We start from the raw sequence: 113,046 nt of genomic DNA on the forward strand, positions 1-113,046 counted from the left end.
ATCATGGCGGCGTCGCTTGCGTTGGTCGGTTCGAACTCGGCGATCCGCGCGCGCCTGAACGCGCTCGTCGATGCCGTGAGCGCGCGGCTCGCGCACCCCGCGACACAGCACTGAAGATCGCCGGCGCGGCAGGCGCCGGCATCCCCTCCCGGCCCGCATTCGTCGGGCCGTTCTCGTCTCGTCACCGGCACGCCGACAAAAACGTTTTCATGATTTCGTGTTTCGAAATGCGGCTGTCATGAACGTCGGCGATCCTGCGCGGCGGCGTGAATCGCGGCGTCAGCTTCGATCGCGCATTTGTAAGACGTTTCATTGCCGAAGGCGTCTGACGACATCGGACGGTCGCGTTGCACCCGTAAAAATGTAAAGCTAGGGTTTTCACCGGCAAATGCCGGAGACGCCCGCCGCACAAGTGTTTCGGGCTGTCATGTAACCGTTTGGTGAACCCGCGCGTTGCGTCGATCATACGATGACCGACTGCACATGTTGGGAAACAATTGGTAATCCGTCAGAATCGCGTCGGCATGTACTCGCACATGTGTCAGTCATAAAACCACACCAGAAAAGAAATCATTCTTTGAGGACGGAGAATCAATGAAAAAGCGCGTCGCTTTCGCCATGACGGCAGTCGGTCTCGCAGCCGCTACCGCCGCCCACGCCCAGAGCAGCGTGACCCTGTACGGTATCGTCGACAACGGTCTGGCTTGGCAGAACAACTCGTCGGCAGTCGGTGCAACCTCGGGTGGTCACTCGAAGGTGCAGATGTCCACCGGCGTGTGGGCAGGCAGCCGCTTCGGCCTGAAGGGCAGCGAAGATCTCGGCGGCGGCACGAAGGCGATTTTCCAGTTGGAAGCCGGCGTCAACACGGCTAACGGCTCGTCGCAGTGGACCAACGGCATCTTCACGCGTCAGGCATGGGTTGGTCTGACCAACACCACGTACGGTACGCTGACGGCCGGCCGCCAGTACACCGCGTACTACACGCTGCTGTCGCCGTACAGCCCGACGACCTGGCTGACCGGTTACTACGGCGCGCACCCGGGCGATATCGACTCGCTGGATACCAGCTACCGCGCGAACAACTCGCTCGTCTACATGTCGCCGAAGTTCTACGGCTTCACGGTCGGCGGTTCGTACTCGTTCGGCGGCGTTGCAGGCGCGACGAACCGCGGCTCGACGTGGAGCGCGGCGATCCAGTACCTGAACGGCCCGGCAGGCATTGCGGTCGGCTACCAGAAGGTCAACAACTCGACGCTCGGCGGCGGCGTGTGGGGCGCGAATTCGACGGTCCAGAACGGCCTGACGGCAACGGGCGACGGCAACCAGCCGGCAGTTTCGTCGATCAACAACGGCTACGCGACCGCGCAGTCGCAGCAGCGGATCGCCGTGACGGCGGGCTATCAGTTCACGCCGGCATGGGACATTTCGGCGTCGTACTCGAACGTCCAGTACACGCCGGGCACGGGTTCGTTCTTCCGGAACAAGGCCATCTTCAACACGGCTGGCGCCGTGCTGCACTGGAAGGCAGCAGCTCAGTGGGACTTCGCGGCAGGCTACTCGTACACGGCCGCCACGCAGTCGAACGGCATCACCAGCGCGGCCAAGTACCACCAGGTCACGCTGTCGCAGTACTACAGCCTGTCGAAGCGCACGGGCCTGTACGCGGTTGAGGCTTACCAGCACGCGAGCGGCAACACGCTGAACACCAAGGGCAACGCAATCATCTCGGCGACCACGTCGATCGGTGACGGCGTGGGCGCAGGTTCGAAGCAGAACCAGATCGGCGTCGGTGTCGGCCTGATCCACCGCTTCTGATGCCGCGCGGCGCGCGAGCGCCGCTCACGGCATGCGGGATGAAAAAACCGGCTTTCGAGCCGGTTTTTTCGTTTACGTCGCGAGCGTTCGGCGATCCGCAGGATCACTGATCGATCGGCGACTTCAGCGGCTGATGCTCGCCCGTCAGCCCGAACACGACGAGTTGGGCGGGCTCGGTCGCGCTCGCATTGCGCGACACCTGATGTCGCGAGCCGGGCGGCTCGTACCAGCCTTCGCCGGCGCGATAGCGTTGCAGCGGGCCGCCGTTCACCTGCGACAGCACTTCGCCCTTCGACACGACGGCGAACACCGAGCCGAGATGCCGATGCGCTTCGGAGGCCTGACCGGGCGCATAGTCGACCGTCGCGACGACGACGCGCTTGCCGGGCGCTTCGGGCACGGCCTGCTGCATGACCGCGTGCACGCCGTCGCCGGCATCGTGCGCGTGGGTGGCGGCCGGCAGCGCCGCGGCGAACACGAATCCGGTGCACAGCGCGACGCGATGGAGCGGGGACTGGATCATCGTCGCCTCCTTACTCGGGCATCTTGCGGAACGCGATCGCGAAGCGGTTCCACGAGTTGATCGTCGCGATCAGCATCGACAGGTCGAACAGCTCCTCGTCGGTGAAGTGCGGCTTCACGGCTTCCCAGACGGCGTCGGGCACATGGTTGCTGGCCACCAGCGTCAGCGCCTCGGTCCATTCCAGCGCCGCGCGTTCGCGCTCGGTGAAGAACGGCGTTTCGCGCCACGTGACGACGGTCGCGAGACGGCGATCGGTTTCGCCGCCCTTGCGCGCGTCGGTCGTATGCATGTCGACGCAGAACGCGCAGCCGTTGATCTGCGACGCGCGCAGGCGGACGAGCTCGGCGAGCGGTTTCTCGATCGAGCTTTTCGCAAGGAATTCCTCGGCGTTGCGCATCACCTTGATGGCATTCGGGCTGGCGGCATAGAAGTTCAGGCGCGGTTGCATGGCAGGTCCTTTCCGGTTGGGTAGCGCCGGGGTGGCGCGACAGGACCTACTTTAAGACGCGTACTGGCCTGTCTGAATAGCCAATTTCTTGAAAATTCAGGTAACCAGTGGCGGCCCGCCCGCGAGGCCGGCGTCCAGCAAACCGGCCAGCTTCGCGAGCGCCGTGTCGATGCGCGGCACGTCGATTCCACCGTAGCCGAACAGCAGCCCCGGGCGCACCGGCACGCCCACGTGGAACGCCGAGATCCCGTACAGTCCGAGGTCCTGCGCCCGCGCCGCGCGGACCAGCGCCGCTTCGTCGAGCCCCGGCTTCAGGTGCGCGGCGAGGTGGATGCCGGCGGTCGGCACGATCGCGTCGAACCACGGCGCGAGTCTGCCGCGCAAGTGTGCGATCAGCATCTTGCGACGCGCGTCGTAGTGCTTCTGCACGCGTTTCAGGTGCCGCGCGAAATCGCCTTCGAGCATGAAGCGCGCGAGCGCCGCCTGCGTCAGCGTGCACGTGTGCCAGTCGACGATCTGCTTGGCCTTGGCGAGCGCGCCGCGCAGCGCGCGCGGCGGAATCGCGTAGCCGATCCGCAACTCCGGAAAGATCGTCTTCGAGAACGTGCCGACGTACGCGACAAGGCCCGTGCGGTCGAGGCTCTTCAGCGATTCGACCGGCCGCCCTTCGAAGCGGAATTCGCCGTCGTAGTCGTCCTCGATGATCACCGCGCGGCGGCGCTGCGCCCATTCGAGCAGCGCGACGCGGCGATCGAGCGTCATCGGCATGCCGAGCGGGAACTGGTGCGACGGCGTCACGTAGACGAGCCGCGCGTCGTCCGGCAGCCGCTCCGTGACGAGGCCCTGCGCATCGACCGGCACGCCGATCACCGTCGCGCCGAGCGACGCGAACGCGGCGCGCGCCGGCGGATAGCCGGGATCCTCGACCGCGACGACGTCGCCCGGCCGCACGACGACGCGCGCGAGCAGGTCGAGCGCCTGTTGCGCGCCCTGCGTGACGAGCACGTCGTCCCAACTGCAGGCGACCGCGCGGCTGAATGCGACGTAGCGCGCGATCGCGCCGCGCAACTGCGGGTCGCCGGCCGGGTCGTGATACTGGCCGGGGCCGCGCGCCTGCTGGCGCAGCGCGTGATGCAGGCAGCGCCGCCATGCGTCGAACGGGAACAGCGTCTTGTCGGTCACGCCGCCGCGAAAGTCGAAGCCGGGCGAATCCTGCGGCGCGGGCATCGCGAGCGCATCGGGCAGGTCGTTCCACAGCGCACGCGCATCGACTGCGTCGATGCGCGGCGTCTCGTCGACGATCGACGGCGCCGACGTCGCCGCGGCGTGCGGCACGCGCGCCAGGCCGTCGGCGACGAACGTGCCGTCGCCGGCGCGGGTGGTCAGATAGCCCTCGGCGACGAGGCGCTCGAATGCGTCGAGCGTCGTCTTGCGCGACACGCCGAGCTGTTTCGCGAGGTCGCGCGTCGACGGCAGCCGCGCGCCGCCTTCGAGACGCCCGTCGACGATCGCGGTGCGCAGTTGCCGGAAGATTTGCCCCGTCAGGTCGTGACGGCCTTCGATGCGGATCGCGATGTCCATCGCAGTGGTTACCTCGATTCGAGTCGTTTCGCGTGAATCAGCATACCGGAAGTCGCCTGCGTCAGCGGCGGTTAAAGGGGGCGAGCGGCTTCGCGCGACGACGGCCGGGCCGCGCATTCCCGCGACGGGAAACTGCTGCCGCATGGCGTGCGCGTGAACGTGGTCAGCCCGGGGCCGGTGCAGACGCCGCTGTACGGCAAGCTCGGGCTCGATGTGGCGACGCTCGACGAGACGGCCGACAAGATCAAGGGCCTCGTGCCGATCGGCCGCTTCGGCACGCCGGACGAAATCGCGTCGACGGTGCTGCACCTGAGCGCGCCGGAATCCGCGTTCATCGTCGGCGCGGAAATCATCGCGTCGGGCGGGATGGGCTTGCTCTGAGGGGCGACGCGGGCGGGACCGCAACCGGCCGATACGGTGCCGGGCGAGCGGCCCCCGTCACATGCGCTAGCGGGATGCACACGCGCCGCGCGCGGCGTCACCGGTTTCCAGTTGCGTCACCGTCAACCCCGCGAACGTCGCGCGGCCTTGCTCGGCAAACACGGCCACGCGATCCGCATCGAGCGGCGGAAAGATCAGGTCCGTCAGCGCCACGCGGCCGCCGTTCGCGAAGACCTCGACCGACCCGCGATCGACGACGATTTCGAGCCGCAGCTGCCCGTGTTCGAGCGGCAGATCGACGATGTGCTCGCGGCTGAACGTGCCGGCGAAATTCGCTTCGCCGGATTGCGAGCGGTCGAGCGTCAGCGTACGTTTCGCGGTGTCGTACACGATCCGGGTGCCGATCGAGCCGTCGCCCGAGCGCCGGACGATCAGCCCCGCACGTGCGGCACGCTGCGGCGAGATCGTCACCGTGATGCGCTGGACGACGCCGCGCGTGGCGGCCGACAGCACCCGGGTAGCGGAGTCGACCGTGACGTCGCCTTCATGCACGGCGGGCCGGCCGTCGGCCCATGCGTCGAAGGCGGCGGCGGCCGCGACGACGAGTCTCGGCTCGCCGTCGATCGTCTTCAGCGACAGTTCGCGCGGCAGCGTGGTCGCGCCGCGCCATGGGGCGGTCGGCGCCTTTGCCGCGTAATCCCAGTTGCTCATCCATGCGATCGCGACCGGTCGGGCGCCGGGCGCGCCGGAGAACGTGCCGGCCGCATAAAAATCGGCGCCGTGATCGACCCAGCGGAATTGCGCGGGATCCGAGCCGCCCGGCGCGACGCGGTCGGGCACGAACGTGCGGCCGTCGAAGTCGCCGACGAAATACATCGCGCCGGAGCCGCCGGCGATCGACCACGGATTCACGTTGACGATCATCACCCACTTGATGCGGCGGGGATCGCCGTCGAGCGGCAGCGGGACGAGATCGGGCATTTCCCACAGCGCGCCCGCGTGCGGCACGTTGGGCAGCGTGAAATCGCTCAGGAACGACCAGTGGATCAGGTCGTCGGAACGATAGAGCTTCACGACCTGCGCATCGGCGACGACCGTCGTCATCAACCAGTAGCCGCCCGGCGCATACCACGACACTTTCGGGTCGCGAAATTGCTTCGATTCCGGGTCGAGCGTCAGCACCGGGTTGTGCGCGTACGGTTGCCAGGTCGTGCCCCGATCGAGGCTGTACGCGAGCGACTGGGCCTGTATGCCGGGTGCGTGGCCCGAGCCGGGCTTGTAGACGCTCGTATAGAGCGCGACGAGCGGCGTGTGGCCCGGTTTGCCGAGGCCGGACGTGTTCAGGGTATCGGCGACGATCGAGCCGGAGAAGATTTCCTCGGTGGCGTTCGCGCGCATCGCGACCGGCTGCTCGCGCCAGTGGACGAGATCGGTGCTGATCGCGTGGCCCCACGACATGTTGCCCCAGTCGTTGCCGAGCGGGTTGTACTGATAGAACAGGTGATAGCGGCCGTTCTCGTAGACGAGCCCGTTCGGGTCGTTCATCCAGTTGCGCTGCGGGGTGTAGTGGAGGGCAGGCCGCCATTGCGGCGTGCCGTTTTCGGCCGGCGTGCGGCATGGCGCGGCGGCGGCCTGCGTGCAGGCCATGCAGACGAGCAGCAGCCGGACGAGGCGGACGGAACAGCGGAAAGACGTCGATTTCATGCGGGGCCGGGCGCTTCGTCGGGCGAAGCGGGAAAGGAGGGCGCAGGCCGGCTGCAACGGCGGCATGCGCGATGGTCGAAAGAAAAGTCGAAATAAAAAGAGGAGGCGCACACGCGACACGCGCGATACGCGCCTCCCGAACCTCGTGCCTTCAGAGACGATCGTTATCGTTGGTTATCCTGATTGCCGCCGTTACGGGCGGGTGCCCGGGCCGTCGTCGTGGCCGCCCCCCGTCGCCGGCAGGTTCGCCGGGATGTCGCCGTAGCCGCCCAGGCCGCCGCGCCCATACGTGCGGTCGACCGCCGTCGACGTGCCGTTGATGTTGACCTTCACCGTCGGCGCGAGCGTGCCGCCGCGGCGCGGGCCGATCGCATCGATGAACGACTCGACGAGCCCGCCCGGCATCACGTAGTGCGAATACGACTGGAATTCGCGCGGGTTCTGGTTCGGGTCTTGCGAATACGGTGCGCCGGCCGGTGCGGAGAAGTCGGTCGGGTTGCCGAGCACGAGGCCGCTGCCGCCGTTCAGCGGCAGGAAGTCGCTGCGGATGCCGTTGCCGACGAAGCCGTATACGCCGTCCGGGCCGTCGACGCCGGCCGCCATCGTCGTGCGGTGGCTGATCGTGAACAGGTAGTACTTGCCGTCCTTCAGATAGATCTGCGGGCGCTCGGTCTGGTCGTCGACGCAGTTCGCCGACAGGATCGGCGGCAGGAACTTCCACTGGGTCAGCTGCGGATTCGTCGCGACCGCAAGGCCGACGTTGGCCTTTTGATACACTGCGCCCGAATTCATCACCGCGTTGAGATCTTCCCGGTTCGGATCGTTCGGCGCATAGCCGAGATCGGCCTCGGTACAGGTGCGTGCGCCGCGCGGGCCGCCGGTGTTGCCTTCGAACACCATGTAGGTCTTGCCCGGATGAGCGGGATCGGTGAACACGAACGGATCGCGGAACGAGAAGTAGGTGTTCTGCTGGCCGGTCTGGTAGTAGTTGCCGTCCGGTTCCAGCAGCGCCTTGTGATCGTCGAAGCCGGTGAACCACACGTGCTTGTCGTCGGCGTGGATGTGGCCGTCGGCGCGCGTGATGATCGCTTGCGGCGGCGTGATGTCGGCGCCGCCGGGGGCCGAGCGGTTGAACGACGTCGCGGTGTAGTAGAGGCTGACGTTGTCACCGTGCGTGAGGCGCGCGGAGCCCGACCATTCGGCGTTGTTGGTCATCGGCGCGGTGCCGAACACCTTGGCGCTCGCGCCGTCCGGGAACAGGTGGCCGCCCCAGGTCCAGCCGCCGTTCGCCGGGCGTTGCGACGCGGGGATGCCGGCGCGGCGATAGAAGAAGCCGATGCGGGCGTGGACGTGACGGTCGTCGAACGTATAGCCGGCGTGCGGATCGGCGGTGAGCGAGAAGATCACCTCCCAGCCCTTGTAGCTGAGCTGGTTCGCGCGCAGGTCGGCCAGCGGCCACGTGTCCCACACCCACACGTTCGAATTGATCAGCGGGAAATCCTGCGGGATGTCCGGCATCGTCAGTGCTTGCGGCAGCGAATTCTTGTCGGCGCCGGCGGTATGCGATTGCGCGACGATCTGGCGGATGTCCGCCCGCGTCCAGCGCATCGTGAAATTGCCTTCGGGATCGTAGGCCTGCTGCGTATGGGGCGTGGGCATCGGCGTGCCCGTGCCGCCGGACTGCGCGTGCGCGACGGACGCGAAGGCGGCGAGTGCGCCGCCAGCGAGCAGCAAACGTTTGGCCGCGGTCGGGCGGAAAAGGGGAAAGTATGTCATCTCGTCGTTGTTTCCTGGGTAGGTGAAAGTGAACGGCTGAGTGGGCATCGATGTCCAAACCGGTTTGGATGCTATTTCAAACCGGTTTGGAACGCAAAAGATATTTATTTGACGGTAATCGTTACCAAATGGAAATAATTACCCGGTCGGTGCGTCCAGGTGTTCGGGCGGCCGGGCGGATCGGCGACTGCGAGGAATGACGGTGAAGGTGAATCTGAAGGCGCTGTCGGACGCGCTCGGTCTGTCGCGGACGACGGTCAGCCGTGCGTTGAACGGCTACGACGACGTCAGCGAGGCGACGCGCGAGCGCGTGGCGAAGGCCGCGCGTGAAATGGGTTACGTGGCCGATCCGACCGCGCGCCGGCTGGCGACCGGCCGGGCGGACATGATCGGGATCGTCTATCCGTTCGGCGCCGGCGATCTCGGCGATCCGCGGTTCGGCGAAGTCGTCGCGGGCATCACCGAGCGGCTCGCCGAGCGCAATCTCGATTTCATCATCGCGTCCGCGCGACCGAACGCGGAACTGGACACCTATCGGCGCATCGTCGACGGCAAGCTCGTCGACGGGTTGATCGTCGCGCGCACGCTGGTGGACGATCCGCGTATCGCGTACCTGCGGGCGAGCGCGTTTCCGTATGTCGCGTACGGCCGCACGCAGGCCGCCGGCCCGTATGCGTGGTTCGACTTCGACAACGAGGCGGGCGCGCGCGACGCGGTGCGCCGGCTGATCGGCTTCGGGCATCGGCGCATCGCGATGATCAGCGCGCCGCTGACGCTGAATTTCGCCGCGCAGCGGCGCGCCGGTTATCTGTCGGCATTGCGCGAAGCCGGCATCGACACGCAGCCGGCGCTGCTCGTCGAGTGTCCGTTTACGCACGACGGCGGGCTGCAGGCGGCGCGGGCGTTGCTCGCGCACGCCGAGCCGCCGACCGCGCTGCTGGTCGACAACAACATCGCGGGCGGCGGCGCGTTTCGCGCGCTCGTCGACAGCGGGTTGCGTCTGGGCGCGGACATGTCGCTGATCGTCTATGACGGCGTGCCGTCGGATATCGCGCATCCGTATCGCGTCACGGCGGTCGTGCAGCCGACCGGGCATGCATCGGGGCGCACGCTGGCGGAACTGATGCTGCGGCTGCTGGACGACGGCGTGTGCGATCAGCGGCTCGAAGCGCCGGCAATCGAAGCGGGCGATACGGACGGTCCGTTGCGCGGATAGCCGGCGGTGGCCGGCGCCGCGGCAGGGCGCCGGGCAGCGATGGCGATGCCGAACGGCGCGCCCCGTTGCAAAAGCCATGACGATGGCAGGGGCGAATACGCGTTCTTCTAGACGACCGGTCTAATCCGGGGATATCATCCGTCCTCGTGAATGCGGCGACGTTCCTGGCAGGTTCATGCAGCGGGACGCCGTCGTTTTATTTCGGCCGCTTCTAGACGACTGGTCTAATAGGCGCGTATCGCATGCGGATGAATGGATCGCACGTTGCCGCTTGCTGGCTGACTAACCGACAGGCGTGCCGTGCCGACGTGCGGCCCCGTTCCCCGTTCATTTTCGAAGGAGTGTCCGATCATGAAGATTCTGGTTGTCCTGACCTCGCACGACGCGCTTGGCGACACCGGCAAGAAAACCGGCTTCTGGCTCGAGGAACTGGCCGCGCCGTACTACACGTTCAAGGATGCGGGCATCGAGCTGACGCTCGCGTCGCCGAAGGGCGGCCAGCCGCCGCTCGACCCGAAGAGCAGCGATCCGGCCGCCCAGACCGACGCGACGCGCCGCTTCGACGCCGATGCGGCGGCCAAGGCCGAACTCGCGTCGACGCGCAAGCTGGCCGAGGTGTCGGCGGACGACTACGACGCCGTGTTCTACCCGGGCGGCCACGGCCCGCTGTGGGATCTCGCCGAGGATCTGCATTCGATCGGCCTGATCGAGCGCATGCTCGCGGCCGGCAAGCCGGTCGCGGCGGTCTGCCACGCGCCGGGCGTCCTGCGCCACGTGAAGAACCCGCAGACCGGCGAGTCGGTCGTGCGCGGCAAGCGCGCGACAGGTTTCACCAACAGCGAGGAAGCGGCCGTCGAACTGACCGAAGTCGTGCCGTTCCTCGTCGAGGACATGCTGAAGACCAACGGCGCGGAATTCGAGCGCAGCGCCGACTGGGCGCCGCATGTCGTCACCGACGGGCTGCTGATCACCGGGCAGAACCCCGCGTCGTCGGCGCCCGCGGCCGAGGCGCTGCTCGCGAAGCTCGGCCACCGCTAACCGCATGGCGCCGGCCGGGCCGGCGCCGCTTCCTTGCCGTCGTCGGGCGCAGCCGGCCCGCCGACGGCCCGTATCGTCGCGCCGTGCGCCCCGCACCGCGCATTCCCAGCCGTTTTCGTAGAACCAAGCAAAGGAGTCGTGGATGTCTGCCCTGTTCGAACCGTTCAAACTCAAGGATGTCACGCTGCGCAACCGCATCGCGGTGCCGCCGATGTGCCAGTACGTCGCCGAGGACGGCGTCGTCAACGACTGGCATCACGTGCATCTGGCCGGCATCGCGCGTGGCGGCGCGGGCCTCGTGATCGCGGAGGCGACGGCCGTGTCGCCGGAAGGGCGCATCACGCCGGGCTGCGCAGGGTTGTGGAACGACGCGCAGGCCGACGCGTTCGCACCGTCGGTCGCGGCGATCAAGGCGGCCGGCGCGGTGCCCGGCATCCAGATCGCGCATGCGGGACGCAAGGCGAGCGCGAACCGCCCGTGGGAAGGCGACGACCATATCGCCGACGGCGATCCGCGCGGCTGGCAGACCATCGCGCCGTCGGCGGTGCCGTTCGGTGCGCACCTGCCGAAGGTGCCGCGTGAAATGACGCACGACGACATCGCCCGCGTGCAGGCCGACTTCGTCGCCGCGGCACAGCGTGCGCGCGACCTCGGGTTCGAATGGCTCGAGTTGCACTTCGCGCACGGCTATCTCGGCCAGAGCTTCTTCTCCGTGCATTCGAACCAGCGCACCGACGAATACGGCGGTTCGGCCGAAAACCGCGGCCGCTTTCTCGTCGACACGCTTGCGGCGGTTCGCAAGGTCTGGCCCGAGCATCTGCCGCTGACCGCACGCCTGGGCGTGATCGAATACGACGGCCGCGACGAAGAAACGCTCGCCGAGTCGATCGCGCTCACGCAGCGGATGAAGCGGGAAGGGCTCGACATGCTGAGCGTGTCGATCGGCTTCTCGACGCCTGCCGCGCAGATTCCATGGGGCCCGGCGTTTCTCGCACCGATCGCCGAGCGCGTGCGCCGCGAGGCTGGGCTGCCGGTATCGTCCGCGTGGGGAATCGACACGCCGCAACTGGCGAACCGCGTGATCGAGCAAGCGCAGCTCGATCTCGTGATGGTCGGCCGTGCGCACCTGGCCGACCCGCATTGGCCGTACTACGCGGCCAAGCAGCTCGGCGTCGAGCGTCCGTCGTGGACGCTGCCCGCGCCGTACGCGCACTGGCTCGAGCGCTACCGGATCGCCGACAAGGCAGCCTGAGCGGGGTGCGTCGACGTAGCGCCGGGTGGCCCGCGCATCGCGCGGGCCGCCGATCCGGCGCCGATGGATAGAATGGCGGTTCGTCCAGGCCGGTTGCCTGGGCGAGCCGCCATTTTTTCATTTCGACAGAGGTGCCATGGGCGCACATGTCCCGTCGTCTCACGATTCCGCCGCGCGGCCGCGCGCCCAGCAGATCGCCCGCGTCGCGCTGTATGCGGCGCTGCTGGTGCTCGCGCTGTGGGTGATCCGCGACTTCATTCCCGCCATCGCATGGGCCTGCGTGATCGCCATCGCGATGTGGCCGCTGCTGAAACGCTTCGAATCGCATCGGTTGTTCCGCGATCGGCCGACGTTGATCGCGACCGTCATCACGGCGGCGATTTCGCTGCTCGTCGTGCTGCCGGTGGCCGTCGCGACGACCCAGGCGATCGCGCAGGCGCACGACCTGCGCGAGTGGCTGCGCACGATCCAGGACAACGGCATTCCGCTGCCTGACGTGGTCGGCCGGTTGCCGTACGGCGCCGCGCAGATCACCGAATGGTGGCAGGCCAATCTCGGCCATCCGCTGCATGCGGCCACCGCGATGCACGGCGTCAACGGCGAGAAATTCATCGCGTTCGGCCGGCAATTCGGCACGAAGCTCGCGCATGTGCTGCTCGAATTCGGTTTCATGCTCGTCACGCTGTTCGTGATCCTGCGCGCCGGCCACAAGCTGTCGGGCGCGCTGCTGCAGGGCGCGCGGCGCGCGTTCGGGCGCAACGGCGCGGAACTGATCGAACGCATGGTTGCGGCCGTGTACGGCACGGTGACCGGGCTCGTCGTCGTCGGGCTCGGCGAGGGCGCGTTGCTCGGCGTCGCCTATGCGCTCGCCGGCGTGCCGCACGCGGCGCTGCTCGGGCTCGTCACGGCGGTCGCCGCGATGCTGCCGTTCTGCGCGCCGGTCGTGTTCTGCGGCGCGGCGCTCTGGCTGTTCGTGCAGGGGGCAACCATGTGGGCCGTCGTGGTGGCGGCGCTCGGGTTCGTCGTCGTGTTCGTCGCCGAGCATTTCGTGCGGCCGGTGCTGATCGGCGGGTCGACGCGGCTACCGTTCCTGCTCGTGCTGTTCGGCATCCTCGGCGGCGCCGAGACGTTCGGCCTGATCGGGCTGTTCGTCGGGCCTGCGCTGATGACGGTGCTGACGATGCTGTGGGCCGAGTGGATTGCCTGATCGCGCATGCCGTTGCACGGGGCCGGTGCAGCGGAGCGGATGCGCGCACGCGTGCATCGTCTGCGACGATCGATGACGATCCGGCCGTCACGCAGGCGCGCAAGCGCAGGGATTCGGATAAAGATCTCTACATTTCTTTTCGATCCGGACCCAAAGGTCGAGTAGCATGGGGCTTTCGATCACGCCGGTATGGCGCAGCAGATTTCCCGAGCATGCGATTGATTTCGATGTCCCGTCCCGCAGCGACGCTGTCCCTGGCCGCCAGCTGCCTGATGTTGCATGGCTGTGCGTGGTTCGACTCGTGGTTGCCGTTCTCGTATTCGCGCACGCCGCTTGCACGGGCCGCGTCGCGGCACGGCGCGACGCGCGCCGACGTCGTCCGCGCCGCCGGCAACCCGCGCAGCGTCTGGATGGTCCGTAACGGCAGCGGCGTCTGCTACAACTACTTCATCGAGCACGGCAACGATCACCGGCCGTACTTCGTCGTGTTCGACAAGGCCGGCGTCGTCACGCAGTACGGCTTCGATACCTGCATGGACGCCGATCGCAAGGGCGCGCTTCAGGCGGGCAAGAGCGCGTCGCGATAGGGCGGCGGCCGCGCGCCGCGCGAGTGCGAGCGCGTCATGCTGCCGTCACGCTATCGTGTCGACCACGCCGCCGTCGACGCGCAACGCCGCGCCGGTCGTCGCCGAGGCCTGCGGCGAGCAGACGTACACGACCAGGTTCGCGACTTCCTCCGTCGTCGCCGGCCGCTGGATGATCGAACTCGCGCGCTCGCTGCGCACGAATTCCACTGCAACGTCGTCGATGCTGCGGCCCGTTTCGTCGGCCTGCGCCTTCAGCATCGTGCGCACGCCTTCCGACATCGTTGGCCCCGGCAGCACCGAATTGACGGTCACGCGGGTTCCGGCCGCGAACTTCGCGAGGCCGCGAGCGATCGACAACTGCGCGGTTTTCGTGAACCCGTAATGAATCATGTCGACGGGGATGTTCAGGCCCGATTCCGACGAAATGAACACGATGCGCCCGGCATTGCGTTCGATCATTCCTTTCAGGTAGTGCCGCGCGAGCCGCACGCCGGACATCACGTTGATCTGGAAATAATGCTCCCATTCGGCGTCGTCGATGTCGAAGAACGCCTTCAGGCCGTAGATGCCCGCATTGTTGACGAGAATGTCGGCATCCGGCGTGTGCTGCGTGACGCGCGCGACGCCGGCCGCGTCGGACAGGTCGGCGGCGACGCCGTCGAAGCTTGCGCCGGGCACGGCGTCGCGCAGTTGCTCGAGCGCGGACTGCACCGACGCATCGCTGCGGCCGTTGACGACGACGTGCGCGCCGGCGCGCACGAGCCCTTCGGCGATCGCGAATCCGATGCCGGCGGTGGAAGCGGTGACGACCGCGGTCTTGCCTTTCAGATCGATCTGCATGAGCGTGATGGGGGAAGAGTGAACGGGAACCGCCGCGCGTGCCGCGGCGGACGGAATTCAAAGCTTAGGCAAATTCCGGTCGATCGGCCATCTCGCGAGCGTGTCCGCGGCGTCGATGCGAAGCCGATCCTCTCGGCTCGAGCGCCCGAGCAGACGGCATGCCTGCAAGCGGGAGCGTGGGCCGTTACCGCGTAAGCGCGACATGCTCCGCATCTTGTGTCGAAGCTTCGGCGGGGCAGGACGGCGCCCACGATCGTTTTCGCGCGTGCAATCGCGCCGAACGTCGAAAGCCGACGGGGCGGTTGCGCGGCGCTGCACAGTCTTGTACGGTGAGCGTTCGTCGTCCGACCCCGGGAACCCGCCGCGTGAGCCGCATTGCCAACCGATCCGCCGTACCGTCGCCGTTCTGGCGCGATACCGCGCTGCCGTTCATCGAGGCGCGCACCGTCGACGACGGGCGCGCGATCTGCTACGCGAAGCACACGCACGACACGTTTTCGGTGGGCGCGATCGTGGGCGGCACGAGCACGTACGTGAACGGCGCGACGCACGCACACGTCGGGCGCGGCGTGCTCGTGATCATCGATCCCGAGCAGGTGCACGCATGCAACCCGTACGGCCCCGACGCGTGGGCGTACCGGATGGTCTATGTCGACGTGCCGTGGCTCGCGCGGCTGCAGCACTCGCTGGGCCGCAATCCGAATCGCGATTTTCAGGGTTTTTCGCCGAAGTTGACCGAGCGCGGCGATCTGTTCGCGCAATTTGGCGGCTTCTACCGCACGCTCGTGTCGCCCGGCATCGACGCGCTCGGCAAGGAGAGTGCGGCGGTCGAATTCTTTACGGCGCTGCACGGCGCACTCGATCGCGAACCGCCCGATCCGCGGCCGGGCGACGACAACGCGAAGCTCGCGCGCGCGGCCGACTACATCGCCGGCCATTGCCGCGAGGCCGTCACGCTCGATGCGATCTGCGCGGCGGCCGACCTGTCGCCGTCGTACCTGATCCGCGCGTTCAATGCGCGCTACGGGATGACGCCGCACGCGTTCCTGATTGACCGACGCGTGCAGTACGGCCGCACCCAACTGCGCCGCGGCCGGCCGATCGCCGAAGTCGCCCTCGACGCCGGCTTTGCGGACCAGGCGCATTTCCAGCGCGCATTCCGGCGGATCGCGGCCGCGACGCCCGGGCAGTACCGCGGCGCCATGCGCTGAATGCCGCCGCGGCCAGCTACACGTCGAGCAGAAACAGCGCACTGCCCGCGAGCAGCAGCGCCATCAGCCGGTTGAACATACGCATGCGTCGCGCGTTCGCGAGCCGGTGCCGCAGCGACGCGCCCGCATAGCCCCAGCATGCGATCGATGCGAAGCAGATCACCAGATACAGCGCGGCGAATTGCCAGATCTGCGCGCGATCGCCGTCGGCCGCATACGCACCCATCGCGGCCACGCACGCGAGCCATGCCTTCGGATTGAGCCACTGCATCGCCGCGCCTGCCGCGGCCGACGGGCCGGCCACGTCCGGATCGGCCGACAGCCGGCCGTCGTCGAGCGCGAGCCGCAGCGCCATGTACAGCAGGAACGCGATCCCCGACCACTGCGTGGCCGTCGTGAGCATCGGCCAGCGCGCGAGCGCCGCGTGCAGGCCGAGGCCGATCAGCAGGAACAGCGCGACGAAGCCGAGCGTCGCGCCGGCCGCGTAGCGCAGGCTCGCGCCGAGGCCGTGGCGTGCGCCCGCGCTGAGCGCGACGATGTTGACGGGACCGGGGGTGATCGACGAGGCGAGCGCGAACGCGGCCATCGAAACCAGGATGCTCATCAGGTGTCTCCATGCGAAATGTCGAAAGTCGCATCGAGACTACGGGCGCCGCGTTCGCCCGTATTGAAGAAAACTGCCCTCGGCGGCGCGCGGCCGCCGTCAGTGCAACGCGCGCGGCGCGTGCGCCGGCCGCGGGCCGTGCGGATCGGCCGAATCGGCGGGAACGGTGGAACCGGTCGGGCCGACGGCGTCGGCCGGACGCAGCGGCCCGCCCGACCAGGGTTGCGTCGACACCGAGAAGCCGAACGTGTTGACGCCGCCCGAGCACGAGACGAACACGCTGCCGCCGTGCATTTCGGCCACGGCCTTGACGATCGACAGCCCGAGCCCGTGGTTTTCCTTGCTGTTCGCGCGCGCTTCCTCGAGCCGGTAGAAGCGCTCGAACACGTGCGAGCGCCGCACCGGGTCGATCGGCTCGCCGGGGTTCGACACGGCCATCTCGACGAGCGTGTCGCGGCGCGCGATCGTCACGTTCAGCGTCGCGCCGGGCGCCGAATGCTGGATCGCGTTGATCAGCAGGTTCGTCATCGCGCGGCGGAACAGCGACGGATCGACGGCCGCGCGCGCGTCGCCGTGCAGTTCGGCGCGCAATTGCGCCTCGTCGAGCGGGATTTCGAGGAAGTCGAGCATGCGCCGCACCTCGTCGGCGAGCGACACGTCCTTCAGGTCGGTCGCGCGTTCGCCGCGGTCGCTGCGCGACAGGAACAGCATGTCGTTGATGATCACGCGCAGCCGCTCGAATTCCTCGAGGTTCGACTGCAGCGTCTGGCGCATCCGCTCGACCGAGCGGTCGCGGCTCGTCAGCGCGACCTGGGTCTGGCCGATCAGGATGCTGATCGGCGTGCGCAGCTCGTGCGCGACGTCCGCGTTGAACGCTTCGAGCCGCGCGTAGGTTTGCTGGATGCGTTCGAGCGCGCCGTTGAACGACGTCGCGAGATCGCGCAGCTCGGTCGGCAGCGCGTCGGTGTGCAGCCGCTGGCGGCGGTTCGTCGCGCTCACGCTTGCGGCGTCCTGCGACAGCCGGTCGAGCGGCGCGAGCCCGAAGCGCGCGACCGCGCGGCTCAGCATCAGCGTGATGACGGTGGCCGTCGCGATCAGCGCGGCCAGCGTCCACACGAAACGGCGCAGCATCCGCTGGGTGCGCTCGCACGACGACGCGACGATCAGCTTCACGTCCGGACGCTCGCCGCTGCCCGCGATCGCGACGGTCTTCGTCATCACGTTGTAGCTGCTGTTGTTGAGGGCGTACTGTTGGAACGCGCCGAACGGTTTGCCGTCGGGCACGCCGTCGACCGGATGGCCGAAGCGGAAATCGGCATCGGGGCTGTCGACCTGATAGCGTGTCGATCCGTCGGGCGGTTCGAGGTCGGCGAGCTTTTCCTGCATCAGGCGGCCGCGCGCGGCCGTGGTCGCGTGCGACACGATCATCTGCGCGACCTTCGCGCGCGTGTCGATCGTCGCGCGCAGCTCGGCGAGCAGTTGGCGCTCCATCATCACGAACAGCCCGCAGCCGACCAGCGTGAACACGAGTAGCGACACGATGCCGAACATCGCCGACAGGCGCAGGGCGATCGAGCGTTTCATGCGTGCTTCTCCGTGTCGCCTTCCTCGCGCGCCTCGAGTACGTAGCCCATGCCGCGGATCGTGTGCAGCAGCTTGTCCGCGAACGGGCCGTCGAGTTTCGCGCGCAGGCGCTTGATCGCCGTCTCGACGACGTTCGCGTTGCTGTCGAAGTTCACGTCCCACACGAGTTCGGCGATGGTCGTTTTCGACAGCACCTCGCCGCTGCGCCGCGCGAGCACGCCGAGCAACTGGAATTCCTGAGCGGTCAGATCGAGCCGCGCGCCGTCGCGGGTCGCGCGGCGGCCGATCAGGTCGACGCGCAGGTCGCCGATCGAGATCAGCGTCGATTCCTGCACGCGCGCGCGGCGCGTCAGCGCACGCAGCCGTTCGATCAGTTCGAGAAACGAGAAGGGCTTGGTCAGGTAGTCGTCGGCGCCGCCGCGCAAGCCCCGCACGCGGTCGTCGACGCGATCGCGCGCGGTCAGCATGATCACGGGCGTCTGCTTCTGCGCGCGCAACGCACGCAGCACGCCGAAGCCGTCGAGCTTCGGCAGCATCACGTCGAGCACGACCACGTCGTAATCGAATTCGACGGCCTTCCACGCGCCGTCCTCGCCGTCGAGCGCGGTATCGACGACCCAGCCTTCCTCGGTCAGGCCGCTCTTCAGGTATTCGACGACTTTCGGTTCGTCTTCGACGATCAGTACTTTCATGTTCGTTGTCCGCGTAACCGGGTTAAGGGCGGGTCAAGGGCCGACGCCCGCGCTGCGCTGCGGGGCCGCCGACGCGACGTCGGACGGCGCGGGGTCGTTCGCCGCACCGCCGTCCCAGCCGCCGCCGAGCGCCTTCGCGAGAAACACGACGAGCGCCGCGCGCTGGCCCTGGATCTGCACGGCCTGGCGCTCGCTCGTCAGCAATTGCTGCTGGGCCGTCAGCACGTCGATGAACGGCGTCAGGCCGCCCGCGTAACGGTCCTGCGCGAGCGAGACGAGCTTGCGCGCGTCATCGACGGCCGCGGATGCCTGCTGCGCCGCCTGCGCCAGCACCGACAGGCCGGTCACCGCATTTTGCACCTCCTGGAACGCGGTGAGCACGGTCTGCCGGTAGCTGGCCTGCGCGGCCACGTAGCCGGCCTGCGCGAAATCGACGCCGGCCTTCAGCTTGCCGCCTTCGAACAGCGGCTGGCTGAGCGACCCGCCGACCGACCACAGCAGCGCCGGCACGGTGAACAGGCCCGCGAAGCGCGTCGCGTCCCAGCCGATGTCCGGCGACAGCGCGATGCGCGGGAAATACGCGGCGCGCGCGACGCCGATCTGCGCGTTCGCGGCGGCCATCGCGCGCTCGGCCGACGCGACGTCGGGGCGCCGTTGCAGCAGGTCGCTCGGCATGCCGGTCGGCAGCGCGGGCGCGTTGATCGGCACCACGCGCGGCGGCAGCGAGAAGGCGGGGGCCGGCGTGCCGACCAGCGTCGCGATCGCGGTTTCGACCTGCGCGCGCTGCTGGATCAGCAGCTGTGCCTGCGTGCGCGTCGCGTCGAGCTGCGCGCGCTGCTGCAACAGATCGAGGCCCGACACCGCGCCGAGGTCGTGGCGCGCGCTCACGTAGTCGAGCGCCTTCTGCTGCAACTCGATCGAGCGCTTGACGACGTCGATCTCGGTGTCGAGTTCGCGCAGCGCGAAATAGCTCGACGCGAGATCGGCACTCAGCACGAGACGCGCATTCGCGAAATCGTCGCGCGCCTGCTCGGAGCTGGCCTGCGCGGCTTCGACGCCGCGTCGCACGCGGCCGAACAGGTCGAGTTCGTAGCTGACCGCCGCGCCGACCTGGATCTCGTTCTGCACGGTCGACATGCTCTTCGTCGCGTAGTTGGTCTGCGGCCGGTCGGCGGAGATCTTGAAGCGCTGGCCGCTCGCGTTCAGGCCGACGGCCGGATATTGCGCGGACGCGACCGATGCGAGCGTCGCCTTCGCCTGGTCGTAGCGCGCGGCCATCGCCTTCAGGTTCTGGTTGTTGCGCAGCGCATCGGTTTCCAGCGCGTCGAGCTGCGCGTCGCCGAACGCGGTCCACCAGGCCGGATCGAGCGGCGCGCGGGCCGGTGCGGCCGGGTGCCAGTACGCGTCGGCCGGGTCGAGTCGCCACGCGGCCGGCGTGTCGACGGCCGGGCGCCGGTAATCCGGGCCGACCGTGCAGCCGGCGAGGGCGGCCGCCGCGATGATCGCGACGGCGCCGATCGCGGCCGGGCACAGGCGCGCGCGCATCGCGCTCACGACTTCGCTCCGCCAACCGCGGATGCCGGCTTCGCGGCCGGCGCCGCCTGCACGACGACCGTGTCGCCGTTCGCGAGCGCGTCGCTCGGGTTTTCGACGAGGCGGTCGCTCGGTGTCAGCGGGCCGTCGACTTCGAGCGTCTGCCCGATCGTGCGCGCGATGGTCACGGCTTTCAGATGCACATGGCCGTTCGCATCGACGGTCGCGACCGTCGGGCCTTCGGCGCGGAACAACAGCGTATTGGCCGGCACCTGCAGGCGGCCGACCGGCGTCATCGGCAGCGTCGCCTGCACGTACGCGCCGGGCAGCAGCCGCCCGTCCGGGTTCGGCAGCGTGATCTCGATCTGCAGCGAGCGCGTCGCGACATCGATCGCCTCGGACGTGCGCGTGATCGTGCCGTCGAACGTTCGCCCAGGCAGCTCGGCCTGCGCGACGCTCACGTGCTGGCCGACCTTCACCTGCTGCGCATACGCCTGCGGCACCTGTACGTACAGCCGCAGCCGGTCGGCCTGCACGACCGAAAACAGCGAGCGGCCCGCGTTGCCGGAATTGACGAGATCGCCGACGTCGACGTTGCGCTGCGTGACGATCCCGTCGATCGGCGCGACGATCCGCTGGAAGCCCTTCAGCTCGGTGAGGCGGCGCATGTTCGCATCGGCCGCGGCGAGGTTCGCGGCGCCCTGGTTGAACGCGCCTTGCCGGTCGTCGAGCTCCTGTTGCGACACGGCATCGCGCTGGCGCAACTGCTGCGCGCGGTCGAACGACGTCTTCGCGAGCGCGAGCGCGGCTTGCGCCTGCTGGCGTTGCGCGGTGGCCTGCGCCAGTTCCTGGTTCAGTTCCGGTGTGTCGAGTTCGGCGAGCGTTTGCCCCTGCTTCACGTGCGCGCCGATGTCGGCATGCCAGCGCAGCACGTAGCCGCTCGCGCGCGCATAGATCGGCGCCTCGACGAAGCCGCGCAGCGTGCCGGGCAGCGTCAGCTTGCCGCCGGTGGCCGCGTCGACCGGATGCGCGACGCTCACGTACTGGCGCGTGTTCTGCGCGGCGACCGCGTCGAGCCGGTTGCGGTTCAGACCGTTGACGATGAGCGTGCGCGCGGCGCCGGCGGCCAGCAGCACGCCGATCACGATCGCGACGATGCGCGCGCGTCGCGACACCGACGCGCGCGCCGGCAGGTGCATGCCGTGTTCGTCCACTTGAATGCCGACGGCGCTGTGATGTTTCTCTTCCATGAATTCAACCAATTCAACCGGGTAATGGGGCGAAAGTCAGTGTCCGGCCTGGCGCGCGCGCCGCCGGGCCAGCCGCGTATGCACGCCGCCGAACACGAGCGGCACGAACAGCAAGGTCGAAACGGTCGCGAACAGCAGCCCGCCGATCACCGCGCGGCCGAGCGGCGCGTTCTGCTCGGCGCCTTCGCCGAGGCCGAGCGCCATCGGCACCATCCCGATGATCATCGCGAGCGCCGTCATCAGCACCGGCCGGATCCGTGTCGCGCCGGCCTCCAGCGCGGCCGTGAGCGGCGGCGCGCCGTCCGCGAGGCGTTGCCGCGCGAACGACACGACGAGAATGCTGTTCGCGGTCGCGACGCCGACCGTCATGATCGCGCCCGTCAACGCGGGCACGCTCAGGTGCGTGCCCGTGACGAACAGCATCCATGCGATGCCGGCGAGCGCGGCCGGCATCGCGCTGACGATGATCAGCGGGTCGAGCCACGACTGGAAATTGACGACGATCAGCAGGTAGACGAGCACGATCGCCATCGCGACGCCCGCGCCGAGGCCGAGATACGACGTGCGCATCGTCTCGATCTGGCCGCGCATCGCGAGGCTGGTGCCGCGCGGCAACGTCGCGCGCGCGTCCGCGACGATGCGGTCGATCTCGCCCGCAACCGCGCCGAGATCGCGGCCCTCGACGCTCACGTACACGTCGATCGCCGGGCGGATGTTGAAGTGCGTGATCACGGCCGGGTTCGCGGCACTGCGCACCTGCACCAGATTGCCGAGCAGTTGCAGCGGCATGCCCGTGCGGCCGCTGGCCGAGATCGGCGTGCCGAGCAGGTCGTCGACCGACGAGAGGTTGTATTGCGGGGTCTGGATCTGCAGCGGGTACTGGACGCCGGTGCGCGGGTTGATCCAGAACGACGGCGTGGTCTGCGAACTTCCCGACAGCGAGATCAGCATGTTCTGCGCGACGTTCTGGGCGGAGAGATTGAGCTGCTGCATGCGCGTACGGTCCATGTCGGCCAGCAGGGTCGGCTCGTCATTGCGTTGCAGCACGTGCACGTCGACGGCGCCGGGGATTTGCCTGATCTTTTTCATCAGGCTGCTCGCAATGGTCATGTTACTCGCGAGATCGTTGCCGAGTACTTGCACGTCGATCGCCGCCGGCTGCCCGAAGTTGAGGATCTGCGTGATGATGTCCGACGGCTGGAAGAAGAACTCGACGCCCGGGAAGCGTTGCGGCAGCAGCGTGCGCAGCGTCTGCACGTAGTGGCCGGTCGCGCGGTGGCCGGGCTTCAGCGCGATCAGCAGTTCGCCGTCGAGCGTGCCGATCGTGCCGGCGTTGCTGTACGACAGGTTGATGCCGCTCACCGGCAGTCCGAGATTGTCGACGATCGCGCCGAGCTCGTCGGGCGGCACGGTGGCGCGGATCACGCGCTCGACCTGGTCGGCGAGGCGCGCGGTTTCCTCGATCCGGTAGCCGGTCGGCGCGCGCAGGTGCAGACGGATGTTGCCGGAATCGGCGTTCGGGAAGAAGTCGCGGCCGAGCACGAACACGAGGCCCGTCGACGCCACGCAGAAGCCGAGGAAGCACAGCGCGTAAAAGCGGCGGCGCACGAGCAGGATGCTGAGCAGCACGATGTACCACGCGCGCAGCCGTTCGAACGCTGCGTTGAACGCGTGATGAATGCGTGCGAAGCGCGACGTGGAATGGCCGGAGCCGGTGCTCGCCTGCTGCGGGCGGAACAGCAGCATCGCAAGCGTCGGCACCAGCGTGCGCGACAGCACGTAGGACGCCAGCATCGCGAACACCACGGCTTCGGCGAGCGGCACGAACAGGAAACGCGCGACGCCGGTCAGGAAGAACATCGGCACGAACACGATGCAGATGCACAGCGTCGACACGAGCGCGGGCACCGCGATCTCGCCGGCGCCCTCGAGGATCGCGTCGTGAAGGTTGGTGCCGAACGACGACCCCCACGCTCCCTCCGGTCGCTGCCCCCCGAGGGGGCTGCTCGGCACGCTAGGGGCGGCCCGGAGCGTACCGAGATGCAGATGCCGCTCGATGTTCTCGATCGTGACGGTTGCATCGTCGACGAGAATGCCGACCGCGAGCGCGAGCCCGCCGAGCGTCATGATGTTGATGGTCTCGCCGAGCGCGGACAGCGCGATCAGCGACGTGAAGATCGACAGCGGGATCGAGATCGCGATGATCAGCGTGCTGCGCCAGTTGCCGAGGAACAGCAGGATCATCATCGCGGTCAGCACGGCGGCGATCAGCGCCTCGTGGATCACGCCCTGGACGGCCGCGTCGACGAACACCGACTGGTCGAACAGCGGCGTGATCGCGAGCCCCTCGGGCAGCGTCGGGATCACCTTCGGCAGCAGCGCCTTCAGGTCCGACACGACCTTGAGCGTCGATGCGTCGCCGCTTTTCAGGATCGAGATGAGCACGCCGCGCTGGCCGTTCTGGCGCACGACGTTGGTCTGCGGCGCGAAGCCGTCGCGTACCGACGCCACCTCGCGCAGGTAGGTCGTCGCGCCGTTGACGGTCTGGACCGGCAGGTCGTTGATGTCGGCGATCGTATCGGCCGACGCGTTCGTGTCGATCCGGTACTCGGTCTGGCCCATCTTCGCGGTGCCGGTCGGCAGCACGAGATTCTGCGCGTTGACCGCGTTGACGATGTCGGCGGGCGTGAGGCCCTTCGCGAGCAGCGCCTGCGGATCGAGGTCGATCGCGACCACGCGCGTGCGCCCGCCGTACGGGAACGGGATCTGCACGCCCGGCACCGTGATCAGTTGCGGGCGCAGGAAGTTGAGCGCGATGTCGGCGAGCGACTGTTCGCTGAGCGTCTTGCTCGACAGCCCGAGCTGGATCACCGGAATGCTCGACGCGGAATAGGTGATCACGAGCGGCGGCGTCGCGCCCTGCGGCATCTGCCGCACGATCGCTTGCGCGGACGAGACCGTCTGCGCGATCGCCGTCTGCACGTTCGCACCCGGTTGCAGGAACACCTTCACGACCGCGATGCCGGGCAGCGACGTCGATTCGACGTGCTGGATGTTGTTGACGGTCGTCGTCAGGATCCGTTCATGTACGGACGTGATGCGGTTCGTCATCTCCGTCGCGGAGAAGCCGGTGTAATTCCAGATCACGCTGATCACCGGGATGTTGATCGCGGGCAGCACGTCGACCGGTGTGCGCATCAGCGCAAGCGGGGTGGCCAGCACGATCATGATGGCCATGACGATGAACGTGTAGGGGCGCCTGAGCGCGAGATTGACGATCCACATGGAGGCGGCGGAACAGGCAGTGATCGGGCGGCGGTGAAGGGAACCCGAATGATAGGCGTCGGCCCGGCACGGGTTACTGTCGCGAAACTGGCTGAATTGTCAGGTTGGGGCGCGCCGGCCGTCGGCCGATTCCGCGGACGAAATGCCGCGGCGCGATGGCGGCGGTTTCGCGCATCGGGCGGCACTCACAGCTGCTCCATGCCGAAGCGCGCCAGCGCGTCGAGATCGACGACGTCGATCTGGTTGTACGCGAGCCGCAACGCGCCGAGCTTCTCGAGTTGCTGCAGCGCCTGGTTGATCCGCTGGCGCGACACGCCGACGAGCATCCCCAGTTCCTCCTGCGAGATCGACAGCGACGGGCCGGTATCCGGGTACAGCGCGGGGTTGAAGAGCTGCGCGAGCGCCTGCGCGACCCGCGCGTCGACATCGAGCAGGCGGCTGTTCTGGATCGACGCGATGAATTCGCCGATCCGGTTGTTCAACTGATGAATCACGAACCGCGTGAACGGCAGGCTCGTGTCGAGCAGCGCATGGAACGTGTCGACCGGCACGAACAGCACGGTCGAGCGCTGGATCGCGACGACCTCGTACTTGCGCCGCTCGCGCTTGATCACGCTGCCTTCGCCGAACCAGCCGCCCGACGGCACGCCGGAAAACGTGCAGCCGCGTCCCGACGCGTTGAAGATCGCGAGCTTCAGCAGCCCCCGATGGACGCCGATCCAGTATTCGGACGGCGCGAGCCGGTGCGCGATCACGTCGCCGGCGTCGCACTGCTCGACGTGCGACTGGGCCAGCACGAGGGCCTGGTGTTCGGGCGCCAGCGTGCGGAACCATGCGCACTGGCCGAACAGCGTCGCCAGCGGCGGCAGCGGGCCCGGTTCGGGAAGCGTGTCGGCCGGGTCGGCGGCCGCGTCGGGGTGGTCGTGCATGGGTGCGGGTTTGCGAGGATAGGGATAACGCGCAGCGCTCGAGCGGCACTCTGTCGTTTCGACGACAGACGGCTCACAATAGCGCCCGTTAGGCTGTCGGCAATTGAACCACATCAAAACGCGCCGGGGTGCATGCGCCCCGGTCGACAGAACACGGGAGACAGGATCATGACGCAGATGTTCGAGGCCGGGCTCGGCCGCCGCGACGCCAACTACGTCCCGCTCACGCCGATCGATTTCCTGGTCCGCGCGGCCGAGGTCTACGGCGAGCGCACGGCGATCGTGCACGGCGACGTGCGGCGCACGTGGGGCGAAACCCATACGCGGGCCAGGCAACTGGCGAGCGCGCTCGCGCAGGCCGGCGTCGCACGCGGCGACACGGTCGCGGCGCTGCTGCCGAACATCCCGGCGATGGTCGAGGCGCACTTCGGCGTGCCGATGGCCGGCGCCGTGCTGAACACGATCAATACGCGGCTCGACGTGTCGTCGGTGCTGTTCATGCTGCGTCACGGCGAGGCGAAGGTGCTGATCGTCGACACCGAATATGCGGAGGTCGCGCATCGCGCGGCGCTCGAGGTGCCGGGCCTGAAGATCGTCAGCGTGGCCGACGCGACGCCGGCGGATCCCGACCGTTTCGCGGGTGCGACCGACTACGAGGCGTTCGTGGCCGGCGGCGACCCCGGCTACGCATGGACGCCGCCCGCCGACGAATGGGAGGCGATCGCGCTGAACTACACGTCGGGCACGACGGGCGACCCGAAGGGCGTCGTCTACCACCATCGCGGCGCGTATCTCGCGGCGATCAGCAACATCCTCGAATGGGACATGCCGAAGCACGCGGTGTATCTGTGGACGTTGCCGATGTTCCACTGCAACGGCTGGTGTTTCCCGTGGGCCGTCGCGGCGCGCGCGGGCGTGAACGTGTGCCTGCGCAAGTTCGACGCGAAGACGGTGTTCGACCTGATCCGTCGCGAGCGCATCACGCACTACTGCGGCGCGCCGATCGTGCAGAGCGCGATCGCGAACGCGCCGGCCGAGCTTCGCGACGGGATCGAGCATACGGTGCACGCGATGGTCGCGGGCGCGGCGCCCGCGCCGGCCGTGATCGCGAAGATGAAGGAGATCGGCTTCGACCTGCTGCACGTGTACGGGCTGACCGAGGTCTACGGCCCGGCGACCGTCTGCGCGAAGCAGTCGCACTGGGAAGCGGCGTCCGACGAGGAACGCGCGCGGCTCAATGCGCGCCAGGGCGTGCGCTATCACCTCGAGGCGGGCGCGACGGTGCTGGATCCCGACACGATGACGCCGGTACCGGCCGACGGCGAAACGCTCGGCGAGATCATGTTCCGCGGCAACATCTGCATGAAGGGCTATCTGAAGAACCCGAAGGCGACCGACGAGGCGTTTCACGGCGGCTGGTTCCATACCGGCGATCTCGCGGTGCTGATGCCGGATGGCTATATCCGGATCAAGGATCGCAAGAAGGACATCATCATCTCGGGCGGCGAGAACATCTCGAGCATCGAGGTCGAGGACGCGCTGTACCGCCATCCGGCCGTCGCCGTGGCGGCCGTCGTCGCAATGCCCGACCCGAAATGGGGCGAGGTGCCGTGCGCGTTCGTCGAGCTGCGCGAAGGCGCGAGCGTGACCGAGGAGGAGATCGTCGCGCACTGCCGGCAACTGCTCGCGGGCTTCAAGGTGCCGAAGGCCGTGCGCTTCGGCGAGCTGCCGAAGACGTCGACCGGCAAGATCCAGAAGTTCCAGTTGCGCCATGCGGTCGGCTCGGACAAGGCGATCGATCTGGCCGGCGACAAGAAGTAGGCGGCGGGCTTTCCGCCGCCGCGCGTCGACGATCGCGAGATTACGCGCCGCGCTCCAGCCGGAACACGCTCACCGCTTCCGACAGTTGCGCGGCCTGGTCGCGCAACGCGACGGCCGCGCGCTCGGCATCCGAGATCAGCCTTGCATTCTGCTGCGTCGCGTCGCCGATCTGGGTGACGGCCAGATTCACCTGCTCGATGCCGGTCGATTGCTCGCGCGATGCGGCGCTGATCTCGCCGATCAGCGTGCGGACCTGGTCGACCCGCGCGACGATGTCGCGCATCGTGCCGCGCGCGGCGTCCGCGATCCGGTAACCCTGTTCGACCGTCGTCGACGATTCGGTGCTCAGCGTGTCGATCTCCTTGACCGCGGCCGCGCTGCGTTGCGCGAGCGCGCGCACCTCGGCCGCGACCACCGCGAAGCCCTTGCCGTGTTCGCCCGCGCGGGCGGCCTCGACGGCCGCGTTCAGCGCGAGGATGTTGGTCTGGAACGCGATGCCTTCGATCGCGCCGGTGATCTCGGCGATCCGGCGCGTCGCGCGGCCGATGTCGTCCATCGTCGCGACCACGCGCTGCACCGCGGCGTCGCCGTTCGTCGCGGCGGCCGATGCGTCCGCGACCAGCGCGTTGGCTTGCGCCGCATGCTCGGCGCTCTGCTGCACGGCGGCGGTGATCTGCTCCATGCTCGCGGCCGTCTGTTCGACGCTGCTCGCCTGCGTCGCGATTCGCGCGGCGATGTCGCCGCTGCCGGCCGCGATGCCGACCGTGCCGTGCGCGATGTCGGCCGCGCTGTTGCGCACCTGCGCGACGATTCGCGCGAGGCCGTCGCCGATCCCGTCGACGGCCTGCACGAGCCGGCCGATCTCGTCGTTGCCCGCGCTGTCGTGTACGTTCGCGCCGTCGCGGATACGCACGCTGAGGTCCCCCGCCGCATAGCGCTCGGACGCGCGTGCGGCGGCTTCCAGCGGCCGGCTCACGACGCGTCGCACGACGATGACGAACAGCGTCGCGAACGCCGCGACGAGCACGGCGCCGATCATCAGGAAGCGGTTGCGGGTGGCGCGCATGGTGGCGAGCAGTTCGTCGTCGAGCGCGATGCCGCCGACGAGCCATTGCCACTGCGGAATCGTCGTGAAGGACACGACTTTCGCGGTCGGCCCGCGGTCGTGCGCGGCCGGGTCGGTCGACGTGTACGCGAGCCGGCCCTGGCCGGCCGCGAGCATCTGCGCGTAGGGCGCGCGCGTGCCGTCGGCCGGTTGGCCCGCCGCATCGGGATGCACGACGAACGCGCCGCGCGACGGACCCTGCGATGCATCGAGCACGAAGTAGTAGCCGTTGTCGCCGATTTTCAGCGAGCGGATGCCGTCCTCGACGAGCTTGAGCTCGGCGCCGATGTCGAGGCCGACGAACAGCGCGCCGATCACGCGGCCGGACGCGTCGGTCACCGGCCTGTACTGCGTGATGTACGGCCGGCCGAACAGCTTCGCGAGGCCGGTGTAGCTGCGCCCGGCGACGAGCGGCGCGTACGCGGGGCCGGCGCGGTCGAGCTTCGTGCCGACCGCGCGCGCGCCGTCCTGCTTCTTCAGCGACGTCGTGATGCGCACGAAGTCGTCGCCGTCGCGCGCGAAGATCGTCGCGATCGCGCCGCTTTTCTTCAGAAACTGGTCGGGAATCGAATAGTCGAGGTCGAGCGGCTGGCCGCCGGCGGACAGCGTCGGCGCGGCGACGCCGCCGATGTCGACGGTGCGTGCCGGATCGAGCGCGAAGTCGGCCGGCAGGAAGCTCGCGAACAGCGTCATCGCGCGCGTCGCTTCGGCCGACAGCGCCTTGTCGAACAGCTCGACCATCGCGCCGATCGACTGCTCCTTGTCGGCGATCCGTGCGTGCGCCTCGTCGGCGAGTTGCTGGCCGGCAAAATGGGCGAGCGCCCATGCGAAAACGGTGAACAGCAGTGCAACGAGCGCGCACGCCAGCGCGGCAAGACGCGTACCGACGCTCACCCGGCCCAATTGGGTCAATCTCATACGGGATCCTGAGTGGGGAGAGAGGGGCGGAACGCACGCGTCACCGCTTGTTGTAAGGTGATCGGCAGTTTCGGCGAATTCTTTAGCGGCGCGCGCACGGCGACGGCATGCGCCGGCTCGACCCGCGGAACCGGATGACGGACGGCTTCAGTGCGTCACGAGCCACGCGACGGCCAGATAGCGGCCGACTTTTGCGATCGTCACGATCGCGAGAAATGTGGGCAGCGGCTCGCGCAGCACGCCGGCGATCATCGTCAGCGGATCGCCGATCACCGGCGCCCAGCTGAGCAGCAGCGACCAGCGGCCGTAGCGCGCATACCAGCGCTCGGCGCGCGCGAGCGCGGACGGCTTGACCGGAAACCAGCGGCGCTCGCGAAGATGCTCGATCCCTCGGCCGAGCGCCCAGTTGATCGTCGACCCCGCGACATTGCCGACGCTCGCGACGAGCACCAGCGCCCATACAGGTTCGCGCCCGGCCAGCAGCAGGCCGGCGAGCACGGCTTCGGATTGCAGCGGGAACAGGGTCGCGGCGACCATCGACACGGCGAACAGGCCGCCGTAGGTGAGCAATTCGGACATCGCGCGATTGTACCGGCCGCGCGACGGCGAGCCCGGGCCACGCGGCCACGGGATCGCCGGCTCGCGGCGTCATCGGGCATCGGTCGTGCCGAACGGCGGTTCGGGATCGTCGACCTATCGACCGGTTCGTCGTTGGGCGTGCAGGCGAACCGTTGCGGCGGGAACGCCGTGTCGGGTTTCAACAACCACAGTGGTGCGGGGCGCGGCCACGCTCACGCGCACGACCGTACGCGTGGCCGTTCAATTCCAGCCGACCATGATCGCGCCCATCCCGACGAGCAACCCGCCCGTCACGCGGTTCATCGCACGCATGCGCGCCGGCCGCTGCAACGCGCGGCTCAGCCGGTGCGAGAACAGCGCCATCGACGCGACGCCGCCCGCGAACAGCAGCGCGAACGTCGCGGCGAGCAGCAGGTATTGAAGGTTCAGGCTCCAGTCGGCATTCGGGCTGATGAATTGAGGAAAGAACGACGGAAAGAACAGCAGCGTCTTCGGATTCAGCCCGGAAGTCGCGACGCCGCGCCAGAACAGCGCGCGCCTGGTGTCGGTATCCGGCGCGGCGCTTGCCGTTCCGGCGCCGGCGTCGGCCGGTGCCGCGGCTGCGCCGCCCGGCGCGCGGCTCAGCCATTGCTTGCCGCCGAGCCATACGAGATACGCGGCGCCGGCCCAGCGAAGCACGGTCAGCGCGTGTTCGTCGATGTGGACCAGCGAATTCAGGCACAGCGCGGTCAATGCGAGTTGCAGCAGCACGGCGAGCGTGCCGCCCCAGACGCACGGCAGCGCGCGGCGCCAGCCGGTGCGCAACGCCTGGTTCATCGTGAGCAGGTTGACGGGGCCGGGCGCATAGATGAGGACGACGGAAGCGGCGAGGAACGACAGATAAAGCTTGAACGACATGACGGACGGGCAGGAACGGGGAGGCAGGCACCGGCCCCGCACGCGGTCGGATAGGCGTGCGGGCGGCGGGGAATCGCATGCCTGCGGGCCGGCACCGCAACTCGTGATTGCGGCCGTGCGTCCCGCTGCGAGGGTGTCGCGGGGAGCGTGCCGGCCAGCAGGCATGGAGAAAATGTATCAAGCGGCCCGGTTAAAAGGCTTCCTGTTTTCTGGCAAAACGCACCTGTAACCGGAATCCTGTTCAGATAGAATGCCGATTTTCAGTAGAAGATTCTTCTCGTCATGGCTACTCGCGAACGCACGCCGAAAACGCTCGACAATCAGGACCGCAAGATCCTGAGTGCATTGCAGAAAAATGCGCGTCTGTCGAACGCCGAACTGGCCGAACAGATCGGCATGTCGACCACCGCCTGCTGGAACCGCACGCGGCAACTCGAACTCGACGGCTACATCGACGGCTATGTCGCGCTGGTCAACCAGCGCAAGCTCGGCTACGCGGACATCGTGATCCTCGAAGTCACGCTCGATCGCCACGAGGACGACGCGCTGGCGCGCTTCGGTGCCGAACTGGCGGCGCTGCCGGAGGTGCTCGAGGCGTATCTGGTGTCGGGGGAGTACGACTACTGGATCAAGGTGGCGGTGGACGGCACGGCCGGCTACGAACGCTTCCTGCGCGAAAAGCTGTACCGGATTTCGAGCATCCGGCACAGCCGTTCCATGTTCGCGCTGCGATGCATGAAGGACGTGCCTTCGATTCAAGTGTGACGGAGCGGAGACGGGCGCGCGGCCGCCGTTGCAACGAGGGGCGTAGGCGGCGAGGCGCTGGCGCGGACGAAACCGGCGAACGGCCGGGGCTCGCCGGGGGCGGCCGGCGGACACGCAAAAACGGAAGAATCTTCCGCCCGCGATGGCCGGGCACGATCGCGGGCTGGCGGGGAATGGCTTCCGGCTTGAGGCACGCGGCTGCCGGCAATCCACATCGATCCGTATCGGTCGGCGCCGATCTCGGGCTGCACACGGCCTGAAACACCGCCTCGAGACAATCTAGAAACGCTTGCCACGCGGTGGGCGTATTCGGCCGGGACGAACCCGGCCGCTTGCTAGCTGACCGGCGCGACCGTCGGTTGCCCGGTGCAACAGCCGCTGTCGGCGTGCGTTATCGCAAGCGAATCAAGCGGCCGGCAGTCTGCTCAGCGCGGCAGGCGCGCGTGTGCTTCGGCGATGACTTCGCAGTTCGCGAGATGCAGTGCCCAGGCTTCTGCCAGCAGCTCGCCCACGCGTGCGAGCCAGCCGGTGGATTGGGCGGAACGATCGGAGACATTAGACGTTTGCATGACGAAGCCCCATGTAGGTGGCGAGTTAGGGATAACCCTAATCATATCGAAGGGCTGCCGCCTTGTGAAATGCGATTTCGTTATATGAGAATTACTGACAATTCCTGTTGCTGCCACGCAACATGAACGTCGGCTGCGCCGGCGTGCCGGACAGCCGCGACGCGGCCGTGCCGGCACGGCTGCGCGTGGAGGAAAAAGGAATTCGAGCGTACGGAACGGGCGCGATTACCGGCCGATCCATCCGAAGCGCCATGACAATCGCCGCGTCGCGGCCCGCAGCGTCTGCGCCAGCTCGCTGTCCGGCCCGCGCGGAAAGCCGCGCGACGAGCCGATGATCGCGATCACGAGCCGGATGCTGCCGGTGTGATCGAACACGGGCGCGGCAATCGTCCCGATGCCCGGCACCGGCGCGTCGAACGCGAAATCGAGTTCGTCCGCGCGGATCGTCGCGAGCCGGGCGCGGAAGGTCGCGTCGTCCGGTGCGACGGGCGCGCCGGCGAGGCGCACGGGCTCGTTGACGAGCAGGTCGGCCAGCACGTCGTCGGACATGCCGGACGCGAAAACCCTGCCGATCGCCGTATTGACGAGCGACATCACGGTGCCGACCTGCAGGCTCACGTGCTGCGGCCGCGCCGATTCCTCGAGCCGGATCACGGTCGGCCCGAGCGGCCCGAGCGTCGCGGCGGCCACGCTCATGTCGGTCGCGGCGGCGAGCGCGACGATCTCGGCTTCCGCGTCGCGCGTCGGCGATACGCGCTGCATCGCGATCAGGCCGAGCGCCTGCGCGAGCGGGCCGCCATCGAAGCAGCCGGCGTCGTCGCGGCTCAGCAAACCGATCTTCTGCAGGCTGACGAGATGCGGAAACGCCTTCGCGGCCGGCATGCCGGCCGCCGTCGCGAGATCGCGCAGCGGCAGCGCGCGGCCGGCCGACACCAGCGCGAGCAGCAACTCGCCGGTGCTGTCGAGCGCATTGATTCCGCGCTGCGCTTTTGCGTCGTCGGCCAGCGCGGGCGGGACGCGCGCGGCGCCCGGCGCCGGCGCGGGCGCCGGTTCCGCACGCGCGGCGCCGAGCGACGCAGTGGCCTGCCGCGCCGCATCGCGCAAGGCCGCCGCGATCGGGCCGTCCCAGTCGACATCGATCGATCCCGTCGAACCGATTACCGTCAACGCGAGTTGCAGCCGCCCGTGCGCATCGAAGACGGGCACGCACATCCCGCTGACGCCCGGGCTCGGCCGGTCGATGCTGCGTTCGATGCCGCGCGTACGAATCGTGTCGAGTTCGACGTGTTGCGCATCGCCGTGTGGCGCGCCCGACGCGCTGTCGGCGCCGGCGAGCGTATCGCCCGCGCCGGCCTGGCTGGCCGCCATCGCGTCGAGTTGCGCGGCGTCGCCGAACGCGCGGAACACCCGGCCGGTCGCCGTCGTGTCGAGCGACATCACCGAACCGACGTGCAGGTTCATGTGCAGCGGATAGCCGCCGCGCTCGATGCGCACGATCGTCGGGCCGAGCACGCCCGGCACCGACAGCGCGACGCTCAGCCCGACCGTTTCCGCCAGCCGCGCCGCGTGCGGCAGCGTCGCGCGGTAGGCCGGCTGGCGCTCGATCGACATCAGCCCGAGCCGCAGCGACAGCGGGCCGGGCTCGTAGTTGCCGGTGATCGCATCGCGCTTGACGAGCGCGAGCCGCGTCAGGCTCACGAGATAGGTGTGCGCCTGCGCGGTGGAAAGATCGGCCGCCGCGGCCAGCTCCGACAGCCCGAGCGGCTTGCGCCGGCGCGCGAGCGCGTCGAGCAGCCTGCCGCCGACCTCGACACTCTGGATACCGCGCTGCGCCTTGGGCGGCGCATCGTCCGCGCTGACTTCGTGGTTCTGCACGCGATGATTCTTCCGTTGACGAAACCCCGCATGGTATCCGACGCCATTTCTTCCGCCAGCCCGCAGGTTTACCCGTATTAGACAATAACAAGCGTGTTTGTCATTGACAAATATTCGATGCAGGCAGATGATCCGCTCATTCCCCTCAACACATGGCTCGCAGCCACGGAACGCACAATGGCCAAAGCATTCGCCTCCCAAGCCGATCTGGAAGAGAAGAAAGTCACCTGGACGCAATTGTCCGAGAACGCGTACGCGTACACGGCCGAAGGCGACCCGAATTCGGGCGTGATCGTCGGCGACGACAGCGTGCTGATCGTCGATACGACCGCTACGCCCGCGATGGCGCAGGACCTGATCGCGAAGATTCGCAGCGTGACCGACAAGCCGATCAAGCACGTGGTGTTGTCGCACTACCACGCGGTGCGCGTGCTCGGCGCGTCCGCGTATTTCGCCGAAGGCGCGCAGCACGTGATCGCGAGCCGCGGCACGTACGAGATGATCGTCGAGCGCGGCGAGGCCGACATGAAGTCGGAGATCGAGCGCTTCCCGCGCCTGTTCGCCGGCGTCGAGACGGTGCCGGGCCTGACCTGGCCGACGCTCGTGTTCGAGCGCGAGATCACGCTGTTCCTCGGCAAGCTCGAAGTGAAGATCATGCACGTCGGCTCGGGCCACACGAAGGGCGACACGATCGTGTGGCTGCCGTCGCAGAAGGTGCTGTTCTCGGGCGACCTCGTCGAATACGACGCCGCGTGCTATTGCGGCGACGCCCAGCTCGAACAGTGGCCGGCCACGCTCGAGGCGCTGCGCGCGCTCGGCGCGGAGAAGCTCGTGCCGGGCCGCGGCCCCGCGCTGCTGAATCCGGCCGAGGTCGACAAGGGCCTCGACTACACGAAGGATTTCGTCACGACGCTGCTCGCGCAGGGCCGCAAGGCGGTCGAGCGCAATCTCGACCTGAAGGCGGCGATGGCGCTCACGCGCGAAGCGATGGATCCGAAGTTCGGCCACGTGTTCATCTACGAGCACTGTTTGCCGTTCGACGTGTCGCGCGCGTTCGACGAAGCGAGCGGCATCACGCATCCGCGCATCTGGACCGCGCAGCGCGACAAGGAAATGTGGGCCGCGCTGCAGGATTGAGCGGCGCACGGCGGCGGGGTGGCGTTCGCATGACCGCATCGCCGTTTTTCTGAAGGTGGCGGCATTCGCGGCGGCATCGCGCCGCGGTGCCGGCATCCGTTTCCGGTCTCACAAGAAAGCAGGGCGCATGCACGCCCTCGGAGACTGCTGCGCGCTCGACGGCGCGCGGCCCGTTTGGAGAGAGACATGCCTCAATCGCTTCCCGCCGAAGCGACGCTCGCGCACGCGAGCGCTTCGGCGTCGACTTCCGCATCCGCATCGAGCGATGCGCTGCTGTTCCGCAAGATCGCGTGGCGGATCGTCCCGTTCCTGTTCCTGTGCTACGTCGTGTCGTTTCTCGACCGCATCAACATCGGCTTCGCGCAGTTGCAGATGAAGCACGATCTCGGCTTCAGCGATGCGATGTACGGGCTCGGCGCCGCGGTGTTCTACGTCGGCTACGTGTTCTGCGAAGTGCCGAGCAACATGCTGCTCGCGCGGTTCGGCGCGCGCCGCACGTTCACGCGGATCATGCTGCTGTGGGGCATCGCGTCGACCGGAATGATGTTCGTGTCGCAGCCGTCGCATTTCTACGTGCTGCGCTTCCTGCTCGGCGTGTTCGAGGCCGGCTTCTTCCCCGGCATCGTGCTGTACCTGACCTACTGGTTTCCCGCGAACCGGCGTGCGGCGGCGATCTCCGTGTTCTTCGCGGGCGTCGCGGTGGCCGGCGTGCTCGGCGGGTTGCTGTCCGGCTGGATCATGCGCGACATGAGCGGCGTGCTCGGCCTGCACGGCTGGCAGTGGATGTTCGCGATCGAGGGCGCGCCGGCGATTCTGCTCGCATTCGCCGCGTTCACGTTCCTCGTCGACCGGCCTCGCGACGCCGCGTGGCTTACGTCCGACGACAAGGCGCGCGTCGCCGCGCTGTGCGCTGAAGGCCGCGCACACGGCGGCGCGCACGACGGGCGCAGCGTGATGGCCGCGCTCGCGAACCCGCGCGTGTACCTGTTCGCGTTCGTGTATTTCTCGCTGACTTGCGCGTCGCTGACGCTCAACTTCTGGATGCCGCTGATGATCCGCGACTTCGGCGTGACCGACGTCGTCGCCGTGAGCCTCTACACGGTCGTGCCGAACGCGGTGGGGGCGGTCGGGCTGATCCTGATCGCGCGCCGCTCGGATCGCACCGGCGAGCGCCGCAAGCACTTCGCGTGCTGCACGATAGGCGGCGGGCTCGCGCTCGCGGCGCTGACGCTGCACCTGCACAGCTTCGTGGCGATGCTCGCGTGCCTGTCGATCGCGGCGACGCTGATCTTCGCCGCGCTGCCGATCTTCTGGGCCGTGCCGACCCGCTACCTGTCCGGCAACGCGGCCGCGGCCGGGATCGCGCTGATCAGCAGCATCGGGATCACGAGCGGCATCGTCAGCCCGTGGGTGATCGGGATGATCCGCACGCGCACGGGCAGCATGGATCTGGCCGTGTATCTGCTCGCCGCGCTGCTGGTCGCGAGCGGCGTGGCGCTGATGGTCGGCGTGAAGGGCGAAGGCGCGCAGCGCGGTTGAACGGGCAATGGCCGGTCGTCGCCCGCGGGCGGCGTCGACCGGCGTTCATCCCCGTCCGCACCGGAATCCGTCGAGGAGACGATCGATGTCAGCCCCTCTGCAAGCACACGTCGCGCGCGACGGCGCGACCGACGACGCGTTGTACCGCCGCATCGGCGCGCGGATCGTGCCGTTCCTGTTCATCTGCTACATCGTGTCGATTCTGGATCGCAGCAACATCGGCTTCGCGCAGTTGCAGATGCGGCAGGACCTCGGCCTGACCGATGCGATGTACAGCCTCGGCGCGGTGCTGTTCTTCGTGGGCTACGTGCTGTTCGAGGTGCCGAGCAATGCCCTGCTGCGCCGCTACGGCGCGCGCCGTACGTTCGCGCGGATCATGTTCCTGTGGGGTGCGGTGTCGGTCGCGATGATCGCCGTCGACAGCGCGAAGCACTTCTACGTGCTGCGTTTCCTGCTCGGGCTGTTCGAGGCCGGGTTCTTTCCGGGCGTGGTGTTCTACCTGACGTACTGGTATCCGGCGCGGCGACGCGCGGCGGTGCTGTCGATTTTCTACGCGGGTGTCGCGGTGGCCGGGATGGTCGGCGGGCTGCTGTCGGGCTGGCTCATGCGCGGGATGTCCGGCGTGCTCGGTCTGCACGGCTGGCAATGGATGTTCGCGATCGAAGGCGCGCCCGCGATCCTGCTCGGCGTGATCGCATGGTTCTGGCTGTGCGATCGTCCGGAGCACGCACGCTGGCTGTCCGACGCCGACCGGCAGCGGCTCGCGGCCGACCTGGCCGCCGATCGCATCGGCGCCGGCACGCAGGCGCCGCATTCGCTGCGACAGGTGTTGGCCGAACCGCGTACATACCTGTTCGCGTTCATCTACTTCTCGCTGACCACCGCGCTGCTGATGCTGCTGTTCTGGATGCCGCTGATGATTCGCGAATTCGGCATCCACGACGTCGTGCAGATCAGCCTGTTGTCGGTCGTGCCGAATGCGATCGGCGCGGTTGGCCTGATCGCGATCGCGCGGCGCTCGGATCGCAAGTGCGAGCGGCGCCGGCATTTCGCCGCGTGTGCGTTCGGCGGCGCGCTGGCGCTCGCGTTGCTGACGCTGCACCTGCCGAGCATCTTCGCGATGATGGCGCTGCTGTCGGTCGCGGCCATGCTGATCTTCGCCGCGCATCCGGTGTTCTGGGCCGTCCCGTCCGCGTATTTCTCGGGCGCCGGCGCGGCGGGCGGGATCGCGCTGATCAGCAGCATCGGCGTGTCGAGCGGGATGATCACACCCTGGCTCGTCGGGTTGATCCGCACGCGAACCGGCAGCATGGACCCGGCGATGCTGATGATCGCGGCGCTGCTGGCCGCGTGCGCGGTCGCGATGCTGCTGGGCGTGCCGAAAGGCGCACGCGCCACTCGGCAGACGGTCTCCCATTCGACGAGCGGCGCAAGGGCCCGCTGACGATCGACGCGCTTGCGCGTACGATCCGCCGGCGGTCCCGGAGCGCGCCTAGCGAGCCGGCGCGTAGCGCGGCGCGGGCGTATCGGCCGACAAATGCGGCGCCATCGTGCGGCGTGCAGCCTCGTACGCCTCCCATTCGTCGCCCGCATGCAGCGACGGGATCGTCACGAGTTCGCCGCGATCGAATCCGACCAGTGCCGCATCGACCAAGTCCGACGCCCTCATCACGATCTCTTTGGGCAGGTGCTCGAGCGGCAGGCCGCCCGTCTGCCAGAAATCGGTGGCCGTCGCGCCGGGCAGCACGGCCTGTACCTGCACGCCCTGGCCGGCGAGCTCGTGATGCAGCGATTGGCTGAATGCGAGCACGAACGCCTTGCTGCCGCCGTACACGCCGTTCAGCGTTTCCGGCGAGATCGCGACGATCGACGAAATGTTGATCACCGCGCCGCGGCCGCGTGCGACGAAACCGGGCACGGCCGCATAGGTCAGGCGCGTGAGCGCGGTCACGTTCAGGTCGATCATCCGCGTCATCGCATCGACGTCGCTGTCGAGCAGCGGCGCATGCGTGCCGATGCCGGCGTTGTTCACGAGCAGCGTGATGCTCGCGTCCTGTTTCAGCTTCGCTTCGACAGCGGCGAGCGCCGTGCGGTCGTTGAGGTCCGCGTCGACGATCTCGATGCTGCGCTGCGTGTCGTTCGTGATGCGGTCGGCGAGGGCGCCGAGCCGGTCGCGGCTGCGTGCGACGAGGATCAGGTCGTAGCCGCGGCGCGCGAGGCGATCCGCGTAGACGGCGCCGATGCCCGACGATGCGCCGGTAATGAGGGCGGTACCGCGATGTGCTTGCGTCATGATGTACTCCGTTTCGCTGAGGATGGCCGGATGGCGTGAACGCATTCTGGTCTCGAAGCGTTGCGACGCAAATGACGTAGATGGGTATGATTCCGGACATCGGGCCAATCGACACGCGACCGGAGAACGCACATGCACCGAATCGGCTTCTTGATCAGCGACGGCTTTCAGATCATGGCGCTCGCCGCGCAGTCGGTGTTCGAGTACGCGAACATGGGGCTGGATACGCCGTTCTATGCGATGGGCAACTACTCGGTCGACGGCGGCGACGTCCGCTCGTCGCTCGGGCTGCCGGTCGCCACGCGCGCGTTGCGCGGCCGGCTCGGCGTCGATACGTGGATCGTCGCGGGCGTCAACGATCCGCTCGCCGCGCCGGCGCCGGCCGGCGTCGTCGCTTACCTGCGCCGCGCGAGCGCGCATGCGCGGCGGATTGCCGGCATCTGCACGGGCGCATTCGTGCTGGCGGAAGCCGGGCTGCTCGCGCAGCGTCGCGCGACCACGCACTGGGCGTTCGGTCGCGACATGCAGCGGCACTACCCGGAGATTCGCGTCGAGGACGACCGGATCTTCATCGTCGACGGCCCGATCTGGACGTCGGCCGGGATGACGGCCGGGCTCGATCTCGCGCTCGCGATGGTGGAAAAGGACCTCGGCGCCGACGCCGCGCGGTCGGTCGCGCACAAGCTGGTGATGCATCAGCGCCGGGCCGGCGGCCAGTCGCAGCATTCGGAAATGCTCGATCTCGCGCCGAAATCCGACCGGATCCAGAACGCGCTCGACTACGCGCGCCGGAATCTCGGTCGCGCGCTGACCGTCGAGGCGCTGGCCGAAGCCGTCCATCTGAGCCCGCGCCAGTTCAGCCGCGTGTTTACGCTCGAAACCGGGCAGTCGCCCGCGAAGGCGATCGAGCGGCTGCGGCTCGAATCGGCGCGGCTGATGATCGAACAGAGCCGTCATCCGCTCGACGTGATCGCGAAGGAAAACGGTTTTCGCGACCGCCGGCACATGCGCGACGCGTTCGTGCGCGGGTTCGGCGTGCCGCCGCAGGCGTTGCGGCGCGATGCGCGGGCGGACGCGCCGGCAGCGGGCTGACGATCCGGCGGGGCGGCAGGCGCCGTTCGACGCGTGCCGGAAAAATCGCGCAGAATCCTGTCGACATTCGTCGCGAGGAGACACCATGCACGCTGTACCGTTCGACATTGCGATCCCCGAGCCCGCGCTCGACGATTTGCGTCGGCGCGTGCGCGACACCCGCCCGCCGAACCTGACGCCCGCCGAGCCGTGGCAGCAGGGCATCGACGGCGCGTGGCTGCGCGAATTGGCCGCGTACTGGGCCGACGGCTTCGATTGGCGCGCGGCGGAACGCGCGCTGAACCGGCTGCCGCAGTTCGTCGCGGACATCGGCGGGCGGCGTGTGCATTTCGTGCATCGGCGCGGTACGGGGCCGAAACCCTATCCGATCGTCGTCACGCACGGCTGGCCGGGTTCCGCATTCGAATTCCACGCGCTGATCGATCGCCTGTGCGATCCGGCCGCGTTCGGCGGCGATCCGGACGACGCGTTCGACATCGTCGCGCCGTCGCTGCCCGGCTTCCTGTTCTCTCCCGCACCGGCGGCGCCCGGCACGTCCGCGCTTCAGGTCGCCGACTGCTGGGCGGAATTGATGGCCGGCCTCGGTTACCGCCGGTTCGGCGCGCAGGGCGGCGATCTGGGCGCAGGCGTGTCGATCGCGCTCGGTGCGCGGCACGAGGGCGTGGTCGACGGCATCCATCTGAACTACCTGCCGGGCAACTACGACCCGCCGATCGATGCGGCGCTGCCGCCGACCGACGACGAGCAGGCGTTCCTGAAGCAGCGCGGCGATTGGGCGGCGCTCGAAGGCGGATACGCGCACGTCCACATGACGAAGCCGCAGACGCTGGCGGTCGCGCTCAACGATTCGCCGCTCGGGCTGGCCGCGTGGATCGCCGAGAAATTCCGTGCGTGGAGCGATTGCGACGGCGACGTCGCGCGCCGTTTTTCGCACGACACGCTGCTGACCGGCATATCGCTCTACTGGTTTACCGGCTGCATCGGCTCGTCGATGCAGATGTATTGGGAGAACCGGCTGCAGCCGATGCGCTTCGCGCCCGGGCAGCGCGTGGCGGTGCCGGTCGCGTTCGCGCGCTTTCCGAAGGAGATCAGCCGGCCGCCGCGCAGTTGGCTCGAACGCGTATTCGACGTGGTGCAGTGGACCGACATGCCGAGCGGCGGCCACTTTGCCGCGATGGAGGAGCCGGACTTGCTGGCCGACGATATTCGGCGGTTTTTCAGGCGCTTCCGGTAACGGGAGGCAAGCCGGCGGGCGCAAACCTGCACCGGACCTCGCTCACGCGGGACGGGAGCGGCCGATGCGGATCGCGCCGCCTGGCTTACCGCGTAACGAACGCCGTGGCGGCATCCGGCGCCGTACGCGCATGCTTGCGCTGGCGCAGCAGCGCGACGCGGCAATTCTCGCGCGCCGTTTCGCGGCCGTCGTCGTCGAGCAGCACGAGATCGCCGCGCATCACGTTCAGCGTGATCACGTCCTCGCCCGGCGCGCCGAGCGTTTCCGGCGTGTGCACCGAGCCGGCCGGTTCGAGCACCGTCGAACCGGCGTGCGCGATCCAGTCGTATTCGCGGTAGCGCCACGCACCCTGCAACGTATGGACGAACACCTCGCCGTCGTGACGGTGGCGCGGCAGCGTGCCGCCGGCCGGCATCTTCAGCAGTGCGGTCAGCGTGTCCTCGGCCGCATTGATGTGCAGGTACTTGATCGCGAGCCCCGGCAGGTCGGCGCTCATCGGCAGCCACGGCAGCGCATCGCCGGGCAGGCACGAGATCGGCGGCAGGTCGGTGGAGAGCGGGGCGGACGGCTGCGTCATGGCGGAAGGCGGAGCGAAAACGGGAAGCCCGCATTATCGCAGAGCCGGATCGCGCGGCCGAACGGATGCGGCGCCGCGCCGAACACGTGCGCGACGGGCCGATCCTTACGCGCTGAAATATACAGTCAAACTGTACAGTTTGACTGTCGACATGCTATCTTGAATTCATGAACCCGCCATCGTCCCCTCCCGACACGCTCCCGCTGGCCGGCCTCGCCGGCGAACTCCGTATCTCGGTCGGCAAGCTGATGCGGCGGATGCGCGAGCAGACCCATCCGAACGACCTCACGTCCTCGCAGAAATCGGTGTTGCTGCGGCTCGATCGCGACGGCCCGGCGACCGTGTCGGCGCTCGCGCGTGCCGAAAGCGTGCGCCCGCAGTCGATGCGCGTGACGGTCGCGACGCTCGAGGCGCTCGGCGCGGTCGCCGGCGCGCCCGATCCCCGCGACGGCCGGCAGACGCTGATCGCGCTCACGCCCGGTTTCCGCAAGGTGCTGCAAGCGAATCGCGCGGCCAAGGACGACTGGCTGTTTCGCGCGCTGCACGCGCAACTGTCGGCGGCGGAACAGGCCGAGCTGGCGGCGGCCGTGAAGCTGTTGCAGCGGCTCGCCGAATTCCAGGACCCGGCGCGTCCATGAACCGTATCGGCCCGCTCGCCGAAAGGATGGCCTGTCCATGAACCTCCTGCATCTCGTGTCGTACTTCTTCGGCGGCGCGTTTCTCGCGAACGCCGTACCGCATCTCGTCAGCGGGCTGCGCGGCGAGCCGTTCCAGACGCCGTTCGCGCATCCGCCCGGGCGGGGGCTGTCGTCGTCCACCGTGAACGTGGTGTGGGGCGTCGTGAACCTCGTCATTGCTTATGCGCTGGTGTGTCGGGTCGGCGATTTCGACTTGAAGGTCACGGCCGACGCGGCGGCGTTCGGGCTCGGCATCCTGGTGCTGGGGCTGATTCTCGCGCGGCACTTCGGCGCATTGCACGGCGGCAACGCGCCCGACCGGGAGCGGCGATGAGCGTGCCGGCCGCGGGCGTGTTCCGCTCGCTTCGCAGCTTCAACTATCGCGTGTGGGCGATCGGCTCGCTGGTGTCGAACATCGGCACGTGGATCCAGCGTACCGCGCAGGACTGGCTCGTCCTCACGCAGCTCACGCATCACGACGCGTCGGCGGTCGGCACGGTGATGGCGCTGCAGTTCGGGCCGCAACTGCTGCTGTTGCCGTGGACCGGCTACGCGGCCGACCGCTACGACCAGCGCAAGTTGCTGATGGCGACGCAGGCGCTGATGGGCGCACTGGCGCTCTTGCTCGGCGTGCTGACGGTTACCGGCGCGGTGCGGCTCGAGCACGTGTACGTGTTCGCGTTCCTGTTCGGCTGCGCATCGGCGTTCGACGCGCCGGTGCGGCAGACCTTCGTCGCCGAACTGGTCGGCGACCGCGAACTCGCGAACGCGGTGGCGCTCAATTCGACGTCGTTCAACGCCGCGCGGATGGTCGGTCCGGCGGCGGCGGGCTTCCTGATCGCATCGGTCGGCACCGGCTGGGCGTTTCTCGCGAACGGGCTCAGTTTCTTCGCGGTACTGGCGTCGCTGTCGCGGCTTCGGGAAGACGAACTGCGTGCGAACGTGCGGGCAAACCGCTCGCGCAGCAGCCTGCTCGACGGGTTCCGTTACGTGTGGCGCCGGCCGGACCTGACGGCGATTCTCGCGATGCTGTTCCTGATCGGCACGTTCGGGCTCAATTTCCAGCTGTACATTTCGACGATGGCCGCCAGCGTGTTCCACGTCGATGCGCGCGGGTTCGGTTTCCTGTCGTCGATGATGGCGGTGGGCACGATCTCGGGCGCACTGCTCGCCGCGCGCCGCGAGCAGCCGCGGTTCCGCCATCTGTGGATCGGCGCGACGCTGTTCGGGCTCGGCTGCACGTTCGCCGCGCTGGCGCCCGGTTACTGGTCGTTCGCCGCCGCGCTGGTGCTGACCGGGATCGCCGCGATCACCTTCATGAATTCGACCAACAGCCTGATGCAATTGTCCACCGAGCCGGCGATGCGCGGCCGCGTGATGGCGCTGCGCCTCGCGGTCGCGCTCGGCGGCACGCCGATCGGCGCGCCGGTGGCCGGCTGGGTCGCGAACCATCTCGGCCCGCGCTGGGCGCTCGGGGTCGGTGCGGCGTCCGGTTTTGCGGCGGCGCTCGTCGCGACCCATTTCGTCGCACGCAAGCGGGCGCCGCCGCGCGCGGGCGACGGCGCGGCCTGATCGAACCGAACGCCGCCGCTATGCCGCCGGCCGCGTTGCCGCATGCGCGGCGTCGAGGCACGACTGGAACAGCAGCGCGGCCCGCGACGGCTGCGGCGAGCGTCGCAGCAAGCTCACGAACCGGCACCGGTAATTGAACCGGTGCGGCGCGATCGGCTGCATCAGCCCCTTGCTTTCGAAACTTTCCGCGTAGTGATCGGGCAGGAAGCCGAGATAGCGGCCGGACAGAATCAGCGTCGCGATCGACTCCTGATCCGACGCGGTCGCGCTGCGCGTGAGCTTCGCGCGATGGCTCAGCTCCATGTTCGGCGAATGGAAGCCGAGCCCCGCGAACGCATGGTTGCGGATCGTCGTCCACGTGAGCTTGCCGTGCGGCGCATCGAAGAGCGGATGCTGGCGGCCGCAGTACAGCAGCATCCGTTCGTCGAACAACGCCGAATAGACGAGGCTGCCCGAGTTGCGGTGCACGGGAATGATCCCGATCTGATAGCTGCCGTCGATCACCCCGCGCTCGACCTCGTTGATCGACGCGACGTGCAGGTTCAGCGCGACGTCGGGCGCTTCGTCGGCGAACTGGCGGATCGCGTCGCCGAGCCGGGCATTCGCGTTGGTGGCCGTCTTGTCGAACACCGCGATGTGGAGTTCTCCGCCCATCTTGTCGTGAATGCCGTCGATCCTGCTGCGAAAAGCTTCCATCGAAGCGAGCAGCCGCAGCGTCTCCTCGTACACCGTCTGGCCCTCGGGCGTCAGCGTGAAGCCCGCGCGGCCGCGCCGGCACAGCACGAGGCCAAGCCGCGTTTCCAGATCCTTCACGTGCCGGCTGATCGTCGAGATGCCGATATTCAGTTCCAGTTCGGCGGCCGCCATCCCGCCGCACTGCACGACGCCCTTGAAGACCCGCAGCAGGCGCAGATCCATGTCGCTGAGCTGCCCGAGCAGCGCGCGGCTCTTCGGTTTCTTTGCTTGCATGATCGAGCAAGTGAACATTGATATTGCGATATTCAAAAGACTAATTGTCGTCCCGACAATGTGCAACATCATCACGAGGAGGAGGGGCGCGCCGCGCCGACCGACATGACCGACATCACCACCGTCCAGCACGACGACACGAATCTCCGCACCGACGCCGCGTGGCTCGATGCGCACTGGATGCCGTTCACGGCCAACCGCCAGTTCAAGGCCGATCCGCGCATGATCGTGTCCGGCAAGGGCGCGTATTACACCGACGGCGAAGGCCGCAAGATCTTCGACGGCCTGTCGGGGCTCTGGTGCACGGGCCTCGGTCACGGCCGCACGGAAATCGTCGAAGCCGTGAGCCGCCAGGCCGCGCAGCTCGACTACGCGCCGGCGTTCCAGTTCGGCCATCCGAAATCGTTCGAGCTCGCCAACAAGATCAAGGAACTGACGCCGGCCGGCCTCGACTACGTGTTCTTCACGGGCTCGGGCTCGGAAGCGGCCGACACGTCGCTGAAGCTGGCCCGCGCGTACTGGCGCGCGAAGGGCAAGGGCACGAAAACGCGCCTGATCGGCCGCGAGAAGGGTTACCACGGCGTGAATTTCGGCGGCATCTCGGTCGGCGGGATCGGGCCGAACCGCAAGCTGTTCGGTCAGGGCATCGACGCCGATTTCCTGCCGCATACGCAACTGGCCGAGAACAAGTTTTCGCGCGGCATGCCCGAGCACGGCGCCGAGCTGGCCGACCGGCTGCTCGAGCTGATCGCGCTGCACGACGCATCGAACATCGCGGCCGTGATCGTCGAGCCGTTCTCGGGTTCGGCGGGCGTGGTCGTGCCGCCGAAGGGCTATCTGAAGCGCCTGCGCGAGATCTGTACCGCGCACGACATCCTGCTGATCTTCGACGAGGTCATCACGGGCTTCGGCCGCGCCGGCGCGATGACGGGCGCCGACGCATTCGGCGTGGTGCCGGACATCATGAACTTCGCGAAGCAGGTGACGAACGGCGCGCAGCCGCTCGGCGGCGTGATCGCGACGAAGGAGATCTACGACACGTTCATGGCCGCGGGCGGCCCCGAGTATATGCTCGAGTTCCCGCACGGCTACACGTATTCGGCGCATCCGGTCGCATGCGCGGCCGGCGTCGCGGCGCTCGACCTGCTGGTGAAGGAAGACGCGGTGGCGCGCGTGCGCGATCTCGCGCCGCATTTCGAGGCGGCCGTGCACGGGCTGAAGGGCCAGCGCCACGTCGCGGACATCCGCAACTACGGGCTGGCCGCCGGCCTGACGATCGCCGCGTTGCCGGGCGAGCCGGCACGGCGCCCGTACGAGATCGCGATGCGCTGCTGGGCGAAGGGCTTCTACGTGCGCTACGGCGGCGACACGATCCAGCTCGCGCCGCCGTTCATCGCCGAGAAGCGCGAGATCGACAACCTGGTCAACGCGCTGTCCGACGCACTGAACGAAGTGGACTGAGCCCATGCTCGTTCCAAGCGACAACCGAATTCACGAAAGAGCCTGAACGATGAAACACGACAGCAATGTGACCTCCACCGTCGGCCACCTGATCGACGGCAAGCGCGTCGACGGCGGCAGCCGCGTCCAGCCGGTGTTCGACCCGGCGACCGGCGAATCGCACAAGAGCGTCGCGCTCGCCGACAAGCTGACCGTCGAAGCCGCGATCGCGTCCGCGCAGGCCGCGTTCCCGGCGTGGCGCAACACGCCGCCGCTGAAGCGCGCCCGCGTGATGAGCCGCTTCAAGACGCTGCTCGAGGAGCACGCGGAAGAACTCTGCGCGCTGATCACGGCCGAGCACGGCAAGGTGCTCGCCGACGCGATGGGCGAGTTGCAGCGCGGGATCGAGAACGTCGAATACGCGACCTATGTGCCCGAACTGCTGAAGGGCGAGCACAGCAAGAACGTCGGCCCCGCGATCGATTCGTGGAGCGAGTTCCAGGCGCTCGGCGTCGCGGCCGGCATCACGCCGTTCAACTTCCCGGTGATGGTGCCGCTGTGGATGTGGCCGATGGCCGTCGCGTGCGGCAACACGTTCGTGCTGAAGCCGTCCGAGCGTACGCCGTCGTCGACGCTGCGCATGGCCGAGCTCGCGCTCGAAGCCGGCCTGCCGCCGGGCGTGCTGAACGTCGTGAACGGCGACAAGGAAGCGGTCGACACGATCCTGACCGATCCGCGCGTGAAGGCCGTGAGCTTCGTCGGCTCGACGCCGATCGCCGAATACATCTATTCGACCGGCTGCGCGCACGGCAAGCGCGTGCAGGCGCTCGGCGGCGCGAAGAACTTCGCGGTCGTGATGCCGGATGCCGACATCGGCAACGCGGTGAATGCGCTGATGGGCGCGGCGTACGGCTCGTGCGGCGAGCGCTGCATGGCGATTCCGCTGGTCGTCGCGATCGGCGACGAAACGGGCGACAAGGTTGTCGCGGGGCTGAAGGCCGAGATCGAGAAGATGAGGGTCGGGCCGGGCAACGGCGCGGGCGTCGACATGGGGCCGCTCGTCACGCAGCAGCATTTCGAGAAGGTGACGGGTTTCGTCGAAGCGGGCGTGGCGGCGGGCGCGACGCTCGTGGTCGACGGTCGCGGCGTGAAGGTCGACGGCCATGATGGCGGCTACTACCTCGGCCCGTGCCTGTTCGACAACGTGAAGCCCGGCATGCCGATCTACCAGCACGAGATCTTCGGGCCGGTGCTCGGCGTGATCCGGCTGAAGTCGCTCGACGAGGCCATGGCGCTGATCGACGCGCACGAATACGGCAACGGCACGTGCCTGTTCACGCGCGACGGCGAGGCCGCACGGTATTTCAGCGACAACATCCAGATCGGCATGGTCGGCATCAACGTGCCGCTGCCGGTGCCGGTCGCGTACCACTCGTTCGGCGGCTGGAAGCGTTCGCTGTTCGGCGACCTGCATGCATACGGCCCGGATGCCGTGCGGTTCTATACGAAGCGCAAGACGATCACGCAGCGCTGGCCGTCGGCCGGCGTGCGCGAAGGGACGGTGTTCAGCTTCCCGTCGAATCGCTGACGCGACGCGTGCACCGGTTGCATGCAGCCGGCGCGGCGTGCGAGGCCGCCGAGGCCCGCCTCGATCGACGATCGGGGCGGGCTTTTTTTACGTCCGGGCGATATGCGCGGAACGCGGCGAAAGAAGGCTTACGGCGCGACCACGTGCCACACGTTCTTGAAGTTGTCGCCGTTGCGCTCGCCCTGTTTCATGTCCTTCGAGAAGAAGTACAGCGGCTTGCCCTTGTACGCCCATTGCGGGCTGCCGTCGTCGCGCTTGACGATCGTGTAGGGCCCGACCGGCACGTCGGTCGCGCTGGCCTTGTACGGCGGCCAGAGGGTTTCGCATGGGCCCGTACAGGCGCTGGTGCCGGCGTTGGGCTTGTCCTTGTCGAACGTGTAGACGGTCATCCCGTTGGCGGCGACGAGCGCGCCGTTTTCTTCCTTCGTGATGGATCCCTGGGCCGTGGCCGAAGCTGACGCAATGGCGAGCAGGGCGGAGCTGACGAGCAGCGCGGCTTTCATGAGTGCCTCCTGATGGTCCGGTGGGCGGCCGCGATCGCGCACGGGCGAGCGTGCGCCGGAATCGCGATGAATGGTGCCGGAGCACGGCGCCGTCGCCGACCGCCCGCCCGCGCGAGCGATGCCGGGGCGAATGGCGACAAACGGGGCGCCTTATTCACGATAGGCGGTTTTTGGCGGCGCTGCGAGAAGATCGGGGGGCATATCGGCGGCACGCAGGCCTCGCGCGACGGCGCGACGATCGTCGAGGTGCCGGGGTATTCGGCATCCGTCCCCGAGCCAGCGCCGCGCGTGCGTTGCGGGGGCAACGACCCCGATACGGGTTTGCGTGGATGACATCGCGCGCATTCCGCCGGAATATCTTCGTCAGCGCGAGCCGGGCTCGCGCCGAGCCTTCCGGGAGGTAACGACGATGCTTCAGGAGCCAGGCAATGTTGCGCGCGCCAGCTATCGCGCGTATGTCGACAAGGACCGCGGCGCGATCGAAGCGCTGATCGCGCCGGATTTCCATTTCACGAGCCCGCTCGACAACCGGCTCGACCGCGATGCGTATCTCGCACGCTGCTGGCCGAACAGCGCGATGCTCGCCGGTTTCGAATTCGTCGACGTCGCCGTGCACGGCGAATACGTGTTCGTCGTGTACGAAGCCGTCACGACCGCCGGCAGGCGGTTCCGCAACGCCGAACGGTTGCGCATGCGCGATGGCCGGATCATCGAGGCCGAAGTGTATTTCGGCTGGTACGTGCCGCATCCGGCGCCAGATGGCGGATTCATCGAATCGGGCAGGTGAACGCAGTCGCGCGGCGCGAAGCTGACGTTTTGCCGTCGCGCGCCGCCCGCGAAGGGCCGCCCGCCGGGGTGTGTCAACCGCGGCCATCCCGTTGCCGTTGTCGTGTCATCCAACCACGCGGGAGCGATCGATGCGCAAGTTGCTGACGGCGATGTTACTGGGTTGTGCCTCCGCGATCGCCGGTGCGCAGACCGTCGTCCACTTCCCGTCGACCGACGGCCCGACGACGATGCTCGACGGCTATCTGTTTCCTGCGCCCGGCGCCGGCCGCCATCCGGCGCTCGTGTTTCTGCACGGCTGCGGGGGGATGTTCGCCAAGTCCGGCAAGATCTACGCGCGCGATCGCGACTGGGCCGAACGCTTCAACGCGGCCGGCGTCACCGTGCTCGAAGTCGACAGCTTCACGCCGCGCGGTCACGGCGAGATGTGCGCGCCCGCGCATTTCGTCGGCGACATCTATCGGGCGCGGCCGTTCGACGCGTATGGCGCGCTGCGGTATCTGCAGACGCTCGACACCGTGCAACCCGACCGGATCGGCGTACTCGGCTGGTCGCAGGGCGGCGGCACGGTGCTGAACGCGATCCGGGCGTCCAGCCCGGCCCGGCCGGCATCGCTGCCGGACGGCGACTTCCGCGCGGCCGTCGCGTTCTATCCGGCCAGTTGCAACACGACCGCGCAGGGGCCCGCCTGGCAGAGCCCCGTGCCGCTGCTCGTACTGATCGGCGAGGGCGACGTGTGGACGCCGTACGCCGCCTGCAAAACGCTGTTCGATTCGGTCGCGCCGGGCACGGACGCGACTTTCCATGCGTATCCGGGTGCGTATCACGATTTCGACTGGCCGAACATGCCGGTGCACGCGATCGCGTCGTTCACGACGCGCGCCGGCGTCGTGCCGATTACAGGCACGGAGCCGGCCGCACGCGCGGACGCACAGCAGCGTGTCGCCAATTTCATCGGCGCCAAGCTGCTCGGCCACTAGGCCGTCGGCGGCGACGTATGGCGTGTGCCGGCGTGCGTTCCGCTCAACCGGCTGCGTCGTCCTCGCCCAGCGCCTGGATGAACCGCGAAAACAGCTCCGGCTGCGACGCGATCCCGAGCTTCGCGTAAAGGTGCCGCCGATGCACCTTCACCGTTTCGGGTGAGATCGCGAGCCGCTCGGCGATCGCCTTCGACGAATTGCCGCGCAGCACCATGCGTGCGATCGCCATCTCGCGATCGGTCAGCACCCCCGCGCCGAAGCGGGCGAGCGCTTGCTCGACGCGCACGCCGAGGCCCGCGTCGGGCGTCGCGCGTGCGGCGTCGCCCACCAGTCGCCAATGCTGCCGGATCGCCGCGATCACCCACGGCATCGCGGCCGTCAGCTTGCCGAGCGGCTCGACGTCGAAGCGCGTGGATGCACCGAGCGACAGCGACAGCAGCGTGTCGGCATTCGGCCGCACGAGAATCTGAATCTCGTCGTCGCCGACCGCGTCGCGGAAATAGCTCAGGAAATACTCGCTCTGCCGGAACAGGTCGGGTGCGACTTCCTCGAGCCGGTAGCAGCCGTCGGCGAGCCCGTCGTGCGCGGCCTGCAGGAACGGATCGAGCAGATATAACCCATTCAGGTAAAGCGGCACCGGCGACGCGGCGTCGGTGCCGCCCGTGTCGTATTCGTCGAGCACGAGCGGCACGCCGTCGCGGCCGATCGCGGTCGCGAGCGCGTTGTCGAACGGCGTCATTTCGTTGAGCAGCAGCACGAGGAACCGCCAGAAGCGCGGCTGGCCGAGATGATCGATTGCGCGGCCAAGCGCCTGGTGCATCGCGATTTCGGAAAAGAGACGATCCATACCACCACCGGAAGGGCGTAACACGAAGGGGGAATAGCGGTCCTGAAATTGGCTTCCTAGACTGCCATGCAATCAATCGGGCCCGAGTATGGGTGTTCAAAAATACGCAGGATAGGAGCGACAGGAGAACGAAATGGCGATGATGTCGGAATCGACGGGCAGCCTGCAAGCGGCGCCTGCAACGGAAGACGCGCCGCGCGCGTTGTCGCAGACGCTCAGTGTGCGCGACGCGGTGATGATCACCGTGTCGGGCGTGACGCCGGCCAGCTCGATCTTCGTGATCGCGCCGTTCGCGATCCAGCAGGCCGGCAGCGGCGCGGTGCTGTCGTTCGTGCTCGGCGGCGTGCTCGCGCTCGCGTTCGCGCTCTGCTATGCGGAACTCAGCGCCGCGCACCGCAGCGCGGGCGGCGAATACGTGATGGCCAAGCGCGTGTTCGGCACGCTGCCCGGCTACCTGACCTTCATCACGGTGCTGTCCGTCAGCGTGTTCATCCCGGCCGTGCTCGCGAGCGGCGCCGCGCCGTACCTGAACAACGCGCTCGGCACGCACTTCGGCAACCAGTCGGTCGCGCTGACGATCGTGCTGCTCAGCTATCTGCTCGGCATGCTGAACATCAAGACGAACGCATGGATCACCGGTGCGTTCCTGGTCGTCGAAATCGGCGTGCTGATGCTGATCGCGGGGCTCGGTTTCGGGTCGCCGCACCGCGGCGCCGACGTGCTGATCGCACCGGTCGTCGCGAGCGGCAATACGCTCGTGCCGGCGACGCTCGCGGCCATCGTGCCCGCGATCGGCACCGCGATCTTCTGCTACAACGGCTTCGGTTCGGCAGCCTATCTCGCGGAAGACCTGCGTGGCGGGAACCGCAACGTCGCGAAAGCGGTGATCTATTCGCTGCTCGTGATCCTCGCCGTCGAACTGGTTCCGCTCACCGCGATCGTGCTGGGTGCGCCGTCGCTGACCGAACTGACGAAGAGCGCCGATCCGATCGGCTACGTCGTGCGCTCGCTGAGCAATCCGGCCGTGTCGCGCGTGGTCAGCGGCGGGATCTTCCTGTCGGTGTTCAACGCGATCATCGCGATCGTGATCACGATGGGCCGCCTGCTGTACAGCAGCGGCCGGCATGCGCTCTGGTCGCGCACCTGCAACCGCGCGTTCTCGACGATTCATCCGCGCCTCGAATCGCCGTGGCTCGCGACGATCGCGCTCGCGATACCGTCGGCCGGGCTCGTGTTCGTGTCGAGCCTCGACGAGTTGACCGCGTTCACGGTCGACTTGCTGCTGCTGATCTATCTCGTCGTCGGGCTGGCCGCGCTCGCGAGCCGGTTCGTGCGCCGCGACGTCGAGCATCACTACCGGATGCCGCTGTGGCCCGCGACGCCGCTCGTCGCGGTGGCGGGCGCCGCGTATACGCTGGTCACGACGTTGGCGACGGCGACGAAGCCGACCGACCTGATCATCATCGCGGGGCTGCTGGTCGCGGCGCTCGTGATGTACGTGGCCTGGGCGCGCCACAGCGAAGCGTTCCGCGCGCTCTGAGCACCGGATCGACACCTTGTACCATCGACACACCGAACCATTGAAAGACGGGAGGAATCGCATCATGCGCACGAGGGATCTCGGCATCCGTATCGGACTCGGCACGCCGGGCCGCTTCAACGCGATCACTGACGTGCCGGGCGTGCGGGTCGGACATTGCACGCTGAGCGTCGAGAACGGCGACGCGTCGGTCCGCACCGGCGTCACCGTCATCGAGCCGCGCGCGGGCGCCGCGCACGATTCGCCGTGCTTCGCGGGCGTGCACGTGCTGAACGGCAACGGCGACGCGACCGGGCTCGAATGGATCCGCGAAGCGGGCCTGCTGACGACGCCGATCGCCTACACGAACACGCACAGCGTCGGTACCGTGCGCGACGCGCTCGTCGCGAACGAACGCGAAGCGGCGGCCGGCCGCGTGTACTGGTGCATGCCGGTCGTGATGGAAACCTACGACGGACTGCTGAACGACATCTGGGGGCAGCACGTGAACGCCGCCCACGTCCGGCGCGCGCTGGCTGCCGCCCAGACGGGGCCGGTTGCCGAAGGCAGCGTGGGCGGCGGCACGGGCATGATCTGCCACGAGTTCAAGGGCGGCATCGGCACCGCGTCGCGCGTGCTGGCGAGCGACGCGGGCGGCTGGACCGTCGGCGCGCTCGTGCAGGCGAACTACGGCGTGCGCGAGATGCTGCGCGTGGCCGGCTACCCGGTCGGCGAAGTGCTGCGGCACGTGCATTCGCCGTTCCGCGACGCAGAGGCGAAGGGCGAAGCCGGCATGGGTTCGATCGTCGTCACGATCGCGACCGACGCACCGTTGCTGCCGCATCAATGCACGCGTCTCGCGCAGCGCGCGAGCGTCGGGCTCGCCCGCGTGGGCGGCGGCACCGAGGATTCGAGCGGCGACATCTTCGTTGCATTCGCAACCGGTAACGACGGCTTGCCGGCCGCGAACTACGGCAGCAAGGGCACGCCGACCGCCGACGTGCGGATGGTCAACAACGACCATATTTCCGCGCTGTTCGTCGCGGCCGCGGAAGCGGTGGAGGAGGCGATCGTGAATGCGCTGGTCGCGGGCGGCGACGTCGAGTCGCGCGGGGCGCGGGTCGAAGGGATCGGGCAGGCGCGCTTGCTGGATGCGTTGCGCGAAGTGGGCTGGCGGCCGGGGCGCGGCGCCTGAAACGGCAAGCGCCGCTTCAATCGAAGCGGCGGGGAGCAGGGCGGCGATGCGGCGATCGGCCCGGCCGCCGTCCGCCCGCGCACGTCATACGTGCGGTGCGGGCGATGCGGGCCTGGCCGTGACGACGCGGCGTCACGCTCAACTGCCGAAGTAGATGTTGCAGAAGCTGACGGGGCCGACGCAGGCGTTCGGGTCTTCCTGCTTCGATTGCGCACGATCGACGCGGCCGGCGGCCTTGATCGCCTCGGCGCGGTTCGCCTGTTGCGGTGCGGCGTCTGCCGGCGCCGGCTGCGCGTGGGCGATGGCAGCGGTGAGCGACAGGGCAACGAGGGCGAGGTGCAGCGGCTTCATTTTGTTTCTCCTGGGTGAGTGCCAGTCTCGCTGGCAGTGAGGAAACTATAGGCTCGCACTGCTTGAAGATTAATCGCCGTGGCTGGAGAGCTTATTTCCATCCGGAACAACGATCCCGTTGCGCGCGCATCGAACTTCAACGACGATGCCGATTGAACGGCGCGTCCTTGTCGAGCAGCGCGCTGCGCATGAAGTGCAGGCAGCCGACGATTCGCTGCATGTTGCGACGCGCGTCGGGCACTGCGTACCACGCCTGCAGCGCATGCTGCGCCGCGCGGATCGCGAGATTCACGGATTTCAGCGTGCGTGCATGGCGAGCGGGCGTCGGATCGTCGAAGAAGCGCGGCAGTTCGCGCAGCACCGTATCGATCGAACCGGTCCAGCGCAGCGTCTGCGGCGGTTTCGATGCACGGAACGCATGCAGCTCGTCGCGCAGGTCGATGACCGCGTGGCCGACTTCGAGCGTCGACAGCATCCAGCGCAGCGCATCGCGATGCTGCCGCGTGCGGCGTACCAGCAGCGTACGCAGTTGCGCCATCAGGTCGTGCGTGCTCGACTGGAAGCGTTGCGCGAGGCCGTCCGGTGCGCCTTCGCACGCCAGCGTGACCTGGCGGCGCAAGTCATGCGCGATCCGGCCGGTGAGCCACGGCATATGCGTCGGGAACACGACGGCGAACACGAGCGCGCACGCGAGCATCGCGACGACGATCGCCAGCCCGTTGTTGATCAGCACTTCAGGCGTATACGCGATCGCGTTGTCGGGGCCTGCGAGCAGGCAGAAGAACACCGCGAAGCCGATTCCATAGCCGGACAGCCCGGGCCGCATCGCGAGAAACGCGCCGAGGCCCAGCACCGGCGCAAGCGCCGCGCACAGCAGCGGAAAGCCGTCGATATTCGGATAGACGTAGCACAGGAACAGGTAACCGACCGCGGTCGCGCACGCTGCGCCGATCCCCATCTGCGCGACGAACTTCGGCGCGCGCGGCGAGGTCGAGCTAAGCGCGCATGCGATCGCGGTGGCGATCACCGCGAGCGAGCCGCTCGGCCATTCGGACGCGATCCAGAACGCGCTCATCGCACCGACGGCGACCACCGTGCGCAGGAACGCGAAACCGACGAAGAACACGTTGGTTTTCACCGCGTAATGGGTGACCGAGCGCTCGAACGCATGATCGTCCTGGTCGAGCGACGCGTACGTGTCGACGTAGCCGAGGTATTCGCCGACGAACCGGTACAGCAGCTCGATCGCGGTATCGAAGTCGAGCAGGCCGCCCGCCGCATGGTCTTCGATCACCCGCCGCGACGCACGCGCGGCCTTCGGCAACGCACCGTGAAAGCGGCGCAGTTCGAGCAATGCGCCGGTCGCCGATGCGAGGCCGCGCCGGCGTTCGTCTCGCAACGCGGCGAAGCGCGACGCGAGCGCGTCGACGTGCGGCGCCAGTGCATCGAGCACCGCGTCCGAGCGATTCGCGCGCAGCCGTTTGACGAGCTGATGCAGCGCATGCAGCCGCGTGCACGCGTTCATGAACTCGCTGTTCAGCCGCGCAAGCCGGCGGCTGCGCGCGCGAATGTGCGGATCCTCGAACGACGCGAACGCGCGGTTGGCTTCGAAGCCGACGATGTCGTCGACGAAATCGGCGAAGCGTCGCTCGAAATCGCCGCGCGCGACGTCGCCTGACAGCGCGCCGGCGGCGAACGCGGCAAATGTCGCATGGCGCGCGCTCAACGAACGCATCAGCGCCTTCGCGGAGCTCAACGGCAGGATCAGCGCGCTGACCGCGCCCGAGCATGCGATGCCGAGTGCGACTTCCGCGGCACGCGTGAGCGCGGACTGGAACAGCGTCTGCGGCGTCATCACGGCCGGCAGGCCGATCAGCGCGGCCGTGTAGCCGGCGAGCACGAAGCCGTACCAGCGGAAATGGCGGTTGCGCACCGCGAGTGCGATGCAGCCGCCGATCCACAGCGTGATGCCGGCCATGTACAGCTCGGACTGCTGCGCGAACAGCCCGCCGAGCGCGAGCGCGCCGACGAGGCCGGCCGCCGTGCCGAGCACGCGATAGAAACTCTTCGCGAACACCATGCCCGATAGCGGCTGCATCAGCACGAACACGGTGGTCATCGCGGTGCGCGGCTGCGACATCTCCAGACGCATCGCGATGCCCATCGCCAGCAGCGCCGCGAGTACGGTTTTCGCGAGGTGCAGCCAGATCAGCCCGTCGGTCGCGGCCCAGTCGCGCGCCGCATTGCCGAGCGGGTCGAGCCATGCGCTCCATCGTGCCGGTTCGATGGAAGGTCGCTCGATCGCAGGTTGTGGCTTCATGAAAAGAGGGGGCCGGCGCGGTGCCGCGGCGCGTCCGAACGGCCCGTTCGACTGGGGAGGCGCCGATTGTAGGAGGGCGGCGCGCGCGCATTAACGCCGTTGCGGGGAAACGATAGTTGCAGCCGAAGTAACAATCTGTCGCATCCCGTGGAGGAAAATGGCGGCTCCGCTACAGGTTGCTCACAGGAATGGATACCCTACAAAACATGCGGGTGTTTTCGCGCGTCGTCGAGACGGGCAGCTTCACCGCCGCCGCGCAATCGCTGAATTCGACGACGGGCGCGATGTCGCGCGCGGTGTCGGAGCTCGAGGCGCGCCTGCGCACCCGTCTGATGAATCGCTCGACGCGCCGTCTCGCGCTCACGTCGGCCGGCGAAAGCTATCTGCGGCGCTGCCGCCAGATCCTCGCCGACGTGGACCGCGCAGAAGAGGAGGCGAGCTGCGCGCACGAGCGCCCGGCCGGCGTGCTGCGCATGCACAGCTTCGCGAGCGTCGGTCACCACTACGTCTTGCCCGCGCTGACGCGCTACCACGCGCAATTCCCGGACGTATCGATCGAGCTGTCGCTGTCGCAGCGCATGCCCGACCTGTTCGACGGCACGAGCGACATGGCCGTCGTCACCGCGTCGTCGCTGCCCGATTCGGAACTCGTGTCGCACCTGCTCGGCTCGACGTTCAGCATTCTGTGTGCATCGCCCGATTACGTGAAACGGCACGGCGTGCCGGCCCGCCCGCAGGATCTCGCCGCGCACGCGTGCCTGACGCTGTGTACGCCGGCATTCCCGACGCATGAATGGGTGCTCGAAGGCCCCGAAGGCGTCGAGCATATTCACGTCGCCGGGCCGGTGCAGACCAATACCGCCGAATCGCTCGCACTCGCGATCCGCGACGGCATCGGAATCGGCATGCTGCCGCTGTATTCGGCGATCGACGCGCTGCGCGACGGCACGCTCGTCCGTGTGCTGCCCGCGCATATCCTGCAGAAGATGAACGTGCATGCGCTGTACCCGTCGCGCCGCTTCGTCGATGCGAAGGTGCGGACCTGGGTCGAGATGCTGCGCGCCCAGGTGCCGGCGATGATCGCGCGCGACGTCGAGATGCTGAACGCGATCGACCGCGAACCGCAGGCCGCCTGAACGCAGGCCGCCTGAACGCCGTGCGCGCATCGGCGCGCGGCGGGTCGTTTCACGCCAATGCCGACTACGCGTCGGTTCGCAATGCATGCGCGATGCGAGCGACGCGCGCCGTCACGGCGCGGGCCTGGCCGCCGCGCCCGATTCGGTTGCCGGCTCGCCGGCCGGGCCGTACGCGGCCTGCGTCGCTTTCCGCTCGGCGAGACGCCTCGCCTGCAGTCGCTCCTGCGCCGCGAGGATGTCGTCCGGATAGTTGCCGACTTCGCCGCGCGCCGGGTTGTAGCCGACCGATTCGAGATCGATCAGCTCCTGCAGTACCTGCGCGCGCGTGACGGGCGACTTTGCCTGCTGGGCGAACGACAGGGCCGGTGCGGCAAGCAGGACGGCAGCGGCGGCGGTAACGACGAGCGATTTCACGAGATTCTCCTGGTACGGGGTAGGCGGCCGGCGCCGCGCGCGCCGCGCGGCTTCGACCTTCGACGTCAGTCTACGCAGCGCTGCCACGCGCAAACACCCTGATTCCAGGAGGGCTGCGTTCCAGAAGGAACAACATTGACGGCGTCGCCCGCGGCGATCGAACCCGTGTGCGAACACGGGCGCCGTGCAGACGGGCGCCGTGCACACGGGCGCCGTGCAGAGGGACGACGTCGCGCGACGCCGATCAGAACCGCGTGCGCATGCCGATCGTGCCGACCACCTGGTTCGCCGTGCTCGATGCGCCACCCGACGTATTGATGAACGCCTGATAGCCGCGGCCCGACGCATGCTGGAACATCGCTTCCGCGTACAGGTCGGTGCGGCGCGACAGCTTGTACACGGCCTGCAGATCGACCTGATGCCATTTCGGGTCGGCTCCGTGCTTGCTGTCGGGATTCGACACGCTGGCGTCCGTATAGACATAGGCCGCGCCGACGCTGACGGCAGGCGTGACCGCATAGCGCACGTTCACGTCGTAGTTGTTGAACGCGATCTGGCCGCTGGAGCCGAACGAGCCCGTGTTGTCGTACTGCGAGCGCGTGTAGACGAAGCCGGCGGTCACCGGGCCGAATACATAGCTGGCACCGCCGCCGTAGGTGCGCATGCGGTCCGAGCCGATCGACCAGCCGCCTTGGTTCAAGCTCTTCGCTTCGGCCGAATCGGTCGCGCCGGGGCTCGCGCTCGTCGAGCCCTTCGTGCCGTTCATCTGCAGGTAGGCGCCGGCCAGCTTCAGCGGGCCGTTCGTGTAGCTCGCGGCCACGCTGTATGCGCGGTTCGCGCCGAAGTTCGCCGAGTTGGAGAACGCGTACAGCGCGCCGAGCTTGAAGCCCGCGATCGTGTCGCTCGTGTACTTGATTGCGTTGTTGATGCGCAGCGAATGGTTCAGGTTGTCATTGTCGAACGGATGCGCGAAGCCCGTATCGCCGAAATCGCCCGACGTCGCCGACAACGGCGCGACGAAGTCGACCATCGTGTCGTACTGGCGGCCGAGCGTCAGCGTGCCGTAGCCGGCGCGGCTCAGGCCGACGTACGCGTGGCGGCCGAACAGCTTGCCGTCCTGGCCGAGCCCGCCGTTGTTCGCGTTGAAGCCGTTTTCGAGCACGAACAACGCCTTCAGGCCGCCGCCGAGATCCTCGGCGCCGCGCAGGCCGAAGCGACTGCCGTTGATCGTGCCGGTCGTCATGCGCCATTGCGACGCGCCGTTCACGTTGTTGGTATAGGCGATGCCGGCGTCGATCAGGCCGTACAGCGTGACCGAGCTTTGCGCGTGGGCGAGCGGCGCGAACAGGGCGCCGGCGCATGCGCCGGCGATCAGGTTTTTTTTCATCGTGAAGCTCCTGCGTGTGGGACTGGAAACCAGAGTTCGGCGCAAGTATAGGAATGCGCGGCACGCGCAAGGACGCAGCGGCCGCGAGCGCACCGTTCCTGATCCGGCAAGAGTCGTTCACAAAACCGACACGACGGGGCGCATGCGCGCCGGGCCGGCGGTTCTTGCGTGACGGCCGGCACGTGGCTTCCGTGCGGCGCGGCCCGGCTGTCGTGTCGATGCAACATGCGCGGCACGTGTGCGCGTCGCCGCTTTCCTCCATACTGGTCGTTCGGACCGCACGGCCGCCGACGCAGATCGCGCGGTCGTGTTCACGCATACGACAAGAGGCCTCTCCATGAACCTGTTCAACGTACGCTTGCGCGGCCGCGACGGCCTGTTCACGATCGGCATCGATGCCGGCAGGATCGCGCGCATCGATGCGCAAACCGCGCCGATCGCGTCGACGAACCCGGACCATATCGACGGCGGCGGCCGCCTCGCGATTCCGCCGCTCGTCGAACCGCATATCCACCTCGATGCCGTGCTGACGGCCGGCGAGCCCGCGTGGAACATGAGCGGCACGCTGTTCGAGGGCATCGAGCGCTGGGCCGAGCGCAAGGCGACGATCACGCACGAGGACACGAAGGCGCGCGCGCATGCGGCGATCGGCATGCTGCGCGATCACGGGATCCAGCACGTGCGCACGCACGTCGACGTGACCGATCCGACGCTCGCCGCGCTGAAGGCGATGCTGGAGGTGAAGGACGAGGCGCGCGGGCTGATCGACCTGCAGATCGTCGCGTTCCCGCAGGAGGGCATCGAATCGTTCGACGGCGGCCGCGCGCTGATGGCGCAGGCGATCGAGCTCGGCGCGGACGTCGTCGGCGGGATTCCGCATTTCGAGAACACGCGGGAGCAGGGCGTCAGTTCGATCCGCTTCCTGATGGATCTCGCGGAACGCACGGGCTGCCTCGTCGACGTGCACTGCGACGAGACCGACGATCCGCATTCGCGCTTTCTCGAAGTGCTCGCGGAAGAGGCGCGCATGCGCGGCATGGGCGCACGCGTCACCGCGAGCCACACCACCGCGATGGGTTCGTACGACAACGCGTACTGCTCGAAGCTGTTCCGGCTGCTGAAGCGGGCGGGGCTGAATTTCATCTCGTGCCCGACCGAGAGCATCCATCTGCAGGGGCGCTTCGACACGTTTCCGAAGCGGCGCGGCGTCACGCGCGTCGCGGAGCTCGACCGAGCCGGGCTCAACGTGTGCTTCGGGCAGGATTCGATCAAGGATCCGTGGTATCCGCTCGGCAACGGCAACATCCTGCGCGTGCTCGATGCGGGCCTCCATATCTGCCACATGATGGGTTACCAGGATCTGCAGCGCTGCCTCGACTTCGTGACCGACCATAGCGCGATGGCGATGCACCTCGGCGACGGGTACGGCATCGCGGTCGGGCGTCCGGCGAATCTCGTCGTGCTCGACGCGGACAGCGACTACGAAGCCGTGCGCACGCAGGCGAAGGCCACGCTGTCGATGCGCCACGGGAAGGTCATCATGCGGCGCGAGCCGGAGCGCCTGACCTATCCGGACTGACGCGGCAGGCGGTCATCGCGGGCCGTCGGCGTGTTCATGCATTCGATGCATGAGTTGATTATAAAAATACGTTTGTCTCATGATGAGCGCGGGCCTACGATGCGGTCCTGACGACGGCGTGCACGGTGCGCGCCGTCTTTCCGATCCCGTTCGCCGACCCCATGCGCCTCGATCTTCCGTCCGCTCCTGCTGCTTCGCCGTCGCTCGCCAGCCCATTCGCGCGCATGGCCGTCGTCACGATCCTGACCGGCATCGGCGCGGGTCTCGGCGGCATGCTGCTCGCGTTGCTGCTGCATGCGATCCAGCACGTCGCGTACGGCTACGACGTCGCGCACGCGATCGGGTCCAAGAGCTTCCTCAGCGGTGTGACCGGGGCCGAGCCGCTGCGCCGGCTCGCGGTGCTGGTGGTCTGCGGGATCGTCGCGGGCGGCGGCTGGTGGGCGCTTTACCGATACGGCCGGCCACTCGTCGGCATCCGCCGCGCGGTGCGCGCGGCCGATCCGCGGATGCCGTTCGTCAGCACGACGGTCCATGCGCTGCTGCAGATCGTCACCGTCGCGCTCGGCTCGCCGCTCGGCCGCGAAGTCGCACCGCGCGAGATCGGTGCGCTGCTCGCCGGGCGGTTTGCCCATGCGGCGGGGCTCACGCCCGACGACTGCCGGCTGATGGTCGCGTGTGGCGCCGGCGCGGGGCTCGCGGCCGTCTACAACGTGCCGCTCGGCGGCGCGATCTTCGTGCTCGAGGTGCTGCTCGGCACGTTCGAGTGGCGTGCGCTGGTCGTGGCGATCGTGACGTCCGCGATCGCGGCGATCGTCGCATGGATCGGTCTCGGCAACGAACACCAGTACACGGTGCCGGCGTTCGTGATGAGCACGCCTCTCGTCGCATGGTCGATCGTCTGCGGGCCGCTGTTCGGCGTCGCCGCGTACGGTTTCGTGCGGCTCACCACCCGCGCGCGGGCGAACGCGCCGAAGGACTGGCGGCTGCCGGTGTTCGCGCTGCTCAACTTCGCGGCGGTCGGCGTGCTCGCGACGAGGTTTCCGCAACTGCTCGGCAACGGCAAGGGCCCGGCGTCGCTCAGTTTCGACGGCACGCTGACGATCGGTCTCGCGGCGGCGCTGCTCGTGCTGAAGGTGCTGATCGAGGCCGGCAGCCTGCGGGCCGGCGCGGAAGGCGGGCTGCTGACGCCGGGCCTCGCGAACGGCGCGCTGCTCGGTGTCGTGCTCGGCGGACTATGGAGCATCGTGTGGCCCGGCGCATCGCTCGGCGGATACGCGCTGATCGGTGCGACCGCGTTTCTCGCCGCGTCGATGCAGATGCCGATCACGGCCGTCGTGCTGCTGCTCGAATTCACGCGCGCGAATCACGACAGCCTCGTGCCGATGCTGCTGGCCGTGGCGGGGTCGCTCGTCGCGTACCGGTTCGCGCAGCGGCTGGCGGAGCGGCGGGGGCGCATGGTTGCGACCGCGAGTACGTCGGCGACGGTGGGGCGTTGATATGCATGAGCGGCCTGAAGGTGGACGATCCGCTGAAAATTGACACTCTGTATCCGTTCAAATGCCTGTCGCCGCCGTGGTGCATTCGTGCGCAACGACGAGGCTGCGGCAGTCGGAAGCGCAAGCCACGCGGTACTTCACAGGATCTGCACGAGATCCGCCAATCACATCCGGACAGACGCTTGTCGCGGCAATCTACCGGTGAGTCCGTTGTTTCGCCTTCGCCACTCACGCTAGCCTTTTCTGCTCGTTCAAATTCAAGCTATCAGAGAAAAAATGGCGAGCACGTACAGATACGGCATTCACGAGGGTTTGAGCCGCGAAGCATTGTTCTTCCTGATTCAAGGGCACGTCCATCGCGTCCGTCGTTTCGCGTCGGCTGCTGCCATACGAATTGAAGCACCGGATTTTGCAGACCGTTACCTCATTCAGAAGCCTGATCATGTTGCGCATCAAGTTGACGCAGAATATCGGCGCATTCGTCGGGCGGGCGGTTCCCGGAGTCGGTTGGGCGATCCTGGCGACGGACGTCGCGTTGATCACTTATCGTACGATCGGCGCGTACAACAGCATGGTGAAGCCCGAGGATCGCTTATATGGCTGACACATGGAAACGCCTCGAAGCGTTCATCGCGACTGACGTCGCAAGGCTCCGGATCGATCGCATCGAACTGTCGCGAGACACGAATCTTTATCACGATCTCGACCTCGAACCGAACGACATCGGCAGAATCATTCGGCAATGGGGTGCGACGTTCGGCGTCGATTTGCCCGCGTTCGACCTCCATTATTACTATCCGTCCGCGAAGCTCGGCCTCGGTTCGTTTCTCACGACGGTCGTCAAATCCCCGTTCAGCCCAGAGGCGAGAGAGACGCTGGGGGGGCGGTCACTGACACTCGGAATGATGGAGCAAGCGATGGAGCGCGGGCGTTGGGAGCCTTGATTCGCTGACCCGTCGAGATTCGCGAGACACACGACGAGACGAATATCGCCGCATGAAGCGCCCGCCTGATCCGCAGTCAGGCGGGCGCTTTTGCATGCGCACGTCCTTCATGAATTCCAGTCTGCAGCGATACGCACCATTGGCGTTCGTCACTCGGCTGCCCCGGCTTCGGAGCCGGTCGCGGCCATGTAACGAATTCGATAGCCTGCCGAAGTCGACCGACCCGATTCCCGACAGGGGCATCGACGTAAGCAATACGGTTCTGTGCAAGAATCCGCGCGTTTCCGCGCCTCAACCAACAACGATACGCGCGGATGTCCCTATCAGGAAACGAGGAGCTCAAGTTGATCCAGCGCATTTCCCGCTTCTTCACGCAGGTGGTTCACCGCGTGTTGCCCGACCCGTTGATTTTCGCGATCCTGTTGACGATCGTCACGTTCGCGCTCGCGTTCGGGCTCACACCGAACACGCCCGTGCAACTCACGACGATGTGGGGTTCAGGCTTCTGGAACCTGCTCGCGTTTTCGATGCAGATGGTCATGATCCTCGTGACGGGCCACGCGCTCGCGAGTTCGCCGCCCGTGCGGCGCCTGCTCGTCGCGCTCGCCAGCGCCGCGCGCACGCCGGGGCAGGGCGTGATGCTCGTCGCGTTCGTCGGCGCGCTGGCCTGCGCGATCAACTGGGGCTTCGGCCTCGTGCTCGGCGCGATGCTGGCGCGCGAAGTGGCGCGCCGCGTGGCCGGCAGCGACTACCGGCTGCTCGTCGCATCCGCCTACATGGGCTTCCTGAGCTGGCACGGCGGGCTGTCGGGTTCGGTCCCGCTCGTCGCGGCCACGAAAGGCAATCCGATGGAAAAGACCATCGGCTTGATTCCGGTGTCCGACACGATCTTCACCGGCTACAACGCGTTCATCACGATCGGGTTGATCGTGATGCTGCCGTTTCTCGCGCGGATGATGATGCCGAAGCCGGGCGAGGTCGTCAGCGTCGATCCGGCGTTGCTTGCCGAGCCGCCGAGCGTCGAGCGCAAGCTCGCGCCCGACGCGACGTTCGCGGAACGGATGGAGGAGAGCCGCGTGCTGTCGATCGTCGTCGCGGCGCTGTGCGCGGCGTTCCTCGTGCTGCGTTTCGCGCAGAAGGGCTTCGCGCTCGACATCGACACGGTGAACCTCGCGTTCCTCGCGGCCGGCATCCTGCTGCACCGGACGCCGATGGCCTATGCGCGCGCGGTGGCCGGCGCGGCGCGCGGCGCCTCCGGGATCATGATCCAGTTCCCGTTCTACGCGGGCATCCAGGCGTTGATGGATCACTCCGGGCTCGCGGGCGTGATCACGAAATGGTTCGTCGATATCGCGAACGTCCACACGTTCCCGCTGCTCGCGTTCCTGAGTTCGGCCGTGATCAATTTCGCGGTGCCGTCGGGCGGCGGCCACTGGGTCGTGCAGGGGCCGTTCGTGATGCCGGCCGCGCAGGCGCTCGGCGCCGATCTCGGCAAGGCGGCCATGGCGATCGCGTACGGCGAGGCGTGGACCAACATGGCGCAGCCGTTCTGGGCGCTGCCCGCGCTGGCGATCGCGGGGCTCGGCGTGCGCGACATCATGGGCTATTGCGTGACGACGCTGTTGTTCTCGGGTGTGGTGTTCGTCGCGGGGATGTATCTGTTCTGACGAAGCGAGGCGGGATGCCGGCGGCGACGTGCCCGCATCCCGCCGGCTCGAGTTTCGTCCGCCTTCAGTCGCGCGAGCGCACGTCGGCGCGCTCGTGCCCGTGACGCAACGCGAGGCTCGCACATGCCGCGACGACGAGTGCGGCCGCCAGCAGCGTCAGCCCGTTCTTCGCATTGCCGGTCGCCTGTTCGATCGCGCCGATGACGGTCGGCCCGACGAAGCCGCCGAGCAACCCGCACGTATTCACGAGCCCGAGCCCGCCGGCCAGCGCGCTGCCGGCGAGCCGCGAAGCCGGAAACGTGAACACGATCGACTGCACGACGAAGAACATGGACGCGGCCACGCACACGCAGAGCAGTCCCGCCAACGGCGACGCATGCGCGGCGCCGATCATCCCGGCCGCCATGACCACCAGCCCCGCACACAGCATGCGGCGCGAGTGGTGCGACTCGCGTGCGAAGCGCGGCAGCGTCCCGGCCCCGAGCGCGGCGGCGAGCCAGGGCAGCGACGTCAGCAACCCGACCGCGACCGGCGAGAGGCGCCCAGATGCGCCGATGATGCCGGGCAGGAAGAAGATCACCGTATAGATGGTCAACTGGTGGCAGAAGTACACGAAAATCGCGAGCCAGATCTGCGGATCGCGCAGTGCGGCACCGAACGCGTGGCCGCCGTGCGCGGCGATGCCCGCATCCTGTTCGGCGGCCAGCCTGCGCTCGAGCGCGCGGCCGGTTTCCGGGGCGAGCCACGGCGCGGCGCTCGGCCGATCCGGCAAGCGCGTCCAGACGACGAACGCGAGCAGGATCGCCGGAATGCCTTCGACGACGAACAGCCATTGCCAGCCGTGGAAACCGAGCGTGCCGTCGAGCTCGATCAGCGCGCCGGCCAGCGGCCCGCCGACGATGTTGGCGATGCACACGCCGAGCAGGAAATAGCCGGTGGCGCGTGCACGCTCCTCGCGGCCGAACCAGTACGTCAAATACAACATCACGCCGGGAAACAGGCCGGCTTCGGCCACGCCGAGCAGCAGGCGCATCACGTAGAACGACGTCTCGCCGCCGACGAACGCCATCGCGACCGACAGCGCGCCCCACGTGATCATGATCCGCGTGATCCAGAAGCGCGCGCCGACGCGATGCATGATCAGGTTGCTCGGGATTTCGAAGAGCGCGTAGGTGAGAAAGAACAGCCCCGCGCCGAGCCCATACGCGGCCGATGAAATGCCGAGATCGACCCCCATCGAATGTTTGGCGAACGCGATATTGGTGCGGTCGAGAAAACTGATCACATACGCGGCGATCAGCAGCGGCATGAGTTTGCGGAACAGCAGCCGGTTCAGCGACGCGTTCGCGTCGCCGGCGGCGGACGACAGGGCCTGAGCGTGATGAGTGGACATGCGGACGACTCCGGTAAGGGCGAACCGGCGCGCACGGCAAGCACGGCGCGCCGCGTTCGGCAGATGCCGCTGCGGTGCAGGCAGCGAATGGGCAGACGACGGAGCCGCGCCGGCGGCGCTCGAACGGAGCGGGGCGATGAAGGGCGTCCTGGCGCCGGCCGGCTCGGGCCGGCGCCTCGTCACTGCGCTTGCGGATACGGGTGTTGCGGGCGCGAGCCGGCGCTGAGAAATTCAGAAATTCACCGCGTCGCCGCCCTTGAGTGCGAGCATCGCGCGCGCCTCGGCCGGCGTCGCGATCTCGAGCGACAGGCCTTCGAGCACCTGACGCATTTTCAGGACTTGCGCGGCGCTCGATTCCGCGAGCTTGCCCGGCGCGATCCACAGCGAATCCTCGAGCCCGACGCGTACGTTCGCACCCTGCGCCGCGCCGATCGTCGCGAGCGGAATCTGGTTGCGCCCGGCGCCGAGGATCGACCACACGTAATCGCTGCCGAACAGACGGTCGGCCGTCCGGCGCATGTGCATCAGGTCCTCCGGATGCGCGCCGATCCCGCCGAGCAGGCCGAACACGCTTTGCACGAAGAACGGCGGCTTCGCCAGCCCGCGATCGACGAAGTGCGCGAGGTTGTACAGATGCGAGATGTCGTAGCACTCGAATTCGAAACGCGTGCCGTTCGCGCCGCAACGCGTGAGGATCGTCTCGATGTCGGCGAACGTGTTCTTGAACACGAGATCGCGGCTTTTCTCGAGATGTTCGCGCTCCCACGGATGCTTCAGCTCGCGGAAGCGCTCGAGCATCGGGTACAGCCCGAAATTCATCGAACCCATGTTCAACGACGCGACCTCGGGTTGGAAATGCAGCGCGGGCTGCAGCCGTTCGTCGACCGTCATGTGCGGGCTGCCGCCCGACGTGAGGTTGATCACCGCGTCGGTCTGCGCCTTGATGCGCGGCAGGAATTCGGCGAACACGGCCGGATCCTGCGTCGGTTTGCCGTCGGACGGGTTGCGTGCGTGCAAGTGGAGGATCGCCGCGCCGGCCTGCGCGGCCGCGACCGCGGCCGTTTCGATTTCGTGCGGCGTCACGGGCAGGTACGGCGACATCGACGGCGTGTGGATCGCGCCGGTCGGCGCACAGGTGATGATGACTTTGCGAGCGTTTGCCATGGATGGATTCCTTTCGACGAGCGATGCAGGAGGCGTCAGAGCACTTCGACGTTGCCGCAGACGGAGATCGCCTGCCCGGTGATCCCGTGTCCGCCCGGCGAGCACAGGAACAGCGCGGTCGCGGCGATCTCGGCCGGATCGGTCATGCGCCGCAGCGAGATCTTCTCGAGATAGCGCTTCTCCATCTCGTCGTAGCCGATGCCGAGCTGCTGTGCACGCGCCTCGATCACGCGGCGCATCCGCGGGCCGCGCACGATGCCGGGCTGGATCGCGTTCACGCGGATGCCGAGCGGCCCGAGTTCGATCGCGAGGCTCTTCACGAGGCCGACTACCGCCCATTTGGTGGCCGCATACGGCGTGCGGAACGCGTAGCCGAGCCGGCCGGCAACCGACGACAGCGCAATGATCGCGCCGCCGTGTTTCGATTCGCGCAGCAGCGGCACCGCACGGCGCGCGAACTGGAATTGCGCATTCAGGTTGATCGCGACCGTTTGTTCCCATTGAACGGGGTCGATTTCGTCGATACCGCCGGTCGGGCCGGCGATGCCCGCGTTGTTGACGAGCACGTCGAGGCCGCCGAGCGTGGCCGATATGTCGGCGAACACACGGTCGACCGCCGCCGGATCGGATACGTCGGCCAACGTTGCGCTGATCGCGCTCGTCGCGGCGTGCGGCGGCCGATCGGCGAGCGCCGCGATCGCGGCTTGCGACGCATCGCACACGTGCACGCGCGCGCCGCATTCGGCGAACGCGCGGGCGATTTCGAGACCGATGCCCGACGCGCCGCCGGTCACGAGGACGCGCAGGCCGTCATAGGGTTTCAGCAGGTCGGAAGCTGTCATGCCGGGTTGTCTCCATCGTTGATCTAGTGGGGGTGGCCGGCCGCTCGTGCAAAGGCCGGCCGTGGCAAGCGGCCGCTACGGCTTCGCGTTCGCGGTTCGCGGCGTCTGTTCGGCCCGCAGCGTCTCGGCGAGATCGTGTGCGGCCCCGCCGATGTCTAGCGCGATGCCGGCTCGCACGCCGGCGCCGTCGCGCCGTTCGAGCGCATCGACGATCGCGCGGTGCGCGTCCATCGAGCGCCGCATGTGCGGGATGTCGAGCGCGACCATGTTGAGGAACGGGCCGACGCGCATCCACAGGTTCTCGACGATCGCGAGCGTGTTTTCGCTGGCGCCGTGCGCGTAGATCGCGCTGTGGAACGCAAAATTGCTTTGCAGGTAGGCGCGCGAGCGGCCGGCCTCGACGTGCGCCTGCATCGTCTCGCAGGTCTTGCGCACGGCCGCGATCTGCGTATCGGTCATCCGTGCGCACGCGCGCTCGGCGATGCAGCCTTCGAGCGCGATCCGCACGTCGCGCAGCTCGTCGAGCGTGTCGAGCGTCATCGGCGGGACGACGAGCGCGCGGTTCGGGCCGTCGACCAATGCGCGTTCGGCGCGCAGCCGCGTGAGTGCGGCGCGCACGGGCATCGTCGACGAGCCGACCGCCTCCGCGACGCTGCGCAGGCTCAGCGCCTGGCCAGGCGCGAAGCGGCCGCTCATCAGCGCTTCGCGCAATTGCTGGTAGACCTTGTCGGCCATCGTTTCCTGTTCGATGGCTTTCAGTGCGGGCGGGACGATACGAGGCGGCAAGGCGGGGTTCTCCTGGGTTTGATCTGCGATCTGTGATCACACTGGCGATGGGCGAAGTTTTGTCGATCGGTGCGCAGGAGTCAAGTCGAACGGGATCGGGGAAAACGAGGGGGCGGAGCAGAAGAAGGATCGGCATCTGGAAAGTCGCCATCCTTACAAAAGTTTCAATCGCGCATCATGCCCCCTGATTCGAAGGACTCGAAGGCACTCGGAGCACATGAGCTGTCGCGAGTTTTCGATGCGTTCCTCGAGCCGGATTCATTTCAACAACAAGGAGCCAACAAAGTGAAACGACCATCATTTGCCATTGCGTGGGCGGGCATCCCAGCGAATCTACGACCCGGCAAATTCCGGTGAACGCGTCGCGAAGGTGATAGGTGGATACGTCGAGAAGAACGTCAACAGTCCGAATTCGACAGAGCGATGGAGCAACACATGCGCGGTGAGGATGAGTTATATCCTGAGTGAAGCCGGTATGGTGATGCCGAGAATCCCCGAACAAACGGTGTCGGGCAGAGACAATCGGCAATACTTTTTTCGTGTCAGGGACTTGATCCGTTTTCTCGAGCAACGATGGGGAAAGGCTGAGGGCGTCAAATATCCGCCGGCGAACGGAGGGCCACTTGCCGGTCGACAGGGCGTCATTCTGTTCGAGGTGTCGGGGTGGAGCGATGCACAGGGGCACGCCACGCTGTTCAACGGGCGGACATGTTACGACCATTGTTACTTCAACGAACCGGGCACGCGGTATCGTACCGATCGCGCAAATTTTTGGAGCCTGTCATGAGGGGAGTCCGGATCGCTGCGGCGTTGGCGTGCCTCGCGTTTCAACCTGCGATGGTCGTGGCGAAGGACGCCGGACAGGTGTCGCCCGGGGCCGGTTCACGCACTTACCTCCAGAACTTCAAGGACATGGCGCTCGCGGAGTGTCTGGCTACCGCATACGAGCAGACGCCCGGCGTGAGCAAGGACATCGGCAGCAGTACCCGTGCGTTGCGCGACTGGACCTACTACGACATGGAACGTGCGCCGGACGTCATTCACGCGCTGGTCGCGAAGTATCTGGCTCGCGATTACCGGAATCCGGTTGTCGAATCGGAAGTCGCGGATGTGAAGTTCGACTTCCTGAAGTGCATCGATCTGTATCACGGCAAGGAACTGGACGCCGCGGCGAAGCAACTCGTATCGCGCCCGAATCGTACCTACCGGGCCGAGCATCCGCCAAAGCCGCAGTAGCGATCGAACGCCGTTGCGCGATGCAACGGCGCGCCGCGTGCCGTTTCGCCGACGCTATTCGAGCGTCCGGATCGAATTGCTGATGCAGCGCGCCGCTGACGCGGCACGCCCCCCCCCGGCAAGCGCTCAGTGCTGCGCCGGCGCGTCCGTCAGCGTGCCGAGAAACGCTTCGATATCCTTGATGTCCTGCGCCGTCATCGCGGGCTTGTCGCCGGGCTTGCGATCGAACGGCGCATCGGTCACGTCGACGTTCGCACGATATTTCGGCGGAATGTCGTCGTATTCGTCGACCTTGCCGTCCGCGCCGCGCGAATAAAACTTCTGCGGCGAGATACTGCGCTCGTTGTAGAACGCCATCACCTGGTCGAGCGTGTGGAACACGCCGTTGTGGAAGAACACGTGGCGCGTCGCCGAATTGCGCAGCGTCGGCGTCAGGAACATCCCGCAGTACTGGGTCTGGTCCTTCAGGTCGTCGCGGAACGGCCCGCACACGCCGAGATCGTAGAACGCGGGGTTGCGGTTCTGCGCGAGCGCGCGGTTGCGCGGCGCGCCGAGCGCCTCGTACTGGTAATCGGTAAACATCGGCGGCAGCCCGTCCTTGCCGGGTTTCGACAAATGACAGCCCGCGCAATTCGCCTTGTCCGGATCGTTGAACAGGCGCAGCCCGCGCAGTTCGGCCTGCGTGAGACGCGCGCGGCCCTCGAGCCAGCGATCGTACTTGCTGTCGTACGGATGGAAGGACGGATCTTCGACCTGATAGCGCGCGATCGCGAACATCGCCTCCGACACCGCGAGCTGCGGGCTGTCGAATACGCGCGCGCCGAACAATTGTTCCAGTTGCGCGCGATGCGACGACTGCGCGAGCTTGTGCGCGACGTCGTCGACGCTCGCGTTCGCCATTTCGACCGGATTCAGCAGCGGGCCGAACGCCTGTTGCTGCAGCGTATCGGCGCGGCCGTCCCAGAACAGCCCGCCCTGCGGCACGAGCTGAGGCGCGGCCGACGTGCCGGCCACCTTCTGCGCCTTGACGACACCGGCCGCCGCCGTGGCCTGCTGCGCGACGCTCGGCGCGGCGTCGTTTTCCCCGGCATCGGGGCCGATGCTGAAATTCGGCTGGCGGTACAGATACATCAGCGACGGCGGCGGACGATAGCCCTGCTGCGTCATCGCGAGGCCGCCCGGCTGCACGTCGAGCGCATTCGGCGGGCCGTACGCATGGTCGGGGCTGTGACACGACGCACACGACTGCTTGCCCGACGCCGACAGCGACGGATCGTGGAACAGCGCGCGCCCGAGCTGGGCGACCGCCGACAGCGGCTGCACGGCGGGCCGTTGCAGCACGACCGGATACGGGTTCGCGCCGGTCCAGTCGGCGACCACGGCGCCGATCGCCGCGGGTACCCGCGCGGGAAACGCGATAGCGAACGCGCCATAGCCGATCGCGGCCGTGCCGAGCACGAATGCGGCGCGGCGCAGCAGGCGGGAAGGGGCACGCGGCGCGGGCGTGCCGGCGGCATCGGGAGACGGAAACGCGGGGCGAGCTGTCATGCTGTCGGTCGAAAAACGGGTGTCGCGCAACACGGCGCGTTGAAATGGAAACGGCCGGCGCATCTGCATGCGCCGGCCATGCGGTCAGGCCGCGACGGTCAGATCGACGGTGCGGCGCTCAATACGGTGCCGAGCGTCGGGTCGAGATAGAGCGGCGTCGTGTTCGGCTTCGACGTGAAGTCGAACAGGTTGCGCAGGTCGCCCGCCGTCGCGTCGAACGAGCCGCCGCCGATACGCTGGCCGCCGAGCCAGTTGTCCTCGATGAAGCGCACGACGGACGACTGGTCGAGCATCGTGTGATCGACGTAGTTCTGCTTCGCATACGGCGAGATCACGACCAGCGGAATGCGCACGCCCGGGCCGCAGCGGCCGTTCACGGTCGCGCCGTTCACGCCGGTAGTGCCGCCCGTGCCGCACTTGCCGGCGCCGTTGAGCTGATCGACCGGGTCCGACGACGCGTGCGTGGGCGACGTGTACACGTGGTCGTACCAGCCGTCCGAGTCGTCATAGGTGACGATCACGGCCGTGTTCTGCCAGTCCGGTTGCTGCTGCAGGAAGTTGACGACCTTCGTCACGAACGCCTGCTCGTCGAGCGGATCCGAATAGCCTGCATGCCCGTCCTGCGCGGCCGGCGCCTTCAGGTAGCTGACCGACGGGAAGTTGCCGGCCTTCACTGCGGCGAAGAAGTCGTCCGTGTCGTACTGATGGTTCGCCGGTTCGGGGGTCTTGCCGTCGGTCTCGACGCTCGAACCGATCGCCGCGATCGAGCTCGGGCGCGTGTGCTGCGGGTTCGCGGTCGACGCGTAGTACTGGAACCAGTTGTGGTGCGGAATGTAGTCGGCCGTCGCGGCGTTCACGGCGGTGGCGACCGTGCTGCGCGCGCAGCCCGTCGTGCCGTTGCCGTTCGTCGTCGACAGGTTGAAGCCGCCCATGAAGCCGCCCCACGTGATCTTCGCGGCGTTCAGCAGGTCGCCGATGTTCTTGCCGGTCATCATCGCCTGGTCGGTCGTGCTCGAACACACGTCGAAGCCCGGGTCGACGTCGTTGATCATCGTGAAGCCGCCCTGGCCGTCGTTGATGTAGTACGAGCTGGCGGCGAGCGTCGACGGCTGCTTCGACGTCTTGACGATCTGCATCCCGTTGGTCTGACCCGCCACGACGTTCAGTGCACCCGGCGTCGACGGACCGTAGACCGTCGTGTACGTGTTGTCGCTCATCGCGAAGCGCTGCGCGTAGTTCCACAGCGCGGTCACCGTGTTGCCGTCGAAGTAGCCCATCACCTGGCCCTTCGTGCCGAACGCGCCGGCGCCGCCGGACGAGCCCTTGCCCGTGTATTTCGGGAACAGGTCCGCGAGGCCGTTGTCTTCGGCCTGCTGTTCGGCGGTGTAGGCGTGGTTCTGGTCCGCCGTCGCGGCCTGCGTGCGGTCGAGGCGGAACGGGTTCGCCGCATCGGTGCCGTTGGCCGTGTTCGTGAAGTTCGGGTTCGCGGTGAGCAGCGTGCCCGTCAGGCCGTTCGGCGTCGGCGTGCCGGGTTTCGCGGTGAACGCCGGTTCGCCCGACGGGTTCGTCGCGTTCGGATAGGTGCCGAAGTAGTGGTCGAACGAGATGTTTTCGCCGTAGATCACGACGACGTGCTTGATCGGCGTGGCGGTCTGCAGCGCATCCTGCGACGACACGGCGGGCGTCGGCGTGGAATCGTCGCTGCCGCCGCAGGCGAACAGCGCCAGCGCTGCGGCTGCGCAGGCAGTGACGAGCAAGGCTTGACGGAACATCGGGAAACTCCAGGGTAAGGTCTTCGATGGTGGAGAACGGCCCCGTCGCCGTGTCGGTTCGGCGCGAAGCTCGTGAGGGAGCACGCGCATTGGAACAGCTGCGTATGAAGATATGGGGACGGAGTGTTTTCGCGACGGTTGCGCTGTGGTATCGATTCCATTACGCCGCGGTGCGAGGCGAAAGAGAACGGAAAGGGGGGGCGCCGGCAACCGCCGCGTCACATGGGGTCGCGTGCGGCGCACGCGTTGCAGGGCGGGCGACCGGGGCAGGCAGCCGAATCCTTTACGGCGGGCCGTCGGTCGCTTTTTTGACAATCCGGTGACGCATTCATACGATGAACGCCTGCCGCGCATCGCGCGCCTTCGACCGTCAGGGAGTGTTCAGCGTGCCGATCCCCGTTCTGTTCGCCGTTCTGTGTGCGGCGTTCCTGCACGCGTCATGGAATGCGCTGGTGCGCAGCAGCGGCGACCGGCTGCGTTCGGCCACGGTGCTGCAGATCGCGATCGGGCTGTTCGCGCTGCTGTTCCTGCCGGCTGCCGTGCCGATCGCGCCGGCGAGTTGGCTCTGCGTCGTCGCATCGGCCGTGATCCACGTCGTCTATACGCTGCTGCTCGTTCGTGCGTACGAACACGGCGACCTGAGCGTCGCGTATCCCGTCGCGCGCGGCACGGCGCCGCTGCTCGTCACGCTCGGCGCGGCGGCGTTTGCGGGCGAGCGCCTGAACATCGGCGCGCAATGCGGGCTCGTGCTGATCTGCGCAGGGATCATGGCGATCGGGCTGGAACGCCGGCGCGGCGCGCAACACCGGATGATGCAAGTGCTGCCGACCGCGTTCGCGACCGGCGTGTCGATCGCGGCGTACAGCGTGGTCGACGGGATCGGTGTGCGCGAGAGCGGCAGCACGGTCGGCTATACCGCGTGGATGTTCGTGCTGACGGGCGCGCTGATGGCTGCGTACTACCGGCTGCGGGCGGGGCCGCTGCGGTTGACGCGGGATGTCGGCGAGACGGCGAAGGCCGCATGCGGCGGCGTGTTCGCGGCGCTCGCATACGGCATCGTGATCTGGGCGATGGATCGCGCGCCGATGGGGCCGGTGTCGGCGCTGCGGGAGACGAGCGTGGTGTTCGCGGCGCTGATCGCGCGCGTCTACCTCGGCGAGCGGCTGACGCCGCGCCGGGCGGCCGGTTGCGCGGTGATTGCAGCGGGAGCGTTGCTGATCGGTGCGTTCGAGGCGGCGAGCTGAACGTTTCGGCCGTGCGCGCCGGGCGTGTCAGCCTTCCACCGGCATCGCGCTCGTGCACTTGATCTCGTCGAGGCACACGCTCGAATGCACGCCGCTCACGCCGGGAATGCGCATCAGCGTTTCGAGCAGGAAGCGCGATAGCCCTTTCAGATCGTGCGCGACGACTTTCAGCACATAGTCGATGTCGCCCGTCACCGAGAAACATTCCTGAATCTGCGCGAGATCCGACACGAGTTTCTGGAACTTCGACAAATCGCGGATATGACCGCGTTCCATCGTCACGTGCACGAACGCGGTGACGCCGAAGCCGAGCGTATCGGGGCACAGCCGCGTTTCGTAACGGCGGATCGCGCCAATTTCCTCCAGCCGGCGGTGGCGTCGCAAGGTCTGCGCGGGCGACAGGCCGACGGCCTTCGCCAGATCGAGGTTCGACGCGCGGCCGTTCTCCTGCAACACCGACAGCAAGTGGCGATCGATGCGATCGAGAACCGGTTCAGGCATTTTTGTTTCCTCATCTGTCTCCCGGGTGCAATCTTATCTCATAATGTAGGGTTTGCATGAGCGGGTTACGCAACCCGATTTCGCCGTCGCGACGCTAAACTGACGCCGGATTTTCGTGTGCGGCCGCAGCAATGCGGCGCGGGCGACGAGTCGGCGGCCGATCTGGCCGCACGCCGACGCGAATCGGATGCCGCCACGCGAGGATTGCAGTCCCCCAACTCGGCGGCTCCACGAACGGCCGCCGGCACAGCAAAACAGCGCCCGGCACACCGAGGCGCGCCGCACCGCGTCAGGCGGAGGCGGACAGAGTGGAGAAGACATGGTTTCTGGAAACGAGAGCGACGGCCTGAAGCGCGGGCTGAAGAACCGGCACATCCAGCTGATTGCGCTCGGCGGCGCGCTCGGCACGGGGCTGTTCCTTGGCATCGCGCAGACGATCAAGATGGCCGGCCCGTCCGTGCTGCTCGGCTATGCGGTGGCCGGCATCGTTGCGTTCTTCATCATGCGCCAGCTCGGCGAGATGGTGGTCGACGAGCCCGTCGCGGGGTCGTTCAGCTATTTCGCGAACAAGTACTTCGGCCACTTCACCGGCTTCCTGTCCGGCTGGAATTACTGGGTGCTGTACATCCTCGTCAGCATGGCCGAACTGTCGGCCGTCGGGATCTACGTGCAGTACTGGTGGCCGGGCGTGCCGACCTGGGTGTCGGCGCTCGTGTTCTTCGTCGCGATCAACCTGATCAACCTGACCAGCGTGAAGTCGTACGGCGAGACGGAATTCTGGTTCTCGATCATCAAGGTTGCCGCGATCGTCGGGATGATCGGCTTCGGCGGCTGGCTGCTCGCGAGCGGTCACGCCGGGCCGGAGGCAACCGTCCGGAACCTGTGGCAGCACGGCGGCTTCTTCCCGAACGGCGTGTCGGGCCTCGTGATGTCGATGGCCGCGATCATGTTCTCGTTCGGCGGGCTCGAGCTGGTCGGTATCACCGCGGCCGAGGCCGACGATCCGAAGCGCAGCATCCCGCGCGCGACCAACCAGGTCATCTATCGGATCCTGATTTTCTACATCGGCGCACTGGCCGTGCTGCTGTCGCTGTATCCGTGGGAGAAGGTCGTCAGCGGCGGCAGCCCGTTCGTGCTGATCTTCCACGCGCTGAGCAGCAACCTGGTCGCGAACGTGCTGAACGTCGTCGTGCTGACGGCCGCGCTGTCGGTCTACAACAGCGGCGTGTACTGCAATAGCCGGATGCTGTTCGGCCTCGCGCAGCAGGGCAACGCGCCGAAGGTGCTGTGCTCGGTGAACAAGCGCGGCATCCCGCTCGCGGCGCTCGGCGCGTCGGCGCTCGCGACCGGCGTGTGCGTGCTGGTCAACTACTTCATGCCGGGCAAGGCGTTCGAGGTGCTGATGGGCCTCGTCGTGTCGGCGCTGATCATCAACTGGGCGATGATCAGCCTGATCCACCTGAAGTTCCGCCAGGCCAAGCGTGCTGCGGGAAAGGAGACTTCCTTCCGCAGTCTGGGCTATCCTTTCACGAATTACCTGTGCCTGGCATTCATGGCCGGCATTCTCGTCGTGATGTACCTGACGCCGGATCTCCGCCTGTCGGTGTACCTGATCCCGGTATGGCTCGCGGTGCTCGCGATCGGGTATCGCTTCCGTCAGAAGAATGCGGGCTTTGCGGTGCACGACGGCGCTTCCGCACGCTGACGCAGGCCACGACCGACCCTTCTTCCAAACGAGACCGACTCAAGCCATGTTCGAACACATCGACGCGTACCCGGGCGACCCGATCCTGACGCTCAACGAGAACTTCCAGAAAGATCCGCGCGATCGGAAGGTCAACCTGAGCATCGGCATCTATTTCGACGCCGAAGGCCGGATTCCGGTGATGGGCGCCGTGCGCGAAGCCGAAACCGCGCTGCAGCGCGACAGCGGCCCGAAGCCGTACCTGCCGATGGTCGGCCTGGCCGCGTACCGCGACGCCGTGCAATCGCTGGTGTTCGGCGCCGATCACCCGGCCCGCGCGGCCGGCCGCATCGCGACGCTGCAGACGCTCGGCGGCTCGGGCGCGCTGAAGGTCGGCGCCGATTTCCTGAAGCGCTATTTCCCGGATTCGCAGGTGTGGCTCAGCGATCCGAGCTGGGAAAACCACCGCTTCATCTTCGAGCGCGCCGGCTTCACGGTGAACACGTACCCGTACTACGACGAGGCGACGGGCGGCCTGAAGTTCGACGCGATGCTCGCGGCGATCGACGCGTTGCCGGCGCGCAGCATCGTGCTGTTGCACGCGTGCTGCCATAACCCGACCGGCGTCGATCTCGACGAAGGCCAGTGGGAGAAGCTGATCGACGTGATCGAGGCGCGCGGGCTGCTGCCGTTCGTCGACATGGCGTACCAGGGCTTCGGCGCGGGCCTCGACGCGGACGCGTTCGCGGTGCGCGAGCTGGCCCGCCGCGGCGTGCCGACGCTCGTCGCGAATTCGTTCTCGAAGAATTTCTCGCTGTACGGCGAGCGCGTGGGCGGCCTGAGCGTCGTCTGCGAAGACGCGGCCGCGGCCGACCGCGTGCTCGGCCAACTGGCCGGCGCCGTGCGCTCGAACTACAGTAACCCGCAGACCTACGGCGCGAAGGTCGTCGCGGCCGTGCTCGGCACGCCGGCGCTGCGCAAACAGTGGGAAGAGGAACTGTCGGCGATGTGCCGCCGTATCGCGCGGATGCGCCAGTCGATCCACGACGGCCTGCGCGACCACGTGAGCGGCGAAGCACTCACGCGCTACGTGAAGCAGCGCGGGATGTTCACGTATACGGGCCTGACCGAATCGCAGGTCGACGCGCTGCGCGAGGTGCACGGCGTGTACATCCTGCGCTCGGGCCGGATGTGCGTCGCGGGCCTGAACGACTCGAACGTCGGCATCGTCGCGGACGCGATCGGCAAGGTGCTGAAGAGCGGCGTCTGAACGCGGCGCGGCGGCGCGCCACGCACGATGCGGAACCGGCTGTATCCCGTCGCGGGAGCAGCCGGTTTTTTGTTGAGCGGCCGTCATGTGCGGTGCCCGGCTGACGCGCCGGGCAGACGCGGCGGTACGATCACGGGATCGTATGCAAGACAGGGGAGCAGAGGAGCGACATGGGCATCCGGATCATCCAGCTCGGCACGCCGCGCGCGGCCGGCGAAGGCCTGCGGATCGGCACGGTGCGGCGGCCGCCGCGCGGCGTGCCGAAGGCGGAATTCGCGTCGCGCAACTACTATGATGTATGGTTGCCGACGCTGTCGCCGAGCCCCGAGCTCGTCGCGCAGGCGCAGGCCGCCGAAACCGACGCCGAATGGAAGGCGTTCAAGCGCCACTTCCGCGCGGAGATGGCGCACGGCGATCCGGCGAAGGTGCTGGACCTGCTGGCCGCGCTGTCGGCGACCACCGCGCTCTCGATCGGCTGCTACTGCGACGACGAGCGCCGTTGCCACCGCAGCGTGCTGCGCGAGCTGCTCGCGGAGCGCGGCGCGGCGATCGAGCCCGACGCGGGCTGAAGCGGCGTTGGGCGGCCGCACCGCGATCGTGCGGTGCAGCGAACCGGTTGACGTGGGTCAAGCGCGCGGTCGCGCGCACCACTATGCTCTCGTCATGGAGCCATCGCGACGATGACAGGCCGACAGATGCACATCACTTTCCCGCCCGAGCCGCCGGAATACTGCGCGCGCGACCTGGTCGTCGCGTTTTCCGCGCTGGTCGACGGGCGTTGCGTCCAGTGCGCGGTCACCGCCGAGGCGCTGGAAGACCATTTCGGCGCGCGGTCGCTGCTCGAACGCGATCTGCTGAGCGCATTCGACGCGCACCGGCCGGCCATCGAGGCGATGGCACGACGAATGCTCGAGGAAATCGGCGGCCGGCCGGTGCTGCTGCACAGCGGGCACTTCCGGCTCGAAGGCTGATACCGCAGGAGGGCGCATGACACTGCAGGGCAACATTCACGAACGCGACTGGTCGGTCGAAGTGGAGACGCGCCCGTGCGAATCGGGCGAGTTCCGCTGCCGCGTGTCGGTCGAGCACGGCGCCGGCGCCGCGCGGTTTCATCATACGTTCGAGCACAGCCACGCGTATCCGACGGAGCGCGAGGCGATGATCGAAGGGTTGCGGGCCGGCATGACGTGGATCGAGATGAAGGCATCGCAGACCTTCAACGTATGAACGGTTCCGCGCCGGCGACGCGCGGGCAGGCCATCGGCCGGCCGCGATCGAAACATGCGCGCCGCGCCACGGGAAACACGTGCTGCCCATCGTGAGGTGGCCGGCACATGCAAGGCGGTCGACGAGCAGGCGGCCCCGTCAGGAGGGCGACATGGGCGTGGGCATGCAGATCGCCTGTCTCGGATTCACGGGGTCGGCAGCGATCGAAGCCGAAGCCGGCGCGCAACTGGTGCGGCTCGAACGGTTTCGCGCGTTGATCGATGGCTGCCAACTTGCGATCGAATCGCGCATGGTGGCCGATGGCGTGCGTCTGTACGACGTGCGGCTAGACCTGACGATGCACGGCGCGACGCTCCGATCGCTGCCGCCGTGCGTCGGTGCCGACGTGGACGACGCGCTGCGCCGCGCGTTCGCGCAGGCCGAGCAGGCGTTGATCGCGTGGCAGGCGGGCGCCGCAACGGCGGCGCTGCGCGACGCGGCAACGGGCGACACGATGCGGTAATGTCGCGCCGGCGGTCGTGCGCCGTACGTCAGACCTGCGCGAGCGCTTGCGCGTCGATGATGCGCACGCGCTTGCCGCGTGTTTCGACGAGCGCTTCGCGATGGAACCGCGAGAACATCCGGCTGACGGTTTCGAGCTTCATCCCGAGATAGCAGCCGATTTCCTCGCGCGTCATCCGCAGGTTGAATTCCGTCGCCGAATAGCCGCGCGCCTCGAACCGCGACGACAGGTTCAGCAGGAAATGCGCGACGCGCTGCTCGGCCGACATCGTGCCGAGCAGCAGCATCTGGCTCGATTCGCGGACGATTTCGCTGCTCAGCATCTGGTAGAGGAAGTGCTGCATCGGCTTCATTTCGCGGCACGCGGCTTCGAGCGCGCCGAACGGAATGATGCACACCACGCTGTCTTCCAGCGCGATCGCGTCGCAGCAGTGCTGGCCGCCGCCGATGCCGTCCATCCCGAGCGTTTCGCCGGCGATCTGGAAGCCCGTCACGTGCTCGCGGCCGTCGCGATGCATCATCACCGTCTTGAACGAACCCGCGCGCACCGCATAGATGCTCTGGAACGGATCGTCGGTGCGAAACAGCGCGTCGCCCTGGCGAACCTGTCGCGTCGTGCAGATGATCGCGTCGAGGCGGCCGAATTCGGCGGCCGTCAAGTGCGGCGGCAGGCACATCGAGCGCATCGCGCACGCCGAGCAGCGGGCGGCCGGATGCTTGATCGCGTCGGCGCGCGCGGCCGGGCGCAGGGCAATCGTGGGCCGGGATACGACGGACACGTCGGCGGCGCAGGCGGTGGCGGTGGACATGAGTCGCTCCGGCTCGTCAGGGGCGGTGCACGCGAGCGTGCACCAGGGATTCGATGACACGGCACGCGGCGTCGAATTCGACCGTCTTGTCGAAGAAATAGTCGGCTCCCGCCGTCGCGCATGCCTCCCTGAATGCCGGCGCCGAGTGATTCGTCAGCACGATCGTGACGATGCGCGGCGTGGCCTTCGACAGCATCCCGATCAGGTCGAGGCCGCTGCCGTCCGCGAGCCGCACGTCGACGATCACCACGTCCGCGCGACTGCTGCGGATATGCGTCCACGCGTCCTGGCCGTCTTCCGCTTCGCCCACGACGACGACGCCGCGGATCGCGCCGACGAGCAGCGCGATCCGCTGGCGAACGGCGACTGCGTGATCGACGAGGAACACCCTGAGCGCGGCGGGTGACAGGCTGGCATTCATGCCGGCAGTATCGTGTTGCGCCGCCGAAATTGAAATCGGCCGAATTGGAACTTCGTGTAGGCCGCCTCGACACGGTGTAGGGCGTTTCCTACACCGCGTACGGGAAACCGCCGGCGTGGCTCCGGCGATGCGATGCCGCGTGTGCGGCGTGAACGGTTGTGCGTGCGGGTCAGCCGGCGCGGCGCGCGGCCAGCGCGTCGCGCGCGGTGCGGCACGCGGCCAGGTCCCACGCGGCGCAGCCGACGCTCTTGAACAGCAGCGGGCCGCCGCGGGCGAACGTGCCGTTCAGCACGTCGGCGAGCGATGCGACGTGCCGCCAGTCGACCTGCGCAACGATCAGATCGCCGGCTTCGTGGCGCGCGCCGGCCGGATCGTCGACGACGAGCCGGCTGCCACGCACCGTGCTCGCGTCGATCTCGGCGGCATCCGCGGTGAACGCGCCGACGCCGACCACGAGCCGGCCTTCGCGCGCGGCTTCGCGGTAGACGGGCGTGCGGCTCGTCGTCAGCGTGACGACCACGTCGATCGCATCGGGAACCGCATCGCCGTCGAGCGGCACGAGTCGCGGTGCATGCGTGCGGTGGGCGGCGCAGAAGGCGGCCGCGCTGTCCGCTGTCGTGCCGCGCACGTGAAGGCGCGCTTCCGGAAAGATCGCCGCGAGCGCTTCCGCGTGATTGGCCGCCTGCTTGCCGGTGCCGATCAGCAGGATGTCGCGGGGTGCGGCGCCATGCAGCGCCTGGATGCCGAGCGCGGTGATCGCCGCCGTGCGGCGGCCGGTGACCGTCGGGCCGTCGAGCGCGAAGCGCATTGCGCCGGTGGTGGCGTCGTACGCGGTGACCTGGCCGAGGATCGTCGGCAGCCCACGTGCGCCGTTGCCGGGGCACACGTTCACGAGCTTGTGGCTCGCCAGGTCGTGGGCGCTCGACGGCATCGACAGCATCACGCCGCCGCCTTGCAGCGGCACGACCAGGCGTTCGGGGCTGACGATGTCGCCCGCCGCATATTCGACGACCGCTTGCCTGAGCGTGGCGAGCAGCGCCGGGTAGTCGAGCAGCGCGGCCGTGTCGGTCGCGTCGAAAACGGGAAGCGGGGAAGAGGCGGTCATCGTGTACGTCGTGGGCGTCGGTGAGCGTGAACGGCGGACGCATGCCGCGCCCGCCACAGATCTGCCGGATACCGTGACACAGGGCAGTGGATCGAATCTATACCACTTTCTGGCGCACCCGCAACCCAGAAAATAAAGCGTTTCGTGGATTTTGGTTCTAATATCTGGCCAGAAGGCTCGCCGCTGCCGCGCTGGCCGCGCCGCTCCGGTATAGTGCGAACCCATTCCAGATCCACGCCCGCGAACGGGCAGGAGCCATACGATGATGTCCGCGCGTCCCGACTCACTCGAAGGCGGTTTCAGGCCGCTGCATATCTACGAGCAGGTAGCCGAAAAGATCCGCGACGAGATCCGCGCGGGACGCTACGCGGCCGAATCGCGGCTGCCGTCCGAGCGCGAGCTCGCGGCGCTGTTCCAGGTTGGCCGGCCGGCCGTGCGCGAAGCGCTCGGCGCGCTGCAGAACGAAGGGCTCGTGTTCACGAAGCGCAATTCGGGCACCTACGTCGTCGCGGCGCCGCTCGACGTGCTCGCGCAGCGCGGCGACGCGCACATGGCCTCCGAGGCCGACTTCAGCCCGACGTCGACGCTCGACGTGCGGCTGATCCTGGAGCCCGCGATCGCGCGCCTCGCGGCCGCCCATGCCCGCGCGGACGCCGGCGCCGAGCGCTATCTCGCGCAGATGGAAACCATCACCGACGTCGACGACCCGCACCAGCGTGCGCTGTGGAACGAGAGCGACCGGCTGTTTCATCGACAGCTCGCGCTGATGACCGGCGATGCGCTGATCGTGAAGATCGCGGACGAAGTCGCGAAGACGATGGACCAGCCGCTGTGGAAGCGGCTGAAGGACGACGGCATCTACGACGCGGGCCGGATCCGCCTCTATGTATCCGAGCACCGGCTGATCTACGAGGCGATCGTGTCCGGCGACGCCGATGCGGCCGCGTTCTATGTCGAACAGCACATTCGCCGCGTGCGGCGCGATATCGCGCCGAAGTAGCACGCCTGCACGCACTTCTATCTGGTCCTATAAATGACCAAAATATCCGGAATTATTTTGAAATTGCTTGCGATGTGACCACGTGTGTCCTACATTGGTTTCACACAAAACCAATCAGGAGACATCATGCGACACCTCACGACCGTGCTCTCGGTGGCTGCTGCCGTCGGCGCGCTGACTTCCGCGCACGCGCAGGAAGTCGTGACGATCGGTCATTCGGCGCCGCTGACGGGCCCGCAGGCCGCCAACGGCAAGGACAACGAAAACGGCGCGCGGCTCGCGGTCGACGAGCTCAACAAGGCTGGCGCGAAGGTCGGCGGGAAGACCGTTACGTTCAAACTGGTTTCCGAGGACGACCAGGCCGATCCGAAAGCCGGCGTACAGGTCGCGCAGAACCTCGTCGACAAGGGTGTCGTCGCGGTGCTCGGGCCGTACAACTCGGGCGTCGCGATTCCGGCCTCGCGCGTGTATGCGAACGCCGGCGTGCCGATCCTGCCGGTCGCGTCGAACCCGGCACTCACGCGGCAGGGTTTCAAGAACATCTTCCGGATCGGCGCGAGCGACGAGCAGCTCGGCGGCACGATGGCCACGTTCGCCGCGAAGACGCTGAACGCGAAAACCGCCGCCGTGATCGATGATCGCACCGCATACGGGCAGGGCGTCGCCGAGCAGTTCATGAACGTCGCGAAGGCGAACGGCATCAAGATCGTCGACCAGGAATACACGAATTCGTCGGCCACCGATTTCCTCGGCATTCTCACCAAGATCAAGGCCGCCAACCCCGATGTGATCTTTCTCGGCGGCTATGCGGCGCAGGGCGCGCCGATGGCCAGGCAGATGAAGCAGCGGGGCTTGCGCGCGAAGCTGCTCGGCGGCGACGGCATCTGCTCGGCCGACATGGGCAAGGTCGCGGGCGAGGCGGCGTCGATCGTCTATTGCGCGCAGGGCGGTGTCGCGCTCGAGAAGACGCCGGCCGGCCGCGAATTCCTGAAGAAATACCACGACGCCTATCACACCGATACGCAAGTCTACGGCGTCAATTACTACGACGGCGTGAAGCTGCTCGCCGACGCGATGGTCAAGGCCGGCACGACTACCGACAAGGCGAAGCTGATCGCGCAGCTCGCGAAGTCGAGCTACGCGGGTGTCGCGGGCACCTATTCGTTCGACGCGAACGGCGACCTGAAAGGCGCGCCGACCACCGTCTACGTGATCCGCAACGGGCTGCCGCAACCGTACGCGAAGTAATCGCCGCACCCACCCGTCCCCGGACGGCGGCCGCGCCGCCGTCCTTCGTTTCAACGCATTCGATCCACATGAAAATTTCCCGCTCCCTTTCCACCGTCGAAGCGCACACCGGCGGCGAGGCGTTCCGCATCGTCACGAGCGGGCTGCCGCGGCTGCCCGGCGACACGATCGTCCAGCGCCGCGCGTGGCTCAAGGAGAACGCCGACGAGATCCGCCGCGCGCTGATGTTCGAACCGCGCGGCCATGCCGACATGTACGGCGGCTACCTGACCGAGCCCGTGTCGCCGCATGCGGATTTCGGCGTGATCTTCGTGCACAACGAAGGCTACAGCGACCATTGCGGACACGGCGTGATCGCGCTGTCGACGGCGGCCGTCGAACTCGGCTGGGTGCAGCGCACGGTGCCGGAGACGCGGGTCGGCATCGACGCGCCGTGCGGCTTCATCGAGGCCTTCGTCAAATGGGACGGCGAACATGCCGGGCCTGTGCGCTTCGTCAACGTGCCGTCGTTCATCTGGCGGCGCGACGTGTCGGTCGACACGCCGTCGTTCGGCACCGTGACCGGCGACATCGCGTATGGCGGCGCGTTTTATTTCTATGTCGACGGCGCGCCGTTCGACCTGCCGGTGCGCGAATCGGCCGTCGAAAAACTGATCCGCTTCGGCGCGGAAGTGAAGGCGGCCGCGAACGTGAAGTATCCGGTCGTGCATCCGGAGATCCCGGAAATCAACCACATTTACGGCACGATCATCGCGAACGCGCCGCGCCACGCGGGTTCGACGCAGGCGAACTGTTGCGTGTTCGCGGATCGCGAGGTCGACCGCTCGCCGACCGGTTCCGGCACCGGCGGCCGCGTCGCGCAGCTCTACCAGCGCGGGCTGCTCGCGGCGGGCGACACGCTCGTCAACGAATCGATCGTCGGGACGGTCTTCAAGGGGCGCGTGCTGCGCGAAACGACGGTCGGCGATATCCCGGCCGTGATCCCGGAAGTGGAAGGCAGCGCGCATATCTGCGGGTTCGCGAACTGGATCGTCGACGAGCGCGATCCGCTCACGTACGGATTTCTCGTGCGCTGAGCCGCAGCGCCGGTCGCGCCGCCGTCGCGTCCTCGTCGCGACCTCGCCGCGCGGCGTTCAGGTTGTGGTACCAGGTTTGGCGCGTCGTTCCGGTCGCGGAGCACGCGCCTTTTTTGCGTCGGCGCCGTCGCGAAACCGCATCGCCGTGTGCCCGCCCGGCGCCGCCGCGGGTCGGACGGCCGCGCGAGTTTGGTACGATGCAGCCTTTTCAGCCGAGCTCCACCCGCGTGAATCGCCGAAACGTGTCGTCAGTGCGTGCCTTGTGTGCCAGATGGGTCGCGCGCGCCCAACCTGTCGCGGCAGCCGCCGTCGCGCGGGTCAAGCCTCTCGCCGCCGCCGCGTGGCACCATGTCCGCCACCCGACGCGCCGCGGCGTGCTGCTCGCAGCCGCCGCCGTGCCGGCGCTGTTCGCGGCGTACGTGGTCGTGCTCGTTCCATTCACGCCGGGCATCGGCGACATCCGCAAGGCGCGCGTCGACCAGCCCGCGCAGGTGCTGTCGGCCGACGGCAAGCTGCTGGCCGAATTCAAGCCGTCGAACCGCGAATGGGTGCCGCTCAAGCAGATCTCGCCGCACATGGTCGACGCGCTGATCGCGACCGAGGATCACCGCTTCTACGCGCACCATGGCCTCGACTGGAAGCGCACGGCGTCGGCCGCGCTCCATACGTTCTCGGGCAGCCGCCAGGGCGGCTCGACGATCACGCAGCAGCTCGCGCGCAACCTGTATCCGGACGAGATCGGCCGCGCGCCGACGCTCACGCGCAAGGTGAAGGAGGCGATCACCGCGCTGAAGATCGAGGCCGTCTACAGCAAGGACCAGATCCTCGAGACCTACCTGAACACGGTGCCGTTCCTGTACAACGCGTACGGCGTCGAGATGGCCGCGCGCACCTATTTCGACAAGTCGGCCGACGAACTCGACGTGCTCGACAGCGCGACGCTCGTCGGGATGCTGAAGGGCAACAGCTACTACAACCCGGTGCTGAACCCCGAGCGCGCGCTGCAGCGGCGCAACACGGTGCTCGGCCAGATGGTGAAGTACGGCAAGCTGTCGCCGGCGCAGTTCGCGCAGTTGCAGCGCCGGCCGCTGCGCATCGACTTCGAACGCCAGAAGGAGCCGCCCGGGCCGGCGCCGCATTTCGCGCAGCAGTTGCGCAAATGGCTGATCGCGTGGGCCGACCGTAACGACTACAACATCTACTCGGACGGGCTGATCGTGCGCACGACGATCGATTCGCGCCTCCAGCAGATGGCGACGCAGGCGCTCACGCTGCAGGGCAATCAGTTGCAGGGCATCGCGAACAACGCATGGAGCGGCCGCGACGGCTGCGGCACCGACAACGAGGTGTTCCGCACCTTCATGCGCGAATCGCCCGAGTACAAGGCGGCGCAGGACGCCGGCAAGGACGACGCGGCGGCGATGAAGATGCTCGCGGCCGACCGCGGTTTCCTGCATGCGCTGTGCAAGGCGAAGACCGACGTGCAGGCCGGCTTCCTCGCAATCGATCCGCGCGACGGGCAGATCCGCGCGTGGGTCGGCAGCCGCGACTTCACCCGTGAGCCGTTCGACCACGTCGCGCAGGCGCGGCGCCAGCCGGGCTCGACGTTCAAGCCGTTCGTCTATGGCGCCGCGTTTGCGAGCGGGATGAAGCCGGACGACACGTTCATCGACCAGCCGGTCGAGATCCCGTTGAAAGGCGGCGAGATCTGGCGGCCGAACGACGACGTGCCGCCTACGGGCAAGCCGATGACCTTGCGCGACGCGGTCGCGCTGTCGCGCAACCGGATCACCGCGCAGGTGATGGAGAAGGTCGGCCCGGCCGCCGTCGCGCGGCTGGCGCGCGACATGGGCGTGCGCGAAAGCCCGCTCGAACGCGTGCCGTCGCTCGCGCTCGGCACGAGCCCGGTCACGCTGAAGGAAATGGTCGCCTCGTACGCGACGATCGCGAACGGCGGGCTGTACGTCGAGCCGCAGATGGTCACGCGCATCGAGAATCGCCAGGGCGACGTGCTCGCCGAATACGCACCGGCGCCGCCCGAGCGCGCGCTCGATGCCGAAACCGACAAGATGCTGCTCGACGTGATGCGCGATGTCGTCACGCGCGGCACGGGCGGCAGCATCCGCACGCGCTTCGGCATCCGCGGCGACGTGGCCGGCAAGACCGGCACGACGCAGGACAACGCGGACGGCTGGTTCATCCTGATGCAGCCGGGACTCGTCGCCGGCGCGTGGGTCGGATTCGACGACGGCCGCGTGACGCTGCGCAGCGACTACTGGGGGCAGGGCGCGCACAGCGCGCTGCCGATCGTCGGCGATTTCTTCCAGCGCGCGCAGCGCGCCCGGATCGTCGATACCAAGGCGAAATTCGATACCGAGCCGTCGCCCGGCTGGTTCGCGTCGCTGCGCGAGCGCGCGGCCGACCTGTTCGACACGTGGTTCCCGCCCGAGCCGAAGAAGGTGCCCGTGCCGGTCAGGACGCAGCGTATCGAGCGCCCGGCCGAGGCCGACGAGGGGGCGGCGTCGGCGGCATCCGCCGCATCGGCGCCGGATGCCGCATCGGGCGGTATCGTCGAGGAATGGGTGCCGGCATCCGAAGTGGCCGCGTCGGCCGCGGCGCTGTCGGCGGGCGCCTCGCAACTGCAGCCGCAGCCTGCGCCGCCGCCGGCAGGGGCCAGTGCCACGAGTGGAAGCAGCGCCGGTATCGGCGTCGCCCCTTCGGCCGTGCCGGCTCCGCCGCCGTCGGTGCCGATGCCGGCCGCGCCCGATTCGACCGGCGCTTCGCAGTAACGAAGCCGTGTCGCGGCATTCGGCGCGCAGGCGGCGATAATCGTCTGACGAAACGACTTATTCCCGCTCGATTGTACGGTTTCGATCAACAGTGAATTTGCGATTTAAGTATTTACCCTGATAGCCGAGCCTCCTAGACTTCTACTCATGCGCAACGACCTCGAGTCCGAAGCGCCTGACAAAACAATCCCGGAGGTAACGCATCATGAAATCGCTGATCAAGGCAGTTGCACTGGCCGCCCTGGTGGCCGCACCGGTCGTCTCGTTTGCCCAATCGAACCAGCAGCCGCTGACCCGCGCGCAAGTGCGCGCCGAGCTGGTCCAGCTCGAAAAGGCCGGCTACAACCCGAACGACTGGATGAACTATCCGGAAAACATCCAGGCCGCCCAGGCCAAGATCGCCGCGCAGAACGCCGGTGCGCAAGCCGACGCAACCGGCTACGGTTCGAACCCGGTCGCGACGTCGCAGTCGGGCCAGCGCGCGGTCGTGCCGGCCGCGAGCGACCGCTCGTCGGTGTATTTTGGCCACTAAGCCAGCCGTCGTTTCGCGGCCTTGAAGGCCGCGGCTGACGTCGTATCGAGAAAGCCCGCACTCGGTTCAGTTCCGAGTGCGGGCTTTTTCCATGATACGAAGCTCAGCGAACCGGCGCACACGGCGGGCGAAATCGTCGGCCGGGCAATCCGATATTTGCCGATGCCGGAGGTCTCTCTTCCCATGGGTTCGTTCGGGCCGACGCCGGGAAGTCTCTCTTTCCATGGGTTCGTTCGAGCAAGATCCGTGGCCAATCGACCGCGACCACCCGCAGCACCCGAGACCGTGATTACGGTGCATGCGCAATCGTTCCCGAGCGAGTGTCCGGCTGCAACCCCGGCCCCCGCTGACAATCCGCCGCGCGTGCGCTAGCATCGCGGTCGATGTTGCCGCGGGGAGCGCGGCCAATCCACACGGGGCGCCGCAGGGCACCGGGTTCCCAACTTCAACGAACAACAAGGAGCATCCATGCGTGTCTTGACCGGTCTGCTGGGCTCGCTGGCGCTGGTGGCGAGCGTCGCCCATGCGCAGGCGAATTGTGCGGACGCGACGGATCAGGCGACGATGACGGCGTGTGCCGATCGCGCGTACAAGAAATCCGACGGGGAACTGAACCGGACTTACCAGGCCGTCACCGCGCGCCTGCGCGATGCGCGTCCGCTTGCCGACAAGCTCGTGAATGCACAGCGCGCGTGGATCGCGTACCGCGATGCCGAATGCCATTTCTCGAGCGCGAATGCCGAGGGCGGCAGTGCGTATCCGATGGTCGTATCGACCTGCCTCGACGATTTGACGAAAGCGCGCACCGAAACGCTGAAGGGCTATCTGTCCTGCGAGGAGGGCGACCTCGCGTGCCCGGTGCCCGCGAAGTAACGATCACGCGCGGGCCCGTCGAGGCCCGCACTACACTGGCTAGACGTCGTCCGTTACACGTCGCCGTTACACGTCGTCCGTTTCGTCGAGCAGCTTGTGCCGCATCGCGTAACGCACGAGCGCCGCTTCGTGCGGCATCTGCATCTTTTCGAGAATCCGTGTCTTGTAAGTACTGACCGTCTTCGCGCTCACGCACAGCGCATTCGCGATCTCGGTCAGCGTCTGGCCGGCGGCGATTCGCCGGAACACGTCGAATTCGCGGTCGGACAGCCGCTGGTGCGGCAGCGTTTCGGCCGGCTCGTTCAGGCTCTGCGCGAACTGCTCGGCCATCGCGAGGCTCACGTAGACGCCGCCCGACGCCACTTTCGCGACCGCGCCGACCAGCTCCGCGCTCGCGCTTTCCTTCGTCAGATAGCCGGACGCGCCTGCGCGGAACGCACGCACCGCGTATTGCTGCTCCGCGTGCATCGTCAGCACCAGCACGCGCAGCGCGGGTTTCTCGTCCTTGATCTGCTTGATCAGCTCGACGCCGTTGCGGCCCGGCATCGACAAGTCGAGCACGAGTACCTGCGCGGGCGTCGCACGCACCAGCGCGATCGTCGACGGGCCGTCGCAGGCTTCGCCGGCCACCTCGAAACCGGTGGCGTTCTGGAGGATGTGCCGCAGACCGTCGCGTACGAGCGTATGGTCGTCGGCGATGAGCACCTTGATCATGTGATGAGCGTGTCCTGTTGAACGGTGCCGAGCGGAAACGCGACGGTAATCGAGAAGCCGCGCGCGAGCGCGGTGTCGATCGTCACGGTGCCGCCCAGCATGTGTGCGCGTTCGCGAATGCCGATCAGGCCGAACGACTTGTCCTCGTGGGCCGGACCGCCGGGCGCCGCGCCGCGGCCGTTGTCCGCGACGCGCAGCACGCAAAAGCCTTCCTCGATGTCGAGCCGCAACGTCACGCGCGTCGCATCCGCATGACGCGCGACGTTCGTCAGCGCTTCCTGGACGATGCGGAACAGCGTGGTCGCGCCCGTACTGGTGAACGTGAGGCCGCCCGTTTCGATGTGACGCTCCACGTCGATTCCGTAGCGGTTCGTGAAATCGTTCGCGAGCCATTCGATCGCGGGCACGAGGCCGAGATCGTCGAGCATCACCGGCCGCAGGTCGGCCGCGATGCGCCGCACCGACGCGACCGTCGCGTCGATCAGCCGTCGCATGCCTTGCAGATGCATCTGCACGCCTTCGTCGGGCTGCGCGCGGCCGGGCATGCGCAATTGCTGCTCGACGACCGACAGGTCCATCTTCAACGCGGTGAGCTGCTGCCCGAGGTCGTCGTGCAGCTCGCGCGCGATGCGGGTCTTTTCCTCTTCGCGCACGTTCTGCAGGTTCGCGGACAATTCGCGCAATTCCTCGCGCGATTGCTTCAGCGCGTTCTCGGCCCGCTGCCGCTCGGTGATGTCGCGCAGCATCACCGTATAAAGCTTGCCCGACGCGTCGCGGATCTGCGAGATCGACGCTTCGATCGGGAATTCCTCGCCGTTGGCCCGCAGCCCGAACAGCACGCGCTGGCGGCCCATCTGCCGCTCCGACACGCCCGTCACGCCGAACTGGTCGACGTGCTTCGCATGTGCGGCGCGGAACCGCTCGGGAATGAAGCGCGACAGCGGCGCACCGATCGCCTCCATCGCGGACACGCCGAACACCTGTTCGGCCATCGGATTGAAGATCACGACCTTCTGCGTTTCGTCGATCGTGATGATCGCTTCCATCGACGAACGGATGATGCCCATCATCCGCGCTTCGTTGAGGATGCCGCGGCTGCTCGCGCCGGCATCGGCGCGCCCGCGCAGCAGCGCATGGACGAGCGCCGCGAACCCGAACGACGCGATCAGCCCGGCGGCGAGCACGGTGCCGGCCGCACGCTGCGCGCCGGTCGCGCTCGGCCGGCCGTCCGCGGAATAGGCGAGCGTCAGCGCGGTGCCGCCGAAATTCAGCACGTCGGTGCGCCGCATCAGGTCGGGCGACGCCGACGCTTCGTCGGTCGTCGTCTCGACGCTGACGATCGCGCGCGAATCGTCGCCGGCGGTCATCCGCAGATCGATCCCGCGTTCCGCGTCGAGTGCGCGCTCGACAAGGCGCCGCGCGCTCAGCGCCGCGAACAGCATCCCGTCGGCGCCGGCCTCGCGCGTGCCGGACGGCGTGGCGGCGGCCAGCGGCGAGGTCGTCACGGGCAGGAACAACGTCAGGGTGCGCGCGTCGCGGGAGGTGTCGTCGTCGGCGGGGTGGACGCCGAGCGCGATGTCGCCGGTCCGCAGCGCACGCGTGAGCGGCGCCGCGTCGAACGCGCCGAAGCGCACGACCGGCGCGTTCGATGCCGGGGCGCTGAGCGTCGCTGCCGCGAGCGCATCGGCCGGCAGCGGCTTCGTGCCGGCCAGCGCACCGCGCGCCGCGGGCGTCAGCGGCGCATAGCCGATCTGCCGGACCGGCGAGTGGCCGCTGTCGAGATCGAGCGTTTCCGCATACCGGCGCCATTGGCCGGGCGTCATGTCCGGCACGAGGCCGAACGCGCCGCGCGCGCCTTCGAGTACGGCGGCACCGGCCTGCAGTTCATGCCGCAGCATCGCGGTCACGTGCGTCGTGCGGCGTTCGAAACGCGTGTGAACGGCGCCTTGCCACTGCTCGCGCACCACGAGCGCGACACCGAGCGATAGCACCGCACCCGCGCACAGCGTAACGACGCCGGCCGCGAGTGGCTGGCGTAACATGATCTGAAGGCGCGTGGGCCCTCGGGCGTCCCGCGTCGGGGTTCCACTGGCGGTCATTCGATGGCCATTCTGTTGTTCGGACTACCCGGGGCACTCGGGCAGCGCGGCAAAACCGGGGAAAACTCGCACCGGCTGCATGCAACGATTATTTTCAAGATGAAATTGTGCGCGTTTTACACGTTTTTTGTAATGGGGTCGGTTGAAATTGCGGCAAACGCGTGAAGCAGCGCGCGCCGGCCGCGGTTGACGCGCGTCAACGCACGCGCGGGCACGTGGGGCAGACTGTTCGGCAGGCAAGCCGGCGCCGGGCCGGCTTGCGATGACGGGCAGGCGTTGCGCAACGCGCGACGCCCGCCCGGTCGGAGGGACGGACCATGTACAAGCGGATTTTCGTCGGGCTCGACGGCAGCCCGAGCGCGCGTCTCGCGCTGAACGAGGCGATCCGGATTGCGATGGCGTCCGGCGGCGAAGTGACCTGTGCGTACGTCGTCGAACATCGGCCGCAGCTCGTCGACGTCGACGCCGGCTTCGCCGCCGAGCACGACGGCGATGTTGCCGCGACGCCGGTACTCGATGCAGCGAAAGCGATGCTCGCGCAGCAGCATGTGCGAGGCACGGTGCGTGCGCTCGACGCGTACGGCGAGGACATCGCGACGGTGCTGATGCGTACCGCGGCCGAAGCCGACGCCGATCTGATCGTGATGGGCACGAGCGGGCGGCACGGCCTGCGCAGGCTGTTGCTCGGCAGCGTGGCGGAATCGCTGCTGCGTGCGGCCGACCGGCCGGTGCTGCTGGTACGGCACGACGAGGCGGGCACGTCGGCGGCTGCATGACCGACGCGGTACGGCGCGGTACGGCGGGTCGATGCGGCACCGGCGCTCGCCGTTGGCGGGCTGACGCGCGGCATTCCGGACTTCTTGCGTGAGCAGGTGTGCTGCGTCGTCGAATCGCCCAACACGGCGCGGCGAGCATCGCCGATACGCATCGTCGATGCGCGATTGCGCGTCCGCAGTTGCATCCCGGCATGCAGTTCTGGCAGCATCGGCCGGTGTCCGCTCGATCGCCACGCGCATGGCCGCGACGATCGACGCAGGGGCATCCGGCGGCACCCGGGCGCATGAATCGCGATCGGACAGTCGGCCGGATGCCGGTTTTCTACCTTACCGACGTCATCTGCCATGCCGATTTCCGCGACCGACCTGATTCGCCAGTTCGACCTGCAGCCGCATCCCGAAGGCGGCTATTTCCGTGAAACCTACCGCGCGACCGAGTCGGTCGTGCGCCCGGCCGACGGCGCGCCGCGTGCCGCGTCGACCGCGATCTACTACCTGCTGTGCGACGGCGCGTATTCGTCGTGGCATCGCATCCGCTCCGACGAGGTCTGGCATTTCTACGCGGGCGATCCGATCGAAGTGTGGGTGCTCGATGCGCGCGACGGACTGACGATCCACCGGCTCGGCAACCCGCTCACCCATCCGGGCACCGTGTTCCAGACGGTCGTGCAGGCCGGAAGCTGGTTCGGCGCGCGCTGCGCGTCGCCGGAGCATGTCGCGCTCGTCGGCTGCACCGTTGCGCCCGGATTCGAGTTCGCGGAGTTCGAGCTGGCGGATGCGGCCGCGCTGGCGGCCGAGTTTCCCGACTACGCGGAACATGTCGCACAACTCGCGCCGCGCTCCGACGTGTGACCGTCGCGGTCGCGTCACGCCGCGCGCAGAGCCCGCGCCGCCGGCCGGTGTTCCGCGCGAGCGAGGCCAAACCCGTTTAGAATGCGCATGATGCATCGGTCGATCGCGGACGTGCCGCGGCGGCCGTTGCGCCGCCGTACCGACGGCCCTGTCGCGCGGCCCGCATGTCTTCCAGGAGCGCCGCCGTGTGGCACTTTCCCATCGCTATTCCATCGTCGCTCGGCCCGTGGGCCGTGTTCGCGAGCGTGTTGATCACGCAGCTCGGCGTGCCGGTGCCGGCCGTGCCGATGCTGATTCTCGGCGGCACGATGGCGGCGATGGGGCAGGCGTCCTGGGTCAGCATGTTCGCGGCGGCGATCGGCGCGACGATGCTGGCCGATTCCCTTTGGTTCTTCATGGGCCGCACGCGCGGCCGGCGCCTGCTGAACGGTCTCGTACGCTTCTCGCTGTCGCTCGACACGACGCTGCGTTTCGCGCGCAACGTATTCGAAAGGTACGGCGCGCCGCTGCTCGTGCTGTCGAAATTCCTGCCGGGCCTCGGCCTCGTGTCGGCGCCGCTGCTCGGCACGACCGCGATCGGCATCGGCGTATTCCTGTTCTGGGATCTGGCGGGCGCATCGCTGTGGGCGGCGTTCTGGCTGATCGGCGGCGCGGCCATTCACGACCAGATCGTCCAGTTCGTGCTGTGGGTGCGCGCGAGCGGCGGCACGATTCTCGACGCGTTTCTCGCGATCTTCATCACGTTCCTGCTGTACCGCTGGGTGCGTCGCGTGCAGTTCCGCCGCTATCTCGCGCAGGTGCGCATCTCGCCGCCGCAGCTCGTGGAGATGATGACGTCCGACGAACCGCCGCTGATCTTCGATGCGCGTCCGAAGGCGATTCGCGAACGCGAGCCGTACCGGATTGCCGGCGCGGTGCCGGTCGATCTCGATTCGCCGGACCTGCTCGATCCGGAAGTGCTGAAACGGCCGATCGTCGTCTATTGCGTGTGCCCGAACGAGGCGACCGCGAAGCGGCTGATCGCGAAGATGCAGCGCAAGAAGATGATCCACAACATCCGGGCGCTGAAGGGCGGGCTCGACGCGTGGGAAAAGCACGGTTATCCGGTCGAGCCATTGCCGGCGGATCTCGATTCGTCGCGGTATTTCGTGCGGCCGGAGCAGGGTGGGCTGGAAGGCGAGTATACGGTGCGGGCGACGTTGTCGAAGTGATGCAGCCGGCGTTGCTGGTATCGCTGAGCGTGTGAGCGCGCATCTTGGTCTGTTCGATCGCGTCATCGCTACCAGTGGCGATATGAATCTCATCGGGGAGGCGAAACTGGCCTGCATTCGCGAGCAGATCGGCGACGACTTCGTGTATGCGGGTGATAGCAAAGCCCTCAGCGACGACCTCTGTCGGTGCGCATGTCCGACGCCGCCGAAGCTGGTGGCGTCGCAGTCGGTCTCGTATATCGAGGTCTGAACTCAAGAATGCGCGCCCGCCGCGCGCATTCGAATCCAACCACCGCTTTCACCCACCGCGATTTTCCCCAAAATCGCCTGGCGTGAAACCGCCGATCCTCCCTATAATCCCGCCTGCATATTGCGTGCGCTCGATTGCGCACATTCGACGCGCGTTCGTTCGCGCCGAAAGCGATGAATCCCGTTGCCGCTCGTCACGCGCACAGCCGCGTCGCGCGGGTCGGTCGGGTGTATTCCATGAAAGGCCCTATCCGTATATCCGGACTGTTCCGGGAAATGCGGATAATCCGCAGCAATTCCAACCGAATTGACGCGGCATCCGTGTCGTTTCTCATTCGGAAATCGACAACGGGGATTATTTCGTTTTCGGCTGCCGAAATCGGCGGTCGCGCATTGTCATCGACACAATGACGGCGGCCCGCTCGCGGCTGCCAGGAGACGAATTTGAAACAACCAGAAGACCAGCTGCACCGCGGGCTGGAAGAACGGCACATCAACCTGATGGCGCTCGGCGCGACGATCGGCGTCGGCCTGTTCCTCGGCTCGGCCACCGCGATCCGCACGGCCGGCCCGGCCATCCTGCTGACCTACCTGCTGGGCGGCCTCGCGATCTTCCTGATCATGCGCGCGCTCGGCGAGATGGCGATCACCAACCCGGTCGCCGGCGCCTTCAGCCGCTATGCGCGCGACTACCTCGGCCCGCTCGCGGGCTATCTGACCGGCTGGACCTACTGGTTCGTGTGGATCGTAACCTGCATGGCGGAAATCACGGCGGTCGGCGTCTACATGCACATGTGGTTCCCCGGCGTGCCGAACTGGATCTGGGCGCTCGCGGCGCTCCTGGCGATGGGCTCGGTGAACTTCATCGCGGTCAAGCTGTATGGCGAATTCGAATTCTGGTTCGCGCTGATCAAGATCGTCACGATCGTGCTGATGATCGTCGGCGGCGGCCTGATGATCGCATTCGGCATCGGCAACGGCGGTGTCGCGACCGGCATCTCGAACCTGTGGTCGCACGGCGGCTTCATGCCGAACGGGATCAACGGCGTGATCGCCGCGCTGCCGATCGTGATGTTCGCGTATCTCGGCGTCGAGATGCTCGGCCTCACGGCCGGCGAGGCGCGCAACCCGGAGAAGTCGCTGACGAAGGCCGTGAATTCGGTGTTCTGGCGCGTGCTGATTTTCTACATCGGCGCGCTGTTCGTGATCATGTCGCTCTATCCGTGGGACCGGATCGGCACGCAGGGCAGCCCGTTCGTGATGACGTTCTCGCGGCTCGGCATTCCGGCCGCCGCCGGCATCATCAACTTCGTCGTGCTGACCGCGGCGCTGTCGTCGTGCAACAGCGGCCTGTTCAGCACCGCGCGGATGCTCTACAACCTCGCGCAGCAGGGCCAGGCGCCGGCCGCGCTCGGTCGCGTGAATCGCAGCGGCGTGCCCGTGTACGGTGTGGCCGTGTCGGTCGCGCTGCTGCTGATCGGCGTGTTGCTCAACTATCTCGCGCCGCAGCACGTGTTCACGTGGCTCACGTCGGTATCGACGTTCGGCGCGATCTGGACGTGGTGCGTGATCCTGATCGCGCAGATGCGTTTTCGCCGCACGCTGTCGGCCGACAAGATCGCGCGCCTGCCGATCCGCGTGCCGTTCTATCCGCTCGGTTCGTTCGTCGCGCTCGGCTTTCTCGTGCTGGTCGTCGTGCTGATGGCGTTTACGCCCGATACGCGCGTCGCGCTCGTGATCGGGCCGGTGTGGATCGTGCTGCTCGGCATCGCGTACGCGCTGTTCCATGCGAACCGTCCGGCCGCGTCGATGCCGACGAAGCCATAAGCGGCGCAGGCAGGGTGCCGCACGATCGTTGATCGCGATCATGCACGCGCAAGCCGGACGGCCTATGCTGATCGAACGCATTGCTTGTCCGCGCTTCGCGTGACAGTCCGCCGATCCTGCGGCCACGGCGGCTGTCCGACCGCGGCAGCGCCGCTGCCGCGCGAAGCCCCCGTCGTCGTCCAGCGACGACGTGCACGCACGGAGACCTTCGCCATGCAGCCTGCCCAGTCCATCCCGACGCTCGCGCGGATCGCGCTGGCCGTCGATCCGATGCCAGAATCGCTGACCGCCGCACGTTACGTGCGCACGCTGCTGTGTCCCGGCATGCGATTGCGCATCGTGTGCGCGATCGACAATCCGCGCCTCGTGTTGCCCGACATTCCGCGCATCGACGCGCTGCTGACGTCCGCGCGCGAGGACATGATGCGCGAAGCGCAAGCCACCTGCGAGCGCATCGCGGCGCTGTTCGCCGACAGCGGCGTCGACGTTGAACGAACGGTCGTCGATACGTCGGTCACGGGCGGCTCGGTGGCGGACGCCCTGGTGAACGATACGTCGACGTGGCGCGCGGACGTGCTGGCGATCGGCGCGAACCCGCATCACGGGTTGTTGCGGCTCCTCGAAGGCGCGATGTCGGACACGCTGACGAAACGCGCGCGCTGTGCGCTGCTGATTGTGCCCGGCACCTATGCACGGCCGTCGGACGGCGCCCTGCAGCGGCTGATGTTCGCGGTCGACGGCAGCGAGCCGTCGCTGCACGCGCTGCGCGTCGGGCTCGGCTTCGCGGCGCCGACGACGTTGCTGTATGCGACGTACGTGATCGATCGCGCGGTTCGCCTGACCGATGTCGTGCCGGTGCGCGCGCTCGAGGATGCGTACCGCGCGGAAGGCGAGGATGCGCTCGCGAAGATCGGCCCGCTGCTCCATGCGACGGGCAATCCGACCAAGCGCGGCATCGTCGAAACGCGTCCGACCAGCGACGACGTGGCTCATGCGCTGATGCGCGAGGCCGTGCACTGGCGGGCGGAGCTGCTGGTGGTCGGCACGCATGGCCGTCGCGGCATCGCCGCCTGGCTGATCGGCAGCGTCGCGCGGCGGGTCGCGCATCTCGCGCAGGTGCCCGTGCTGCTGGTGCGTGGCGCGGAATGAATCCCGCGTTGTCGCGATCGAAGCGGATTTGGATTGACCTGCATCAGAAACGCGGCGCACATCGCGTGAGACAGTGACGAAACGTCCGGCGACGCGGCTGGCCCGTCGTGCATGTGCGATTCCCGACCGCGCCTGCATGCAGGAAGCGATCGCTGCCGCACTCGCCGCCGTCACATCGTTTTCAGGAGCGGCGCCACGTGTTTGTCCGGCGCGTCATCCGACCGGGAACTCTCTGGCACGAGGGTAGGCAACCGACGGTTGCCTTGGAGGACGGGCGGGGTGCAAGTCACCCCGTCCGCTTTCCGCATGGCCCCGTCGAATTCGCTTCCCCGCAGGAACGATCTTGAATGGGGCCGCGTCGAGTGGCGCGTCATCGCGCGCAGCCATTGCGCGGCTCCGTGCCGTGCGTCGTTTACGTACGCCGGTCACAGCACACGAAGCATCGATCGCAGGTCGTGCCGGCGGCCCGCGCCGCGTCGTACCCGCGCATGCGGACGCACGACATGGAGCGGTGCGCATGCGCTCCACGTGCGGTTGCGCAAACGATTCGCATGCGGCCAGCCTGGGCGGGCCTTGCGACGCGGCTCCGACCTGGCTGGTGCGTCGGCCGCGTCGGCTGCGTTTCGTGCGTGGAGTGCCGCGGCGAACCGCTGCAAAGCGAGGACCGACCCCACGACGCTCTGATACTTTTCGCGGCCGATCTGCCCGTCGAGCGTGACGAGCAACCCGGCCTCGCGTGCGAGCGCGAGCAAGGTGTCAAGGTCGTCGGACGGACGGTTGCCGGCCGACGCGGTGCGGTCGGGCAGGGCGTGCGCGTTGCTCGACGCGCGCCGCTGGCCGTGGCCCGGTAAGTTGCGATGTGCCATGGTGGTCTCCTGCGCCGAACCCCGCGTGCCGGCTCGATGGCCGGCTGAGCGATGTTCGGGTATAAACGCCTGGTTCATGTGATCAGTATCGTGTGGCGATGGCGCACTGCCAAGCGGCGCGCGCTGAAGTCTCTGTCAGGAAATTGCGCGACGCGTATCGGAATCCGCTGACACGCGCGGCGGCCGACCGGCCGATCCGGCGCGTTCGTCCGACGAATGGCAGCGCGCTTGACGCATGATTTCGGACGGTCTAAGTTTCCCCACTGCATCGGCGTCGCGCGGCGTTCCACTTGCCGCCCGTCGCCAGTGCCGCGCCCCGGGGTGGCGTGACAGGGTTCAGTATCGTTCGCGGGCCATGTGCACGACGAACGCTGCGCGGCCGATTCGGAAAACGGACCCGCACGGCGGCACGCAACGTGCCGTTGATCGCGCGCAAACACGCGCCGGCGCATCGTACGCCGCGCGTCTGTCCTAGTCTTTAAGCTTCCAGTACCGTCATCTTTTTCGTTCCTCGACCGTCAGGAGTCTGTCGATGTCCAAGGACAATTTGCTCGATTCACTCAAGGAAGCCGCCGAACGGCGCGCGATCGGCGCGGATCAGTTGCGTGCGATGCTCGACGACGAAGTGCGCGCGCTGTCGTCCGATGCACGCGTGCACGACTACATTCACGTATTCGCGATCCGGCACCTGCGCGAACGGATGCGCCAGAAGGACGATTTCGACCGCGACACCCGGGCCGACGACGCACCCGCGGACGCCGATCCGCGTCCGAGGCATCGGCTGTAGCAGATAGCGGCCGGGGCGCCGGGACCGGCGCGAGGCCCCCCCGTCGAACCCGGCCATCCTGACGATCCGCCGACAGTCGCCGGCGCGTTTCGTCATACGTTTCAACGAATTGTCACAACGACCTCAAGTAAGCGGCGCGATTTGCCGTTTACCCGGTGAATTCGTCCACCGGGCGTTCCCGCTCCCTTACCGAGTCGTTGCCATGTTCTCGTCCATTCGCGCCCGCATCCTCGCCGCGTGCGTCGCCATCGTCGTATTCGCGCTCGTCGCCACGACGCTGATCAACTATTTCATCGCGCGCTCGTACAACGACGACGCGATCGACCGCAATCTGACCTCGGTCGCCAGCGGCCACGTGGTCGGAATCGCCGACTGGGTCGCCACCCGCAGCCGAATGATCGCGTCGCTGCAGGATGCCGCGCTGACGCCCGATCCGCTGCCGGTGTTCAAGCAGATGGCCGCGGCCGGCGGCTTCACGAACGTCTATGCCGGCTACGCCGACAAGGCGTTCCACTTCTCCGACCCGACCGGCATCCCGCCCGACTACGACCCGACCGGCCGGCCGTGGTACAAGCAGGCCGCACAGGCCGGCAAGCCGGTCGTCACGCCGCCGTACGTCGATGCCGGCACGGGCAACCTCGTCGTCACGTTCGCGGTGCCGATCCTGCGCGACGGCGCGCTGAAGGGCGTCGTCGCCGCGGACGTGTCGATGGACAGCGTGATCGCCAACGTCAAGTCGATCCGACCGACGCCGGCCAGCTTCGGGATGCTGATCGACAGCAGCGGCCACGTCGTCGCGCACCCGGACGCGAAGCTCACGCTGAAGCCGGTTGCCGACGTATCGCCCGAACTCGGCTCGCTGGGCGTTGCATCGATCGCGGCGGCGAGCGCACCGGTCGAGGTCGGCGTCGGCGGCGACGCGAAGCTGGTGCGCGCGAAACCGGTGCCGGGCACCGACTGGTACGCGCTGGTGCTGCTCGACAAGACCGAAGCGACGGCCGGGATGCGTTCGCTGCTGACCGCGTCGCTGATGACGCTGATCGTGATCGTCGGCGTGGCGTCGCTGATCATCGGCGCGATCACCGCGACCGCGTTCCGCCGCCTGTCGCAGGTGCGCCAGGCGATGGCCGCGATCGGCTCGGGCGCGGGCGACCTGACGCAGCGCCTGCCGGCCGACGGCCGCGACGAAGTCGCCGACATCGCGCGCTCGTTCAACAGTTTCGTCGACAAGCTGAACGACGTGATGCGCCAGATCCGCGACGCGAGCGAATCGGTACGCACGGCCGCGAACGAGATCGCGGCGGGCAACCAGGACCTGTCGTCGCGTACCGAATCGGCGGCGGCGAGCCTGGAGGAAACCGCGGCGTCGATGGAAGAGATCACCGCGACCGTCGGCCAGTCGGCGGCAGCCGCGAGCCAGGCCGACGAACGCGCGGCGGCCGCGTCGAGGATCGCGTCGCACGGCGGCGTGGTCGTGTCGGACGTCGTCGCGACGATGGGGAAGATCGAGGAAGCGTCGGGCCGGATCGGCGACATCATCGGCGTGATCGACGGGATCGCGTTCCAGACCAACATCCTCGCGCTGAACGCGGCCGTCGAAGCGGCCCGTGCGGGCGAACAGGGCCGCGGCTTCGCGGTCGTCGCACAGGAAGTGCGCAGCCTGGCGCAACGCAGCGCGCAGGCCGCGCGCGAAGTGAAGGTGCTGGTCGAATCGACGGTCGCGAGCGTGTCGGCCGGATCGGGGCAGGTGCGCCAGGCCGGCGACACGATGCGCGAGATCGTGTCCAACGTGTCGAACGTGACGACCATCATCTCCGAGATCACGCACGCGGCGAACGAGCAGACGCGCGGCATCCAGGAAGTGAACCGCGCCGTCAGCCAGCTCGACGAAATGGTGCAGCAGAACGCGGCGCTCGTCGAACAGTCGACCGCGGCGGCTACCGCGCTGCAATCGCAGGCGAACGCGCTGGCGACGACGGTCGGGCAGTTCAAGGTCGCCTGACGCGGCCGGCGGCCCGCGGCGTACGGCCCGCGATGCTCACGAGCCGCCCTGGTCGCGCATCAGCGCGAGCCGGTTGTAGAGCGTCTTCAGGCTGATGCCGAGGGCCTTGGCCGCGCGCGGCTTGTTGCCGTCGAAGTGACGCAGCGTCGCCACGATGAAGCGCTGCTGCGCATGGTGCAGCGTCGCGCCGAGCGGCAGCGCCATCGCGCCTTCCGACGTGCTGTCGACTGCCGGCATCGGCTGCTTCGGCAACGCGATCTCGATGCCTTCGTCGGACAAGAGGTACGCGCGCTCGATCGTGTTGCGCAGTTCGCGCACGTTGCCTGGCCACGAATACGCGCGCAACGCGGCGATCGCCGCGCCGGTCAGCCGCTTGTGCGAGCGATGCCGCTCGTTCAGCGTGTCGACGAATTCCTGCGCGATCGTCTCGACGTCGCCGTCGCGCTGACGCAGCGGCGGCACGTAGATCGCGAACGCGGCGAGCCGGTAGAACAGGTCCTCGCGCAGCCGGCCGTCGCGCACGGCGTCGGCCGGATTGTGGCGGGTGGCCGACACGAACCGCACGTCGAGCGGAATCGATTCGGTGCCGCCCACGCGCACGATCGTATTCGACTCGATCGCGCGCAGCAGCTTCACCTGCAGCGCCGCGGGCATTTCCGCGATTTCGTCGAGCAGCAGCGTGCCGCCGCGCGCGGCTTCGAAGAACCCTTCGCGCTGCGTGGTCGCGCCGGTAAAGCTGCCTTTCTCGTGCCCGAACAATTGCGCCTCGGCCAGCTCGGGCGGAATCGCGCCGCAGTTCACGGGCACGAACGGGCCGTCATGCCGCGCGCTGAGATCGTGCAGCCGCCGCGCGACGATATCCTTGCCGACCCCGCTTTCGCCGGCAATCATCACGCTCGCGCGGGTCGGCGCGATTTTCTCGATACGGCCGAGCAGCGTGCGCATCGCGGCGGACCGGCCGGACAACCGGCGACTGTCCGCGCGCTGCTTCGTCCGGTTTGCGGATTCACCCATAGGCGTTCGTGGGCCGTTTTGAAAAACGGCATCGCAGGTTCCGTTGCTTGCAATATTTATCATCGACAGCGAAACGGCCGCGAAGGTGCCGCGGAATAGAAAATTCCAATGCGCGCGACATGACCGACAGAAACGGGCCATCGGGCCGGTCGCGCGCCGTCGACGCGACGCCGCGTTCGGATTGCGCCCCGCACTTTTTTACAGAAATCCGATGAAAAAAGCGGTTGTCGATACGGTGCCGCGGTACGCGCGACGATGCCGACACCCAACTGCCGGCCCGTCTCCCCACGCGGGCGTAGGGCGCGGCCATGCGTTGCCGCGAGCACGACCTTGGCCAGCACCGGGTACGTCGTTTGCTGACGCGTTCCTGCTCGCCCGGTGCGCTCGACGGGATGCCGGATGGTCGAAACGCGGCATCCCCCCGCACCCGACGGGAGCCGGCGCGATGCAAGGATGCAATGAGGACTATGACCCGTGAGCTGCTCCGGCAGGGTGCATGGATCGTGCTGGCCGTCGGGGTGGCGTCCGCGCTGCAGGCGTGGGCGATTCAGGCTGTCGGCAAGCACGCGCCGTTTGCGCCGCTGCCTTTTTACGCCGGCGTGGCCGCCGCCGCATGGCTGACGTCGCTCGCCGGCGGCCTTGTCGCGACCGCCGCGAGCGTCGGCGTGATCGCCGCATTGTGGTGGCGCGACGCGTCGCTGGCGACGCTGCTCGCGCAAGCCGGCGCGTTCGTCGCGATCGGTTTCGCCGAATGCGTGCTGGTGACGACGGTGAAGCCGCTGCTCGCGAACGATCGTTTGCGCGAGATCGATGACGACGACGGCGATCCGTACCCGCCGCACCGTGAGCCGTCGTCCGTCGCCGGCGTGTCCGACGACGCGCTGCTGCGCCGCGTGGTCGATGCGTCGCCCGATGCGATCGTCGGGACCGATGCGCAGCGCAGGATCACCAGCTGGAATCCGGCCGCGGCAAGAATCTTCGGCATCGATACGGCCGAGGCGAACGGACGCGACGTCGTCACGATGATCGCGCCGCGCTGGCTGCGCCGGCATGCGGTGCCCGCGTCGTTCGCGGACCTGCGCGCGCCGGTCGGGCCGCTCGACGTACTGTGCGTGCGCCGCGACGGCGGCCGTTTTCGCGCCACCTTCGTCGCCTCGCCGATCGTCGACGCGCAGGATCGCTGCGCGGGCCTGTCGCTGACGCTGCGCGAAGCAGGCGAACGCCGCCGCAACGAACGCTACAACCTTCGCTCGCTGCGCGGCGCACGCGACGCGCGCATGCAGGCCGACACGTCGAACCGGCTGAAGGACGAGTTGCTGGCGACGGTGTCGCACGAACTGCGCACGCCGTTGAACGTGATCTACGGCTGGGTCGAGGTACTGCGCAACGCCGACGGCCAGGGCTTCGCGCAGCAGGCGGTCGACGCGATCGATCGCAGCGCGCGGTCGTTGTCGCACATGGTCGCCGATCTGCTCGACGCATCGTCACTCGCGACCGGCCGGCTGCGCCTCGAACGCGTGCCGGTCGATCTCGTTCGGATCGTGCGCGACGCCACGCGCGAACTCGACGCGACGGCGCAGGCGAACGGGCTCGTGCTGTCGACGTCGTATGCGATGCCGGCCTGCGTGATCCCGGCGGACGGCGAGCGCCTGCGCCAGGTCCTGTCGAACCTGCTGTCGAATGCGATCAAGTTCACGCCGCCGGGCGGGCGGATCAACGTGTCGCTGACCCGCGCGGGGGAGCGCGTGCGGCTGTCGGTCTCCGACACCGGGCAAGGGATTGCGCCGGAATACCTGCCGCACTTGTTCGATACGTTCAGCCGGCCGGAAGGCGCGTTCACGTCCCCCCGGCGCGGCCTCGGGCTCGGCCTGTCGATCGTGCGCAACATTGCGCAGCTGCACGGCGGCGAGGTCGTCGCGACGAGCGCGGGCGCCGGGCGCGGAACGACCGTCACGGTGACGCTGCCCGCGGGCTGGGACGCCGACGATCCGGTCGAGCAGCCGTCGCGCGCGAAGGGCCGGGCCGATACGGTCTCGCTCGACGGTCAGCGCGTACTCGTGGTCGACGACGATCCGACGTCGCGGACCAGTCTCGCGGCGGCGCTGGAGACCATGGGCGCGCAGGTATCGACCGCCCGGTCGGGACACGACGCGCTCGACGCGGTGGAGCGGCAGCAGCCGAGCGTCGTGCTGTCGGATCTCGCGATGCCGGACGGCGACGGTTACTGGCTGCTGGACCGGATCCGGCATTTGCCGAACGGCGGCGGACATCTGCCGGTCGTCGCGGTGACCGCGCATGCAGGCAAGGCCGACCGGCGCCGGGTGATTGCCGCCGGGTTCGATGCGTATCTGTGCAAGCCGGTCGACATGTCGACGCTCGCGAGCGTGATCGTCGACGTCGTGCCGGACGACATGGGCGACGGGAAGCCGCGCGAGCGGTAGCGGTACATACCCGCGCATAACCGACGCACACGCGGCGCGGCAATCCGGTCGCGTGGCCGTCCGGCCGCATACGAGAAAGGAGACGCGATGGACCCAACGAAAAGCACGCGACGCGACGGCACGGGCAACGAGCCGGCACGCACCGGACGCAGGACGCCGGTCGTGCCGATCGCGAGCATACTGATGTTGTCGTGCGCATGGATCGCGACGCCCCGCTACGCATCGGCCGAGGAGGGCACCCGTGCGAAGCTTGCGAGCCAGGCGTCGGCCGTCGGGGGGCAGATCCGCGATGCGACGCTCGCGTCCCGCGTCAGGGCCGCGCTCGTCGCCGAACGCGGCCTGGCCTCCGGCGACATCGACGTGCAGGTTCGCGACCGCGTGGTCGAACTGACGGGTAACGTGCCCGACGAGCGACAACGCGCGACCGCGATCCGCGTCGCGCACGACGTCAGCGGCGTGAGCGGCGTGCGCGACAAGCTGCAGATCCGCCGGAAGTAACGTGATGCGCGGGCCAGCGCCGGGCCGATCGGGCGTCGCGCGCCCGCGGTCCTGCGCGTCACCGGGCAGGAGGTTCGACATGGACACCATCATCGCGGGCCGTTTCTCGCGGCTCGAGCAGGCAGAACGCTGCGCGGAGCAGTTGCGCGGCCACGCCATGCATCGGGACGACGTGAAGGTCTTCTTTCTCAATCCGCCCGGACAGCACGCGCTGTTCTGGCTCGGCGGCGACGTCTATGCGGACTCCGCCGCGCGGCCGGGCGGCATCGGCGCGCTGGAAGGCGTGGCCATCGGCGCGATCGTCGGGCTCGCCGGGGCCGCGCTGCTCTATCTGGGCGGCCTTCATTCCCCGCTCGCGTGGATCGGCGTGCCGCTCGTCGGCGGGTACGTCGGCGCATTGTGCGGCGCGCTCGGCCGGATGCGCGGCGATGCGCCGGAGGGGCATGGCGCGCTGAAGCAATGCGAAAACGGCGTCGTGCTGGCCGCGCACGTGACGCGGCGCACGATCACGTTCGCGGAGCGGACGATGCTCGCCGCCGGCGCGCTATCGGTGGAGCGCACCGAGGGCGCATGGCACAACGGCGAGTGGACCGATTTCTTCACGTCGGCCCATCGTCCCGCGTGACGCTCCGTTGCCCGATACGGAGGCCCGGATGACGAAAACGGACCGGATGAAGCCACGCGGGCGCCGATCGGCGGCAATCGTACTGACTGCCGCCGTGGGCGCGCTGGCGTTCGCGCTCTCGCATGCGCAGGCGCCGCCTGCTTCGTCGGCGCAGGTCGCGCCGGGCGTCGTGCGCCCCGGCCCGACCGCCGACGAGGCCGGCATGACCCAGCGGCCGATCGGCATCGACGCCGAGTTCGTCGACAAGGCAGGCATGATCGGCAAGGTGGAACGGCAGGCCGGGCAGCTCGCGCTCGATCGCTCGTCGAACGCGGACGTGAAGGCCTTCGCCCGCCGGATGGTCGACGACCATGCGCGTATCGCGGACGAATTGCGGCACATCGGTGCGCAAAAGGGCGTGCCGGTCCAGACGCGCATGCTCGTCGATCCGGCGGTGACGGCATTGCGCGCGAAGAACGGGCGCGCGTTCGATACGGCGTACGTGGCGCTGGCGGGGCCTCGCGCACACGAAGCGGCGGTCCGGCTTTACGAAACCGAAGCGAAAGACGGCCGCGACCCGCAGCTTCGCGCATTCGCGGCCCGCACGCTGCCGATGCTGAACGCACACCTGAGCGCCTCCCGCCAACTCGCGAAGATCGTGGCCGCCGCGCAGTGAACCGCTTTCCGGCCGGCAGGCTTCAGTGCTGCCGCGTACCGTCTTCGGGGCCGCCCGGCGACGCCTCGTACGGCGGCGAATCGAGCGCCGTTTCGCCTTCCTCGATCAGCCAGTACGGCGAACGGCCGTAGTACGCATGCAGTGCTTCGGCCCATTCGGGGTCGGCCATCGTCGGCCACCGGCTCTTGTCGAAGCCGGGCGCCTCGCGCACACGCGCGGTGTCGACCGGCAGCACGAAGCATTCGCGCTCGGCATCGAGGACGAGCGCGTTCCACGGCACCGCGAGCAGCTTGTCGCCGATCCCGAGCAGGCCGCCCGACGACACGACCGCGTATGCGATCCGTCCGGCGCGCACGTCGAGCATGATGTGGGTGACCTTGCCGATGTCGTCGCCGTCCAGCGTCAGCACGCGATCGCCTTCGAGCGTGCGGGCGGCCATCACGTCGGGGCCCGGGCCGCCGACGGCCGTACGCGGATTCGTGCCGACGATGCGCGCGGCGTCGCGCGACGGTTTGTCCGTTGTCATCGAAAACCTCCTGGTCGAAGCGGCAACCCGGCCCGCGCGCCAATTCGTCGCGCGGGTATTGCGCCGGGGCGGCAGGCCGCGCGGGATGATGGGATGGAAACGCCGCTCAGCGGCGGCGCGGCAGCGATACGTCCTCGAGCGTATTGGCCAGCTCGTCGCGCGCTGGGCCGCCGGCTCGCGTCGCGATGTCGCCGAGCGACACCATGCCGACCAGCTTCAGATTGCGGTCGAGCACCGGCAAGCGGTGCAACTGCACGTCGGCCATCCGCTGCTGGACATCGCCGACGCCGTCGTCCTCGACGCACCATTGCACGGGTCTGGACGCAACCGCCTGCACGGGCGTATCGGGCGAATGGCCGTGCGACAGCGCCCGCACCGCCAGATCGCGATCGGTCACGATCGCGACGAGTTCGGCGCCGTCGCAAACGGGCAGCACGCCGATATCGAAGCGCTGCATCAATTCGGCTGCATGACGAATCGTGTCGGTCGGCGCGACGCACACTACGTCGCGCGACATGATCTCGTTGACGCGATACATGAACGTCTCCTTCGTGAGCGGGGACGATGCGGGAGCACCGCACGTGCCGCGCGAGGCGCACGCGTCGGGCCCAAGGCCTCTTCACGCTGATAACGGGCTTGCGCCGGATAGCCGGCGACGGAGAAATTTGCCAGCCTGCTTGTACATCTTCCACGGCGCAGACGCGGGACGTCAGTGGCCGATGCCCGTCATCGTGACGATTGCGAGGACCACCGCGCTTTCGATCGCGGCCAGCGCCGCGACGCCGGCTGCGCCGCTTACTTCATGCCATCTGCGTTCAAGGACTTTCATCGATCGCTCCTGATTGGGCCGGCGCGCGGAGGCGCTGTCGCGCAGCGCGTGCCGGGTGCCGCCGTCAGCCGTGATCGCGGGGCGGGGAAGGGACGTGCGGCGCGCGACGTTCGCGCTCGCCGGGGTCGATACGCGTCGCACCGCCGACGGCGGGCGGGTCGCTGGCCGGGAACGTCTCCTCGAGCCCTTCGTCGATGCGTTCCTCCGTCTTGTCTTCGGACGGCGGACGCGACGTGGCGAACCGGAGCAGTCCGGCAGCCGGTGACACGGCGTCGCGGCGGCCGGGGGCGTGAACGGTCATGATCGAACCTCCTTGTCGATGAGAAGGCGCAAGCGCCGTACCCGCGGCAACCGCGGCACGGCGCTTGCAAGCCGCGGGAACCGGCCGGGCATGCGGGTACGAAGCGCACGGGGCCGGTATGGACGAGAGGACATCGTGATGAATGCAGCCAGGGAAAGGATACGTTACGACGCGAACGTATGCGGCGGCGATTTCGGCCAGGTGCGCGAGCGGTTCGACACGTGGAAGCGGGAATCGCGGGTCTATCGGCCGGAGCGGCGCATGTTCGACGGCAAGGACGAGGTACGCGAGCTGAACGACACCGTCTACGACGGCCCGGAGCGCGCGCAGCAGGCACTCGTCGCCCATTGCGAACCGTCCGATCCGTTCGCGCTTGCCGTGCAACTGAGCGCCGAGGGGCGCACGATGTGGCTCGTCATGGCGGCCTACGACGACTGAACCCGACGGCGACGGGGCACGGCGCGATAGCGGGCACGGCGCTTGCGGGCGCTCGCTTCGCCATCGAAATGCGCGCGCCGTCGCGCAGGAGTGACATGAAGACGCCATCCACGCTGCACCGCCCCGAACCGACGACACCCGACGTCGACCCGGATCCGCCGCCGCCCGGGCACGACGACCCGGTCGACCCGCCCGTGCCCGACGGGCTGCCGCAAGGCGATCCGCCGTCGAACCCGCCGCCGATGCGGATGCCGGACGGGGGCAGTGCGCCACCACCGGCCGCGCGAACACTGAAAGGAGGACCGTCATGGACATTCACGTGCAATCGCCAGACAAGCGCGCGATCGCTCAGGTACTGGGCCGCTATTTCGAATCGCGTTCGCTGCACTATCACATCGAGGAATTGCCGGGCGGCGTGCTGCAGATCGGCTTTCGCGCCAGCGGCCGACCGGTCGCCGTCACCGTTTCGTTCGACGATGCCGCGTACGACACCTATACGCACTGGGACGCGAGCCAGAAACAGCTGGCGCTCGGCCGGCTCGCCGACGGCTTCTCGCGAATGATGTCGACGCGCAGCCCGGCCGCGCTCGCCGGCGACTATCACGTCGAGCGTTTCTGATTCCGCAATCATCCGCCGGCGCATGCCGGATTCCGGCAAAGTGCCCGTACACAACGGGCGCTTTGCGTCCGCACGCGTGTCGCGTAGGATGTCCGTTAATTCAGCGCACACTACGTTCGCGCAGCGGGCTGCCGACTGTTGCAGCCGCTGAAGCGCGACACGCTTTCCTTCAGGTTCGTTTCGTGCAGCCGACGGAGACCGCCTTGACCACTGTTGCTCGCCTGTTGCTGTCACCCGGCGCACGCCGGTTCGTATCCGGCCTGTCGGCATGCGCGGCGCTTGCCGCCGGCGCGCGCGACGCGGCGGCCCAGACGCCTTCGCCGCTCGGCGAATGGCAATACACGGCGGGCGTACCGCTCCAGAAACTCTTCGATCCGAATATTCCCGCCTGGCAGGTGAGCGTCGGCGCCGCCATGACGCTGCAGCCGCGCTACGCGGGTTCCGACCGCTATCGCGTGATGGGCGGCCCGAATTTCGACATCCGTTATCGCGACCTGTTCTTCCTGTCGACCGGCGAAGGCCTCGGCGCGAACGTGTTGCGCGGGCCGAACTGGCGCGTGAGCCTGGCGGTCGGCTATGACCTCGGACGGCGTTCGGCCGACGATCTCGGCCACCTGAACGGCCTCGACAACATCAACGCGGCGCCCGTGATGAAGCTCGCCGCCGATTACGTCGTCTCGAAGGATTTCCCGCTCGTGCTGCGCGCGGACGTCCGGCGCAGCATTGGCGGGTCGAACGGCTGGACCGGCGATTTCTCCGCGTACATGCCGATGCCCGGCAGCAACGAGCACTTCTTCTGGTTCGCGGGGCCGACCGTGTCGTTCGCCGATTCCCGCTACATGAACAGCTGGTTCGGCGTGAACCAGGGCGCGGCCGCGCGCTCGGGGTTGCCGGCCTATTCGTCGGGGGCCGGGATCAAGTCGGCCGGCCTCGGCGTGACGATGGTGTGGTTCGTGAACAAGCACTGGTTCGTCACGATGGACGGCGCGATCGAGCAGCTCGTCGGTCGCGCGGCGCGCAGCCCGATCACGCAGCAGTCGACCAACGGCGTGTTCGACATGTCGGTGAATTACCAGTTCTGACCGAAGCCGGATCGCAGGCGGATAGCGGGAGGGCGATGCCGCGTACAGCATCGCCCGTCACATTTGATATGATTGCGACCTGTACAAACGTACAGTGATCGATCCCCGTGACGCCTGCCTCACCGACGCCTCCGGCGTTTTACTACCTGACCAATTTCGAACGCGCGCTGGCCTGGCTCGGCGAGCGTTACGACGACCTGTTCGACGCGCACGAGCACGCGTTCGTCCGGCAGTTCGCGGCGCTGCCGCAGGCATCGCGGGCGCTGCTCGTGCGGATGCTGATGCGCAACGGGTCCGATTTCCGCGCGAGCAAGCTCGTGTACGACGAGATCGGCTGCACGCTCGACGCCGCCGCGCCGCTCGTCGCCCTCGGCTGGGTCGATCCGGCACCGCCGCTCACGCTCGACGAGCTGTTCGCGCTGTCGACCAAGGCCGATCTGCTGCGCATCTTTCCGTCGCTCGCCGCGCACGCGGGCGAACGCAAGGCCGACTGGCTCGACCGGCTGCGGCCCGCGCACGACGTTGCGCAACCGCTCGACGCGTGGTGCGCACAGGCCGACGACCGCGTACTGCGCGTGACGGTCGGCGCACTGTGCGACCGGCTGCGGCTGATGTTCTTCGGCAATCTGCATCAGGACTGGAGCGAATTCGTGCTCGCCGATCTCGGCGTGTTCCAGTACGAAAGCGTGCCGATCGCGCCGTCGTCGCGCGCGTTCCAGCAGCGTGGCGACGTCGACGCGTATCTCGCGCTGCAGATGTGCCGCGACGCGCTCGATGCATGGCCCGACGATCTGCCGTTCGACGACCTGATCCGCGCGCTGGCCGCAGTCGACTGTGCGCAGCCGTGGCTCGCGACGCGCCGCGCGAAGCTGCTGTTCGCGCTCGGCCAGGCGTGCGAGCGCCGTGCCGACTGGGGTACCGCCCTCGACGCGTACACCCGCAGCGCGTGGCCCGGCAGCCGCCACCGTCGCATCCGCGTGCTCGAACGCTGCGGACGCGACGACGACGCGCTCGCGCTGGCGCTCGACGCACGCGGCGGCTTCGAGAGCGACGAGGAGCGTCAGCGCGTCGAGCGCATGCTGCCGCGCCTGCAACGCCGCGCCGGCCAGCGGGTCGAACGCGCGGCTGCCGCCGCCGACGTACCGCGCGAGACGCTCGTGCTGGCGCGCCCCGACGCATCCGTCAGCGTCGAATTCGCCGTGCGCGATCATCTCGCGCAGCCGGCTTCGCCGGTCCAC

The 113,046-nt window shown here is 67.9% G+C and carries 106 protein-coding genes and 2 pseudogenes (2 of these 108 only partly in view); 63 read left to right on the top strand and 45 right to left on the bottom strand.

Annotated features, from left to right (window positions below; all coding sequences use genetic code 11):
- Together WS89_RS02830 and WS89_RS02835 are read left to right on the top strand one after the other, a co-directional pair.
- Positions 1-114 carry the 3' end of a squalene/phytoene synthase family protein gene (locus WS89_RS02830; protein ID WP_059789425.1) on the top strand. The gene continues 954 nt to the left of window position 1, outside the view, so the window shows 114 of its 1,068 coding nt (coding positions 955-1,068); the start codon falls outside the window, past its left edge; the stop codon is at positions 112-114.
- Positions 115-594: 480 nt separating this feature from the next.
- Complete coding sequence (locus tag WS89_RS02835) at positions 595-1,815, top strand: porin (protein ID WP_059505096.1); 1,221 nt, start codon at positions 595-597, stop codon at positions 1,813-1,815.
- Between the two features lie 103 nt (positions 1,816-1,918).
- On the opposite strand, the gene WS89_RS02840 is transcribed toward WS89_RS02835, so the two are convergent.
- The 3 genes from WS89_RS02840 to pdxR all read right to left on the bottom strand — a co-directional run bounded on the left by WS89_RS02840 (position 1,919) and on the right by pdxR (position 4,367).
- On the bottom strand, positions 1,919-2,338 hold the full coding sequence (locus WS89_RS02840; RefSeq protein ID WP_059789426.1) for a cupin domain-containing protein: 420 nt from the start codon (positions 2,336-2,338) through the stop codon (positions 1,919-1,921).
- Positions 2,339-2,348: 10 nt separating this feature from the next.
- Entirely contained in the window at positions 2,349-2,786 is a 438-nt protein-coding gene (locus tag WS89_RS02845; protein ID WP_006479143.1) for a carboxymuconolactone decarboxylase family protein, read from the bottom strand.
- A gap of 96 nt (positions 2,787-2,882) precedes the next feature.
- Positions 2,883-4,367, bottom strand: a complete 1,485-nt coding sequence (gene pdxR, locus WS89_RS02850; RefSeq protein WP_059789427.1) for a MocR-like pyridoxine biosynthesis transcription factor PdxR — start codon at positions 4,365-4,367, stop codon at positions 2,883-2,885.
- 129 nt (positions 4,368-4,496) lie between these two features.
- Between pdxR and WS89_RS02855 the strand changes: the two are divergent.
- Positions 4,497-4,748, top strand: a pseudogene (locus tag WS89_RS02855) (SDR family oxidoreductase); the annotation flags it as partial.
- Between the two features lie 66 nt (positions 4,749-4,814).
- On the opposite strand, the gene WS89_RS02860 reads toward WS89_RS02855, so the two are convergent.
- Entirely contained in the window at positions 4,815-6,452 is a 1,638-nt protein-coding gene (locus tag WS89_RS02860) for a glycoside hydrolase family 32 protein (RefSeq protein ID WP_059789428.1), read from the bottom strand.
- Between the two features lie 192 nt (positions 6,453-6,644).
- A complete protein-coding gene (locus tag WS89_RS02865; protein WP_059789429.1) occupies positions 6,645-8,228 on the bottom strand; it encodes a glycoside hydrolase family 68 protein in 1,584 nt (527 codons plus the stop codon).
- Between the two features lie 196 nt (positions 8,229-8,424).
- Between WS89_RS02865 and WS89_RS02870 the strand changes: the two genes are divergently transcribed.
- From WS89_RS02870 to WS89_RS02890, 5 genes are all read left to right on the top strand, one after another.
- Entirely contained in the window at positions 8,425-9,444 is a 1,020-nt protein-coding gene (locus WS89_RS02870) for a substrate-binding domain-containing protein (RefSeq protein WP_059789430.1), read from the top strand.
- Positions 9,445-9,795: 351 nt separating this feature from the next.
- The gene (locus tag WS89_RS02875) at positions 9,796-10,482 is read left to right on the top strand and encodes a type 1 glutamine amidotransferase domain-containing protein (protein ID WP_059505107.1); all 687 of its coding nucleotides are present in this window, start codon (positions 9,796-9,798) and stop codon (positions 10,480-10,482) included.
- Positions 10,483-10,624: 142 nt separating this feature from the next.
- Positions 10,625-11,734, top strand: coding sequence for an NADH:flavin oxidoreductase/NADH oxidase (locus WS89_RS02880; protein WP_059505109.1), 1,110 nt, complete (start codon positions 10,625-10,627; stop codon positions 11,732-11,734).
- Between the two features lie 136 nt (positions 11,735-11,870).
- Entirely contained in the window at positions 11,871-12,941 is a 1,071-nt protein-coding gene (locus WS89_RS02885; RefSeq protein WP_059505111.1) for an AI-2E family transporter, read from the top strand.
- Positions 12,942-13,153: 212 nt separating this feature from the next.
- On the top strand, positions 13,154-13,528 hold the full coding sequence (locus WS89_RS02890) for a hypothetical protein (protein WP_034204917.1): 375 nt from the start codon (positions 13,154-13,156) through the stop codon (positions 13,526-13,528).
- 45 nt (positions 13,529-13,573) lie between these two features.
- On the opposite strand, the gene WS89_RS02895 is transcribed toward WS89_RS02890, so the two are convergent.
- Entirely contained in the window at positions 13,574-14,368 is a 795-nt protein-coding gene (locus tag WS89_RS02895) for an SDR family NAD(P)-dependent oxidoreductase (RefSeq protein WP_059789431.1), read from the bottom strand.
- A 365-nt stretch (positions 14,369-14,733) separates the two neighbouring features.
- Here WS89_RS02895 and WS89_RS02900 point away from each other — a divergent pair, with 365 nt between their 5' ends.
- Positions 14,734-15,579 carry an AraC family transcriptional regulator gene (locus tag WS89_RS02900; protein ID WP_059789432.1) on the top strand — a complete coding sequence of 282 codons (846 nt, stop codon included), beginning with the start codon at positions 14,734-14,736 and terminating at the stop codon, positions 15,577-15,579.
- Between the two features lie 16 nt (positions 15,580-15,595).
- Here WS89_RS02900 and WS89_RS02905 read toward each other — a convergent pair whose 3' ends face one another.
- The 7 genes from WS89_RS02905 to WS89_RS02935 all read right to left on the bottom strand — a co-directional run bounded on the left by WS89_RS02905 (position 15,596) and on the right by WS89_RS02935 (position 25,456).
- Positions 15,596-16,183: a LysE family translocator gene (locus WS89_RS02905; protein WP_059789433.1), complete on the bottom strand. Its 588-nt coding sequence runs from the start codon at positions 16,181-16,183 to the stop codon at positions 15,596-15,598.
- A gap of 99 nt (positions 16,184-16,282) precedes the next feature.
- Positions 16,283-17,767, bottom strand: a complete 1,485-nt coding sequence (locus tag WS89_RS02910) for a heavy metal sensor histidine kinase (protein ID WP_059789434.1) — start codon at positions 17,765-17,767, stop codon at positions 16,283-16,285.
- Entirely contained in the window at positions 17,764-18,459 is a 696-nt protein-coding gene (locus WS89_RS02915; RefSeq protein WP_034204912.1) for a heavy metal response regulator transcription factor, read from the bottom strand. Before WS89_RS02915 ends, WS89_RS02910 begins: the two co-directional genes overlap by 4 nt.
- Before the next feature lie 33 nt (positions 18,460-18,492).
- Entirely contained in the window at positions 18,493-20,004 is a 1,512-nt protein-coding gene (locus WS89_RS02920) for an efflux transporter outer membrane subunit (protein ID WP_059789717.1), read from the bottom strand.
- Between the two features lie 5 nt (positions 20,005-20,009).
- Positions 20,010-21,242, bottom strand: a complete 1,233-nt coding sequence (locus WS89_RS02925) for an efflux RND transporter periplasmic adaptor subunit (RefSeq protein WP_059505122.1) — start codon at positions 21,240-21,242, stop codon at positions 20,010-20,012.
- Between the two features lie 36 nt (positions 21,243-21,278).
- Positions 21,279-24,527 (bottom strand): efflux RND transporter permease subunit, encoded by a 3,249-nt coding sequence (locus WS89_RS02930; protein ID WP_059789435.1) that lies wholly within the window; start codon positions 24,525-24,527, stop codon positions 21,279-21,281.
- 185 nt (positions 24,528-24,712) lie between these two features.
- On the bottom strand, positions 24,713-25,456 hold the full coding sequence (locus tag WS89_RS02935; RefSeq protein ID WP_059789436.1) for a Crp/Fnr family transcriptional regulator: 744 nt from the start codon (positions 25,454-25,456) through the stop codon (positions 24,713-24,715).
- A 168-nt stretch (positions 25,457-25,624) separates the two neighbouring features.
- Between WS89_RS02935 and WS89_RS02940 the strand changes: the two genes are divergently transcribed.
- Positions 25,625-27,277 (top strand): acyl-CoA synthetase, encoded by a 1,653-nt coding sequence (locus WS89_RS02940; RefSeq protein ID WP_059789437.1) that lies wholly within the window; start codon positions 25,625-25,627, stop codon positions 27,275-27,277.
- Positions 27,278-27,317: 40 nt separating this feature from the next.
- On the opposite strand, the gene WS89_RS02945 is transcribed toward WS89_RS02940, so the two are convergent.
- The 3 genes from WS89_RS02945 to WS89_RS02955 all read right to left on the bottom strand — a co-directional run bounded on the left by WS89_RS02945 (position 27,318) and on the right by WS89_RS02955 (position 30,776).
- Entirely contained in the window at positions 27,318-29,300 is a 1,983-nt protein-coding gene (locus WS89_RS02945) for a methyl-accepting chemotaxis protein (RefSeq protein ID WP_059789438.1), read from the bottom strand.
- A 147-nt stretch (positions 29,301-29,447) separates the two neighbouring features.
- A complete protein-coding gene (locus WS89_RS02950; RefSeq protein WP_059789439.1) occupies positions 29,448-29,879 on the bottom strand; it encodes a YqaA family protein in 432 nt (143 codons plus the stop codon).
- Positions 29,880-30,119: 240 nt separating this feature from the next.
- The gene (locus WS89_RS02955; protein WP_059789440.1) at positions 30,120-30,776 is read right to left on the bottom strand and encodes a LysE family translocator; all 657 of its coding nucleotides are present in this window, start codon (positions 30,774-30,776) and stop codon (positions 30,120-30,122) included.
- Between the two features lie 282 nt (positions 30,777-31,058).
- Between WS89_RS02955 and WS89_RS02960 the strand changes: the two genes are divergently transcribed.
- Positions 31,059-31,541: an Lrp/AsnC family transcriptional regulator gene (locus tag WS89_RS02960; RefSeq protein ID WP_059505137.1), complete on the top strand. Its 483-nt coding sequence runs from the start codon at positions 31,059-31,061 to the stop codon at positions 31,539-31,541.
- 425 nt (positions 31,542-31,966) lie between these two features.
- On the opposite strand, the gene WS89_RS02965 is transcribed toward WS89_RS02960, so the two are convergent.
- Positions 31,967-32,110 (bottom strand): hypothetical protein, encoded by a 144-nt coding sequence (locus WS89_RS02965; protein ID WP_257127371.1) that lies wholly within the window; start codon positions 32,108-32,110, stop codon positions 31,967-31,969.
- Positions 32,111-32,335: 225 nt separating this feature from the next.
- Positions 32,336-33,985 (bottom strand): IclR family transcriptional regulator, encoded by a 1,650-nt coding sequence (locus tag WS89_RS02970; protein WP_059789441.1) that lies wholly within the window; start codon positions 33,983-33,985, stop codon positions 32,336-32,338.
- A 177-nt stretch (positions 33,986-34,162) separates the two neighbouring features.
- On the opposite strand from WS89_RS02970, the gene WS89_RS02975 reads away from it, so the two are divergent.
- From WS89_RS02975 to WS89_RS02985, 3 genes are all read left to right on the top strand, one after another.
- Positions 34,163-35,122 (top strand): MBL fold metallo-hydrolase, encoded by a 960-nt coding sequence (locus tag WS89_RS02975; protein WP_059789442.1) that lies wholly within the window; start codon positions 34,163-34,165, stop codon positions 35,120-35,122.
- 186 nt (positions 35,123-35,308) lie between these two features.
- Complete coding sequence (locus WS89_RS02980; RefSeq protein ID WP_059789443.1) at positions 35,309-36,661, top strand: MFS transporter; 1,353 nt, start codon at positions 35,309-35,311, stop codon at positions 36,659-36,661.
- Positions 36,662-36,746: 85 nt separating this feature from the next.
- Positions 36,747-38,105 carry an MFS transporter gene (locus tag WS89_RS02985; protein ID WP_059789444.1) on the top strand — a complete coding sequence of 453 codons (1,359 nt, stop codon included), beginning with the start codon at positions 36,747-36,749 and terminating at the stop codon, positions 38,103-38,105.
- A gap of 48 nt (positions 38,106-38,153) precedes the next feature.
- Here the strand turns inward: WS89_RS02985 and WS89_RS02990 are convergent, their stop codons facing one another.
- Entirely contained in the window at positions 38,154-38,954 is an 801-nt protein-coding gene (locus WS89_RS02990) for an SDR family NAD(P)-dependent oxidoreductase (protein ID WP_059789718.1), read from the bottom strand.
- Positions 38,955-39,086: 132 nt separating this feature from the next.
- Here WS89_RS02990 and WS89_RS02995 point away from each other — a divergent pair, with 132 nt between their 5' ends.
- A complete protein-coding gene (locus WS89_RS02995; RefSeq protein ID WP_059789445.1) occupies positions 39,087-40,046 on the top strand; it encodes a GlxA family transcriptional regulator in 960 nt (319 codons plus the stop codon).
- Between the two features lie 85 nt (positions 40,047-40,131).
- Positions 40,132-41,280 (top strand): epoxide hydrolase family protein, encoded by a 1,149-nt coding sequence (locus WS89_RS03000; protein ID WP_059789446.1) that lies wholly within the window; start codon positions 40,132-40,134, stop codon positions 41,278-41,280.
- Positions 41,281-41,365: 85 nt separating this feature from the next.
- On the opposite strand, the gene WS89_RS03005 is transcribed toward WS89_RS03000, so the two are convergent.
- A complete protein-coding gene (locus WS89_RS03005) occupies positions 41,366-41,857 on the bottom strand; it encodes a 2,4'-dihydroxyacetophenone dioxygenase family protein (protein ID WP_034202382.1) in 492 nt (163 codons plus the stop codon).
- A gap of 167 nt (positions 41,858-42,024) precedes the next feature.
- Between WS89_RS03005 and WS89_RS03010 the strand changes: the two genes are divergently transcribed.
- From WS89_RS03010 to WS89_RS03020, 3 genes are read left to right on the top strand one after another with little or no spacing between them, the layout of a single operon-like run.
- Positions 42,025-42,495 carry a MarR family winged helix-turn-helix transcriptional regulator gene (locus WS89_RS03010; RefSeq protein ID WP_059505153.1) on the top strand — a complete coding sequence of 157 codons (471 nt, stop codon included), beginning with the start codon at positions 42,025-42,027 and terminating at the stop codon, positions 42,493-42,495.
- Positions 42,496-42,532: 37 nt separating this feature from the next.
- Positions 42,533-42,868 (top strand): hypothetical protein, encoded by a 336-nt coding sequence (locus WS89_RS03015; RefSeq protein ID WP_059789447.1) that lies wholly within the window; start codon positions 42,533-42,535, stop codon positions 42,866-42,868.
- Positions 42,865-44,106 (top strand): MFS transporter, encoded by a 1,242-nt coding sequence (locus WS89_RS03020; protein WP_059789448.1) that lies wholly within the window; start codon positions 42,865-42,867, stop codon positions 44,104-44,106. The genes WS89_RS03015 and WS89_RS03020 overlap by 4 nt, the downstream gene beginning before the upstream one ends.
- Before the next feature lie 18 nt (positions 44,107-44,124).
- Here the strand turns inward: WS89_RS03020 and WS89_RS03025 are convergent, their stop codons facing one another.
- Positions 44,125-45,075, bottom strand: a complete 951-nt coding sequence (locus WS89_RS03025) for a LysR family transcriptional regulator (protein ID WP_059505491.1) — start codon at positions 45,073-45,075, stop codon at positions 44,125-44,127.
- Between the two features lie 105 nt (positions 45,076-45,180).
- On the opposite strand from WS89_RS03025, the gene WS89_RS03030 reads away from it, so the two are divergent.
- A complete protein-coding gene (locus WS89_RS03030; RefSeq protein ID WP_059789719.1) occupies positions 45,181-46,536 on the top strand; it encodes an aspartate aminotransferase family protein in 1,356 nt (451 codons plus the stop codon).
- Positions 46,537-46,585: 49 nt separating this feature from the next.
- On the top strand, positions 46,586-48,103 hold the full coding sequence (locus WS89_RS03035) for a CoA-acylating methylmalonate-semialdehyde dehydrogenase (protein WP_059789449.1): 1,518 nt from the start codon (positions 46,586-46,588) through the stop codon (positions 48,101-48,103).
- Between the two features lie 128 nt (positions 48,104-48,231).
- Here WS89_RS03035 and WS89_RS03040 read toward each other — a convergent pair whose 3' ends face one another.
- Positions 48,232-48,606 (bottom strand): COG4315 family predicted lipoprotein, encoded by a 375-nt coding sequence (locus WS89_RS03040; protein WP_027782957.1) that lies wholly within the window; start codon positions 48,604-48,606, stop codon positions 48,232-48,234.
- Between the two features lie 409 nt (positions 48,607-49,015).
- Between WS89_RS03040 and WS89_RS03045 the strand changes: the two genes are divergently transcribed.
- Complete coding sequence (locus tag WS89_RS03045) at positions 49,016-49,393, top strand: nuclear transport factor 2 family protein (protein ID WP_059505161.1); 378 nt, start codon at positions 49,016-49,018, stop codon at positions 49,391-49,393.
- A 130-nt stretch (positions 49,394-49,523) separates the two neighbouring features.
- Entirely contained in the window at positions 49,524-50,372 is an 849-nt protein-coding gene (locus WS89_RS03050) for a dienelactone hydrolase family protein (RefSeq protein WP_059505163.1), read from the top strand.
- 43 nt (positions 50,373-50,415) lie between these two features.
- On the opposite strand, the gene WS89_RS03055 is transcribed toward WS89_RS03050, so the two are convergent.
- Positions 50,416-51,219 (bottom strand): helix-turn-helix transcriptional regulator, encoded by an 804-nt coding sequence (locus WS89_RS03055; RefSeq protein WP_059505165.1) that lies wholly within the window; start codon positions 51,217-51,219, stop codon positions 50,416-50,418.
- A gap of 133 nt (positions 51,220-51,352) precedes the next feature.
- Between WS89_RS03055 and WS89_RS03060 the strand changes: the two genes are divergently transcribed.
- Together WS89_RS03060 and WS89_RS03065 are read left to right on the top strand one after the other, a co-directional pair.
- Positions 51,353-52,759 carry an APC family permease gene (locus tag WS89_RS03060; protein WP_059789450.1) on the top strand — a complete coding sequence of 469 codons (1,407 nt, stop codon included), beginning with the start codon at positions 51,353-51,355 and terminating at the stop codon, positions 52,757-52,759.
- Positions 52,760-52,823: 64 nt separating this feature from the next.
- Positions 52,824-53,933 (top strand): DmpA family aminopeptidase, encoded by a 1,110-nt coding sequence (locus WS89_RS03065; RefSeq protein ID WP_059789451.1) that lies wholly within the window; start codon positions 52,824-52,826, stop codon positions 53,931-53,933.
- 138 nt (positions 53,934-54,071) lie between these two features.
- Here the strand turns inward: WS89_RS03065 and WS89_RS03070 are convergent, their stop codons facing one another.
- Positions 54,072-54,284 (bottom strand): hypothetical protein, encoded by a 213-nt coding sequence (locus WS89_RS03070; RefSeq protein WP_059505170.1) that lies wholly within the window; start codon positions 54,282-54,284, stop codon positions 54,072-54,074.
- Between the two features lie 136 nt (positions 54,285-54,420).
- Positions 54,421-56,604, bottom strand: coding sequence for an FUSC family protein (locus tag WS89_RS03075; RefSeq protein ID WP_059789452.1), 2,184 nt, complete (start codon positions 56,602-56,604; stop codon positions 54,421-54,423).
- A gap of 188 nt (positions 56,605-56,792) precedes the next feature.
- Here WS89_RS03075 and WS89_RS03080 point away from each other — a divergent pair, with 188 nt between their 5' ends.
- Positions 56,793-57,740 carry a LysR family transcriptional regulator gene (locus WS89_RS03080; protein WP_059789453.1) on the top strand — a complete coding sequence of 316 codons (948 nt, stop codon included), beginning with the start codon at positions 56,793-56,795 and terminating at the stop codon, positions 57,738-57,740.
- 111 nt (positions 57,741-57,851) lie between these two features.
- Here WS89_RS03080 and WS89_RS03085 read toward each other — a convergent pair whose 3' ends face one another.
- Positions 57,852-58,154: a DUF4148 domain-containing protein gene (locus WS89_RS03085; protein ID WP_059505492.1), complete on the bottom strand. Its 303-nt coding sequence runs from the start codon at positions 58,152-58,154 to the stop codon at positions 57,852-57,854.
- 244 nt (positions 58,155-58,398) lie between these two features.
- Positions 58,399-59,541: a porin gene (locus tag WS89_RS03090; protein ID WP_059789454.1), complete on the bottom strand. Its 1,143-nt coding sequence runs from the start codon at positions 59,539-59,541 to the stop codon at positions 58,399-58,401.
- A gap of 337 nt (positions 59,542-59,878) precedes the next feature.
- Between WS89_RS03090 and codA the strand changes: the two genes are divergently transcribed.
- The 5 genes and pseudogenes from codA to WS89_RS03115 all read left to right on the top strand — a co-directional run bounded on the left by codA (position 59,879) and on the right by WS89_RS03115 (position 65,227).
- Positions 59,879-61,120: a cytosine deaminase gene (gene codA, locus WS89_RS03095; protein ID WP_059789455.1), complete on the top strand. Its 1,242-nt coding sequence runs from the start codon at positions 59,879-59,881 to the stop codon at positions 61,118-61,120.
- A gap of 161 nt (positions 61,121-61,281) precedes the next feature.
- Complete coding sequence (locus WS89_RS03100; protein ID WP_059789456.1) at positions 61,282-62,616, top strand: chloride channel protein; 1,335 nt, start codon at positions 61,282-61,284, stop codon at positions 62,614-62,616.
- A 276-nt stretch (positions 62,617-62,892) separates the two neighbouring features.
- Positions 62,893-63,220, top strand: a pseudogene (locus tag WS89_RS34895) (STM2901 family protein).
- Positions 63,213-63,560, top strand: a complete 348-nt coding sequence (locus WS89_RS03110) for a DUF1493 family protein (protein ID WP_059789458.1) — start codon at positions 63,213-63,215, stop codon at positions 63,558-63,560. Before WS89_RS34895 ends, WS89_RS03110 begins: the two are co-directional and overlap by 8 nt.
- Positions 63,561-63,904: 344 nt before the next feature.
- Entirely contained in the window at positions 63,905-65,227 is a 1,323-nt protein-coding gene (locus tag WS89_RS03115; RefSeq protein ID WP_059789459.1) for a TIGR00366 family protein, read from the top strand.
- A 64-nt stretch (positions 65,228-65,291) separates the two neighbouring features.
- On the opposite strand, the gene WS89_RS03120 is transcribed toward WS89_RS03115, so the two are convergent.
- The 4 genes from WS89_RS03120 to WS89_RS03135 form a co-directional block, all read right to left on the bottom strand.
- Entirely contained in the window at positions 65,292-66,620 is a 1,329-nt protein-coding gene (locus WS89_RS03120) for an MFS transporter (protein WP_059789460.1), read from the bottom strand.
- Between the two features lie 231 nt (positions 66,621-66,851).
- Positions 66,852-67,784, bottom strand: a complete 933-nt coding sequence (locus WS89_RS03125; protein ID WP_006482842.1) for a 3-keto-5-aminohexanoate cleavage protein — start codon at positions 67,782-67,784, stop codon at positions 66,852-66,854.
- A gap of 35 nt (positions 67,785-67,819) precedes the next feature.
- Positions 67,820-68,626 (bottom strand): SDR family oxidoreductase, encoded by an 807-nt coding sequence (locus WS89_RS03130; protein ID WP_059789461.1) that lies wholly within the window; start codon positions 68,624-68,626, stop codon positions 67,820-67,822.
- A gap of 75 nt (positions 68,627-68,701) precedes the next feature.
- Positions 68,702-69,412: a GntR family transcriptional regulator gene (locus tag WS89_RS03135; RefSeq protein ID WP_059789462.1), complete on the bottom strand. Its 711-nt coding sequence runs from the start codon at positions 69,410-69,412 to the stop codon at positions 68,702-68,704.
- A 448-nt stretch (positions 69,413-69,860) separates the two neighbouring features.
- Here WS89_RS03135 and WS89_RS31660 point away from each other — a divergent pair, with 448 nt between their 5' ends.
- A complete protein-coding gene (locus WS89_RS31660) occupies positions 69,861-70,199 on the top strand; it encodes a type VI secretion system amidase effector protein Tae4 (RefSeq protein WP_257128108.1) in 339 nt (112 codons plus the stop codon).
- Positions 70,196-70,648 (top strand): type VI secretion system amidase immunity protein Tai4, encoded by a 453-nt coding sequence (locus tag WS89_RS03140; protein WP_059789463.1) that lies wholly within the window; start codon positions 70,196-70,198, stop codon positions 70,646-70,648. The genes WS89_RS31660 and WS89_RS03140 overlap by 4 nt, the downstream gene beginning before the upstream one ends.
- A 126-nt stretch (positions 70,649-70,774) precedes the next feature.
- Here WS89_RS03140 and WS89_RS03145 read toward each other — a convergent pair whose 3' ends face one another.
- Together WS89_RS03145 and WS89_RS03150 are read right to left on the bottom strand one after the other, a co-directional pair.
- Positions 70,775-72,196, bottom strand: a complete 1,422-nt coding sequence (locus tag WS89_RS03145; RefSeq protein WP_059789720.1) for a cytochrome-c peroxidase — start codon at positions 72,194-72,196, stop codon at positions 70,775-70,777.
- A 98-nt stretch (positions 72,197-72,294) separates the two neighbouring features.
- A complete protein-coding gene (locus WS89_RS03150) occupies positions 72,295-73,968 on the bottom strand; it encodes a phospholipase C (RefSeq protein ID WP_059505195.1) in 1,674 nt (557 codons plus the stop codon).
- Positions 73,969-74,303: 335 nt separating this feature from the next.
- Here WS89_RS03150 and WS89_RS03155 point away from each other — a divergent pair, with 335 nt between their 5' ends.
- Positions 74,304-75,212, top strand: coding sequence for an EamA family transporter (locus WS89_RS03155; protein WP_059789464.1), 909 nt, complete (start codon positions 74,304-74,306; stop codon positions 75,210-75,212).
- Positions 75,213-75,239: 27 nt separating this feature from the next.
- Here WS89_RS03155 and WS89_RS03160 read toward each other — a convergent pair whose 3' ends face one another.
- Positions 75,240-75,713 carry an Lrp/AsnC family transcriptional regulator gene (locus tag WS89_RS03160; protein ID WP_059505199.1) on the bottom strand — a complete coding sequence of 158 codons (474 nt, stop codon included), beginning with the start codon at positions 75,711-75,713 and terminating at the stop codon, positions 75,240-75,242.
- 319 nt (positions 75,714-76,032) lie between these two features.
- Here WS89_RS03160 and WS89_RS03165 point away from each other — a divergent pair, with 319 nt between their 5' ends.
- From WS89_RS03165 to WS89_RS03190, 6 genes are all read left to right on the top strand, one after another.
- The gene (locus WS89_RS03165) at positions 76,033-77,418 is read left to right on the top strand and encodes an amino acid permease (RefSeq protein WP_059789465.1); all 1,386 of its coding nucleotides are present in this window, start codon (positions 76,033-76,035) and stop codon (positions 77,416-77,418) included.
- Positions 77,419-77,464: 46 nt separating this feature from the next.
- Positions 77,465-78,667, top strand: coding sequence for an amino acid aminotransferase (locus WS89_RS03170; protein WP_059505203.1), 1,203 nt, complete (start codon positions 77,465-77,467; stop codon positions 78,665-78,667).
- A gap of 170 nt (positions 78,668-78,837) precedes the next feature.
- Positions 78,838-79,236 (top strand): DUF488 domain-containing protein, encoded by a 399-nt coding sequence (locus tag WS89_RS03175; RefSeq protein ID WP_059505205.1) that lies wholly within the window; start codon positions 78,838-78,840, stop codon positions 79,234-79,236.
- 111 nt (positions 79,237-79,347) lie between these two features.
- The gene (locus WS89_RS03180; protein WP_034204866.1) at positions 79,348-79,638 is read left to right on the top strand and encodes a DUF1488 domain-containing protein; all 291 of its coding nucleotides are present in this window, start codon (positions 79,348-79,350) and stop codon (positions 79,636-79,638) included.
- 16 nt (positions 79,639-79,654) lie between these two features.
- Complete coding sequence (locus WS89_RS03185; protein ID WP_006479066.1) at positions 79,655-79,894, top strand: hypothetical protein; 240 nt, start codon at positions 79,655-79,657, stop codon at positions 79,892-79,894.
- 151 nt (positions 79,895-80,045) lie between these two features.
- Positions 80,046-80,396 carry a hypothetical protein gene (locus tag WS89_RS03190; RefSeq protein WP_059789466.1) on the top strand — a complete coding sequence of 117 codons (351 nt, stop codon included), beginning with the start codon at positions 80,046-80,048 and terminating at the stop codon, positions 80,394-80,396.
- Positions 80,397-80,424: 28 nt separating this feature from the next.
- On the opposite strand, the gene WS89_RS03195 is transcribed toward WS89_RS03190, so the two are convergent.
- From WS89_RS03195 to lhpI, 3 genes are all read right to left on the bottom strand, one after another.
- A complete protein-coding gene (locus tag WS89_RS03195) occupies positions 80,425-81,204 on the bottom strand; it encodes a helix-turn-helix domain-containing protein (protein WP_059789467.1) in 780 nt (259 codons plus the stop codon).
- 16 nt (positions 81,205-81,220) lie between these two features.
- Positions 81,221-81,625: a response regulator transcription factor gene (locus WS89_RS03200; RefSeq protein WP_059789468.1), complete on the bottom strand. Its 405-nt coding sequence runs from the start codon at positions 81,623-81,625 to the stop codon at positions 81,221-81,223.
- A 169-nt stretch (positions 81,626-81,794) separates the two neighbouring features.
- On the bottom strand, positions 81,795-82,730 hold the full coding sequence (lhpI, locus tag WS89_RS03205) for a bifunctional Delta(1)-pyrroline-2-carboxylate/Delta(1)-piperideine-2-carboxylate reductase (protein WP_059505213.1): 936 nt from the start codon (positions 82,728-82,730) through the stop codon (positions 81,795-81,797).
- Between the two features lie 262 nt (positions 82,731-82,992).
- Between lhpI and WS89_RS03210 the strand changes: the two genes are divergently transcribed.
- The 6 genes from WS89_RS03210 to WS89_RS03235 all read left to right on the top strand — a co-directional run bounded on the left by WS89_RS03210 (position 82,993) and on the right by WS89_RS03235 (position 90,248).
- Positions 82,993-83,730: a FadR/GntR family transcriptional regulator gene (locus WS89_RS03210; protein WP_059789469.1), complete on the top strand. Its 738-nt coding sequence runs from the start codon at positions 82,993-82,995 to the stop codon at positions 83,728-83,730.
- A 126-nt stretch (positions 83,731-83,856) separates the two neighbouring features.
- A complete protein-coding gene (locus WS89_RS03215) occupies positions 83,857-84,978 on the top strand; it encodes a branched-chain amino acid ABC transporter substrate-binding protein (protein WP_059789470.1) in 1,122 nt (373 codons plus the stop codon).
- Between the two features lie 68 nt (positions 84,979-85,046).
- Positions 85,047-86,054: a trans-3-hydroxy-L-proline dehydratase gene (lhpH, locus tag WS89_RS03220; protein WP_059505218.1), complete on the top strand. Its 1,008-nt coding sequence runs from the start codon at positions 85,047-85,049 to the stop codon at positions 86,052-86,054.
- A 197-nt stretch (positions 86,055-86,251) separates the two neighbouring features.
- Positions 86,252-88,843, top strand: a complete 2,592-nt coding sequence (locus WS89_RS03225; protein ID WP_059789471.1) for a penicillin-binding protein 1A — start codon at positions 86,252-86,254, stop codon at positions 88,841-88,843.
- A gap of 205 nt (positions 88,844-89,048) precedes the next feature.
- A complete protein-coding gene (locus WS89_RS03230; RefSeq protein ID WP_059789472.1) occupies positions 89,049-89,375 on the top strand; it encodes a DUF4148 domain-containing protein in 327 nt (108 codons plus the stop codon).
- A 468-nt stretch (positions 89,376-89,843) separates the two neighbouring features.
- On the top strand, positions 89,844-90,248 hold the full coding sequence (locus tag WS89_RS03235; RefSeq protein ID WP_059505223.1) for a lysozyme inhibitor LprI family protein: 405 nt from the start codon (positions 89,844-89,846) through the stop codon (positions 90,246-90,248).
- Between the two features lie 66 nt (positions 90,249-90,314).
- Here WS89_RS03235 and WS89_RS03240 read toward each other — a convergent pair whose 3' ends face one another.
- Both WS89_RS03240 and WS89_RS03245 read right to left on the bottom strand, forming a co-directional pair.
- On the bottom strand, positions 90,315-90,962 hold the full coding sequence (locus tag WS89_RS03240) for a response regulator (protein WP_034204855.1): 648 nt from the start codon (positions 90,960-90,962) through the stop codon (positions 90,315-90,317).
- Complete coding sequence (locus WS89_RS03245) at positions 90,959-93,061, bottom strand: PAS domain S-box protein (RefSeq protein ID WP_059789473.1); 2,103 nt, start codon at positions 93,059-93,061, stop codon at positions 90,959-90,961. Before WS89_RS03245 ends, WS89_RS03240 begins: the two co-directional genes overlap by 4 nt.
- Before the next feature lie 3 nt (positions 93,062-93,064).
- Here WS89_RS03245 and WS89_RS33575 point away from each other — a divergent pair, with 3 nt between their 5' ends.
- From WS89_RS33575 to WS89_RS03270, 7 genes are all read left to right on the top strand, one after another.
- Complete coding sequence (locus tag WS89_RS33575) at positions 93,065-93,226, top strand: hypothetical protein (protein ID WP_156440506.1); 162 nt, start codon at positions 93,065-93,067, stop codon at positions 93,224-93,226.
- Between the two features lie 152 nt (positions 93,227-93,378).
- Positions 93,379-93,837: a universal stress protein gene (locus WS89_RS03250; RefSeq protein ID WP_059789474.1), complete on the top strand. Its 459-nt coding sequence runs from the start codon at positions 93,379-93,381 to the stop codon at positions 93,835-93,837.
- Between the two features lie 345 nt (positions 93,838-94,182).
- Complete coding sequence (locus WS89_RS03255; RefSeq protein WP_059789475.1) at positions 94,183-94,689, top strand: cupin domain-containing protein; 507 nt, start codon at positions 94,183-94,185, stop codon at positions 94,687-94,689.
- Between the two features lie 185 nt (positions 94,690-94,874).
- Complete coding sequence (locus WS89_RS03260; RefSeq protein ID WP_050011042.1) at positions 94,875-95,900, top strand: DedA family protein/thiosulfate sulfurtransferase GlpE; 1,026 nt, start codon at positions 94,875-94,877, stop codon at positions 95,898-95,900.
- A 31-nt stretch (positions 95,901-95,931) separates the two neighbouring features.
- Positions 95,932-96,150: a hypothetical protein gene (locus WS89_RS34505; protein WP_257128109.1), complete on the top strand. Its 219-nt coding sequence runs from the start codon at positions 95,932-95,934 to the stop codon at positions 96,148-96,150.
- A 443-nt stretch (positions 96,151-96,593) separates the two neighbouring features.
- Positions 96,594-97,976, top strand: coding sequence for an amino acid permease (locus WS89_RS03265; protein ID WP_059789476.1), 1,383 nt, complete (start codon positions 96,594-96,596; stop codon positions 97,974-97,976).
- 213 nt (positions 97,977-98,189) lie between these two features.
- Complete coding sequence (locus WS89_RS03270) at positions 98,190-99,125, top strand: universal stress protein (RefSeq protein WP_059789477.1); 936 nt, start codon at positions 98,190-98,192, stop codon at positions 99,123-99,125.
- 425 nt (positions 99,126-99,550) lie between these two features.
- Here the strand turns inward: WS89_RS03270 and WS89_RS03275 are convergent, their stop codons facing one another.
- On the bottom strand, positions 99,551-99,991 hold the full coding sequence (locus WS89_RS03275) for a hypothetical protein (protein ID WP_059789478.1): 441 nt from the start codon (positions 99,989-99,991) through the stop codon (positions 99,551-99,553).
- Between the two features lie 532 nt (positions 99,992-100,523).
- Here WS89_RS03275 and WS89_RS03280 point away from each other — a divergent pair.
- Together WS89_RS03280 and WS89_RS03285 are read left to right on the top strand one after the other, a co-directional pair.
- Entirely contained in the window at positions 100,524-100,778 is a 255-nt protein-coding gene (locus tag WS89_RS03280; protein WP_059505238.1) for a DUF3562 domain-containing protein, read from the top strand.
- Between the two features lie 202 nt (positions 100,779-100,980).
- Positions 100,981-102,780 carry a methyl-accepting chemotaxis protein gene (locus tag WS89_RS03285; protein WP_059505240.1) on the top strand — a complete coding sequence of 600 codons (1,800 nt, stop codon included), beginning with the start codon at positions 100,981-100,983 and terminating at the stop codon, positions 102,778-102,780.
- Positions 102,781-102,816: 36 nt separating this feature from the next.
- Here the strand turns inward: WS89_RS03285 and WS89_RS03290 are convergent, their stop codons facing one another.
- Positions 102,817-103,857 carry a sigma-54 interaction domain-containing protein gene (locus tag WS89_RS03290; protein WP_059789479.1) on the bottom strand — a complete coding sequence of 347 codons (1,041 nt, stop codon included), beginning with the start codon at positions 103,855-103,857 and terminating at the stop codon, positions 102,817-102,819.
- Positions 103,787-104,104 (bottom strand): hypothetical protein, encoded by a 318-nt coding sequence (locus WS89_RS34145; RefSeq protein WP_179949835.1) that lies wholly within the window; start codon positions 104,102-104,104, stop codon positions 103,787-103,789. Before WS89_RS34145 ends, WS89_RS03290 begins: the two co-directional genes overlap by 71 nt.
- Before the next feature lie 148 nt (positions 104,105-104,252).
- On the opposite strand from WS89_RS34145, the gene WS89_RS03295 reads away from it, so the two are divergent.
- From WS89_RS03295 to WS89_RS03310, 4 genes are all read left to right on the top strand, one after another.
- Positions 104,253-106,235: a hybrid sensor histidine kinase/response regulator gene (locus WS89_RS03295; RefSeq protein WP_059789480.1), complete on the top strand. Its 1,983-nt coding sequence runs from the start codon at positions 104,253-104,255 to the stop codon at positions 106,233-106,235.
- 87 nt (positions 106,236-106,322) lie between these two features.
- Entirely contained in the window at positions 106,323-106,733 is a 411-nt protein-coding gene (locus WS89_RS03300; protein WP_059789481.1) for a BON domain-containing protein, read from the top strand.
- Between the two features lie 79 nt (positions 106,734-106,812).
- The gene (locus WS89_RS03305; RefSeq protein WP_059789482.1) at positions 106,813-107,358 is read left to right on the top strand and encodes a hypothetical protein; all 546 of its coding nucleotides are present in this window, start codon (positions 106,813-106,815) and stop codon (positions 107,356-107,358) included.
- 28 nt (positions 107,359-107,386) lie between these two features.
- Positions 107,387-108,013, top strand: coding sequence for a DUF4142 domain-containing protein (locus WS89_RS03310; protein WP_059789721.1), 627 nt, complete (start codon positions 107,387-107,389; stop codon positions 108,011-108,013).
- Positions 108,014-108,035: 22 nt separating this feature from the next.
- Here WS89_RS03310 and WS89_RS03315 read toward each other — a convergent pair whose 3' ends face one another.
- From WS89_RS03315 to WS89_RS03325, 3 genes are all read right to left on the bottom strand, one after another.
- Complete coding sequence (locus WS89_RS03315) at positions 108,036-108,539, bottom strand: PRC-barrel domain-containing protein (protein WP_059505249.1); 504 nt, start codon at positions 108,537-108,539, stop codon at positions 108,036-108,038.
- Positions 108,540-108,645: 106 nt separating this feature from the next.
- Positions 108,646-109,077 (bottom strand): CBS domain-containing protein, encoded by a 432-nt coding sequence (locus tag WS89_RS03320; RefSeq protein WP_059505251.1) that lies wholly within the window; start codon positions 109,075-109,077, stop codon positions 108,646-108,648.
- 355 nt (positions 109,078-109,432) lie between these two features.
- Positions 109,433-109,669, bottom strand: coding sequence for a hypothetical protein (locus tag WS89_RS03325; protein WP_059789483.1), 237 nt, complete (start codon positions 109,667-109,669; stop codon positions 109,433-109,435).
- 138 nt (positions 109,670-109,807) lie between these two features.
- On the opposite strand from WS89_RS03325, the gene WS89_RS03330 reads away from it, so the two are divergent.
- From WS89_RS03330 to WS89_RS03345, 4 genes are all read left to right on the top strand, one after another.
- On the top strand, positions 109,808-110,107 hold the full coding sequence (locus tag WS89_RS03330; protein ID WP_059789484.1) for a hypothetical protein: 300 nt from the start codon (positions 109,808-109,810) through the stop codon (positions 110,105-110,107).
- Between the two features lie 307 nt (positions 110,108-110,414).
- Positions 110,415-110,726 (top strand): hypothetical protein, encoded by a 312-nt coding sequence (locus WS89_RS03335; RefSeq protein WP_006479035.1) that lies wholly within the window; start codon positions 110,415-110,417, stop codon positions 110,724-110,726.
- Between the two features lie 203 nt (positions 110,727-110,929).
- Positions 110,930-111,808: a MipA/OmpV family protein gene (locus WS89_RS03340; protein ID WP_059505257.1), complete on the top strand. Its 879-nt coding sequence runs from the start codon at positions 110,930-110,932 to the stop codon at positions 111,806-111,808.
- Positions 111,809-111,915: 107 nt separating this feature from the next.
- On the top strand, positions 111,916-113,046 hold the 5' portion of the coding sequence (locus WS89_RS03345) for a VRR-NUC domain-containing protein (RefSeq protein WP_059505259.1). Its footprint extends 564 nt past the window's final position; 1,131 of the gene's 1,695 nt are visible here — the first part of the coding sequence; it begins with the start codon at positions 111,916-111,918; its stop codon lies beyond the right edge, outside the window.

Source organism: Burkholderia sp. MSMB1072, from assembly GCF_001524725.1.
Classification (GTDB): domain Bacteria; phylum Pseudomonadota; class Gammaproteobacteria; order Burkholderiales; family Burkholderiaceae; genus Burkholderia.

What these genes read in the sequence shown, in the direction of transcription:
- WS89_RS03120 (WP_059789460.1), bottom strand. Translation starts at nt 66,620, where the DNA reads ATGTCCACTCATCACGCTCAGGCCCTGTCGTCCGCCGCCGGCGACGCG.
- WS89_RS03020 (WP_059789448.1), top strand. Translation starts at nt 42,865, where the DNA reads ATGAGCGTGCCGGCCGCGGGCGTGTTCCGCTCGCTTCGCAGCTTCAAC.
- WS89_RS03015 (WP_059789447.1), top strand. Translation starts at nt 42,533, where the DNA reads ATGAACCTCCTGCATCTCGTGTCGTACTTCTTCGGCGGCGCGTTTCTC.
- WS89_RS03145 (WP_059789720.1), bottom strand. Translation starts at nt 72,196, where the DNA reads ATGACAGCTCGCCCCGCGTTTCCGTCTCCCGATGCCGCCGGCACGCCC.
- WS89_RS02975 (WP_059789442.1), top strand. Translation starts at nt 34,163, where the DNA reads ATGGCCAAAGCATTCGCCTCCCAAGCCGATCTGGAAGAGAAGAAAGTC.
- WS89_RS02920 (WP_059789717.1), bottom strand. Translation starts at nt 20,004, where the DNA reads ATGCGCGCGCGCCTGTGCCCGGCCGCGATCGGCGCCGTCGCGATCATC.
- WS89_RS03035 (WP_059789449.1), top strand. Translation starts at nt 46,586, where the DNA reads ATGAAACACGACAGCAATGTGACCTCCACCGTCGGCCACCTGATCGAC.
- WS89_RS02860 (WP_059789428.1), bottom strand. Translation starts at nt 6,452, where the DNA reads ATGAAATCGACGTCTTTCCGCTGTTCCGTCCGCCTCGTCCGGCTGCTG.
- lhpI (WP_059505213.1), bottom strand. Translation starts at nt 82,730, where the DNA reads ATGACCGCCTCTTCCCCGCTTCCCGTTTTCGACGCGACCGACACGGCC.
- WS89_RS03150 (WP_059505195.1), bottom strand. Translation starts at nt 73,968, where the DNA reads ATGTTCCGTCAAGCCTTGCTCGTCACTGCCTGCGCAGCCGCAGCGCTG.
- WS89_RS02955 (WP_059789440.1), bottom strand. Translation starts at nt 30,776, where the DNA reads ATGTCGTTCAAGCTTTATCTGTCGTTCCTCGCCGCTTCCGTCGTCCTC.
- WS89_RS03075 (WP_059789452.1), bottom strand. Translation starts at nt 56,604, where the DNA reads ATGAAGCCACAACCTGCGATCGAGCGACCTTCCATCGAACCGGCACGA.
- lhpH (WP_059505218.1), top strand. Translation starts at nt 85,047, where the DNA reads ATGAAAATTTCCCGCTCCCTTTCCACCGTCGAAGCGCACACCGGCGGC.
- WS89_RS03305 (WP_059789482.1), top strand. Translation starts at nt 106,813, where the DNA reads ATGGACACCATCATCGCGGGCCGTTTCTCGCGGCTCGAGCAGGCAGAA.
- WS89_RS03160 (WP_059505199.1), bottom strand. Translation starts at nt 75,713, where the DNA reads ATGCCTGAACCGGTTCTCGATCGCATCGATCGCCACTTGCTGTCGGTG.
- WS89_RS03320 (WP_059505251.1), bottom strand. Translation starts at nt 109,077, where the DNA reads ATGTATCGCGTCAACGAGATCATGTCGCGCGACGTAGTGTGCGTCGCG.
- WS89_RS02910 (WP_059789434.1), bottom strand. Translation starts at nt 17,767, where the DNA reads ATGAAACGCTCGATCGCCCTGCGCCTGTCGGCGATGTTCGGCATCGTG.
- WS89_RS03195 (WP_059789467.1), bottom strand. Translation starts at nt 81,204, where the DNA reads ATGTCCACCGCCACCGCCTGCGCCGCCGACGTGTCCGTCGTATCCCGG.
- WS89_RS03070 (WP_059505170.1), bottom strand. Translation starts at nt 54,284, where the DNA reads ATGAAGCCGCTGCACCTCGCCCTCGTTGCCCTGTCGCTCACCGCTGCC.
- WS89_RS03185 (WP_006479066.1), top strand. Translation starts at nt 79,655, where the DNA reads ATGACACTGCAGGGCAACATTCACGAACGCGACTGGTCGGTCGAAGTG.
- WS89_RS03335 (WP_006479035.1), top strand. Translation starts at nt 110,415, where the DNA reads ATGGACATTCACGTGCAATCGCCAGACAAGCGCGCGATCGCTCAGGTA.
- WS89_RS03050 (WP_059505163.1), top strand. Translation starts at nt 49,524, where the DNA reads ATGCGCAAGTTGCTGACGGCGATGTTACTGGGTTGTGCCTCCGCGATC.
- WS89_RS02930 (WP_059789435.1), bottom strand. Translation starts at nt 24,527, where the DNA reads ATGTGGATCGTCAATCTCGCGCTCAGGCGCCCCTACACGTTCATCGTC.
- WS89_RS03080 (WP_059789453.1), top strand. Translation starts at nt 56,793, where the DNA reads ATGGATACCCTACAAAACATGCGGGTGTTTTCGCGCGTCGTCGAGACG.
- WS89_RS02985 (WP_059789444.1), top strand. Translation starts at nt 36,747, where the DNA reads ATGTCAGCCCCTCTGCAAGCACACGTCGCGCGCGACGGCGCGACCGAC.
- WS89_RS02940 (WP_059789437.1), top strand. Translation starts at nt 25,625, where the DNA reads ATGACGCAGATGTTCGAGGCCGGGCTCGGCCGCCGCGACGCCAACTAC.
- WS89_RS03190 (WP_059789466.1), top strand. Translation starts at nt 80,046, where the DNA reads ATGGGCGTGGGCATGCAGATCGCCTGTCTCGGATTCACGGGGTCGGCA.
- WS89_RS02870 (WP_059789430.1), top strand. Translation starts at nt 8,425, where the DNA reads ATGACGGTGAAGGTGAATCTGAAGGCGCTGTCGGACGCGCTCGGTCTG.
- WS89_RS02905 (WP_059789433.1), bottom strand. Translation starts at nt 16,183, where the DNA reads ATGAGCATCCTGGTTTCGATGGCCGCGTTCGCGCTCGCCTCGTCGATC.
- WS89_RS03230 (WP_059789472.1), top strand. Translation starts at nt 89,049, where the DNA reads ATGAAATCGCTGATCAAGGCAGTTGCACTGGCCGCCCTGGTGGCCGCA.
- WS89_RS03310 (WP_059789721.1), top strand. Translation starts at nt 107,387, where the DNA reads ATGACGAAAACGGACCGGATGAAGCCACGCGGGCGCCGATCGGCGGCA.
- WS89_RS03005 (WP_034202382.1), bottom strand. Translation starts at nt 41,857, where the DNA reads ATGACGCAGCCGTCCGCCCCGCTCTCCACCGACCTGCCGCCGATCTCG.
- WS89_RS02965 (WP_257127371.1), bottom strand. Translation starts at nt 32,110, where the DNA reads ATGCAAACGTCTAATGTCTCCGATCGTTCCGCCCAATCCACCGGCTGG.
- WS89_RS02990 (WP_059789718.1), bottom strand. Translation starts at nt 38,954, where the DNA reads ATGACGCAAGCACATCGCGGTACCGCCCTCATTACCGGCGCATCGTCG.
- WS89_RS03000 (WP_059789446.1), top strand. Translation starts at nt 40,132, where the DNA reads ATGCACGCTGTACCGTTCGACATTGCGATCCCCGAGCCCGCGCTCGAC.
- WS89_RS03125 (WP_006482842.1), bottom strand. Translation starts at nt 67,784, where the DNA reads ATGGCAAACGCTCGCAAAGTCATCATCACCTGTGCGCCGACCGGCGCG.
- WS89_RS02925 (WP_059505122.1), bottom strand. Translation starts at nt 21,242, where the DNA reads ATGGAAGAGAAACATCACAGCGCCGTCGGCATTCAAGTGGACGAACAC.
- pdxR (WP_059789427.1), bottom strand. Translation starts at nt 4,367, where the DNA reads ATGGACATCGCGATCCGCATCGAAGGCCGTCACGACCTGACGGGGCAA.
- WS89_RS02865 (WP_059789429.1), bottom strand. Translation starts at nt 8,228, where the DNA reads ATGACATACTTTCCCCTTTTCCGCCCGACCGCGGCCAAACGTTTGCTG.
- WS89_RS03180 (WP_034204866.1), top strand. Translation starts at nt 79,348, where the DNA reads ATGACAGGCCGACAGATGCACATCACTTTCCCGCCCGAGCCGCCGGAA.
- WS89_RS02845 (WP_006479143.1), bottom strand. Translation starts at nt 2,786, where the DNA reads ATGCAACCGCGCCTGAACTTCTATGCCGCCAGCCCGAATGCCATCAAG.
- WS89_RS03245 (WP_059789473.1), bottom strand. Translation starts at nt 93,061, where the DNA reads ATGACCGCCAGTGGAACCCCGACGCGGGACGCCCGAGGGCCCACGCGC.
- WS89_RS03140 (WP_059789463.1), top strand. Translation starts at nt 70,196, where the DNA reads ATGAGGGGAGTCCGGATCGCTGCGGCGTTGGCGTGCCTCGCGTTTCAA.
- WS89_RS03330 (WP_059789484.1), top strand. Translation starts at nt 109,808, where the DNA reads ATGAATGCAGCCAGGGAAAGGATACGTTACGACGCGAACGTATGCGGC.
- WS89_RS02960 (WP_059505137.1), top strand. Translation starts at nt 31,059, where the DNA reads ATGGCTACTCGCGAACGCACGCCGAAAACGCTCGACAATCAGGACCGC.
- WS89_RS02890 (WP_034204917.1), top strand. Translation starts at nt 13,154, where the DNA reads ATGCGATTGATTTCGATGTCCCGTCCCGCAGCGACGCTGTCCCTGGCC.
- WS89_RS02950 (WP_059789439.1), bottom strand. Translation starts at nt 29,879, where the DNA reads ATGTCCGAATTGCTCACCTACGGCGGCCTGTTCGCCGTGTCGATGGTC.
- WS89_RS03010 (WP_059505153.1), top strand. Translation starts at nt 42,025, where the DNA reads ATGAACCCGCCATCGTCCCCTCCCGACACGCTCCCGCTGGCCGGCCTC.
- WS89_RS03215 (WP_059789470.1), top strand. Translation starts at nt 83,857, where the DNA reads ATGCGACACCTCACGACCGTGCTCTCGGTGGCTGCTGCCGTCGGCGCG.
- WS89_RS03170 (WP_059505203.1), top strand. Translation starts at nt 77,465, where the DNA reads ATGTTCGAACACATCGACGCGTACCCGGGCGACCCGATCCTGACGCTC.
- WS89_RS03210 (WP_059789469.1), top strand. Translation starts at nt 82,993, where the DNA reads ATGATGTCCGCGCGTCCCGACTCACTCGAAGGCGGTTTCAGGCCGCTG.
- WS89_RS03300 (WP_059789481.1), top strand. Translation starts at nt 106,323, where the DNA reads ATGGACCCAACGAAAAGCACGCGACGCGACGGCACGGGCAACGAGCCG.
- WS89_RS02945 (WP_059789438.1), bottom strand. Translation starts at nt 29,300, where the DNA reads ATGAGATTGACCCAATTGGGCCGGGTGAGCGTCGGTACGCGTCTTGCC.
- WS89_RS02840 (WP_059789426.1), bottom strand. Translation starts at nt 2,338, where the DNA reads ATGATCCAGTCCCCGCTCCATCGCGTCGCGCTGTGCACCGGATTCGTG.
- WS89_RS33575 (WP_156440506.1), top strand. Translation starts at nt 93,065, where the DNA reads ATGGCCATTCTGTTGTTCGGACTACCCGGGGCACTCGGGCAGCGCGGC.
- WS89_RS02880 (WP_059505109.1), top strand. Translation starts at nt 10,625, where the DNA reads ATGTCTGCCCTGTTCGAACCGTTCAAACTCAAGGATGTCACGCTGCGC.
- WS89_RS03235 (WP_059505223.1), top strand. Translation starts at nt 89,844, where the DNA reads ATGCGTGTCTTGACCGGTCTGCTGGGCTCGCTGGCGCTGGTGGCGAGC.
- WS89_RS03060 (WP_059789450.1), top strand. Translation starts at nt 51,353, where the DNA reads ATGGCGATGATGTCGGAATCGACGGGCAGCCTGCAAGCGGCGCCTGCA.
- WS89_RS03240 (WP_034204855.1), bottom strand. Translation starts at nt 90,962, where the DNA reads ATGATCAAGGTGCTCATCGCCGACGACCATACGCTCGTACGCGACGGT.
- WS89_RS02980 (WP_059789443.1), top strand. Translation starts at nt 35,309, where the DNA reads ATGCCTCAATCGCTTCCCGCCGAAGCGACGCTCGCGCACGCGAGCGCT.
- WS89_RS02895 (WP_059789431.1), bottom strand. Translation starts at nt 14,368, where the DNA reads ATGCAGATCGATCTGAAAGGCAAGACCGCGGTCGTCACCGCTTCCACC.
- WS89_RS03030 (WP_059789719.1), top strand. Translation starts at nt 45,181, where the DNA reads ATGACCGACATCACCACCGTCCAGCACGACGACACGAATCTCCGCACC.
- WS89_RS03040 (WP_027782957.1), bottom strand. Translation starts at nt 48,606, where the DNA reads ATGAAAGCCGCGCTGCTCGTCAGCTCCGCCCTGCTCGCCATTGCGTCA.
- WS89_RS02885 (WP_059505111.1), top strand. Translation starts at nt 11,871, where the DNA reads ATGGGCGCACATGTCCCGTCGTCTCACGATTCCGCCGCGCGGCCGCGC.
- WS89_RS03275 (WP_059789478.1), bottom strand. Translation starts at nt 99,991, where the DNA reads ATGGCACATCGCAACTTACCGGGCCACGGCCAGCGGCGCGCGTCGAGC.
- WS89_RS03110 (WP_059789458.1), top strand. Translation starts at nt 63,213, where the DNA reads ATGGCTGACACATGGAAACGCCTCGAAGCGTTCATCGCGACTGACGTC.
- WS89_RS02915 (WP_034204912.1), bottom strand. Translation starts at nt 18,459, where the DNA reads ATGAAAGTACTGATCGTCGAAGACGAACCGAAAGTCGTCGAATACCTG.
- WS89_RS03325 (WP_059789483.1), bottom strand. Translation starts at nt 109,669, where the DNA reads ATGACCGTTCACGCCCCCGGCCGCCGCGACGCCGTGTCACCGGCTGCC.
- WS89_RS03025 (WP_059505491.1), bottom strand. Translation starts at nt 45,075, where the DNA reads ATGCAAGCAAAGAAACCGAAGAGCCGCGCGCTGCTCGGGCAGCTCAGC.
- WS89_RS03315 (WP_059505249.1), bottom strand. Translation starts at nt 108,539, where the DNA reads ATGACAACGGACAAACCGTCGCGCGACGCCGCGCGCATCGTCGGCACG.
- WS89_RS02935 (WP_059789436.1), bottom strand. Translation starts at nt 25,456, where the DNA reads ATGCACGACCACCCCGACGCGGCCGCCGACCCGGCCGACACGCTTCCC.
- WS89_RS03250 (WP_059789474.1), top strand. Translation starts at nt 93,379, where the DNA reads ATGTACAAGCGGATTTTCGTCGGGCTCGACGGCAGCCCGAGCGCGCGT.
- WS89_RS03290 (WP_059789479.1), bottom strand. Translation starts at nt 103,857, where the DNA reads ATGATAAATATTGCAAGCAACGGAACCTGCGATGCCGTTTTTCAAAAC.
- WS89_RS03295 (WP_059789480.1), top strand. Translation starts at nt 104,253, where the DNA reads ATGAGGACTATGACCCGTGAGCTGCTCCGGCAGGGTGCATGGATCGTG.
- WS89_RS03130 (WP_059789461.1), bottom strand. Translation starts at nt 68,626, where the DNA reads ATGACAGCTTCCGACCTGCTGAAACCCTATGACGGCCTGCGCGTCCTC.
- WS89_RS03280 (WP_059505238.1), top strand. Translation starts at nt 100,524, where the DNA reads ATGTCCAAGGACAATTTGCTCGATTCACTCAAGGAAGCCGCCGAACGG.
- WS89_RS03285 (WP_059505240.1), top strand. Translation starts at nt 100,981, where the DNA reads ATGTTCTCGTCCATTCGCGCCCGCATCCTCGCCGCGTGCGTCGCCATC.
- WS89_RS03055 (WP_059505165.1), bottom strand. Translation starts at nt 51,219, where the DNA reads ATGGATCGTCTCTTTTCCGAAATCGCGATGCACCAGGCGCTTGGCCGC.
- WS89_RS02835 (WP_059505096.1), top strand. Translation starts at nt 595, where the DNA reads ATGAAAAAGCGCGTCGCTTTCGCCATGACGGCAGTCGGTCTCGCAGCC.
- WS89_RS03155 (WP_059789464.1), top strand. Translation starts at nt 74,304, where the DNA reads ATGAACGCCTGCCGCGCATCGCGCGCCTTCGACCGTCAGGGAGTGTTC.
- WS89_RS03065 (WP_059789451.1), top strand. Translation starts at nt 52,824, where the DNA reads ATGCGCACGAGGGATCTCGGCATCCGTATCGGACTCGGCACGCCGGGC.
- WS89_RS02995 (WP_059789445.1), top strand. Translation starts at nt 39,087, where the DNA reads ATGCACCGAATCGGCTTCTTGATCAGCGACGGCTTTCAGATCATGGCG.
- WS89_RS03225 (WP_059789471.1), top strand. Translation starts at nt 86,252, where the DNA reads ATGCAGCCTTTTCAGCCGAGCTCCACCCGCGTGAATCGCCGAAACGTG.
- WS89_RS31660 (WP_257128108.1), top strand. Translation starts at nt 69,861, where the DNA reads ATGAGTTATATCCTGAGTGAAGCCGGTATGGTGATGCCGAGAATCCCC.
- WS89_RS03090 (WP_059789454.1), bottom strand. Translation starts at nt 59,541, where the DNA reads ATGAAAAAAAACCTGATCGCCGGCGCATGCGCCGGCGCCCTGTTCGCG.
- WS89_RS03175 (WP_059505205.1), top strand. Translation starts at nt 78,838, where the DNA reads ATGGGCATCCGGATCATCCAGCTCGGCACGCCGCGCGCGGCCGGCGAA.
- WS89_RS03100 (WP_059789456.1), top strand. Translation starts at nt 61,282, where the DNA reads ATGCGCCTCGATCTTCCGTCCGCTCCTGCTGCTTCGCCGTCGCTCGCC.
- WS89_RS03045 (WP_059505161.1), top strand. Translation starts at nt 49,016, where the DNA reads ATGCTTCAGGAGCCAGGCAATGTTGCGCGCGCCAGCTATCGCGCGTAT.
- WS89_RS34145 (WP_179949835.1), bottom strand. Translation starts at nt 104,104, where the DNA reads ATGGCCGCGCCCTACGCCCGCGTGGGGAGACGGGCCGGCAGTTGGGTG.
- WS89_RS03255 (WP_059789475.1), top strand. Translation starts at nt 94,183, where the DNA reads ATGCCGATTTCCGCGACCGACCTGATTCGCCAGTTCGACCTGCAGCCG.
- WS89_RS03165 (WP_059789465.1), top strand. Translation starts at nt 76,033, where the DNA reads ATGGTTTCTGGAAACGAGAGCGACGGCCTGAAGCGCGGGCTGAAGAAC.
- WS89_RS03270 (WP_059789477.1), top strand. Translation starts at nt 98,190, where the DNA reads ATGCAGCCTGCCCAGTCCATCCCGACGCTCGCGCGGATCGCGCTGGCC.
- WS89_RS03200 (WP_059789468.1), bottom strand. Translation starts at nt 81,625, where the DNA reads ATGAATGCCAGCCTGTCACCCGCCGCGCTCAGGGTGTTCCTCGTCGAT.
- WS89_RS02875 (WP_059505107.1), top strand. Translation starts at nt 9,796, where the DNA reads ATGAAGATTCTGGTTGTCCTGACCTCGCACGACGCGCTTGGCGACACC.
- codA (WP_059789455.1), top strand. Translation starts at nt 59,879, where the DNA reads ATGAACCTGTTCAACGTACGCTTGCGCGGCCGCGACGGCCTGTTCACG.